Raw genomic sequence first — 115,343 nt, forward strand, 5'->3', positions numbered from 1 at the left:
GTGGAGGTATGGTCTGTCCTAATACAATCACTAAGTCAACTTCGGGCGGGTGCCGCCGAGGTGTGGGAATTGCGAAGTCTATGGTTGTCCGGGATTACAGCGGTCCTGTCGACGAGATCCGACATCTATGTAATCGCGACACTGGTCGGTGTTGCTCAACTGGGTCAGTACACAACCGCCAGCCGCTTTGTCGAGGCAGCCTCTATCGTCGCCGTTGCGGTGACGACGGTTGTATTTAATGATCTGGCACGATCTGCGAACCTGGGGTCAAACTATGCCAAAACTAGCAGGTCAGCGGCTAGGCAGGTTCTGGGTCTCTCCACCTCGCTGACTGTACTGCTAGCGATTGCTGGCCCATTTTTGATTGAACTCTTATACGGTGATGCCTTCAAAGAAGCTGCGCAATTGGTGCCGCTATACGCCATAACGTTGATTCCTTTGTTCCAGCGTCAGCTCATCAGCAAGATTCTCGTTGTAGAGAAGCGCTACACGCTAAGTCTCTTCAGTAACGTCGTAGGGCTCGGCTTGAATGTCGCCCTCAACTTAATACTGGTACCCCACCTCGAGCTATGGGGAGCAGTTTTGGCCGCGATTTTAAGTTATACGCTCACGATTCTCGTGGTCTTTCTGCCGACCGAACAAGGCCGCCGCATCTTGGCGATCTCAGTCTGGTCGATTGCGATGAGCGATGAACGGCTCACAAATATTTGCAACAAGGCCATCAAGGCAAGGAGGGAAAATGATGACGAAAGCGAAGTTGACGCGCCAAAAGCTGGGCGTGTGGAAGCGGGAAAACATCGCCGCGGCGTCTAGCTTCCTCCGGCGATGTATAGGCGCACGCGGATACTACCTCTTTTCGGGCGCTTTCAGCGACGAGCAGCGAGCAGTGTCGGCCGGGACTCGTATGCACTATGTCGGCGAGCGATCGAATACGCATCAGATGTTTTTGCGACGGTCGATACATAGGATCGAAAAGGGACTGTCGTCGTCGCCGATGCGCGAGACGTTCGCCGGTGACTACATCGTACGTACGGTCGGCACTTACTTCTCTTTGAGTCAACCTACTGGTGCTCTAAAATCGGAAGTTGACGAAGGCGAAATACGTTGGGCCGGAGACGTGCTCGATCAGTTCTTCTCCGCAACAGCGTCTTCGAATCACCCCGAAATCCTCAAGGCCCGGGCGATCTGGTCAAGGAGTGAAGTTTGCGACGAGAGGCTCGTACCATTCGCCCATTCGCGGCTTTCCGGCAGCGCTGAAAGCTTCGAAGGTCTCGCCCGACTTAGCAGCCATAGACGGTCTGTACGGCTGTTCGACCAGCGCCCTGTACCGAGACCTACCGTGGAGCAGGCGGTGACAGTCGGACTACAAGCACCGAGCGCATGCAATCGGCAGAGCCTTCGGGTGGTACTCGTTGACGATCCTGAATTGCGCGAGAAGGTTGCTAGTGTTCCCATGGGCACTGCGGGATTCGCATCGCAGATACCCTTGATTGCGGTAGTTATCGGCCAGCACCGCGGATATGAGCACGAACGTGATCGTCATGCGGTCTATGTAGATGGTGGGCTGTTCTCTATGGGTTTTGTGCTTGCCCTTGAAGGTCTTGGTCTCAATAGTTGCTGTATCAACTGGCCAGACCTCCGCGAGAAGCACCGGCAAATGGAAACTTTGGTCAGTCTTGCCGAAGACGAACGAGTGGTTATGCTAATCGCGATTGGATACGGGAAACAGAGTCAGTTGGTCCCTCGGAGCAAAAAGCGCGACGTAAAGGCGGTCGCTCAATGGCTATAGCAGGAAACGTCTTGATAACCGGTGCAGAAGTTGGACGAGTCGATCGCGGGAATCGCGGTGCTGAACAGCTATTGGCAACTGCGGCGACTCGGGCCCAGGGAGCTGGCTTTCGACCAACTGTTGCGTTCGGCAAGGTCGACGGCGCACTTCGGTCATCGCTGAACTTAAAAAGCTACGTCGGAAATCCCCGAGCCCAGATTCTCGACAGAATCACGCCGAGCCTTGACGTGCTCGGGTATACGTCGATAAAGGCGCTGGATGGCGTCCTCGACGCGTCGGGGTACGCCCTGGGAGACCCCTGGGGCGCACATACCGCCACTTGGATCGCAAAAAAGTATGATCAGTGGAGCCGGGTCGGGGTCCCGATCGTCGCTTTACCTCAAGCGTACGGACCTTTCGAGAATCGCGCGGTTGCCGAAGCGTCGCGAAATGCACTGGAGAGATGCAGTCTGGTTTTCGCGCGCGAGAAGACGTCATACGAGCATCTGCTGGCCCTTGGAATCCATCCAAGCATGTGTCGTATCGCGCCCGACATCACGTTAGGCGAGCATCGCAAGTCCACGTCCGGCAGAAGCAATCGGTTGGTGATCGTTCCGAACTGGAACCTTAGGGAGCGAGTTGGCGGCGACGGCTACGTCTCATCGTTGCGGGATATCGCGGAGTGGGCCCAGGGTTCAGGCATGGAAGTCGCCGGCCTACTCCACGAAGGGCCTAAGGACCTTGCCATCCTTGAGGAGCTATCCGACCTGCTTGACGGAGGTATCTACTCCGAGCTTACCGGCTGGAGCGTGAAAGACTTCCTTGCGAGTTCCACCGTTGTGGTCTCTGGCCGCTACCACGCTGTTGCTGCCTGTTTAACCTCGCGGACTCCGGTAGTTGTTCACTCTTGGTCGCACAAGTACAAAGAGCTACTGGCGCTGTACGACCTGGTCGGCTGTATGGCTGACCCAACTGATAGCTCCAACACGATCTCGAAGATAGAGTCGGCGACGTCTACCCATCATGGAGACAGCAGAGTTTCGTCGCAACAGGAACATATCGATCGCAGTGTCGAGGCGATGTGGCACAACGTGTTCTCCATTTTAGACCAAAAAAGGTCTAATCCGCGGGTGACCAATTGGAAGTTGAGTTCGTCATGATTAAAGTGTCGGTGGTCATGGCAACCTTCAACGATGAGTCAACAATCCGTGAATCCATCGAGTCAGTTCTTCGACAAACATTCGAACACTGGGAACTACTAGTCGTGGACGACGGTTCGTCGGATACGACCGCCTCGATAGTTGAGCGTATTGCAGCTAAGGACGCGCGGGTGCGCCTCATCCAAATGTCGCGCAATGGGGGTTCCGGAGCGGCGCGAAATGAAGGAATAAGAGTCGCTTCGGGAACCTACATCGCAGTTCTCGACGCCGACGATCTTGCGCTCGAGGATCGTTTAAGCGTCCAAGTCGACGTAATGGAAAGCAACCCCGACCTCGTAGCGGTAGCTTCGCAAATTGCGGAGTTTGGCCCCTGGGGCGGCCCGGTAGTGTCTGCGTGGTCAACAGAAGATAGCGCAGTCCAGCGCCGCCAGTTCGAATACAAGATGCCCATTCCGCATCCGTCCACCATGTTCCGTGCTGAGACGATTAAATCGGTCGGCGGCTACGACGAAAACTGCCGCCGTGCCCAAGATTTCGCACTCTTCCTCAAGTTGCGCGATCTGCGGGTTCGTTGTCTTCCAGAGGTGTTGGTTCATTACCGGACTGATCGACCCGTCTCGTTCAAGTATGTGCGCCGGAACCAGCAGTATGCCGACCTGGCCATGACACGGCATCGACTAAGCCTCATGGGGCACGATGAAGCGGACATACCCACAGAGCCAAGATGGAGCGCCGCGACTGAAATCCGTGCTCTCAAAAGCTGGCTGGTGCGGTCTACTCGAGAAAGGTTGTCGCACCGATGATAGAAAATGACACCGAGCGCTGGCCCTCCCTTGCGAATCTTCGAACGTACTTGACCGCGGACATGCGTGCGAACCCCCGGGACCCCAAAGCTCAGATCGTGCTAATTGGATTACGATTTTGCCAGGTTGCGATGGGTAAACCGACCCGCATCCGACCAATCTCTTATCCACTTGTTTTCGCATATCGCGTTCTTACAGAATTCTTTCTGGGCATTGAACTGCGTCCGAAAACCCGGATTGGTCCGGGTCTGTCCATATATCACGGCTATGGTCTCGTTGTTAACGATCACTGCGTACTCGGTAAGAACGTTGTCCTGAGAAACGGAGTCACAATTGGCCACCGTATCGCTGGAGGCGGAGTTCCAACCATCGGTGACTCGGTCGAGGTAGGCGCGGGTGCCATTGTGTTAGGCGAAATTAGTATAGGTGATGGAGCTCGTATAGGTGCTGGGTCCGTTGTTCTGGCCTCAGTCAATGCGAATTGCGCAGTGGCGGGAAACCCGGCGCGGGCTATCAATACGATGAAAGCAGATACACACGCTGTGGCGTCCTCCGTGACAAACAAGAATGATGTGGGAGGAAGTCATACGCCGTTGGCAGACGCTAGGTCAGTGCAGAGGGTTGACGATACTCATGAGTGAGAAGCGTCCAAGGAACTCCAACAGTGTTCGTGTCGGCACAGTTCCCTTCGAGATCACCTCCATGTCAAGCGCAGTGAGTACAGTACTTGACGCCGGAGCGCGCGGGGAATCGATTCCGGTTAGATTATCCAACGCGTATTGCGTTGCACTTGCGTCCGCGGACCAAGATTATCGGGCACTACTAAACGCCGGAGGGATAAACTTCCCCGATGGCACCCCGGTTGTATGGGTTATGCGAGCAAAGCTACGCAAGGGATATGGTGCTCTTCGAGCGGGGCGAGTTCGCGGCCCAACGTTCTTCACGGAGGTTCTGCGCGCTACCCCTGCGGCCGGACTTTCTAACTATTTCTTGGGAACAACATCCACGACGCTAGAAAAGTTGGAACGGGCGTTGACCGTAAAGATTCCTGAGTTGCGGATCGCGGGAAAGCACGCGCCTGCGTTCGGTCCACTAAACGAAGATTTCTATGATCGGGCATGTGAAGAAATACTGCAGTCTGGGGCGGATCTGGTCTGGGTAGCATTGGGAACCCCAAAACAGGACTTTGTGGCGACAGAATTGGCGAGGCGTACAGGGGTGCCCTGTATCGGCGTGGGCGCGGCCTTCGACTTCGTTGCTGGCACTGTTCGGGAGGCCCCTGTTTGGGTGCAGTCAACCGGTTTGGAGTGGCTCTATCGTCTGTGCAGCGAACCCCGCAGGTTGTGGCGTCGCTACCTATTCGGGAACTTCCGGTTTCTGTATTCCGTCCTTGCAGAATCGAGGAATTAGATGCGAATTGCGGTAGTGCACAGTTTCTATTCCGAAGCCTCTCCTAGCGGCGAGAACGTTACCGTGCGCATCCAGGTGGATGCACTATCCCGCGCTGGGCACGACGTTGTTCTGATCTCTCGATCAACGGACGCGCTCAGTGCGAGTAAGACCTACTCGGTCAGAGCGGCGACCACGGCCGCGGGGATTGGTGGGGATTCCCCCGAGAGTGACCTAGAAAGATTCCGACCAGATGTTATCCACGTTCACAACCTCTTCCCTAACTGGGGCGCCAAATGGATGGCCGCGCGGTCGGATCGTATAGTGGCGACGATGCACAACTATCGTCCGGTGTGCGCGAAAGCAGTAATGTGGCGTGACGGTTCAGACTGCTCGGATTGCTTGAAATCTGGTTCAGTCAACGCGCTCAAACATCGTTGCTACCGCGGATCTGTGGCAGCGACGCTGCCGCTCGCATGGAGTACGCGGGGCGCGGGGCGGCATTCGCCCGTTCTGCGAAACTCCAAGCTGTTGGTGACATTGAACGACAGAGCTAAGGAAGTGTACGAATCGATTGTTCCGGACAAAGACATTCGGACGATACCCAATTTCGCAAACGAGGGCGTGGGTTGTGATGTTTCTCCAGGTGAATCCTTCACCTATGTGGGCCGGCTCACCGAGGAAAAGGGATTTGCATGGTTGGCTGAGCATTGGCCGCGGTCGAAGCAACTGAGGATCGTCGGTGATGGACCTCTTCGCGACCGCGCCTTGCGGTTGGCCTCTGATCGGCCGGATACGTTCACTTATGTCGGTCGAGTCGATCCAGAGGAAGCCCGTAGCGAATTAGCCAGTGCCAAAGCCTTGATTCTCCCGAGCATGTGGTCAGAAGGTATACCGACGGTCGCGCTCGAAGCGCTCCAAGCAGGCACGCCGATCTTAGTTTCGGATCGGTGTGCCTCTGCCGTGTCTCTGACCCATAGGGGTGCTGGTGTCATTTTCGATGTCGGAAACGGGGCTAGTTCACTAGAGGCTGCGATTCGGGCTATCGAATCTGACTCCGGGATAAGGAGCGCAGCGCGAGCATTATATGTCAGTAGTTTCTCTGAGAAGTCTTGGCTTTCGGACATTGAGGAGGCGTACTCGGATGTCATCGCTTGTGTACCGATGCCCTGAAAAGATAGTTCGTTTGTTGTCGCGGAACTTATGTGGCCGCTGTTGTGCACGTTTCGACAAATCAACCGATTGGAGAGTGCAATGACGAAGTCCGGATATGGACGCTTGCAGTCGGTGGAGGGCGGCCTTCGCGATACTTCTAAACCTCGTCTCCAGGACTCGGTGTCCGGCCGGCACTCGGCTAGGGTTCCGGTGTTAGACCGGGCGCCCAGGATGCCACTCGTCGTGTCGATAGCCGTTTTGTGGGCGCTCTCCGTCGACACCTTGACAATGGTCGATCTCGGCCCGCTCAGTCTGTCTGGTTTGGCAACTCTGGGAGTCTCTGTCGCGCTGCTGGTGGTGAGCATCGGTGTGTATCTTGTACGCGACGATATCCCGCCGATCGGTTTCTCTTACCGATTCGAACCGTATCTAGCTGACAGGTATCACGGCTCAAAACTGCCCTGGCCGTTTGTTGTATTCCTAACTGTGACGGCGTGTGGTCTTGTACTGGCACCATCGCCTGATGGATTGCAAAACCTCGCGGTCTACGCAATGTTCGGACTTGCTATCCCCGTCGCAGCGGCGTACTGCTCGGCAGGAAGCGCCGACCGCACTTTGTTGTGGCTCCGAAACGCTGGACTGGTTGTCGGCGGGGTGACAGCAGCGCAGTCAATAACGGGTGTTGACGTGTACGGCCCCAGATCGGCGGCGCTAGTCTTGGTTGTTTGTATTGCCGTGACTCTGGCCAGGCCAAAAGTTTCTCTATTCGATTGGGTTCTCCCTCTGTTGCTGTTCGTATCCTGCGCTCTGACTTTGTCTCGTACTGCGCTTTTTGTGGCCGCGATTCTTTTCCCCATTTCTTTGTTGTTCACCGCGGGCAGGAACGGGCTTGTCAAGCTTGTTGCCGTAGCAGTTCCGGTTTACACTATTATGTATTTTCTTGTGACAAACTGGGCGCCTCTGCGAAATCGATTCACAGAAGGCGACTCGGCTTATGCGGTTGGAGGTATTGATTTAAATACTTCCGGTCGCGCAGTCCTGTGGCGGATGACGATCGACTCGTGGCGAGAGTCCCCGCTATTCGGCCAAGGTGCGGGTTCGGCGTCGGCCATGATATCTAGTAGATTTTCGAATAAGATTAGCCACCCACATAATGACTATCTACGCATTCTGCACGACTTTGGCATAGTGGGTTTCATTCCTTTTGTCATAGCCCTTGTATGGCTAGTTGCCCTGGTGACAAAGAGGGCGCGAACGCTCCGTCATCCGATACACCGTGGAGCCGCTCTCGCTATCATCGCCGTGGTGATTATCGCTTTAACCGATAATGTTTTCGTCTATCCCTTCGTGATGCTCCCGGTTGGTGTACTTGTTGGCTTGTCGCTCGCGTACACGCTCCGAGGCTCCGTTGGCCGGCAGCGTGCAGTTGCTGTCGCTGAGACCGGCAAGTGGGGCAGCGGGTAGTAGAAGCGATGAACATTTCCCGCTCGTCGAATTTTCAAGGTAGGTGAGCCGGGCAATTAAGAGTTACAGTTTGGTAGATCGTTTTTCCTGGATTACTCGAGACAGATCTCAACATTTTTCCGAGCATTCGTCACTCGCGTTAGGGTTCCACATGAAAAAGGCTTTGATTACCGGAATAACAGGACAGGATGGCTCTTACTTGGCCGAACTCCTCCTACAGAAGGGATATGAAGTCCACGGCGTGATACGGCGCTCCTCGAGCTTCAATACGTCGAGGATTGACCATCTTTACGTTGATCCGCATGAACCTGATGCGAAGCTGTTCTTGCACTATGGCGACTTGAGTGATGGGGCTCGGCTGGTGACCTTGGTTTCTTCGATTCGTCCTGATGAGATCTACAACCTTGCCGCCCAGTCACACGTCAGGGTGAGTTTCGACGAACCTGAGCACACCGGTGATACGACCGGGGTCGGTTCGATTAGGCTTCTAGAGGCGGTTAGGCAGGCGGGCGTTGATTGCCGCTTTTATCAAGCGTCTAGCTCGGAGATGTTCGGAGCATCGCCTCCTCCACAGGACGAGGACACGCTATTTTATCCGAGGTCGCCATACGGTGCCGCTAAGGTCTACTCCTACTGGGTCACGCGAAATTATCGTGAGGCCTACGGGTTGTTTACGGTGAACGGAATTCTATTCAATCATGAGTCTCCTCGCCGAGGCGAAACCTTTGTTACACGGAAGATTACTCGTGCGGTGGCACGAATAAAGGCCGGAGCTCAATCGCACTTGTACATGGGAAACCTGGATGCTGTACGGGATTGGGGCTACGCGCCTGAATACGTCGAGGGGATGTGGCGAATGTTGCAGGCGGATTCGCCGGACGACTATGTGCTAGCGACTGGCGGGAGCTACAGTGTTCGGGACTTTCTTCAGACTGCCTTCGAACACGTTGATTTGGACTGGCAGGAATTCGTGAAGTTCGATGATCGTTACCTGCGTCCGACGGAAGTTGATTCATTGATTGGTGACGCAAGTAAGGCTGAGAGACTCCTCGGCTGGAAGCCTGCGGTGCACGCGCCTGAACTGGCGCGGATTATGGTTGACGCAGACATCAAGGCATTCGATTGTGAAGGATCCTCTTGGATCGACAGTCCTGCCGTGGCGTCCTGGAGATGAGTGAAGAATGAGTGATTCTTACTTACCGAAACCTCTCGATCGATCCGAAATTGTCTACATCGCGGGACATCGCGGGCTTGTGGGTTCGGCGCTTTGGAGGCACTTCGAGTCTCAGGGTTTTTCGAATCTAGTTGGCAGATCTCGTTCTGAGCTGGATCTGTTGGATAGACCGGCGGTTTTTGGCTTCCTTGAGCATACTAAACCGGGAGTTGTGGTTGTTGCTGCAGCAAAAGTAGGCGGGATACTTGCAAACTCGACATATCCGGCTGACTTCTTGTCAGAGAACTTGCAAATACAGGTCAACCTCCTCGATGCCGCACTCGCGGCCAGGGTCCCACGCCTCCTGTTTCTAGGGTCTTCCTGTATTTACCCGAAGTTTGCGGCGCAGCCCATTTCGGAGAGCGCGTTGCTTACCGGTCGGCTAGAGCCGACAAACGATGCGTATGCGATTGCAAAGATTGCTGGGATACTGCAAGTGCAGTCAGTTCGTCGTCAGCACAATCTTCCCTGGATCTCGGCAATGCCCACCAATCTGTACGGGCCTGGCGACAACTTCTCGCCCACTGGGTCACACGTGCTACCCGCACTGATGATGCGTTATAGCGACGCTGTTCGAACTGGTAGCACAAACGTCACCAACTGGGGGAGTGGGTCGCCCCGTCGCGAGTTCCTCCATGTCGACGATATGGCGTCCGCTTGCCTCCACCTGTTGGAAAAGTTCGACGGTCCAACGCAAGTTAATGTGGGTACAGGCGAAGACCAGACTATTGCGGAAATAGCAAACGTGGTTGCTGATGCGGTCGGCTACAGTGGCGGAACAACTTGGGATTCATCAAAGCCGGACGGTACGCCGCAGAAGTTGCTAGACGTTTCGACATTGCGTTCGTCTGGGTGGTCACCTTCAATCTCGTTGGCAGATGGAATTGCTTCAACGGTTGCGTGGTATCAGGCGAATTCGGATAGCGTCAGGGCTTAGGCGTAAATTCTCACAGCGGTGTTGGTCGGAAGAGGGCGACAAGCATGGGTGGCGTTCCGCTGTGGGTTTTGAGAATGTGAATGTTTGTTTGTCCAGCCGAGGGCAAAATCAACCCTCCGGAGTGCGAGTCTAGCCGGCGGGCGATAGTATTCGACGAGAGAGATTGCTGAGGCCAAGCGGCGTGTCGCGGCATGACCCTATGCGCTCAGTGTTCATGTTTCGGACGCTTGAAATGACATCCTTTAATTGGGCCGGGGACTATGGAGACGAGATTGATGACGCAACGTCAGCAAAAGATTGAGGAAGTAGGCCGCGACTCGCTTCGCAAGGTACTGGATGTCGTGAAGTCGGGCTGGTTGGTGATCGTGCTCGCAGCTCTCGCGTGTGGAGCGATCGGGTTTCTTTATAGTGCTCTCCAGTCGCCCACATACAGATCAACCGCGACTCTGTACGTAACCTCGGGGACGGATGACAATGTCCAATCCGCATACCAAGGTTCGCTTGCATCTCAACAGAGGGTGAGTTCGTACACGTGGCTGGTCAACTCTGACGCGGTTCTGATCGATGCGTTGGAAGCGTCTGGATTGGACATCACCTTGTCCAGCGCTAAAGCGGCGGTTAGTGCTTCGACCACGCCAGAGACTGTGCTGTTGAACATTTCAGCTGAGGGCACTGACAGGGATCAGACCGCAGCACTGGTGAATAGTGTGTCCGCGTCGATGGCCGACTATGTAACTGGGCTCGAGACTCCGACGGGAGGCGGAGCACCACTGGCGAAGCTGACGATCGTGACTCCGGCGAACGCGGATGCAGGTCCGGTGGCGCCGTCAACCACGCGAAATACTGCGCTGGCGCTTCTCGCGGGTCTACTGATTGGGTTGGCTGTCGTGTTCGTGCGCGACCGATTGAACAACAAGGTTCGGGGCGAGCAAGACCTCGCCATCTTGGCGGACGCGCCTGTGCTTGCTGCAGTGCCCTCCGACGACCTCTTGAAGAAGCAGGGGCTCATCGACTTCAGTACCGGTGCCACCCTGGCTGCGGAGGCATACCGGAAACTCCGCACCAACCTGTCTTTCACTAGTGTCGACAAGCCGTCCCGCCGAATCATCGTCACCAGCGCGTTGGCCGCTGAAGGCAAGACCACAACAGCGATGAACCTGGCTGCGGCGCTGGCTGAAACCGGCAAACGCGTGGTGTTGGTCGATGCAGATCTTCGGCGACCACAGGTCTACCACCGCACGGGAGGCATGGGTGACGTCGGTTTCACCAACTACTTGAAGGGTGACGGATCTATGGCGGATCTGTTGCAACCAAGTGAGGTGAAGGGCCTCCAGATCCTTGCGAGTGGCCCGCAGCCGCCGAATCCGGCCGAATTGCTTGGATCTAAGAAGGCTGGTCAAGGTATCGACAACCTCTCAGCGATGTTCGACTACGTCATTATCGATTCTCCGCCCCTACTGCCTGTAACCGATGCAGCGGTGTTGGCGCAGTGGGCTGACGGTGTCTTGCTTGTCGCCAGAGCGAATCAAACTCGTCTGCCTGATGTCGCCGCGGCAGTGGAACAGCTGAGAGCTGTGCAAGCAGATCTTGTGGGCGTCGTCCTAACCGACGTACCGACCCGCGGCGGGGCCTACAAGTACGGGTACTACTACACGTCATCGGACGTCATGAAGAAGCCGGGATTCTTCAGCCGGTTCGGTAAGAAGAAGATTCACCAGCATCAGAACATCGAGTCAGCTCTCGAGCCGGCATCCACCATTGAAGTTAGGTGATATTGCGCCTCGACCCAAGTGAGGAGGGGCCCCCGTGGGCATGGTGCTCCGCCAGCAGCTGACTCGCGCGCAGCGAGCGCTCTGGTCGGCCCAGCAAGCGATGCCACTGTGCCCCATTAATATTGCCGAGTACGTCGAACTGACCGGCCATATTGATGCGGAGCTCCTCCGTACGGTGACCCAAGAAGTCGGCCGTCGAACCGGGATTGCGTTCACCCGGTTCGAACAAAGTTCGAGTGGCATCGAGCAGGTGATCGACCATGATCTGAGTGCAGACATCACTGTCTCGGATCTTCGTGGCGAGGCCGATCCGATGGCGTCTGCACATGAGTGGATGCGCGCGGACTACACGAGGCCCGTCGACTTGTTCACCGACCGTCTGATGGCGTCCGCGATCCTTCGCGTCGCTGACGACAAGTGGCTGTACTACCAACGTGGACACCACCTCACCTTCGACGGCACCGGCGCATTCCGAACCCTCAAACTGGTGGCGTCCGCCTATGACCAGCGCTACTCGGGTCGCGTCGTCGACGACGTGCCGGGGGCGGACCTTGCAGGTCTGGCGCAGGCCGATGTCGGCTACCGCGAGTCGGTGCGATTCGGCAAGGACCGCGAGTACTGGCGGGAGCAAGTCGCCGAGCTTGCTCCGCCGGCGTCGCTAAGCCATCGAGTCGGACCGGTGTCGCCCGATCCGCGGCGTGTGTCCTGCGTGATCTCCACAGATCTGGTCGACTTGCTACAGCGCGCCGAGGTGGAGCTCAAGACATCCCTTCCGGTCTTGGTTGCCGCGGCTGTGTCCGGATACCTGGCTCGGATGACCTCACGCGACGACCTCGCGCTGAGCCTGCCGGTCGCCGCCCGAACCACGGCGACCCTCCGGCACACGTACAGCACCGTCTCAAACGTGGTGCCCCTGAGGACCGGAATCGGTTCCAGTACTTCGGTTGCCTCGGCGGTCGCATCGACCCAGGGCGCGATGATGGGAGCCCTCCGTCACCAGCGTTTCCGGTTCGAAGACATGCGCGATTTCATATCGGGCACCACCTCGCCATTGGGATCCCGGGAATTCGCCGGCCCGCTCCTGAACCTCATGCTGGCAGTCGACGCCCTGCAATTCGGCGACGCCACAGGCTCCCTTAACATCCTGACCACGAGTGCGGTCGACGACCTGGCGTTCAACCTGTACCGCACCGGAAACCCGCACCGCCCCGGTGAGTTCCGGTTCGACCTCGAAGCGAACCCCGCTCGATACAGTCACGACGAGTTACGAGGTCATCACAAGCGTCTGCTGCAGTTCATCAACACGTTCGCAGCCGCGGCGTTGGGGTCGCCGGATGTCACGGTCGACGACCTGCCGCTGATGACCCGGACCGACTGCGTGGCCCTGCCTGCAGCCGAGACCCCAGCACCACGTCCGATGACGTTGCCCGAACTGTTGGTTGACGCCGCAACCCGTCACCCCGACCGGATCGCGTTGCGCGCAGGATGGGCGCAGTGGACGTACGACACCTTGTCAATCAAGGCCCGGCAGCTCGCCCACCTGCTGCACGCCCGCGGAGCGGCACCGGGCACTACCGTGGCCATCGGTACCGGCCGCGGCCTCGATCAGGTGCTGTCGTTCTGGGCGGTAGCTCACTCCGGCGCCACCATCATGCAACTCGACCCCGCGCACCCGGCGGATCGGATCAAGGGTCAGCTTGCACAAGCTGACCCTGTAGTGGTGCTCACGGCGGCGGGCGGCATCGAGATCGCCGCTGACGATCGCTGGTTCGATCTGACGAGCGTCGACCTCGCCGGTATCCCGGACTGCCCACTCGAGCTCAATCGCCCACTTCATCTCGACGATGTGGCGTATCTCGTCTACACCTCCGGATCGACGGGTACACCCAAGGGTGTCCAGGTCACGCACCAAGGCCTCTCGGCCTTGCTGGAACAGCAACGCGAGCTGGGCGTTTCCACAGAGTCGGTCGTTTCGGGTCTCGCGTCCCCGGCGTTCGATGCCTCAATCTTCGAGATACTGCTCGCCGCCGCAGGTGGTGCCGCGCTCTGCTTGGCGCCGGCAGGAGTGGTGAGCGGCGATGAGCTGGCGGACTTCCTCGCTGCGAAGGCCGTGACACACACGGTGATCACCCCCAGCGTCTTGAACTCGATGGAACCGGCATCGCTGCCTGAGGATGCCTGCACCACTCTGATGCTCGCCGGTGAAGCGTGTCCTCCAGATACGCTGCGCCGCTGGGGGAGTGGGCGTCGAGTATCGAACCTGTACGGTCCGGCCGAGGCGACTGTCATGGCGACCGGCACAGGACCGCTGACGGGTGGGGGTGACGAGCGACCTCCGATCGGTGCCCCGATCACCGGAATGACCTGCTACGTACTCGATCACCGCCTGCGTGTGGTGCCGCCGGGTGTTGTGGGTGACCTCTACCTCGCCGGACCGGCACTGGCTCGCGGATACGCGGACGAAACCGGTCTGACCGCAACAGCATTTGTCGCCAACCCACGCGGCGAACCGGGCGCCCGGATGTACCGAACAGGCGACCGCGCGCGGTGGGACGAGGCATATACGGCGCTGCACTACGTCGGCCGCAGCGACGACCAGGTTCAAATACGCGGGGTCCGTGTCGAACCGGGCGAAGTCGCGATGGCGGCCATGACCCATCCCGATGTCCAGCAGGCGGTCGCGGTGGTGATCGGCGACGAACGCGATGCCCGACTGGCCCTCTACGTCACATCCGCCGGAGACGATCGGCGACTGATCAAACGGGTTCGTAACCACATCAGCACCCGACTGCCGACGCCGATGTGGCCTGCCCACATCGTGCTGCTGGACACCTTGCCGGTCACGACCACAGGAAAAGTGGACCGGGATGCCTTGCCGCACCCGAGCGCCGTGGAAACCAGGACGCATCGCGCGCCCCGATCAGCCTCGGAACAGCTTCTTGCCGAGGCAGTGACCGACGTCCTGAACGTACCGGGACCATCGATGGACGACGATGTCTTGGCTCTCGGTGGCTCGTCCCTCGACGCCACCCGCATCGCCGCCCGGATCAAGGCCCTGACCGGAACCACCCTGGGCGTCCGCGAAGTGCTCGCCGCTGCCGATCTCGCGGAACTGGCAGAGCTCATCAGCGACGCCACGACGTCGGTCTCGCATCGTGACGCCGGCACCGAGACGCGGCCGGCGCACCCCGATGCCTCATCAGGTCAAATCGCACTGATCCTGGCGGACCGGCTTCAGCCGGGCTCGACGGCAAACCACCTCGCCGCCACCATCGAACTGCGCGGCCCGCTGCACAGCGATGCCCTCGGGGCCGCGGTGGCCGACGTGGTGGACCGTCACGAGGCCCTACGCACTGTCATCCGTATGGAAACCGACGGATCAGCCTGGCAAGAGGTCGTGAGCGTGTCCGACGCCCTGGCCGCCGCCGACCTCGAATCCGACGGTGCTCCAGCCGACTCCGACCAAGTCGGCGCCGACGTGATCGACGCCACCGTCCGGCCACCCCTGGTGATGCAGCTGCGGCGCATCGGCGCCGACGTCCACCGCCTGTCGGTACGCACCCACCATGCAGCAGTGGATGGTTGGTCTCTCGGCGTCCTCGTCGCTGACCTCGCAGCGGCGTATCAAGCCCGTCTCACCGGTGCCGAGCCCACATGGGCACCGACGACGCAATACATCGATGCCGCCGTGGATGCACGGGTGGACCCTGGCGTGTCCGCCGTGCAACTCGAACGCTGGCAGCGCAGGCTAGAGAACTTGCCGCCGCGTCCCGATCTGCCGACGGATCTCGCTGGCACCCAGATCCGGACCGGACCTGCGCCGGCCGCGGTGGTGCGCCGAACCCTCGGTGCAGAGGTGTCCCTGGCCCTGAGTCAAGCTGCAGCGCAGCAGGGAGCAAGCACCTTCGCCTGGCTACACGCGTGCCTGGCGGTGACCTTGTCCCGCTACACCGGAGCCGACGACTTCGTGATCGTCGTTCCGCAGGCGGGGCGGTCAGGAACCGACCTCGACAACGCAGTCGGGATGTACGTGAACCCGGTGGCAACCAGGCTTCGGATCGAAGCGACCGATACGTTCGGTGACGTTCTCGCACACTCCACTGAGGCAATCGACTTCGCGCTCGACAATGCGGATGTGCCGTTCTCGACGGTGGTCTCCGCAGTCGAACACCGCCGCGACATCACCGTGTCGCCACTCGCAGACGTTCTGCTGACGTATCAGAATCAGCCGCTCGGGCAGTGGGACTTCGACGATCTCCAGATCGAGGTGCGCCCGGCCGATGCCCGTCACGCGCGGGCCGCACTGCAGTGGAGTGTCGACGACACCGCCGACGGACTGCGTGTTGAGCTGACCTACCGCAGTGATCTGTTCAGTCAGTCGATGGCTGCGGCACTGTGCCACGCATACGTGACGGCGGTGGCGCAGTCTGTTGCAGCTCCTGATTCATCGCCTGCTCAACTTGTTCCAGGACAGCACACGTCCGTGCGCAACGTGGTGCGCCAGCCCACAGTCACACTGGTGGACCGAATCCGCGCCGTCGCTCAACAGACACCCAGCGCACCCGCGTTGACGTTCGGCGGCGAGAGTCGTGACTACGGCAGACTCGTCGCAGACGCCGAGGTACTGGCGGCAGAGCTCGAGGGCGTCGGTGTCGTACGCGGCGATCTCGTGGCTGTCGCCTTGCCGCGCAGCGCCGAAGCGCTGACGGCGCAACTTGCGGTGATGTGGGCCGGCGCAGCTTACGTCCCCATCGACCCGGACTACCCACAGCACAGAATCGCGGCGATTCTCGAGGACGCGAGCCCGCGCGCGGCGATCGTCGATTCGACAACCGGGCACCATTTTCCGGCTGCGATGCCGAAGATCGATCTGGATGGCCCGCGGCTACCTGCTCAGACCGGCACCCGTTTCATGCCCGTCGACATCACCGGTTCCGACGGGGCATACGTGATCTTCACGTCGGGGTCTACGGGCAGGCCCAAAGGTGTAGCAGTCACGCACGGTAACGCGATCGCGCTACTCGATGCCTGCCGGCAGAGTTACTCCTTCACCCCAAACGATGTGTTCAGCTGCACTCACTCCACAGCGTTCGACGTCTCGGTCTTCGAGATCTTCGCGGCGTGGACCTCGGGCGCTAGCGTGGTCCTGATCGACAGGCCAACGGTTCTCGACCCCCAGCTGCTCTGGCCTCTGTTGCGGCGGAGCGGGGTGACGATCTTGTCGCAGACGCCATCGGCGTTCTATCCGCTTGCCGCTGTCGCGACCCGCGACGGTGATCCCGGGCAACTCCGGGCGGTGGTGTTCGCGGGTGAGGCGCTACGACCGGCCCGGCTGCTCGACTGGCGTGCAACCTTCGGTGAGCGGGTCCTGTTGTCCAACATGTACGGGATCACCGAGACAACCGTGCATCTCACGCAAGGCTCGGTGACTCCGTCGGACTCGCGGTCGCTGATCGGTGAGCCACTCGCCGGAACCACTCTCATGATCCTCGACCGGCATCTGCATCCCGTACCGGCGGGAGTGTGGGGTGAGCTGTACGCAGGCGGCCCACAGGTGACCCGCGGCTACGTCGGCAGGCCCGGCCTGACCGCCGAGAGGTTCGTGGCATGCCCTGAGAATCTCGGCGGCGGCCGAATGTACCGCAGCGGCGACATCGTCCGGATGACGATCGACGGCGATCTCGAATATCGGGGTCGATCCGACCGTCAGGTTCAGGTCCGCGGGCACCGCGTCGAACCCGGCGACATCGCTGCAGCACTGACGACTCTTCGCGGTGTGGCTGAGGCAGAAGTGCTGATCCGCAACACCGAATCCGCCGGTGGCGGCGACATCACCGGTTACGTTCGGCTGCGCACCGATCATCCGACCGACGAGGTGACCGACGAAGACGGGTTGCGGGTTGCCGCGGGGCAGGTCCTGCCTGGGTACCTCGTTCCCGCGCGAATCGTCGTGGTGGAGCGTTGGCCTCTGAACGCATCGGGCAAACGCGACCTGGCGGCGTTGCCCGCCCCGGCCGTGCACGCGGAACCGGTACACGACGGGGCCATCTCGCCGGTACGAGCGGTTGTCGCGGAGGTGCTCAGAATCGACCCGGACACCATCGGCCCAAACGTCGGCCTGTTCGATCTGGGTGCGAACTCGTTGTCGGCCATGCACATTGCACTACTGCTGTCAGAGCGCACCGGTCGCGACGTCGGTGTTCGGATGGTGGCCGACGCGATGTCCATCACCGGCCTCGAGACAGCAGTCGCCGCAGCGCCACGACATACCAACGCCGGTCTGAAAACAGGCCAGACGTCACCGCCGCCGCCGACGCCACAGCAACGAGCCCTCTGGGTCCTGAGCCGTATCGATGCCGGTAGCGCCGTTTACCATCTCCCGGCGGTCCTCGACCTTCCCGGAGCCGCGACCCCGCGGACGGTCGTCGACGCCTTGACCGATGTCGTTGCGCGGCACGAGGTACTCCGCACCGTCTTGGCCGACAACGCCGGACTGCCCCAACCGCAGCTTCTTCCGATCGATCGGGTCCGCAATGAGCTGTCCGGGTTGCTGTTTCCCCGTCCGCTTCCTGCCGCACACGCAGCCGCCAACCTGCAGGCGGAGGCTCTACGGCCGTTCGATCTCGCCACCGACCTGCCGTGGCGTGCCGATCTGTTCAGCGCGGAACCGGGCGCCGGACAGAACGAGGCACAGGGTGCGGCACCCACGTTGCGGTTGCTGCTCGTCGCCCATCACGTCGCCGTGGACGGTTGGTCGATGACGGTGCTGGCCGAAGACTTCGGTCGAGCACTGCGCGCCCGGATGGCGGATACCGCACCCACCTGGCCGGCGCCCGCGGCTCAGTACCGCGACCACGCCTGGGCAGCGACCAAGGCACTGGGCACTCCCGGCAATTCGAGTGCGTATCGGGACCTGTTGCTCGACCACTGGTCACGGGTACTCGATGGCGCGCCGATTCATCTGCAATTGCCGTTCCAATCGAACCCGGCTCAGATGCCGTCGGGTCCCGAGCCGGCGCAGTACCTGGACGTCGCAGTCTCCGAACGCACCCGCGCCGCCCTGCAGCAGTTGGCAGTCGGCGAGAGTGCCAGCGTGTTCCACGTACTGCACGCGGCGCTCGCGGCCACGCTCGGACAGTTCACCGGAACCGACGACATCGTCATCGGTACGCCTACCGCGGGCCGGACGACAGACATGATGTCGGCGGTGGGGATGTTCGTCCAGACGGTGGTGCTGCGGAGTGGCACCGCACCCGCATCGTCCCTGCGGACCGCAATCCGCCTGAGCCACAATGTCGTGACCGATGCGATCGCCCATGCAGAAGTCTCTTTCGAGGAGGTGAAGGAGCAGCTCGCGCCGCCGCGAACCCTTGACTCTGATGCCTACCTCGACGTCATGATCGCCTACCAGCTCGCCCCCAGCAGCCCTGCAGAGCGTGACGTCACGCTGACGCCTCTCCGGGTAGGGCAGGCGCGCGTACCCCTCGAGTTCACGATCACCGACAACGGTGAAGGTGCGCCTCTGCAGATCACCCTCACCTACGGTCTGTGGCACGTCCGCCCGGCGATGGCGCAACGATTGATCGGTGCACTGATCCGGACCATCGAGGCGATGGCCGCCGCCGTGAATCCGGCAACGGTGACAATGCACGAGCTGACGGCCCCCGACGCCGAACACCTCGCCGACGCCCAGACGCCGCCAGTGCTCGCGCCACGAGACGACTTCGTCGACGTCACCGAAGCCATCGTGCTGCGCTCCCATACGCATCCCGACGCGGTCGCCGTGATCGACGGCGACGGCGCCGTCACCTACTCCGAACTCGTCAGCCGGGCGATCGATGTCGCAGGAGTCCTGCGCGACCGGGGCGTGGGCCGGGGCGACTTCGTCGCGGTGCTGGCAGATCGCAGGACCGACACCATCGTCGCGATGGTAGGCGTGTTGCTCGTCGGCGCCGGCTACGTGCCCATCGAGCCTACCTATCCGGCCGAGCGGATCGCGGGGATCCTGCGCGACGCACGTCCGGCAGCGGTCCTGGGCGCCCCCCGGTACGCAACGGCAGCAACCGGTCTCGCGAACATCATCGACATCGGGTCCACCGCCCCCTCGCCGGCGGCTCTGGACGACCTACGTGAGAGCGCTACCTCACCGCGCCCGGACGATCCCGCGTATGTCATCTACACCTCGGGTTCCACCGGAACCCCCAAGGGCGTGGTGATCACCCGAGCCAACATGACGTCGCTGCTGCAGTCCGCGCTGTCGACGATCGATGCGCGTCCCGACGATGTGTGGACCTGGTTCCACTCGGCGGCATTCGATTTCTCCGTCTGGGAGATCTTCGGGCCGTTGACGTCCGGCGGCAGGGTGGTGGTCGTCGACCACGACACGGCACGCGAGCCGGCCGCACTGGTCGACCTGCTGAACCGCCACGCCGTCACGGTCCTGAACCAGACCCCGACCGCCTTCTCGCGGTTGTTGCAGCTACCCACGGTGACGACAGGCAATGGCCGGGCCCTGCCCGAGTCGCTGCGTGTGGTGCTTTTCGGCGGCGAAGCCCTGGATCCGAAATCGTTGGCGTCCTTGCACACCCGTCGTCCCGAGGTGCGACTGGTCAACATGTACGGCATCACCGAGACGACTGTGCACGCGTCGGTCACCGACGTCGACGTCAGCGACTCACGAAGTCTGATCGGATCGGCGTTGCCGGGCGTGGGACTGGTCGTACTCGACCGGTACCTGCGACCACAGCCAGTCGGCGCCACCGGCGAGCTGTATGTCACCGGTCCACAGGTCGCCGCGGGCTACACGAAGATGCCGGGGCTGAGCGCCACCCGATTCGTCGCATCTCCGTGGGGAGCTGCCGGATCCCGGATGTACCGCACCGGCGACCTCGCCCGCTGGGTCGATGACAGCAGGCTGGAGTACCTGGGACGCGGCGATCAACAGCTCAAGATCCGGGGGCACCGGATCGAACCGGGCGAGATCACCGCAGTCCTGCGAGCGCAGTCCGGCGTGACGGATGCAAAGGTGTTGTCGAGCAACCGCGGACGAGTCGGCGAAGAAGTGCTGGTTGCCTATGTCGTCGTCGACGAGGCCGGTGTGTCGCCCACTCAACTGCGGACCGCGTGTGCGGCGGTCCTGCCCGCGCATCTGGTGCCGGCCCAGGTCCAGATCCTCGACGACTGGCCATTGACCTCCACCGGAAAACTCGACGTCGGCCGACTACCCGATCTGACCGCGCCGGAGGTCACCCGGCCGCTGCGCGGCACCGAGGTCGCGGTGGCGGCCGCGGTCGCGCAGGTTCTCGAGCTCCCGGCGGATGCCATCGGTCCCGACACCAACTTCTTCGAACTCGGCGGCAACTCGCTTTCTGCTGCACGCCTGTCTGCGGCGATCAGCGCGGTGACCGGTGCAGATCTCCCGGTCCGGGCGATCTTCGAGCAGCCGACGATCGCGTTGCTCGCCGCGGACATCGACAATGCATCGGGTCGGCCGCAGGCGCTGCCGGTCGCGGCCGCCGTGCATCAAGAACGCCCGAGCCGATTGCCGTTGACGGCTCAGCAGCAGGCACTCTGGCTGAACTGGCAGCTCGATCCGGCCCGCACCGATTACAACCTCAGCGGTCTGATCCCGATGGGCGGCATGCCGCGCGATCACATCGACGCCCTGGTGCGCACGTTGGTGGCACGGCATGACAGTTTGCGCACCCGGTTCCCCGCGGACGCAGAAGGTCCGTGGCAGGAGTTGGTCGAGACCATCGAAGTCGATACCTCCCCGCAGGTGGTGGCTGATCCCGTGGCGGCACTGGCAGAACTGGATCGCCCATTTGATCTCGCGGGTGAAGTGCCATGGCGGATAGCTGTGTTCGAATCCCCGATGAGTGGCGTCGAACTGGCCGTCGTCGTGCACCACATCGTCATCGATGGTGAATCCGTTCGGGTGCTGCATGCGGAGGCCGCCGCCCTCGCCGCGGGAATCGAGCTGCCGCCGGCGTCCCTCGACTACAGCGACTACACCGCGTGGTCGAGCCAGACGCTGGCACACAACGGTCAGGTCTTGCGTCAGTACTGGGAAGGTGTGTTCGCCGAGCCGGTCTCACGACCACAGTTGCCCGGGTTGCGACCACCGGTGACAGCACCCGGGCCTGCGTCCATCGCCGAGGTGGTCATCGAACCCGCGCGCATGCGGCAACTGCGCGAGCAGGCCCAGGCCCATCACAGTTCACCGTTCATGGTGGTGCACGCCGCGCTGGCCGTTCTCATCGCCCGGCTCGGAGATCAACCGGACGTCGTCATCGGGACGGTGGCGGCCGGGCGGGACACCCCAGAGTTCGCAAGGACCGTGGGCATGCTTGCCCGAACTGTGCTGCTACGTACGGTGATCGACATCGAGCGACCCTTCTCCGCAATCGTCCGTCAGGTCACCCGGACCGATCTCGACAGCCTCGCGCATGGCGCGTATCCGACCGAGGCGGTAGCCGACCTGGCCGATCCTGAGCATCGCCGTGGTGTTCGGCCAGTTGTCGACGTCTTCCTTGCCGACTTGGGCAATCAGGAGGGCGGCAACCACACGAATGCCGAACGTCCTCACGCTCGTTTCGGACTCGACCTGACGGTCGCCGAGGTCGAGGACTCCCTGCAGATCAGATTGGCGTACGCGCAGGCCCGGATCGACACCGCTGACGCTGAACTGTTCGTCACGCGACTGGCGAACCTGCTCTTCGCGGTCCTGGACGACCCGGCAGCCGCGCCGGCGCGCCACCTCGTGGGGTCCGACGCCGACATCGACCCGATGCCGTCCGAGACGCACGTCGAGCCATTGCCGGATCTCCTGCGGCGCAGCGTGACGACGCAGCCGATGGCCATCGCAGTGCAGGACGACGCTTGGCTCTTGAACTACCGCGACCTGGACCGGATCAGCACCGTCATTGCCCGTGTCCTCATCGCCCGCGGTGTCGGTACCGGCGACGTCGTCGCGATCTGCGTGCAGCGGTCGGCGTGGTCGATCCTCGCCACCTGGGCCATCGCCAAGACCGGCGCTGCCTTTGTCACCCTCGGCGTGAACGATCCGCAGGAACGCCAGCGGACCATGGCACGTGCGGCCGGGGCGACGATCGGCCTGCACGGTCCGGGCCGGCGGCCAGAGCTGGCGACAGTGGACTGGCTCGACCTCGCAGACGCCGGCAGGGACGATGCCTACACCGGGGACGCACGTGATTTCCGGAACGATGAACGCCGGTCGCCGGTCCGGCCGGATGACGTCGCCTACATCATCTTCACCTCTGGGTCGACCGGAGAACCCAAGGGCGTCAGCGTGACCCACGCCGGGCTGGCGGCGCTGGTCGACGCGGTCATCGCGTACACCGAACTCACCCCGGACAGCCGGGTACTTCACAACTACGCCACGAGCTTCGACGCGCACCTCATCGAACTGATTCCCGCATTCGCTGCGGGAGCCACCGTCGTCGTCTGCCCACCGGACGTGATCGGAGGCAACGAGCTGGGTGAGCTGCTGACACGGAGTGCGATCACCACATTCTTCTCGACGCCCGCGGTGCTGGCGACGATCGATCCGGAAACGCTCACCTCGGTGCGGATCGTCGCCACCGGTGGCGAATCGCTGCAGGAAGCGGTCGCCGCGCGCTGGGCACCCGGGCGCCGCATCGTGAACTTCTACGGCCCCACCGAGGCGACCATCGCGGCGACGGTCAATCCCGCGGTCGTGCCGGCCCCGATCATCCCGATCGGGCAATCGATGGCGACCGTCGCGGCGTACGTCCTCGACCATCGGCTCCGGCCCGTGCCGCATGGGATCGTCGGCGAGCTGTATCTGGCGGGTGCTGCAGTGGCCCGTGGGTACACCGGCGCGACCGCAGCGACCGCGCTGAACTTCGTCGCGAACCCGTTCGAGGGCAACGGCTCCCGCATGTACCGGACCGGTGATCTGGTGCATCGCAACGCCGTCGGTGACATCGTGGTGCACGGTCGCAGCGACGAACAGATCAAGGTCCGCGGTGTTCGCCTCGAACCGGCCGAGATCGACGCGGCCCTGATGTCACTCCCGGGTGTCGAACGGGCGACCACGGCGATCTCGAACGGTGGCGCCGAAGCGGTTCTCGCATCGTGGCTCATCCCGGACCCCGACCATCCCTTCGACGCCGGATCGATCCGGGCCCAGTTGCGCGCAATCCTGCCCAGCACGCACATACCGACGCACATCACCGTGGTGGACCACTTCCCGATGACGCCGAGCGGCAAGCTCGACCGCAGAGCGCTGCCCACGCCGTCGCCGGTGAACGGTGATCTGGTGCCGGTGCAGACGCCCACCGAGATCGCCCTCGCGGAGATCTGGGCCGACGTCCTCGACGTGTCCATCGGATCGCTCGGTCGTCAGAGTGAGTTCTTCGCCACCGGCGGAACATCGTTGTCGGCCAGCCGAGTTGCAGGTCGACTACGTCAACAGACACTCCGCGACGTGACAGTGCGCCACGTGCTGGACGCGCGTAGTCTCGCCGATCTGGCGGCAGCCGTCGACCTGCTCGCGCCGTCGCTGCCCGGACGCGTTGCTCCCCGCCATCAGCCCGTTGCCGCCGATCTCGGGCTGGCCTACCCGCAGCAACGGCTGTGGGTCTTGAACCGCATCGACCAGAACTCGACGGCCTATGTGATCCCGATGGTCCTGCGCCTCACCGGTGCCCTCGACACCGATCGGCTCGCCCATGCGGTGGCCCGACTGCAGCACAGGCACGCGACCCTACGGACGACCTACCCCCAGACCGCCTCAGGACCGAGGCAAGTTGTCGCCGACCCCACCGAGGTCCGACCTACGCCGGTGATCGAGGTCCCCGGCGATGACGTCGCACCGCGGATCGCCGCACTGATCTCCAGCCCGTTCGACCTCACGGCAGAACCGGGGTTCCGCGCCGAGGTGCTGGTCGCCGGGGAAGGGCAGGTCTGGCTGGTGATCGCGTTGCACCACGTGGCCGCCGACGGCTGGTCGATGCCGATCTTGCTGAATGATCTGGTCGGTTCCTACTCCGGAGACCTCTCGCCCGAGCCGGAAGTGACCTACGCCGACTTCACGCAATGGCAGGCCGATCGACTCGGCGACCCGTCCGATCCCGCGAGCCGGTACGCCGCGCAGATCGCATTCTGGCGTCGGGAGATGGCCGATGTGCCCGGGCCCGTGCGACTTCCGGGGCGAGCAAATGATTTCGCCGACATGGGCGACGGGGGAGCGGTGCACGCGGCCGTCGATGCCCAGACGCTGGCAGCGCTCAGTGCGGTCGGACAAGCCGAATCGTCTACCCTCTTCCACGTTGCCCACACGGCCCTGGCCGCGCTGCTGGCGCAGCGGACCGGAACGCCGGATCTCGTGGTCGGTGCGCCGGTGCTCGGGCGGGACGACCCCGGGTGGGAACCGGTCGTGGGAATGTTCGTCAACACCCTTGCGTTGCGCACCATCGTCGATCCCGACTCGACCGTCCGGGCGGCCCTGCGCCGCACCCGTGACACCGACCTCACCGCGCACGCACACGCGGAGGTGCCCTACGACGCGGTGGCACGTGCGGTCAGTCCTGCGGTGCGGGACGGGGCTGCGGCAGGCGCTGATCCGTTGATCTCGGTGCTCCTGGTCCATCAGGAAGCGCTCGGCGCGACGGCGTCTGACCATCTGGCTCTCCCGGGACTCGAGGTCGAGATCCTCACCGACACCGCGAAATTCGTGGCGCCGAAGTACGACCTGGAGTTCGTGTTGTCGGCCGGTGTGGATGGCGCTCTCGACGTCACCGTGGTGCACGGCCCGGCCATTCCTGCTGTGTTGGCGGGTGAGCTGCTCGCCGAGTTCACGCGTCTGCTGACCGCGGTCGCCACCGAACCGGATCAGCCTTTCCCCGTGGTGCACACCCTGGAGACGGGGAAACTAGTTGAGCCGGCCGAGATGGTGGTCGCCGAACAGCCGGGTGGGACGCCGGCGGTAGAGGATGCCGAACTCGAACGTATTGTCACCGCAGCCATGGCCACCGTGCTGGGTATACCTGCTCTCGAGATCGACCGACAGGCAAGCTTTTTCGACATCGGCGGTACCTCCTTGTCGGCCACCCAGGTGGCGGCGATCATCGGAGAGGCCACGGCCACGGCGATTCCGGTGCGGCAGGTGTTCGCCGCATCGTCGCCGGCTGCGCTGACCTCGCTGCTGCTGCATTCGGACGCCTCGAACGTCGAGTCGCTTCCCCCACTGACCGGTGTCGGTGCACCGCCCGACCTCGGCCCGGTCCCACTGTCGCCGGCGCAGCAACGCTTGTGGCTCGTCCAACAGATGTTGCCCGAGCGTCCGCTGTACGCGGTGCCGGTGGTGGTCGGAGTCCCCGCGGGCGCGGATCCGATCGCAGCGTGGCGTGCGGTCGCCACCCGGCATGCCCCTCTGCGCACCATCTACCCGGAGCGGGGCGGGGCACCCGTGCAGGAACTGCTCGACGACATCCCACCGATCGTCGATCTCGGCGATCACGAGCTGACCGACGTCGTGGCAACACTGTTGGCAACGCCTTTCGAGCTGACGGCGTCGATACCGGTCCGTCCTGCCTTGGTCGATCAGTCCGGGCACCGGTTCCTGGTGATCGTGGCCCATCACATCGCGATGGACGGCGAATCGGTCGCGGTGCTCCGCCGCGACCTCGATGCCGCGATGGCAGGCCGCCCACTGCAACCGTTGCCCGTCGACTACGGGCAGGTCTCACGGTGGCAGAACGTCGTCAATGCGCGAACGCGCGGCGAGATGCTGAGCTACTGGCAGCAGTCGCTGGCCGGATACCCGGGAGTGCTCGAACTGCCTGATTGCGCACCCAGGGACCCGCAGCGGTCACTGCGTACGGCCACCGTGGCGGTGCCGGCCGATGACGCGACCACCGCAGCTGTCGCACTCACCGCCCGGCGCCGCGGCATCAGCGAATTCCACATCTACCATGCGGCGTTGGCTCTCACGCTGTCCATCGCCTGCGGTACAGACGATGTCGCGGTCGGCACGCCGGTATCGCTGCGACGACATCCCGAGACTGCCGACATGGTCGGCATGTTCGTCTCGACGGTGGCACTGCGGACCACGCTGCGCACCGGCATGACAACCGTCGACCTTCTCGAACTGGTCCGGGACACGGACCTGGCGGCGCTCGATCACGCGCTGCTGCCGTTCGACGAGGTGGTCGCACAGCAAGATCCGATCCGGGAACTCGGCAGACATCCGGTTGTGCAGGTGACATTGTCGGTCATCGACGAACCCGGCGGCCACGTAGCCGACGAACTGAGCCCGAACTCGGAATTCGACCTGCAGGTGACCGTCGGCCGCGACTCCGCGATGTTCACCCACGCGACGGCGCTCTATGACAAGCGCGCCATCGAGACCCTCGCGCTGCGCTGGAAAGTGGCGCTGCGGTTGCTCGTCGCCGACGAGATCACCTCGCTCGAGGCGGCCGATCTGCGCACCGAAGAGGAGCGGGCCGACCGCTTGCACCGCTTCCCCAGTCGACCCGAGACCACGCTGGGCGAGATGCTCGAGGAGTCGGTGCGCAGGCGCCCCGGCGCCGTGGCGGTCGATGACGGCGCGAGTACGACGACCTATGCCGAACTCGATCGCTGGTCGGCCGCACTTGCCGCCGACCTGCAGGCAGCGGGCGTGGGGCGGGGTGATCCGGTCGCGATGATGTTGCCGCGCAGCGTCGAATCGGTGGTGGCGTTCTGGGCCATCGCACGACTCGGTGCTGTGTATGTCCCAGTCGACCCGAGATACCCCACACAACGCGTCGAACGGATGATCGCCGTCAGCGGCGCCGAGGTCGCGGTCGCGGCCCCGGGCGCGCCGCAACACTGCCGCGTGCAGATCCCTGTGCCCCCCGCCCGGACGCAGGTCGCCGGCACCGAGTGGACGCCGATGAGGACCGACGACGCCGCGTACCTGCTGTTCACCTCCGGGACCACGGGAACCCCGAACGGGGTCGTGGTCTCGCACCGTGGACTGCGCAACCTGGTGGAGCCGGCGGTCTTCTCGGCCACCGCTGATGACCGCGTCGCTCACCTCGCCAGCCCCAGCTTCGACGCATCGATCCTGGAGATGGTGTGGGCGTTCGCATCCGGGGTGACCCTCGCCGTCGTCCCCGCCGACGACACCAGCGGCCGGACCCTCACCGAGCAGTTGGGACTACTGGGTGTCACCCAGGCCTTCGCGACGCCGTCGGTGCTCGCCACGCTCGACGAGGCAGCACTGCCCGGACTCCGTGGCCTCTTCGTCGGTGGCGAAGCGTGCCCGCCCGAGCTCGTTCGACGCTGGAGTCACGGCCGCAGTCTGACGAATCTGTACGGCCCGACCGAGACAACCGTTCTCGGAACCGCGCGCGGTTCGATGCAACCGGAGAGCGCTGCCGTGATCGGCCGCGGTGTGCCAGGGATACGCACCCATGTACTCGACTCGCACCTGCGTCCGACGCCGGACGGTGCCGTCGGTGAGCTGTACTTCACCGGCCCGGCATTGGCGCTCGGCTACCGCCACGACTCCGCACTCACCGCAGCCCGCTTCGTGGCTGCGCCCGGGGGTGAGCGGATGTACCGCACCGGAGATCTGGTGCGGCGGTTGGAAAGCGGTGATCTCGAGTATCTTGGCCGGGCCGACCGTCAGGTCAAGATCCGTGGCCAGCGGATCGAGCCGGGCGAAGTCGATGCCGCGCTGGTCGACGCTGGTGCACGTACCGCGGCGACCGTGTTGCGTACCGGACCCACCGGGCCCGTACTGGTGTCGTACGTGATTGCCGCCGATCCCACCGATCTCACGGTCTCCGAGCGCTTCATGGACGCCCTGGTTGCGCGGCTGCCTCATCACCTCGTCCCGGCCGCCATCGTCAGTGTTCCCGAACTCCCGCGGACACCGGTGGGCAAGCTCGACACCGCGGCTCTCCCCGAACCGGTGTGGACCATCGCCGGCGGCGAACCCCGTACGGCCACCGAAACCGCAGTGGTGCAGGTCTTCCGCGACGTCGTCGGCAATCAAGAACTCGGCATCTACGACGACTTCTTCGCTGTCGGGGGCAATTCACTGCTACTGGCCTCCGCTGCCGCGGCACTGTCCACCAGCCTCGGCCGGCCGGTACCCGCAGCGGTCCTGTTCGCTCAGACGACCCCGGTGGCGCTGGCGGCTGTGCTTGATCAATACGCGGATCTGACAGCCGGATCCGGTGCGATCGTCGAACTGTCCACCGGCGGGACAGGAACCCCGCTGTGGTGCATCCACCCGGTCAGTGGCCTGGTGAACGATTACCGTCCGCTCGGGCAGATGCTGCCCATTCCTGTGCTGGGCGTGCAGATGCCCGGCCTGGATGACCCGACCGCGCCGCATCTGCTCACGATCGAGGAGATGGCCGTCCATCACGTGGCCACCATCAGGGCTGCCCAGCCGTCCGGTCCCTACCGCCTGCTCGGCTGGTCGCTCGGGGCGACGCTCGCACATGAGATCACCCGACAGTTGACGTCGGCAGGGGAGCGGGTCGCAGCGCTGGTCCTGCTCGATCCCCGGCTCGATCCCGACACCCAAGGCGCTGCCGCCATCGACGACTCGCTGGAACGCGCGCTACGGGCCATCGACCCCGCGAGGTTCGAGCAGTACCGGATACGCTGCCAGGAAGCGGTCGCGGCGGCGATTGCCTACCAGCCAGGGCCGGCAACGGCCGACACAACAGTATTCGTTGCAGCACAGGACAACCCGAACCCCGAACAATGGCAGCCCATGGTGACCGGTCCGATGACGATCGAGCGGGTCCCGATCGCACACCACGCGATGGGCACGCCCGACGCCATGGCCGTGATCGCCGGACTCGTGGGCACCCACATCTGTACACCCGCCGACAACACCGGCCTCGATTCCGCACACAACGAAGGCACCAGGAGAGAGAATTGACCAGCGCTGCAACGCCTGAACCCGCCCCGAGACGAAAGTCGCGGCTGCGATGGTGGCTGCTCGGGGCCCTGGTGGTGCTGGTACTGCTCGTCGTCGCAGCCCTGTACCTGGGCTACCTCGGACTGAAGGCCAAGGATTCCCTGGACTCGGCTCGCGGACATGCCTCGTCGGCGCAACGTGCTTTCCTCGCCGGTGACACCGACAAAGCGGTCGATGAGGCAAATGCCGCAGTCACCGACGCCGCATCGGCGAAAGACGATGCCCACAACCCGGTCTGGTCGGCAGCTGCCGCGATCCCGTGGCTGGGCGATCCGCTGCAGTCCGTACAAGAGATGACCGACTCGGTGGACGCGTTGGCGTCAGACGTACTGGCGCCGACCGCGGAACTGGCCGGCGTCATCAACCCGGACAACCTGCGCGCCGAGGACAACACGATCAACACGACCGCACTCTCGGAGGCACAACCGCAGCTGGCCGTCATCGCCGACCGCGCCGAAGAGATCCAGGCCGACGTGACGTCCACGGATGGCAGTTGGTTCGGGACGGTGTCGGACGCGCGAACGCAACTGCTGGACCAGCTCACCGAATCGGCGCGCTTCATCCGGGGCACCGACACCGCAGCGCAACTGCTGCCACCGATGCTCGGGGCAGGCGGTGAACGCAACTACTTCTTCGGATTCCAGACACCCGCCGAATCCCGCCCGACCGGAGGCCTTCTCGGTGCCTACGGAGTGGTGAGCGCGGAGAACGGACGCGTCGACGTCGACGATCTGGGCACGAATGCCGAGATAGATGCGCCCCCCAACCCGGTCGACCTCGGGGAAGAATACGACTACAACTACAAGTACAGCAGGCCGTATACCGACATCCGCAACAGCAACATCAGCGCGCATTTCCCCTACGCGGCGCAGATCTGGATGTCGATGTGGGAGCAGCAATCCGGGACGAAACTGGACGGGGCCGTCGCCCTCGACCCCATCGCATTGAGCTACCTCCTCGATGCCACCGGGCCCGTGACACTCGCGAACGGCCAGAAGGTGAGCGGTGACGACGTCACCGAACTGACCCTGTCGACCTCGTACCAGCAGTTCGCGAACAACAACACCGCCCGCAAGGCATACCTCCAGGAGATCGCCCAGAAATCGGTGTCGGCACTGACGTCGATGCGCGGTAACACCTCGAAAGTTCTCGAGGCGTTGGGACGTTCGGTGCACGAACAGCGGTTGATGGTCTACAGCGCCGACGAGCGGGAACAGCAACTGCTCGCCGACGCCGGGCTCGCGCACGATGTCGCCGAAACCGCAGCACCGTACGCAAACGTCGTGGTGGGCAACCTCGCAGGAAACAAGATCGACTACTACCTCGAACGTGCGATCACCTACAGCGCAGGGAGCTGTGACTCCGATACCCGGACGTCGACCGTCGAGGTGAAGTTCACCAACACCCTGACCGACCTGAATCTGCCGCCCTACGTCATCGGCAGCCTGGGTAATCCACAACTGCAGCTGCCGAACGGCACGAACTTCTCCGCCGTGACCCTGTACGGAACCCAAGGCGCCACCATCGATTCGGCGACCATCGACGGCGAATCCATGCTGATCGCCGTCGGCACCGAACGCGGACATCCCTTCGCCACCGGACAGATCCAGATCCCGCCCGGCGAGACGGTGACGGTGACCTATCAACTCACGGAACCGACCTCTCCCGGCGAGCCCGTCGTCCCGGTGCAGCCGCTGGTCGACGATCCGGAAGTGAAGGTCGATGTCCCTGTCTGTGGCTGAGACCAACGCAATCGAGGTCGCCGACCTCCGGATGAGCTACCGCGGAGTGGACGCCCTCAAGGGGATCGATCTGGTGGTGCCCGCCGGCACGGTGATGGGACTGCTCGGGCCCAACGGCGCCGGCAAGACGACCACCGTCAAGATCATCGCCACCCTGCTGTCCCCGACCTCGGGTTCGGTGCACATCAACGGGATCGACGCACGGACCCACGCGCACCAGGTGCGCAGTCTCATCGGATTGTCCGGACAGCATGCCGTCGTCGACGACAACCTGACCGGTCACGAGAACCTGGTGATGATCGCGAGACTGTCCGGTCTCGGCCGCACACAGGCCACCCGCCGATCGCGAGAACTGTTGGAGCAGTTCAACCTCGCGACCGCGGGTAAGCGCCGGGTTGCCACCTATTCGGGCGGGATGCGACGCAGGATCGACCTGGCAGGCGCGATCATCATCCGGCCACCGGTGCTGCTGCTCGACGAGCCGACTGCGAGTCTCGACCCCATCAGCAGGACCGAACTCTGGTCGGAGATCAAGGCTTTGGTGCACGACGGGACAAGCGTGCTGCTCACCACCCAATATCTCGAAGAAGCTGATCAACTCGCCCACGCGGTCACCGTGATCGTCGGTGGTGAAGTGGTCGCGCGCGGCACGCCCGCCGACCTGAAGTCGACACTGCGCACAGCGCAGGTGCGCTTGCTGCTGACCCGCGCGGATGACGCGCAGTCGGCCTCCGAGGTGATCACCCGGATGGACGGCGTGCAGTCCGTCGACGTCGACGACTTGGTGATCACCTACTCGACCAATGACGCCGGCCGCAGTCTGACCCGCGCCATCGGCGCACTCGCCAGAGCAGGCATCGACGTCGCCGACTCGAGCGCCTCCGAACCGACCCTCGACGACGTCTTCGTGTCACTGGCCGGCAGCGCACCCCGTGGCTGACGTCGTGTCGGTGGCCGAACCGATCGTGGGGCCGCGACCACGGAACGCGAGCACGTTCCTCGTGGACTGCGAGGTGGTGGCGCTCAGGAACATTCGGACGATCCTTCGGAACTGGCAGATGATCCTCGGAGTCGTGCTGCAGCCCCTGATGTTCGTGCTGCTGTTCTCCTACGTGTTCGGTGAGGCCCTCGGGGGTGATCGCTATCGGGAATTCCTCATCGGCGGCATCATGACGCAGACCGTCGCATTCAACGCGGGTTTCACAGCTCTGGGTCTGGCCACCGACATCAAGAGCGGCATGGTCGACCGGTTCCGTGCGCTGCCCATGTCCCGGCTGGCCTTTGTGGTCGGCCGGTCGGTCTCGGACATCACGGTCAACGTCGTCGGTTTGATCGTGATGTCTCTCGCCGGACTCGCGATCGGGTGGCGCATCGACACCAGCTTCGGGGAGGCCCTTACCGGATACGCGATCGCGCTTCTGTTCGGCTTCGCACTCTCCTGGGTGGGTGCGGTGGTCGGGCTCGTCGCCGGATCGGCGGAAGCGGCCCAGAGCCTGCTGTTGACCGTCCTGTTCCCGCTGACCTTCATCTCATCGGCATTCATCCCTGCCGCGACGCTCCCGGGTCCGCTCCGGGCCGTCGCGAACTGGAACCCGGTGACCGCGGTCGCGCAAAGTCTTCGCGAATGCTTCGGGAACCCGGTGACGGTGAATCCGCTGCTCCCGAACTCGGTGACCTGGGCGTCGGAGAATCCACAGCTCTATTCGCTGGTGAGCATCTGTGTGCTATTGGTGGTGACCGTCCCGCTGGCGTCGTGGGCCCTGCGCCGCGTGTGACCACCACATTCAGCCCCGTGTGCCCTGGTTGAGGGCACATAGCCCTCGGCGAGCTCAGGTGGGACCGAATGTGGTGAGCATTGGGCCATGACCGCCCCCGCTGCGTCAGATGTCCATGGACGTCGGGGTGTACAGCCGGGCCGAACTGCGAAAGCGAGGCCTCGATGGCTGGATTCTGCGCAAAGAGCTTGCAGGCGGCTCGCTGTTCAGCGTCCGTAACGGGTGGTACGCGGTCCCGAGCGCAGACACCGTTGTGGTGGAGGCGGTTCGTCTCGGGGGAGCGCTCAGCTGCGTGTCTGCCTTGCGTAAGCACGGGCTCTGGGTCCCGTCCGGCTACAGCGGAGTACACGTGCGGGCGTCCAGGCATGGCAAGCAACAGCTGGCTCGGTCATGCCAGGGTCCGGGCCGCCCGGTTCCGGTGAGCACCGCCCTCGACCCCATCCCGATCGCACTCGGTTGCGCCTTTCGGTGCATGTCCGACGAGGACTGGATCGCGGGCTGCGATTCGGTCCTGAACACCCTGAGACTGTCGGTTCCGGCGCTGCAGGCCGAGATGGGCAGGATTCCGCAGAAAATGTACGATCTGATGAGCAAATGCGACCCGAACTCACAGTCGGGTACCGAGTCGCTGGCGCGGGTCAGATTGCGGGCGGCAGGTTTTTCCGTGCACGTCCAGCCGGATATCGCGGGGGTCGGCCGCGTGGACCTTCGAATCGGCCGCCTCTTGATCGAATGCGACAGCGTCACCCATCACACGAGTCTGGAGAACTACCGCAACGATCGCCGCAGGGACAGGACCGCCTTGGTGAACAAGTGGATGACCATGCGGCTCACCTACGACGACGTCTTGTACGGCTGGGATGAGGTGATGGCAGACATCCGAGCCATCACCGACTCCGATCGTCACCGAATTCGGTCCGCGTAGGGGTGACCGAGGGAACATAGCCCTTGGTGGCCGCGTACGGGACTGAATGTGGTGGGTTACCTGGGCACTACCTCGGATGGGGTGGTGGGTGAGGTCGTGGACGCTGACGGCGTACTCGAGGTAGACCGCGACGGCGGTGTGTAATCCGGCAGGTTCGGAGCCGGCGGACGGTCGGAGTTGCCGGTCGGTATCCGCGGGTTGGGGACGGGTCGACGGGTGGTGGTGGTCTCCACGACCACGGTCTCCACAGTGACCTCGGCGACCTCGGCGACCTCGGCGACCTCGGTGGTTGTCGGGGTGACAGCGGTGGTCGACGACGGCGCCCGGCTCGGCGAGGTGGATTTCGGCACCGAGCTGGGTGTCTGTGTCTTGGTCGGCGACGACACACTCGTCGAGAACGGTGCGACGACATCGGCGTTCCTGGGGCTCTCTGACCCGCCGTTCTTGATCAGGTACGCCGATCCGCCGATGAGTGCCGCGGAGACGGCCAGACCCGCTGCGCCGGCGAGAAGCATCGTGCGCTTCTTGCCCGCGCCTCCCGCAGCAGCGACGGGCGGTGCGACCTTGTTCGACTTCGTGAGGGCCGCAGCGCCGTGGGCGACGGCGAACTCACCGTGCTCGATGGGCTGGACGGCCAGGCCGGTGGCCGCACCCAGCGTGCTCGCCAGGTGTGGGATTTCGGACCCGGCGCCTGCCGAGGCGATCATCTCCACGTCTCGGCCGCGACCGGGCAGTTTGTTCATCGAGTTGGCGACGGCGGTGGAACCCGCCATCTCCTGCACGGGTGGGGTCCCGAACGGCAGGGTGGCGGTGTCGACGACCGACTCCGTCAGTGGATCGACGAGCACCATCGGCTGCACCGCTGCGGTGTGGCCTGCGCTGTCGACGTTGACCACCAGGACCTTGCTCATCCCGGCGAACTGGCGGGCGGCGATCACGGCCACAGCGGTGGCGACCGAGGTGATGCTGGCGGCCAGCAGCCAGCCCGGCACCGCGTCCTCATCGTCGTCATCGGTCTGCGACGAAGTGCGCCGGCGTGCCTGGTCGAGCGCGATTCGGATGGCCGGGTCGGCGCATGCGATGCCGACCGAGTCGATGGTCTCCGGGGCTGAACGGATGAGTCGGTCGATGGTGCCGACGAGGTCGGTGTCCTGGGTGAACGGGATGCGGTTCTGCGCCAGCAACTCGCCGCTGTTGCCGTCGATGATCACCGACAGGATCTCACCTGCATCGATGGAGATCCCCAGGACGACATCGTTGCGCATTGACTTCCTTCTTTCCCAGGTACTGATCGTGCATGTTAGCGCTCGGCAGAAGCGAAAATCGACGTCGCCCGACGAACGATCGACATCGCGGGAAGATAAAAGCTCCCTGTGAATCTTGGTCAGGGGTGTCCAAGTCGTCCGTGTGTTGGCACTATGGACTGGTGATTGCGCTTGTGATAACCGTCGCAGTGGTGGTGTGGATTGCCATCTCTGTGGTTGTCGCGGTGCTGGTGGGTCGCGCGATACGACTGCGCGACGCCAGAGACTCCCGGGCCGGGTCTCCTGATGGTGGCGACGTGAGATCCAAAGCCTCCTGATCGGCGAAAGTCCAGGTTGACCCTGCTCTTTTGCTGCAAAATGCTGCATACTGTCCGAAAGGTGATCTTGAAACTCACTTTCGATGGTCTAGGGATACCAGGGGTCGGGAATGCTGTCTGAATCCGAGATCAACGCCAGGCAAAGGCGATTGGTCCACCATGCGTCCGAGCGGTCGGAGCTCGCCGCGCTGGTGGACTCTCTGTCGCCGGGCGTGCTGATCTTGTCGCCACAAGGTGACGTCGAAATCGCGAACGACACGGCGCGCGAGCTGCTGGCGATCCTCGAGGGCCGCGGTGGCGCCCGTGTGGACATCGCCCGGCCCCAGACGATGTCGTTGGCAGATGGCCGAGAAATTTCGTTCGATGACCTGCCCCACAACACCATCGTCAGGGACCGGCGAAGCGTCAGGGATATGGAAATCCAGGTCGACCGTCCGGACGGTACGCGGATGTGGTTGTGTTGCAGCGTCTCTCTGCTGGACGAGGCCGATCCGGAGTCGTCGGTGGTGGTCACCCTCGCCGACACCACCGAACTGCACAGCCTGCGCGAACGCGTGCACAAGAGCGACAATTACGACGCGGTCACCGGTCTTCCGAACCTGCCGTTCGTCCTCGGGCAGATCAGCGATCTGCTCGACGACACCCACGCCGATGATGCAGACGTATCGACCGTGGTGATGGTCATCAACTTCGACAAGCTCAAGGAGCTGAACGTCTCCCTCGGACACCTGCGCGGTGACCGAGCGTTGGCGATGACCGCCGAGCGACTGCGGTCGGCACTGCCCGCGCGGCATCTGGTGGGTCGCGTGGTGGGAGCGGAGTTCGTTGCCGTCCTGACCGGACTCGACGAGGACGGGATCGAGGACATCTCCGATCTCGTGCACCTGCTGCTCACCGATCCCACCGATATCGATGGCAACGATCTGCGGATGCGGGCCAGTGTGGGACTCGTCCGGCTGCGGCCCAATGACACCCGCAGTGCCGAAGACATCATCAGCGATGCCGACACCGCGATGTACCACGCAAAGATGAAGGGTGGCGGGCACACCGTCGACTTCGATCGGCTGCGCCTCACCGGCGTCTGAACCATCTGCCGGGAGCCTGTTAGCCACGCGCCGCCTGTGGTTTGACATACTTAATTTGCACAAACGTCCAGCCAGTGAAATGCGTCATAGCAGTGTTTGTCCTACGCATCTTCGTGGCGTCATGTGCCACCACTGTTGGGGTCCCGAGGCGGGTCCAGTTCGGGCAGCGCGTCTACTGACACTCGCAAATGATCGTTGCGATCATGATGTCGCATTTAACGGTAGTTAGTGCTCAAAAAGTCGCTGTTGCGGGCGGTTGAGCAGCCGTACAGGATCGGTGATGAGACAGTACACACGCAGTAGGCATTGACTACCAAAGGGACTCGCAAGAGATGAAAACTTTTGCGCGACAGAAACGTAAAGCCACACCAACCCGGCCCGGCGGACAAGAGGCCGGATTCGATCACGCATCCGTCATCAGCTCGCTGCTCGAGGCGGTCGTTGTGGTCTCGCCTCGCCGGGGCATTCGAGTCGCCAATCCGGCCGCGCTCGAACTCCTCGAGTTGGACGCGCGCCACCTCGACCTCGGCGGCGGGTTGGCCGGCGTTCTGAGCCTGACCGACGCCGAGGGGTCACCGCTCGCCCCGGGCTCCTATCCCGATCGCATGGTTACTCGAACCGGTAGGTCGGTCAGCGGGATGGTCGTCGGCTACCTTCTGCCCAACGGCCGACGGCTTCATCTCAAATGCAACGCAGTACTCGTCAACGGCAGCGATGACGACGATCCGACCATCGCCGTGTCGATCAGGGACATCACCGAAAAACACGCATCCTGGCGCCGGTTGGCGTACGCCGCCCATCACGACCTGATGACCGGACTGCTGAATCGAACTGCCGCACTCACGCGCCTGCAGACGGCTCTGGCCGATCGGCAGGAAGTCGACGGAACACCGCGGTCTCTCGCGATCATGTTCATCGATCTCGACCACATGAAGCGTGTCAACGACACGTTGGGCCATGCCGACGGAGATCGAGCGCTGATCGCGGTGGCTCGGCGCCTGCACTCGCTGATCGCGCCACCGGGTTTTGTCGGTCGACTCGGGGGCGACGAGTTCGTCGCGGTCGTGGACACCGATGACCCCGACGAGGTGGAGTGGATTTCGCGCGCGATTCATGAGCGCCTCGCCGAACCTGTGGACGTTCGGGGGCAGGGTTTCGTGATCAGCGCGAGCGTTGGGTTGGTGCGGATGCCCGCAGACGATGACCGACCCGCTGCCCAGATCATCCGTGACGCCGACGAAGCGATGTACGCGGCGAAGGCGTCGGGAGGTGGCCGCACGGTTGACTTCGACGATCTGGGCCGAGGAGAGATCAGGTCGATCGGGGCCTGAGCGGCGCGTGTTGGCCTGCGCCGGGGTCCTACGAGCCGGTGCCGCGGATGACGGCCCGGATGGTCAGGATGATGATCTTGATGTCGAGCCACACCGACCAGTTCTCGATGTAGAAGTTGTCGTACAGGGCGCGGTCGTCGATGCTGGTATCGCCACGAAGTCCGTGAATCGCTGCCCAGCCGGTCAAACCGACGTTGACGCGGTGGCGATCGCGGTACGACGGAACCGAGTCCTTGAACTGGTTCACGAAATGGGGACGCTCGGGACGCGGACCCACCAACGACATGTCGCCCTTCACAACATTCCATAGCTGCGGCAACTCGTCGATCGAGGTCTTGCGGATCAACTTGCCGACGAAGTTGACTCGATTGTCCTTATCGGGTCTCCAGTCCTGGTCTGACGTCGTCGGAGCCACCGGCCGCATCGAGCGGAACTTGAAAAGGGTGAACTCGTCTCCGTTCCGCCCGACTCGAACCTGGCTGAAGATTATTGGCGCGGTCCGATCTGACAGGTACACAGCCAGGGCCGTGACGCCAAGAATGGGAGACAGAGCTACCAGGGCAAGTCCGGACAGGGTGAAGTCGAAGAGCCGCTTGAAGTTCCAGAACCAGGTTCTATAGATGTGCCGACGAACTCGGATCAGCGGAACCGTATGAATCCGATCCATGTCCGAGGTGAGATGGACAAACTCGAAAAGCCTTGGAACGAGGAAAATCTCACAGTCAAGTTTGTCGCATTCGCGCAAGGCGGACACGAGAGTCGAGTCAGGGGCGTTCCGGAAGGCGACTATCACGGTGTGGATGTCTTCTGATTCGACGATCTCGCGTAACGGCCGCCCAGAAAAAACCGGGACCCGCAGGTGATCGGCGTCGTACATTGGGTCGCCGTCGACAACGGCCACCGGTTCCATGCCCAGCTCGGGGTACTCTGCGATGCTCTCGAGCAGTTCCGCGGCTACCACTCCACCGCCGACCACCACAGTCCGGCTTCGAGCCTTCAAGGATTTGCGGCGGCGACGTCGTCGGAGAGAGTAATATGCCAGTCTGACCACGAAGAGAATGACCGTCACGTACATCGACAACAACAGCACTCGCTGTACATTGGCATCGATCTCGAAAAGTGCTGTGATGGTGAACGTGGCAGCGAAACAAGCTGCTGCTAGGCGCGGTAGATCGTTGAGTGCTGACAGCGTTATCTTGGCTCGATAGTTACCGGACAGCTCGACTAATGCCACCACAATCAACGGTCCAAGAAGGATCACGATCATTGTCTCGGAAATGACGAGCAAACCGACGATGACGATCACGAAGTCGAGGATCGGCAGACCGACATCGGTGCGGCGGCGGGTCAGAAAGTACTTACGGTCGGAGACCTGGCTTTTGAAGCGGCGATTCACCGGAGCGTCGAGGCGCGAGGATGTCGAGGGCGGCATGTCTGCATTCTTTGTAGTCGCAAAGATATCGGATCTAAGACCAGCGACAGCCGGACATAGATGTTGCGGAGTCAGCGTATCGGCAAACCCCGAACGCCGCCGACTTCTGCGCCGAAACTAGGCAGATCGAAGAAGGGCACACCTCACCTGTTGGCTGTTCTCTGCTCGACCTGCTCGGCTCATGTCGTTAGATCGGAGAAACTGGTTTCGCCGTTACAACGTCGTCGCCGCGTGGCTGGAGAGGTACTCAGAGAGCAGATTTCTGATCAGGCGCGGCTGACCGGCCGGTCAACACCGCTTTCGACTGCGACAGGATGCGCCAGAACAGCCGCACGGGGCGCGGTAGCGGCGACCGCAGAATGGCGTGCTTGCGAACGTATTCGGGAACGTGCCAGGTGGTCCATTCCCCTGCCGGGAACAGTGCTGAATCATTCGGTCCGAGGGTCACCTGCTCGCCGCTCGGCATCGTCACCTGGACGGAGCCCTCAATGATATGAACCAATTCGTCGCATGTGAACTGCCAGCGAAAGGTGCCGGCGGTGCAACTCCAGACGGCCATCGTCACGGTGCCGTCAGACGATGTTGCCCAATTGCCTGAAAGCGCCTGCGGCGATCCCGCGATGATCCAATCCGGGTTGATCGGTGAACTTGACAATTCTACCGAGTCGAGGACCACGCTTCGAACAGGCTGCACGAGTATCTCCAGGTTGGTTAGCCTCGTCTACAAGGCCTTTACTGTTGCCGGAGGTGAGGGTAGCACCGCCTCGCCGAGATCGTGGAGCGGAGTGATTCGTGGTCGGAACCGGGACAGCAATATGACCTGATTGATTCGGTGAATTGATCGACGAGGTGCGGCCGTTCGGGACGTGGCCCGACCAGAGACCTTGCTCGGCGGAACACATTCCACAATCGCGGCAGTCCGTCGATGGACGTGCGTCGGGATGAAGTTCTGACTCTGTTCAACCGCACAGCGCGATCGGGATTCCCGGAGGTGTCGGATTCGTCCTCTGTCACCGGCCGAATCGAGCGGAACCTAAAAAAGGTGAACTCGGTGCCGCTTCTGTTCACCCGAATCTGGCGGAAGGTGATCGGCGCGTCACGGTCGGTCTGTGAGAGCGCTGTGGTGACAAAATCGGGATCAACAGAGCCAGGGCTCCCAGGGCACAAGAAGATCGAAGAGTCGCTTGCTATGCCAGTACCCCGTGCGATAGATGTCGCGCCGAACACGCAACAGTGGAATTGTGTGAATCCTGTCCATGTCGGCGCTCATGTGCAGCATGAACTCACGGGGATCCTCCGGCGCCTTTTGGCGAAGTAGTAGAGGGCGCGGAGAGTGAAGAAAATCGGGAGCACCTCCAAGGGAACGGCCTGCACTCGGCTGAGCCGCGGAAGAGCGTTCAGCGCTGCGAAAGTGACCTGGGCGCGATAACCACCGGAGAACTCCACAAGCAGGACGACGGCCAATGCAATTAGGAGAGCCCGTCCAAGGGGTCGAAGAAAGTGAGCGCGACGGTCAGTGTGACCAGGTCAATCGAGAGAAGCGTGGTGTCGACCCTGCGCCGCTGTCTCAGGTTGTATTTCGCGGTGACACGGCCGACAAAACCCGGCTTTCTCACGGCCGAGCGGGAACGTTCAGGGCGGTTCAGCGTTCTCGGCTCACTGGAGGGTTTCGGTGCGGCAGGTGACTGATCGGACTGTGTGTTCGGAGCGCTGCGGATGGACTGTCGCCGCGCAACTTTCTCATCCGGGGATCAAGGCAATGCGAATGCCTTGTCGTACAGCGCAAAGACCGCCTCGCGAGAATACTTCGCATCGAAGTGGTTTCGCGCGGCATCGGATATGGCGGCGTTGTGAGCAGGCGACGTGAGGTCGAGCAGATGCGTCATGAACTCGCTCGCCGAGTCGGCGACCAGAACACCGTGCTGCGGGCCGGAGGAGATACCGTCGGCACCGATGGCCGTCGATACCACCGGGATTCCACGACCGAGCGCCTCGATCACCTTGAGTTTGATTCCAGATCCGAATCGCAACGGATTGATCATCGCTGCGGCGCGGGTCAGAACTGCGGACAGATCCGGGGCGAATCCCTCTAGTAATACGGTGCCGGGGTGCTGCTGGACCGCCGCGATCAAGCCGGGCAGCGGGTCGCGTCCGAATATTCTGAGTTTGGCGTCGGGGCGCTCGGCGAGCAGTTTCGGCCAGGTCAGGTTGATGAAGGTGCGCAGACCGTCATCGTTGTGCGGCAATGAGAGAAGACCGAGGAACACGAACTCGGGTGCACCCTGGTAGTCCCGGTTCGTTCGGATCGGGGTGCTGATCAGCGGCGGGATCGACTGCGTCTGATTCTTGCCGACACCGGCTCGTCGACGCAGCAGGTCCGCCTCGTGCGAGTTGACGAGCAGACTTCTGCGAAAGCGACGGGCAACCCGGTCTTCGCTGCGCTCGACGAGGCGGCGTTCGGCGCGAAGCAGGGCACGCTGACCTATCTTGCTCTCCGCAATGGGCCGCAGGGCTCGCGGTACGTGCTCAGCGAAGTTGCCCAGGGGTTGTATATCTACGTCGGAATACTTGTCGGCTGCCCGCAGCATCGCCAGGTACCGTTCAGAGAAGAGGTCGTCGAGGTAGCAGATCTGCTTGTGGACACCGGCGTCCGAGGCGTATTGCGCGGTGCGGACGGTGTCGAAGATCTCGAGGTCCGGTTCTAGGTGCGCAAGGACGCGGGTGATTTCTTCGCCGGTCTGTTTCGATCGCAACAGCGACTCCTGCAGGCTTGCGCGCCCAGATCCTGCGCCACGCATCACATTCCCCAGGGCCGCGCGGGCACGTGGTTTCGGAATCGCGTGGAGCGGGACCGGGAAGTCGGTAGCAGCGTCGCCACCGATGAGGAGGTAGTGCACGTTTTCCGTGCCGAGTCGTTCGCTGAAGTAGTCGATCAGGCCCGAGAGTACAACTTTCTTGCCCGCATCGATCGGATACGGACGTACAGCACTGATCAGCCCGACTGTTTCCGCCAATTCACCCTCCATTGTCGCAGCGCTGACGCGGTCGTACTGTATCGCGAACTCAACAGGTAAAGCAGGAGTCGTTGAATCCGTCACTATTCCTGGTTCGGCGAGATGCAACGACTACAGTTGCAGTGTTCTGTCTTCGGGGGATGGGACGTAATGTCCAGAATGCGCATTCGGCGTCGGGAATGAAGAAAGTGAAGCTTCACATGCACGCCCTTCGTCGCAGGCCCGTCGTCGAGCCGATCTGGCCGGATTCCGATCCCGTCACGATTCCTGAATCCCCAGCCTATTCAGGGTCATTGTGGGCGGCGCAGACCGACGTTCTGGAGCGGATCGACATCACATCGTCTCGGTGGGATTTACCCACCGATGTTTTTGATCGTGTCGAGGAATCCACGCCGGCCACGGGAAAACAAGTGGCCTGGAATTACCTGGTTTTCGCGCTCAGTAAGAGCTCCACCCTGATCATGACGATCATTTTGGCACGTCTGTTGGACCCGGTGGAGTTCGGCTTATTCGCTTTCGCGCTGCTCGTAGTCAATTTCTTCGATTTTGTCAAAGATCTCGGCGTGGGTGCCTCGCTCGTCCAGAGTCGGCGAAGTTGGGCCCGTATCGCGCCGACCGGGTTGACGCTGTCGGTCGTGTTCGGTGTCTTGATCGGTGGTGCGCTGGCGGCGTCCGCGGGGCTGACCTCGCGTCTCGTCGGGCATCCAGATCTGGAACCATTGATCCAGGTGCTTGCCATCGGCCTGACCATTTCGGCTCTCAGTGTGGTGCCGATGGCGTCGCTGCGGCGGAAGATCGATTTCAAGGGCCGGATATTTCCCGAGTTCGTCGGCGCACTCTTGAAGACCGTCCTCACCGTCGGGCTGGCGGTGGGCGGGCTGGGGGTGTGGAGCCTGATCTGGGGACAGCTCCTCGGCGTGACAGTGACCATGTTGCTCTACTGGAGGGTCGCCGGGGCATCGCTCCAATTCGGTTACGACGGCGAGACGGCACGTGCTCTGCTGAAGTTCGGCCTACCGGTCACCGCCGTGACACTGCTGGCATTCGGGATCTACAATATTGACTACCTCGCCGTCGGAACGCGGCTCGGTGACGCCGAGCTGGGTCTGTACACACTCGCTTACCGGGTGCCGGAACTGCTTGTCCTGAGTCTCTGCGGGGTCATCAGCGAGGTCCTGTTCAGCTCACTCTCCCGTCTGCAACACGATCTGCCCTCCCTCGGCAAGCACTACTTGCAGACGCTCGGTGTGGTGGTCGCGCTGACCGCACCGATCGGCATCGGACTCGCAGTCGGGGCCGATGCCCTGATCGCGACGATGTACGGCCCCAATTACGCGGCCGCGGGACCCATGCTCGCGGTGCTCGCCCTGTACGCAGTGATTTACTCCGCCTCGTTTCATTCTGGCGATGTCTACAAAGCCATCGGCAGACCCAGCGTCTTGACGGCGATCAATGCCGGCAAGTTCGCGGCACTCATCGTCCCGATCTGGTGGGCCGCAGGCCACAGCGCAGTCATGGTGGCGGTGGTGTTGCTCGGTGTCGAGCTCGTGCATTTCGCGGTGCGAATGCGGGTCGTCCACCGCGTGCTGACGTTGTCCTGGTCGGAGCTGCTGGTCACCATCGCCCGACCGCTCTCGGCCGCTGTGGTGATGGGTGTCGTGCTACTGGGTGTGAACCACCTCTGCCGAAACTTGCCAGCCCCTGTGCTTCTCGTCGTGCTGGCGCTGCTCGGGCTTGTCGTCTACATCGTCGTGGTCCGGTTCACCGCCCCGGAGATGTTTGCGATGGTGTCGGGGCCAGTTCTTCGTAAGCTCGGCCGGGGACCCGCAGACCTGAAGCCCGCAGACCTGAAGCCCGCAGACCCTGACCCGGCCCTGGTGCCTGCGTCCTCGGCCGCAGCCACCGTCGGTGGCTCTGGTGGTCGGCACCGCGACGGACCCGGTCACCGCCCCGTGGTCCCGGCGGGCGCGACCGGTGGCGGCGGCCGGCATCGGGCCGCGCCCGTTTCGCAGCCGCAACCATCTTTGATGTCTAATTCACGAGAACTGCGGCCATCGGCCGTGTCGGATTCTCGAGGTCGGCACCGCCACGTGTCGCAAACCGGAGGAAATAAATGATGAAAACCCTGCGCGGCTCTGCCCGAAAGGTCGCGGCGCTCGGCGCTCTTGTCGGCCTGCTCCTCGGGATCATTGCCGCCCTAGTTTTCTCGGCCGTGCAGTCGCCGAGCTACGAGGCGAAAGCTGTCGTGGTGATGATGCCGGCACCGGGTGTCCCGGTGGCGGAGACGTCCTACTATTGGGAAATCCTGAGCCGCGGGCAGGTTACACGCACGGCCGCCATAGTGCTGGCCGACCACAACTGGCTTGACGATGCGGCGCAGGCAGCCGGGGTTCCCGAGAGTGATCTCACCCTGACCGCCGGTGCCGTCGCCGACACCACGCTGATCGAACTGACGATGAGCGCTGGTTCGGCCGATGCAGCGGAGAAGTCGCTGGCGAAACTGATCGAGGTCGCTTCGCCCGACGCCGCGAAGATCTCCGGGCCGTTTGTGCTCAAGGTGATCTCAGCTCCCGAGGGTAGCGCCGAGGAATCGGGGATCTCGGGTTCTCAACTGGTTCCCGTGGCGGCGATCGCCGGACTGGTTCTGGGGGCGGGCATCGCGCTGCTCGTCACCCGCATCGGCGGCGCTGGGACGGCAGCGCCACAGCCACCCGCCGAGCCTGTGATGGAGCCGGTGCTGGACGGTCGGGATGACGTGTCGCAGAAATCGTCCGAGTAGAAATCCGCGATGACAACGAAGATCAGAACGGCCGAGGAGCGCAGCGCCAGAGCCGGGCCGGCTCTCACGGCCAACGACCTTGCCTTGTTCCTGGTCGGAACCGGGCTGGCGCTGATCGCTGCGATCACACAACTCGGGCCCCGGATTTTGCTGCTGCTGATCGTGCCCGTGGGTGTGGCGCTCGGTGTGTACGCGATGCGCCGTCCACTGGTCACACTTCTGCTGCTCGTCGTCGCGGAGGCCTTGAACCTGGCAGGTGTTGTCGCCCTACATGTCTCGTTGCCGGTGTTTCCGGCGTCGCTGGCGCTCGGGCTGTTGACGATCGCCCTTGCCCTGCGGGATCCCGGTATGCGGGCACGACTGAATCGCTGGACGGTCGTCTTCGCCGGCCTGGTTTGCGTGTACCTGGCGACGCAGGCCGTTGCGATCATGGGCAGCGTGGAACTGCAGGAGTCCATCTGGACGATCAGGCGGATACTGCTCGACTGCGTGTTCTTGATGATCGTCTTCGTGCTGGCTCAGTTCACTGCGCGGCCGTGGACGGTTGCCGTCGCCATCGTCGTTCCCCTGGCGGTGTTGTCACTGCTTGCTCTGGTGAACGAGCTCGTCTTCGCCGGCGGTTCATCTTTCTTCGGCTTCTCGACGGTCACGGAAGCCTCGGGCGAACTGACCACCACTCTCCGATACGGTGGCCCACTTCCTGATTCGAACTTCTGGGGCCGGAATCTGGTCATGGGGCTGCCCCTGGCGTGTGCTCTGATCCACCGGTCCGTCCGCTCGAGAGACATCCGTGCTGTCACGCTGTGGGGCGCGTCTGTGCTTGCGCTCCTCGCCGGCATCTATCTCACCCAGTCCCGGGGCACCTTCGTCGCGGCAGCGGCGGGGCTCGTCGTCTGGATCGTGTTGAGCGGCCCAGCAGTCCGGAAGTGGAGTTTGCTCGCGTTTCCGCTGGTGGGGGTGATGTTTGTCGTCCCTGGCATCGGCAACCGACTCACCGCGCTCTACGACGACGTCTTCGGGGAGAACGTTGACTACGGAATCGATCCTTCGATCCTCGGCCGCAAAGCAGCCCAACAGATCGCATGGGCGATGTTTGACGATCGGCCGATCTACGGCTTCGGGCCAGGCACTTACTACACACAGGTTCCGGAATACGCGGGGACCGTTCAGACCGCGGTGGTTCACCCCACCGACGCCCCCCACAATCTCTATGCCCAGCTCGCGGCGGAATCGGGCATCGTCGGGCTGACCGGATGGCTGGTGATGGTCGTCGGGATCGTCGGTCTGCTCGCCCTGCGGCTGTATTCGAATCCGTCGGTGCGCGACCGTGTTCTGATGGCTGCTGCAGTGGCGGCCGTTGCCGCATGGTCGGTGGCGAGCATCTTCCTGCACCTCGCCTATTTCCGGTCGTTCGCGCTGGTCCTCGCGCTTGCCGGCGCGATGGGCGCGACCGGGGGACCGTTCGCGGCCGAGGCCACGCGAGGATTCGCTCGTGGCGTCGCCGTGACGATCACCGCGGCGGTCGCCGGTGTGCTGGCCGCGGGAGCCGTACTGTGGTCCACGACAACCACCGAGACCACGGCGACCCAGGAGCTCATGTTGCTTCCGCCGGGAACTTCAACGGACGACGGGTATGGCTATGCGCTCGACATCCGTTCGCGCTCACCTGTGCTGCCGACCTATGCGGCGATCATGAGATCGGCCGAGCACTCGGCGACGGTCACTGCCGACCCTGTTCGCGGGGTGGTGACAATCAGTCGTACGGACCCGGACGCCGCCACCGCGCGCGAGGAACTGCGAGCCGATGTAGACCTCGCGCTCGAACGGATCCGAGAGGTCGGCGCGGACAGCGACTACTCGATCGTCGACGTCGGTCAGCGGATGACCAGCGAACCAACCCATTCCGGGGCGGCCACATCAGTCGCGGTGCTGATCGGTGCGGCGGTTGCAGTCGGCGTCGGGTTGACGATTCGCAGATTAGCGGGCGAGTCTGCTGGCGTCCGCCGGCGCGCCAGGGCGGGGACTGCACCATGACCCGACCCATCGTCCTGGTCGAGTTCTCACCGTCAGGCGGTCTCTTTCAGTTCGCCGTGCAGCTGGGCCAGGCTCTCGCCCGCCGGGGTGAGCGCGTCATCCTTCTCACTGGTCCGAACCCCGAGTTCACCTCGAGCCAGCCCGGCTTCACCATCAAGTCGTCGCTGCCGACGTGGCATCCCGCCGACACCGAGGTGCTATCGAAGCCGCTGCGACTTGCAAGGCGCGGCCTACGGGCCGGGCAGCTGATGGTGGCCTGGCTCGTCCTCGCAGCGGTGTTGCTACGCATCCGCCCCCGCGCGGTGCTCTGGTCGCATTGGCGATTCACCTTTGAACCCATGTTCGTGGTGCTCATCACCCACCTGGTCCGTAAGTCGACTTTTGGAATCGTTGCGCACGAACCACTTCCGCGATCAGACGCCCGCGACACGAGCACACCCAAGTCGGGCCGGCTGGTGGACGCGGCCTTCGCTGCGGCCTGGCGGCGCATGGACGTGGCATTCGTGCTCGGGCCTCGTACCCGGGAAGTGGTGCTCGAGCACTTCGAACCCGGCGGCGAGGTGGTCGTCATCCCGCACGGAGACGAAGGTCTACTGGTGACCAACGATGACGCTGTGGCCGTGTCCGACACGGGTCCGGTGGCGCTCTTCTTCGGAACGTGGACGACGTACAAGGGCATCGACGTCCTGCTCGACGCGTTCGCTCTGGTGCGCAGGCAATTGCCCGCCGCCGAACTCGTACTCGCCGGGGCGGTCGGTGCCGATGTCGATCATGCGAGTCTGTTGCGCCGGGCCGCGGAGATCGGGAATGTCGACGCCAGAGCAGGTTACGTCGCACATACCGATGTCGCGGGCATCGTGCAGTCGGCGCGGGTGGTGGTGACGCCGTACGTCCGGGCGAGTCAGAGCGGAGTCGCCCACCTCGCGTTCACTTTCGGTAGGCCGGTCATCGCATCTGCGGTGGGGGACCTGCCGGACGTCGTCCGAGATGGGGAAACAGGCCTGTTGGTGCCTGCGGGCGATGCAGCCGCACTCGCCGCGGCGATGGTCACGCTGCTCACGGATCCAGACCTCGCGGAGCGTCTGGGTTGCACCGGACGATCATTTTTGACCGAATCGTGGTCTGTGGCGGCCGACCGGATCGTATTGTCACTGGAGGGGGCGTCATGACCAACCCGGAGGCAGACATGGGCAAACACGCAGTGCAGAAGACCTGGTGGTTCGGGCTCCATCCCAAATGGCACGTCGCGCTGATAATGACGGTGGTCGCGGCAGTGGCCATCGCAACAGGAGCCTTCATCTTCCGAAGTCAAACCACCTCTGCCGGAGCAACGCTCGCCAATCCCTTTGCGACCAACAGTCCGTTCAACACAACCATTGCCGGCAACGCCCAGATCGATCCGGTGAGCCAAGCAATGATTGCGCGTGCCACGAGGGACGGCCAGGTGTATGCGTCGACCGTCGAGTTCGGTATCCCGATATACGGTGCAGACCGACGCACACCGCGCTATACGGTGAACTGCACGATCACCTACTGGGGTCCATGTCCTTTCGCGGGCAAGCAGGTTCCCATCCCGAACGGAGCCAGACCCCACAGCGGCAGCGATGGCGCGATGGTCGTCGTCGATCAGGGCGCCAACAGGATCTACGAGTTCTGGCAGGCCCGCAACTCCGGCGGAAAGTGGACGGCATCCTTCGGGGCCGTCAATCCGCTGGACGGATCGGGCTGGGGTGGCGCGAGCACCGGTTCGGGCGCGTCGCGGCTCGGCGGTGTCGTCCGGATCGCAGAGATCGAACGAGGATCGATCCAGCACGCGCTTGTCGTGCAGAGCGACAACATCTGTGCTGGAATCTTCCGCAGTCCGGCGATCAAGACGGACGGGAATTCTACGCGTTCTGACTGCCTGCCAGAAGGTGCGCGCCTCCGCCTGGATCCGACACTTGATCTCAGCACTCTCCAACTGACTTCCGGCGAACGAACAGTCGCCAGAGCGTTGCAACAATACGGCGCCTTTGTCATCGACATAGGTGGATCGCCACTCAGTATGAGTTTCGAACTCGACACCCGGGCCCCGGCAGGATCGATCGGCCAGGTTTACGAAAGGGCAGGATTCAGGTGGGACTACGACGGAATGTCGGCGATTCCGTGGAAACGGTTACAAGTCATCAGATGACACGACCGCTCCGGGTACTGTTGCTGATCGATGCCTTTCGGATGGGCGGCGCCGAGACATTACTGGCGCCGCTCGCCGTGGCGTTCCGGGACAGCAATGTCGAGATGGAGTTCGTCAGCGTGCTCGACGCCTCGGCGGACGCTGTGAAGACGAACGAGATCTTGACCGAGGCCGGAGTGGCCACCCGGGCGCTCGGCATCAAACGGTTGCTCGACCCCACCGCAATTCCCAAGGTGGTGCGGGAGATCCGCCGCGCGGACTTCGATGTCGTGCACGCACACCTGGAGATGGCGACGACGCTCGCCGTTCCCGCTGCCGCCATCGCCGGCCGTTCCGCGGTCTGCACTTTCCATCACGTCGCTCGTCCGCTGACCGGTCGCGAGGGCGCGCGTGAGCGTCTCGCCGTGGCCGCTGCCGGCCACGCCTACCGGGCGCTGTTCGTCTCGCAGGCTTCTCGCGACTCGTTTCAGGAGATCTACCGTCCGAAAGGCCTGCCGGGCAATTGGGGCGTGATGCACAACGGGATCGACATCGGGAACTTTGTACCCGGGCCGGTAGATGCGGAGGTCCGCACGGAACTGGGCGGTACCGGGGGGCCACTGGTCGTTCTGCCCGCGGCATTCCGGGATTTCAAGGGTATTCCCAACGCGATCCGCGCTTGGCCACTCGTCCTCGAGCGCTTCCCGGACGCTGTTCTCTCGCTCGTGGGTGGTGGATCCGCCGAAGCAGAATTGCGGGCAGAGGTTTCCGCCGCCGGGGTCGGGCGGAACGTGGTGTTCGCCGGGATCCGGTCGGACATGCCGAAGGTCTACCGCGCGGCCGACATCGTGCTGCTGCCGTCGATACACGGCGAGAACCTGCCGACCGTGCTGATCGAGGCCGCCGCGTCGGGCCGGGTCGTGGCGGCGTCTCGCACCGGGGGCATCTCCGACATTGTCGTACACGGTGAGACCGGGATGCTGTTCGAACCGAACAATCCACGGGCTCTGGCCGATACGGTCATCGGGTTGCTCGCCGACCCAGGGCGTTGCCGAACGCTCGGAGAGGCGGCGGTCATCCGGGCGCGCTCCGAGTTCTCGGCGTCGTCCTGGGCGGAGCGGTTGTACGCCCTGTACGCCGAGGCCGCAGGCAAGAAGCGGTGAGCGCGGCCCCGGTACAGATCGTGTACCTGGTGTCGCGATTTCCTCGTACCTCAGAGACTTTCATCGTTCGTGAGGTGGATGGGCTGTCGCGCCTGGGTCGCTTCGACATTTCCCTGCGGTCGCTTTTTCCCTCTCCGGATACCGCCGTGCACGAGGTGTCCCGGCGGTGGACAGACCGGGTCCGGCGCCCCTCAGGGGGCGATGCCCTGTTCGCGTTCGGTTGGGCGCTCGGCCGCCATCCGCTGGCGCTGATGACGGTCCTGGCACTGGTCGTCGCCGGTCACCGCCGATCTCCGCGGCTGCTTCCGCGAGCCCTGGTGACGGTCGTCCTCGCCTGCGCGCATGCGAGAGATATCGGGCGAACGACTCCGAACGCTCATATCCACGCGCACTACGCCACCTATCCGGCTCTGGCAGCCTGGGTCTGTCACCGACTGATCGGCGTCACCTATAGCTTCACCGCTCATGCGCATGACCTGTATGTCGATCAGTCCATGCTTTCTCGCAAGATGGCCGAGGCGACGTTCGTGGTGACCATCTCGGAGTACAACCGGCGATTGCTGAATCGGCGAACCGACGCAGAAACCGCTGTGCACGTGGTGCATTGCGGAATCGAGACCTCCAATTACCCGTTCCGTCCCCGAGAGCCGGCCGCGGCGGGGCCCGTGAGAGTTCTCTGCGTGGCATCTCTGCAGGAATACAAGGGGCACGAGATTCTGCTGCGGGCGCTGGCAGCCGGTGGAACGGGTGTCGATCGCATCGAACTCGACCTGATCGGCGACGGGCCGCTCCGTGAGCCCCTCACCGAACTCGCCCGCGAACTCGGTCTCGGGGAACGGATTCAATTCCTCGGTGCTCGCACCGAGGTCTTTGTCGCGGAGAAGCTCGCGTCCACCGATGTGTTCGTGCTGCCGAGCGTCGTGGCCGCGGACGGCCAGATGGAGGGGCTCCCGGTCGCGCTGATGGAGGCGTTGGCATCAGGAGTGCCCACGGTGTCGACGTCGCTGTCCGGCATCCCGGAGATCATCGTGGACGAGGTGACCGGGGCGCTTGCCCGGCCCGGCGATGTCGACGATCTGCGGCGGGCGCTCGAAGTCACCATCGCCAGGGGTGGCGAGGTGACCCAATTGGCGGATGCAGGCAGAGAATTGGTTCAGCGTGAGTTCGAGTTGGCGGTCACCCTGGGTGAGCTGGCGGCGCTGTTCGACCACTACCTCGGGGCCGATCAGGCTCGTCGACCGAAACGATGATCACCGCCATCGCGTGACAAGCGGTGTGTGACAACGACAATTGCCCGAACTGCCAGCCCAACGCCCGGGCTCGCGCCGCGACAGAACCTGCCAAATTCACGAACGGCACACCACGGCGCAAGACCACCTCGATCTCGCGCGGGGGTGTTGCCATCTCGGGGTCGGCGAATGTCTTGACAACCGCTTCCATCGCCGCGAACCGTGCAGCCATGCGTTCGATACTGCCGGCGCAGTCCTGGAGTTCGTTCTCGGTGAAGACACGGTGCAGAAAGCGTGAACCGAACGCCGTTACGGAGTCACGGATGTCGGAAATGGCCACCACATCGCAACCGATGCGGGTGCCGGGCGGCGGTGCGAGCGACAGGTGCGCGTCGGCGGGGATCATCACGACTCACGTTCTTGATCGTCCACCACAACGCGGATGGGCAGGTGATGGTCGATTGAAGTCACTGTGCCCGAGGGCTGTTCGCGGGCACCATCGTGTGGAACCAGCCGGACCACGTACGCCGACCCTCCGGCAAGATGGAAGAAGTTGTCGGATGGCCGCCAGCCCGCCAGGGCGATCTGCACATAGCGCAGGCACACCGATGTCTGTAGCGTCAGATACCAGTCTCCCGCGACCTGATTCGCGGTGGCGGTGAGGTCGCTACGGGCCTGCTCCGGCCTCGGCGTCACGATCAAGACGTCGCGCGCCACGACGGCGCCATCCATGCGGAGGGAGACCTCGACGGCATCGGCGACCGCCGCCCCGAAGCCGTAGGCGTGGGCCAGATCGGTGAATCGACCTGTCAGATCAGCGTCGTGGAACGTGACCGACGAGTGCGGCTCGACGACCACGGCAGTGTCGGCGTCGGCGACGCGGTGTCCCGATGAGTTGGTCGCGATCAACGCGAGCGTGCCCGCCAATGGAGTCGGGCCGTCGTTGTAGACGTCGATGCGTACACCCGACAGGCCCTCGGATGTCGCGGTCACAGCGATGGGGGCCCACACCCTGGACAGTGCATCGAGTGGGGCCTTCGGATCGCCGTCCACGTCGAGTAGACCCCACCCGGGTCCCGGGCGTAGATCCCGGGCCGAGAGCACCAACGCCCCGTCGCAGCGTGAGTCCTCCCTCCGCCAACAGGAATAGCAAGCGACCATTGCCTCGGCGATGGCCGCGCGACCGAGCTGCAGATAGCGGTCGGGGGCGAGCCTGCGAACCAGAAAAGGATTGACCGCGAAGACTTCAGACACGTAATGGTCGCGAACGTCCTCGAAATCCCAGGAGGATCCGCGGTCTCTGGGGACCCCGGTCTTCCAGTCGGGCGCATGCCCGGCCACCCGCGCGCCGGAGAAATGGCGGTCGACGGCAGCCGGCGATGGCGGAATCGCAAACGCCAGGCACTCCGCAGCGAACCGGACGCCCGCACGTTGCACGTCGGGTAACGGACGAAGGTATCCGCCGACCCCGAACCAGTGACTAACACCGGAATCCGGCCTGATCGCCAGGTCATCGGATCCGACGGGAGCCGAGGGGCTGGCAGGAACGTAGGGTACGTCTGCCTCGACGGCCACCACCGTCGGCAAGATGGTGTGCAACAGTTCGATCCGCCGTTGCGCAGGGTCAAGACCGAGCATCTCGGGTTGTTGGATCGTCTCGTTTCCGCCGCTGACCACTGCGAGTGCAGGGTTTCCCGACACCGTTCGCAGTACGTCCTGTAGTTCTTTGACGAGGAGGTCGCAGACCTCCTCCGGGGGATCGAACGTCGCTTGCATCACGTCCTGCCACACCAGGATTCCGTGTTCGGCGCACAGCGCCCACAGCTCGGGACCGGCGTACGTGGTGCCCCCGGGAATACGAATCATGTTCGCGCCCGCGTCAGCGAGGTGTCCCAGTTGCCTGCGCAGAGAATCGGTCGCCTGGGAGTCTGCGTCCTGAACCGGGTCCATCCAGACAGCGCCGCGGGCGAAGATCGCCACGTCGTTGACACGGATGCCGAAGCCGCCGTCGGAGGTGGTGGCCGTGACGGTGCGAAAGCCGAAGATGCGCTGATCAATTGCTGTCTCGTCCACCAGGGTGGTCACCGTGTACAGCGATTGATCGCCGTAGCCGCGTGGCCACCACAGGTGTGGGTCGGGCACCGTCGCAGCGACGCGGTAGCGCCCGGTCGCATCGGTGTGAACCGACGCCCGGGCGACCTCACGAGCTCGGTACGAGATGGCCACTGTCACCGGAGTGTCGGGGGATACCACGCCGGCGATGTCGACCCGCCCGCTCGCTGCCACGGGGCGTACGACGATTTCCCGGGGCGCTGACTCGGGTACGAAACGCACTGGGCGCCAGAACCCGACCGGAGCTGGTGGTCCCTGGTAGATGGGTGCCCGCCCGATCAGGGAGGTGCGCACCCACCGCATGCCCTGCGCCGCAATGAGCGATGAGCGCCAGCGGCCGCGGGGTCGACGTTTCGCGAGAGCCCGGTCGAGCGAAGGGAGGTGGACCGACAGCTGATGCCGACCGGCGGGAACGTGGACCAACACTGGCAGGAACATCGACTCCACCGCGGCGACGGGTTGACCGTCGATGAACACCGTGGCGGGCGCGGTCACGCCCTCGAACGCGATGGTCCGGGGGGCCGACGACGAAAGAGAGGTCTGAAACCACCAGTCCAGCGCGTCGATTGCCTCCGCAGAGTCCCGTATCGCCCCAACGGTGGTGGCCTCGCCGATCTGTACCGCGTCGTCCCACCGTGCGCCGAGTTCGCCGGGCGTCGCCGCGGCACCGGGCTCGGTGCCGACGAGCCGCCAACCGGAGACGCTCGTCATACCGCCACGGACTCGGCCACGATGTCGACACCACGCGTCCAGGCCCGGCCCATCGCCGTGAGCAGGTCGTCGACCTCGACAGTCCGGCCGCGGGCGGCTCGAGCCATCTTGAATTGAACGGCTTTCGCTCCTCGGGCGACGTCGAGGAAACACGGTGCTGCCTCCGCCGCCCCCGGTGCCAGATCGGCGCCAAGATGGGAACTGAGGTCGGCGGCTAGCTCGGCGGTCGCGCCGCATTGTCGAAGCGTCGCAAATGCCCACAGGTGGAAGGTCTCCATCCCGGCGTCCGGCAGCCAGCCGACCGCGGAGCGGACGTCGCCCGCAAGCCGATCGATCGGATTACCCGGAGCGCGCCGGGAGAGGTGTTCTCGGACAATTGGCAACAACACATCGGGCTCCTGCCGATCGGGAAACCAGCGGATCTGCTCGACGTAGGGCAACAGCCCGGACCGCGGACTGTCGCCCAGGCCGAAGATGCCCGCGAAGTCGTCACCGGCAAGAGAGTGGGTCCCGGAGTTGTGGATATAGGTCAGCTGTCGCTGCTCTCGGTCGAACCGCACCGGCACGATGGTCGTTTTGACGTGGTTGTGGTGATAATCGGTGCCCGCGGTGTCCGGGAGCCACCAGCTGTCGACCTCGACGGTGTGCAGCAACTGCCGTGCCGGACCGCTTTCCACTGTGTCCACCAACGGCATCCAGACGTTCTCCTCGGTGACCTCCAGGCCGTACAAACGGCGGAGATCCTCCTGGGTCACCTTCAGAAAGGTCCACTGGCCGCCGTCGTGGTCGGCGGAGAGGGCGCAGGCGAACGCAGGAACCGGGTCACGGCCGAGGGCGTGGAGCAGCTCGACCCAGAGATCGATGTAGCAGTTGGTCTCCGGCCAGATGCGGTCTCCGTCATGGACCGGATGCGGGCGGGGGCCGTCGGCCGAGATGACCAGAGGCGCGGCGCCGGTGTTCACGCAACACCGTCCAGGAGTTTGTTCACCACCGTTGCAAGACTCTGGACGGAGGAAAAGGTGGCCTTTTTGAGGTCCTCGTCGGGAAACTCGACATCGAACTCGTCTTCGAGAGCAAGCATCACATTGACGCTGGCGTGCGATGTCAATCCCAATTCGTACAAATCGGCCTCGGAGGTGACCGATTGTGGGTCGACCGACAACCGGCCATGGTTCGCAAGAACTTCGCGAATACGCTCTTCCACTGCAGTCCCTCTCGTGAATCGTCCACGAGAGACAGGACCTGCACCCCGCAAAACGATTGAGTCGACGATGTTGATCGTGCTTCTTACCCCCGAGTCTCGTAGATTACAGTATCTCCGGGGGGCTTTGACCTGCCGCAGTTCTGGCGGGTACCAAGGCGATTACGTGCGCCGACAATGGGATAGGACCACATCGTGACCGAATCCAGTCTTGCCGGTTCGACCGGTGCCGAGCTCGACTACGAGAAAGTCGTCATCGTTGCGGCCGCAGCCGCGCACGAAGTTGATCGTGACGCTCGTTTTCCGCATGAAGCCGTTGCGGCCATGCGCGACAACGGCCTTCTCTCCTGTTCCCTGCCGACCGCACTAGGCGGACGATCGACGAGTATTTCCGACCTGGCGACCATGGCCCGCGCTCTCGGCGCCGGCTGTAGTTCGGCGGCAATGGTATTTGCCATGCACCACACGCAAGCGCTGTCGTTGCGATGGCACGGAGCGCAGGGCGACATCGCCGAACTGACCCGGACGATCGCCGCCGAGGGGGCGTTGCTGGCGTCTGCGACCACAGAGATCTCCACCGGCGGGGATGTCCGGTCATCCGGGTGTGCCGTGATATCGGACGGGGCCGAGGTGGTGCTCGAGAAGAACGCACCGGTCATCTCCTACGGCGAGTACGCGGACTACATCTGTGCCACCGCGCGGCGCGGTCCGGACAGCCCTCCCAGTGACCAGGTGCTCATCGTCTGTCCGCGGTCTGACATCGAGCTCGAGAAGACCGGCACCTGGGATGTGCTCGGTTTCCGCGGCACGTGTAGCCCCGGTTTCATCTTGAGGGCCAGGACGGTGCCGTCGAACGTGCTGCCTGTCGATTACGGGACCATCTCGTCGCACACCATGCTCCCGTCCTCGCATACCCTCTGGGCATCTGTCTGGCTCGGGATCGCGGATGCGGCGGTCTCTAAGGCCAGGGTTCAGGTACGCGCTGCGGCAAGGCGTAACGGCGGGGGAGCCACGGACCGTACCGCCGCGTTCGCGGACCTGCTCGTCATCCATCAACGCTTCGAGGCGTCCGTTGCCCAAGAGATTCGCCGCTACGAAGACTTCCTCGCGTCCGGCGAGCTGGAGACCACCGTCGGATTCGCCATCGCGTTGAACAACCTGAAACTCGCTGCCTCGCAGGCAGTCGTCGACGTCGTCTCCGCTGCGCTCGCCATGACTGGTATCAACGCGTACCGGGAGGATCATGTCGCGTCGATGGGACGACTGCTCCGCGACGCCTTTGGGCCGCAGCTCATGGTTTCGAACGAACGTATCCGCGCCAACAATGCTCAATTGGTACTTGCCTACAGGGGACGATGATGACAGCGATCGACCAATCCGAACATCACGCCGCGCTGGAGAACGCGCGTCGCGAGTTCCGTGACCAACTGATTGACGCGGATCTACTCGTCCCGTCGGGAATCGCGGGGCTGTACGGGCGCGGCGCGGTATTCGAGGACATCATCGACGGCATCGACCGGGTGGTGCAACGAGCGGGTTCAGCCGCACACGGCAGCGGCATTCGGCGGCTACGTTTTCCGCCGGTGTTCCCGCGGGATTCATTCGAGAAGACCGATTACATCGCGTCGTTCCCGAATCTGACCGGGGCCATCTCGACATTCGAAGGCGACAACAAGAAGCACCGTGCACTGCTCGGTGATCGCGACGCCGGTCTGGGCTGGGACCACCACCTCACCCCGGCAGGCACGATGCTCGTCTCGGCCGCGTGCCATCCTAGCTATTCCGGTCTGACGGGCACGTTGGCGCAGGACGGCACGACCATGGACATCTACGGATACTGTTTTCGGCACGAGCCGGCGATCGATCCGGCGCGGATGCAGGCCTTCCGCATGCATGAGTTCGTGCGAGTCGGGACACCCGAGCAGGCTCAGCAGCACAGGGATTCGTGGGTGCCGCGTGGTCTGCAAGTCCTCGAAGACCTGGGGCTCTCGGCCGCACCGGTCGCGGCGAATGATCCGTTCTTCGGTCGGGTCGGAAAAATGTTGGCCGCCAACCAACTCGAGGAGAGCCTCAAAACCGAACTCGTCGTCCGTTTATACGATGACCTCGACGAGGGGACCGCGGTGGTCTCGTGCAACTGCCATCGCGACCATTTCGGGGTCACTTTCGATATCAAGACCGAAGACGGCGAACCGGCACACAGTGCTTGTGTGGGTTTCGGAATGGAACGCATCGCGCTGGCCATGCTCCGTACACATGGTCTCGATGTGGCCCGATGGCCGGCGCGGGTCGTCGCAGTGCTCGAAGGATAAAGCGTGAGCGATCTGCCGGATACGACATCACTGCCAACCTATTTCGGTCCAGCGGCGGCCCCGTTGTTCGGGGTCGTGCACCTTCCCGTGAACTCACAGGTGCGTGGGGGTGTGGTGATGTGTGCACCGCTGGGCAAAGAGCAGGCCGACACCACCAGAGGCATGAAGTATCTCGGGGAAGTGCTGGCCCGCATGGGTTTCTTCGTTCTCCGTTTCGACTACGCATGCACCGGCGAGTCGTCCGGATCGCAAGAATCGCCGGAGGCTGCGGGGCGCTGGCTCGACAGCATCGACATTGCGGTGAGTTTCGTACGCGCGCACACTGAGAGCGTGTCGCTTGTCGGACTTCGAGCAGGGGCACTGCTCGGCGGCCAGAACGAGGACCTCCTGCAGACCCTCGACGCCCTGGTCCTGTGGGACCCTGTGGTCAAAGGGCGTCCCTACGTTCGCGGCCAGACGGCGTTGCACAACCTGTCGGTCGGGTCGGTCGATGCCGACGATCCTCGGGTGCATCTGGTGGGCACATCGCTGGCCCAGAGTGCAGCCGATGCGTTGGCTCGCATGCACTTGACCGCGCAGACCCTGGCCCGGGGACCCAAGGCGATGCTGTGCGGGATACGCGACACCGACGTGAACGGACGATTCGCGACCGAATTGGAAGCTGCGGGTGCCGAGGTGTTTCCCATCGGGGATCCGACACCTTTCGTGGCCTCTCACACCGTGTATTTCGAGTTCCCCGTCGCCGTGATCGAGCGAATCGCTCAGTGGTTCGACACCACAGTCGGAACCGAAACCCACAGTGCGGTCGTCACGTCGTGGAATGACGTCGTGCTCCCCGAAAGCCCGATGGGTCTCGCGATCAGAAAGAGCATTCACACCCTCGACGACGGAACGATCGTCTGGATCACCGAACCCGACAGCGAGCGGCCCTCGGATGCGCCGTTACTCGTGGCCCACTCCACCGCCAACGACATCCGCACCGGACCGGCGCGTTTGTGGGCTGAACTTGCGGAACTCGTCGCGCGCCGAGGTGGCCGAGCCGTTCGCTATGACCGCTACGGGGTCGGGGAGACGTCACCGGTCGATCCGATCGACGACTTCTCACCGTTGCACACAACCGAATCGGTGGGTCAGGCGCAAGCGGTCACCGAGTTCGCGACGGTGGGTGCGCCGTCACGCGTAGTCCACGCCGGTGTGTGCTCAGGCTCATGGCTCGCTGCGCACATCGGGAAGAGAGGACCGCAGTCCAGAGTCGTAATGGTCAATCCGTTGATGTGGCGATTGCGCGCAACAGCATTCGACACCACCAAGGCGTCTGCAATCGGTGCCGGCCCCTCGGTGTCCGAGGTGGTCGAGTCCACGGGGCCCGACAGCAGGCTGACAGCGCTGCAGATGAAGTTGCGTGAGAGGTTCGGACCCCTCCTGCGCGCCCACATGCCGTACGCGGTCGTGAACCTGTTGGGGGTCGTCGGCGTGGTACAGGCCCCAAAAATTCTGCTGTCTGCGCTGGCAAAGCGCGGGGTCACACCGGATCTGATCTTTTCGCCATGGGATTACGAGAGGTTCATTCTCAATCGTGGCCCTCGTGCACTGGAGACACTCGGCCGTCGTGGCCGACGGCCGAACGTCAGAGTGTGTGAGTCCGGGGACCATCCCGCCATGCACTGGCTCATCCGTGAGTCCGTAGTCGAGGTGTGCCTGGACGCGCTCGGTCTCGCACCGGACGGTCTGGGCACGCTGGGCGGGGCCGTAGACGTTGTCGGCGGCTAGGAGGCATCCAGCATGATCTCGTCCGCGGGCGCGGGTTTCCCGAACAGGTAGCCCTGCCCGTGCGTGAATCCGAGTTCGCGCAGGTGCTCGATCTGACCGGGGTCTTCGACTCCCTCGGCCACGGTCGCCATCCCGAGTGAGTTCGAGAGGGCGCACACCGCCTTGACGATGCTGCGCATGGTGTTGTCGTCGCTGCCCACCTTCGTGACCAGGGACCGATCGACCTTCACCACCTGCACGGGCTGCTCGACCATGTATCGCAGCGCGGCGAACCCGGTGCCGAGGTCGTCGACGCAGACGGTGCAACCGAGTGCATCGAGCTCGATGAGTGTGGCCGAGGCAAGGGATCCGACCTCTATCAGGTCACGTTCGGTGACCTCGACCCACAGTGCGTCGGCCGGGACTCCGGTGGTTTTCAGTGTCGCGGCGATCAGTTCGGGTAGCCCCCGGTCCTGCAACTGCCGTGCGGAGAAGTTGACCGAGACGAACAGGCCGGGCGTCCTGGAGGTGCGCCGCCAGATCGCCAGTTGTTCCAGTGCGGCCTGTACGCCCCAGCGGCCGATCGGGATGATGAGCGAGGTGGCCTCGGCGGCGTCGAGGAAGTCGTGGGGTTTGCGGACCTCATCGGCTACCCGCCAGCGCAGCAGCGACTCGTAACCGACGGTGTTCAGGGTGGTGATGTCGATGATCGGTTGGTAGTAGAGCGCGAAGTCGCTGCCGACTGCGTTCGACAACTCGGTAGTCCTCGACACCTCTTTCTGCAATCGGGCGATCGAGTCCGGGGTGGCGTGCGCGACGGTGTCGCCGTCGACGATCGCGTAGTGAATTGCGGAAATGGCTGCCTGGACGAGGTCGGACACGTCTTTGGCGGTGGTGACGACAGAAGAGATGGCCACGCCCTGGCAGGCCGGGACGAAGTAGCCGCCGCCATCGATGTCGAGCTGTCGCGTCAGGCACGCGGAGATCACGCGTTCCACCGTTCCCGGTGCGATGGCCCTGACATCGAAACCGATGGTCAGAAGATCGTTGTACGGCCCCAGCGACACCGAGCACTCGGGCCCGAGCATGTCGACCAGAGCAGCGTGGGCGGCGGGCCGCATCTTCTCGGCCGGGTCCCAGCCGACTGCGCCTGCGAGCAGGCCGGTCGGGTCCAGGCACACCACCGAGATGCCCAAGAAATCGAAGTCGAGGTGTGCTGTGGCGACGCGGATCTCCGCAATCCTGTCGCGGGCAGACCCGGACGTCGATGGGGGGAGCGGCATACCCAACCTTCCTGCCCATCTGCGGAGCCGACACCGGGTCGACCCCGGTAACACGATCTGGGTCCCTCTGAGAATACCCCCAACGAACGAATACGCTCTGGTGCCTGGTCGGGTTGTCGCCGACTGTCTACACTGCATTTTGGCGTGCACCCCGGGGCGGCGTGTAGGCGCCCGAGTTTCGTGAAGCCAACGCGGGATACGATCGTGGGACCCCCATTTCTCGGGATCGACGAATGTCGGGATTCGAGCTACATTTCCACAGGAATGGACAGGCTGCGACCGTGAGTTCAGGTTTCTTCGAACGCTTCGACGCGCGCTCGACGGCCGTTCTCTTGAGCACCTTCGGCGCAATCGGGTTGCCGATCTTCGCGTTGATCGCACCGTCTCTCATCTCTCCCGGTGGGATGAAATATCTCCTCGTGATCTGGCTGTTCTCGGCGATCACATTTGCGATCACGCTCTATGTAGGTCGTTTGACCGATAGACAATTCGCAATACTTGGATTCGGCGGAATGGTCGGAGTGGCCTGGGCCGCGTATCTCGTCACAGACCCCACCGTGGCGCGAGCGATTGTCGCACTGTTGGCGGCGATCCCCGCGATTGCAGCAATGGCCTCGTCGCTTCGGGTGACCATTTCTTTCGCATTGTTCGCCATGGCGCTCGCCGTGTACCTGTCGACTCTGAATGCGACGTCGTGGGTTGCCGTGATGGTTGCCGGTGGTGCGTCTGTGACCACGGTTCTGGTACCGGTCTTCATGGTTGTGGCGCTACGTCGATCGCTCGAGTTCGCGTTGTCGCGCGTGGCGAAACTGGGAGACACCGATCCGCTCACCGGAATTCTGAACCGGCGTGGATTTCTCAACAGCAGTAGCGGGGTGCTCGAACGGGTCGTCGCGAGTGGAAAATCCGTGGGCTTCATGATGATCGACATAGACGACTTCAAGAACGTCAATGATGCTCTTGGCCACGCGGCCGGCGACGCGGTGTTGGTCGATGCTGTCGCCGCGATCGAGAATGCGGCACCGCCGTTCGCTCTCCTGAGTCGCTTCGGCGGTGAGGAGTTTGTCGTCATGTACGTATCCGAAAGTCGAGACGACCTTTTCGGGGCCGCCGAGAACATTCGTCTGGCCGTCGCGGAACAATGTCCTGTCACCATCAGCGTCGGCGCTGTGCAGGGACCACTGAGCAAATCCGTCGGCGGGACTCCGAATATCGACAAGGTCATCGATACGTTCACCCGATTGGCCGACCAGAGCGTCTATTACGCCAAGAACGGCGGACGGAACAGGGTCGTGTCCATGGTGGCCCCGGCGATCGGTTGGACCCCGGGGCCACCATCTGAGCCGACCGTCAAGATCGTGGATACGACCCGCAACGTCGGCGTGTTGGAACTCGTGCGTCGTGTCAACGACAAAGATCAGGCAGCGCCCACGCGCGACGGCGAGAACGAACTCTGACGGTTGGTGGTCAGCGGCGCAGAGGTGGCCACCATCTGTGCGTAGACCGCCGGATCGGCGTCGACGGCCAAGGTCTCACGGTCCCACCACATCAGGCTGGTGCGGTAACGGCTGTCCGGGTACGGCGAGGCGGGGATGTGCTCGGCCACACGACCGCCGGACGATTCCCAGCGACGCAGAACGTGGTCGGCGGCCGTCGCCATGATGTAACGCGTGCCCATAAGCGTGAAGGTGGGGATTGCGAGGCGGGCGAGCATGCCGGCAACGGTGGGTGCGGTCGGGCCGTCAGCGGCCCAGGCGGTCTTCACCTCGACGATTCCCTCGTCCAGCCGTGACCGGATCGCATCGGTGACCAGTTGCAGACCGGGCTGCCCCGCCCATTCCAATAACGCGTGTGACTGATGCGGGTCGACGTAGGGTCCCTGCGCCCGAAGGCCTCCGATGACCGTGCCGTCTTCGTCGACCGCTGCGTAGAACAACGATGTGCAGTCGCCGCGCACGACGGTGTCGTACTCGAGAGCCATGGAGACGCCGTGTGAGGCATACGACTGGCGAGCGCCGTCCAGATAATCTAGCCACAGCTGCGGGGCGGACGACGGGGTCGCGACGATCAGTCTGGTCGCCCCCCTGGTGGTCAGCACCTGCGGCTCGAGATCGCGCACGGGGATGTCGGTGCGCGAAAAACGGTTGGCGTTCACATAGTCTGTAGTCACGGAAGACTCCTGTTTCTAGGGTTTTTGCTGGGATAAATCAACAATTCGTCAAAATGAATTGTTGATGGATGATGGCTCGCGGGTGCTAGTTAGTTCGGCGTAAGAAACGGGTTGACCGCCAGGATCATCTGGTCAATTGTGGACCGCGGAGCGGCGACCTGTCATCGCGGCAGTGGGCCGCGTCATACCCGGCCGGCCGATGAGGTATCGCTAAGGGCCGGTTGCCTTTTACTCGAATGCCCGTATTTGCCTGTGGTGAGCCTGGATTGGCTGGTTTGTTCGATTTCCGCACATCAGTTTCCCCCATTTCTGAAGAGATGACAGCTTCGGTATAACGTCTCATTACAGCTGGCCATTTGGTCAGTAAACGACGCAATAGACGCATGAGGAGGCGGTGCCGTGCCCGCGCCAGCGAAGGATCACACGCAGGCAGGTGAGGCGGCCGTCGAGATACTCGATCCGCGATCGGCGGACGACCAGCGCAAGCTTGATGCCCTCCGGGCCGACGGAGCGATCGACTTTCTCGATGTGGCCGCCGACCTGACCGAATCGCTGGGAAAGTTGCTCCCACCGCCCGATGATGAGGCGGATGCTGACGGAAGTCGATGGGTGCTCTACCCGTGGCGTCGCAGAGCGGTGCACCTGCTCGGTCCTACCGCGTTCCGGAGGCTGCGGCTCGACCGGAACCGAAACAAGCTGTCTGCGGCGGAACAGGACCATGCAGCCACCCTCCGGATCGGTGTCGTCGGTTTGAGTGTCGGTCACGCGGTCGCGCACACCCTCGCCCTCGAAGGCCTGTGCGGGCAACTGCGGCTGACCGATTTCGACGAGATCGAACTGACCAACCTCAACCGGGTGCCGGGTTCGGTCTTCGACATCGGGGTGAACAAAGCGGTCGTCGCGGCACGTCGGATCGCCGAACTCGACCCCTACCTCGATGTGCAGGTTCACCAGGGCGGCGCCGAGGCCGCGACGATCGACGCGTTCCTGGACGGACTCGACGTGGTGATCGAAGAGTGCGACTCCTTCGACGCGAAGGTGCTCGTGCGCGACCGGGCCAGGGCGCGGGGCATCCCGGTGATCATGGAGACCAGTGACGGCGGCGTACTCGATGTCGAGCGGTTCGACCTCGAGCCCGACCGGCCACTGTTCCACGGCTTACTCGGAGATTTCGACGTCAAGGCCCTGGCCGGGCTCACCGCGGAGCAGAAGGCACCGTTCGCATTGCGGATCCTCGACGGGGCGCGGCTGACCGCACGCATGGCGGCATCCGCGCTCGAGATGGGCCGCACGCTGTCTGCCTGGCCGCAGCTCGGCGGGGACGTGGCCCTCGGCGGCGCAACGGTCGCTGCGGCGGTGCGCCGGATCGTCCGAGGGGAAGAGCTGCCGTCCGGCCGGGTGCGTGTCGACCTCGATGCCGTTCTCGGCGGTCTGGAGTCACCTGTCATCGACGAGGTTGTGCCAGAACGTGTTCCGGCAGACGTGCACGCCATCGTCGAGGGGCTCGAGACGCGTGACGCGGTGCTGTTCGCAGGGTCGAGGGCACCATCGGCGGGCAACGCACAGCCATGGCGATTCTCGTCCGATGAGGGTGGCGTGACCGTACGCTTGGACGCGTCGCCGACCTCGAGCGCCGATGTCGGACGCCGGGCGTCGGCCGTGAGTCTCGGTGCGGTGCTGCACAATCTGACCGCCGCGGCCGCAGCTGCCGGGGTGTACGGCAAGGCGGGCATCGTCGGGGACGGCGACGACGTAGAGGTGCGGGTCGACTTCGGCGACATCGCCGAAACCGGCGCGAGCGTGCATCCGATCCTCGAGCGGCGCACAAACCGGGCATTCGGGGATGGCAGCGAACTCGATGCGGGCGTGGTCGCGGCGTTGTCGTCGGGCGGTTCGGTCGGCACCGGCGTTCGGCTGATCACCGAGCGCAGTGCCCTCGCCGGATTTGCGGCAGTCGCGGGAGCCACCGAGCGACTTCGGTACCTTACGCCGACGCTGCACGCCGAGATGATGGCCGAAATCGTCGACCCGTCAGATGTGCACTCCGACACGGGCATCGACGTCGATGACCTTGCGTTGTTGCCGCAACAGGCGCCCCTGATGGTGCTGCTCCGCAGGCGTGATGTGATGGCTCACCTGAACGCGTGGGGCGCAGGCTCGGTGCTGGGTGCCGACGCCCAGGGCCGCATCATGACGTCGTCGGCCCTGGCCGTGGTGACCCAGGAGGGGCGCGCCACGGCGGACTATGTACGCGGCGGCCAGACAATGCAGGAGCTGTGGATTCGCGCCGAGATGATGGGCCTCGCGGTGCATCCGATGAACCCGGTCTTCCTCTATGCCGACGGCCGGTCGGAGCTGGCGCAGATCGCGCCGGATCGGGTGGACGAGTTCGAGGCTTTGGCAGCTCAATTCGCGCAGGTGCTGGGACTGGCCGACGGCGAAGTGGTAACCACAGTTCTGCGGCTGTTTCGTACCGACGCGACACCCCCTGCGAGCAGGCGCAGGTCTCTGGCGAACCTCTTGGCCTGACGTCCCCGAATCTGCTCCACTTCTGGGAATGCGCTCCGCTTCCAGGGTTCTGGAAGTGGAGCATGTGTATGGAAGTGGAGCAGATCGGGCGGTCAGGGGGTGAGCACGCCAGTGTTGCCGAGTGCTTCGCGCAGGATGCTGCGGAGACGCTGGGGATGCATCAGGTCGTCCCAGCACCAGCGGATGACGACGACGCCGAGCCGTGCGAGTTTCTGCTCGCGCTTCGGTGGGTCTGGTAAATCTGCTCCACTTCTGGGAATGCGCTCCGCTTCCAGGGTTCTGGAAGTGGAGCATGTGTATGGAAGTGGAGCAGATCGCGCCGGATCGGGTGGACGAGTTCGAGGCTTTGGCAGCTCAATTGGCGCAGGTGCTGGGACTGGCCGACGGCGAAGTGGTCACCACAGTTCTGCGGCTGTTTCGTACCGACGCGACACCCCCTGCGAGCAGGCGCAGGTCTCTGGCGAACCTCTTGGCCTGACGTTCCCGAATCTGCTCCACTTTGGGGAATGCGCTCCACTTCCAGGGTTCTGGAAGTGGAGCATCTGTCTGGAAGTGGAGCAGATTGGGCGGTCAGGGAGTGAGCAGGCCAGTGTTGCCGAGTGCTTCGCGCAGGATGCTGCGGAGACGCTGGGGATGCACCAGGTCGTCCCAGCACCAGCGGATGACGACGACGCCGAGCCGTGCGAGTTTTTGCTCGCGCCTCTTCTCCCGTTCGTACGCGTCGGCGATGGTCTCGCCAGGTTTCAGGTAGCGGATGTACTTGGCGTAACCGTCGAACTCACCGACAATCACGCCATCCCACTCGAAGTCGGTTCGAGCGACGAAGTTGCCTCTGCCGTCGCGGAACTCGTGCTGTAGACGTGGTGTCGGGATATCGCCGAATGTGTGCATCAACGCACGCGACAAAGACTCACCGATGCTCTCCGCATCGCTGTCGGAGATCGCGAACGCGCGGATGGCATTGGCGACCCCCGCGCGGCCATGGCTGCGATCGAGGACCGACTCCACGTCACCTCGCGTCGCGCCCATTCGGAGCGCCCCGTCGAAGGCGCAGACCGCTTGCAAGAAGCTGCCCACCCGGGCCAGATCGACGGCTGTCCTGGCGAGCGAGGTGACGAGCAACCCCTCGAGCTCGACCACTTCGTCCGGCTGCCAGGGGGCTGCATGAAGGACGTTCGCCCGTCCCTTCTTTCGTCCACCTGTCTTCCGATTCGCGGTGAAGTGGACTCGTGTCGTCCGGCCGGCCAGCAGCGGCAGACCGTGCAGGACAGCGGCTGAATGATGACTGACGGCTTTCGACCCGTCGCCCGCTTGCGCGGCGCCGAGTACGGTGCGTCGATACTGCAGCTGTTCGCGCTCGTGTTCGGCCAATTCGCTGAGGTCACAGCTGAACGTGTAGAAGCCACGATAGAGCCGGGTCAGCTGTCCGGATTTGACCCGGACCCGAAGTGTGTCGTCACCGAGGCCGACCAGCGCGGCATCGCGCCGGCGAATGAGCCGCTCGTTGTCAGAAGTGTTGTCCCCCATGCCTCGATCATGAAGGGTCGAGGTGGTCAGCTTCGTGACCAATCGTCGGTAAGCGCCCATCTGGGGATGCCTGGCGCGACTGTGGATAGGTATGTCTCGCGGGTTCGATTGCCGGCTCTCACCGTCAGACTGAGCGTTTACGGTGGTGACGGGGCAGGGTGTTGCCGCTACTGACGATCTCGTCGGCGAGCCGTCGCACGACGTCTCGAGCCGCATCGATTTCGCGCGGGCAGCAAGTAATTCAGGTGAAATATTGACACCCGAATGAAAGTCCGTAGCGGTCGGACAGCAGTAACATAGCGCGGTTGGCGGAACTGTGGACAACTCAATCTGCTCCGGTTACAGAAGAATGCTCCACTTCCAGAGCGCTGGAAGTGGAGCATTTTCCCGGAAGTGGAGCAGATTCAGCTGAGGCGTTCGGTCTCCAACCGGAAGCCTGCGCCGCGGAGGCGTTCGATGAGGACGTCACCGATGGCGGCTGCGGTGGTGAGGACTCCGGTGCGTGGCGGGAGTTCGTCGCGATGCAGGGCCAGCGACAAAGCGCTCTCGGCGAGCATCACCGCGGTGGCCTTGTACCCGGGGTCGCCTTTTGCGACCATCCGCGAGCGGTAGCGCTTGCCGGTGGTGGTGGTGGTGTAGGTCTCGGTGGTGAAGTGTCCGGTCTCCCTGACCTTCTCGGTCGGGCCCTCGCCGGGCTTGGGGAGCAGCCGATCGAGGACGCTGCGGACGGGGCCGATCGACATCGCGCCGAGGAAAGCAGTGGTACCCGCGGCGACGGCTGCCGCAATGGCCGTGGAGACCAAGGGGATACCGCCGACGTACATGGCCTCGCCGTAGTGGAAATCCTTGCCGTATGCGCCATCGAGAATGGCGTTGCTGCGGCGGACGATGCGGGTGTTGTAGCTCGCCATGAAGAACGGGGCGAGGGTGCCCTTCAGGCTCGGATCGACCTTGGAACCGCTGACGATGGCCATGTCGCTGGGCTCGGCGCTCCGCTTGATGCCGGCATAACCGCCCGGCTCGGTGGACAGGGCGTGGGGGTCCAGAAGCGTGCGGCGGGTGTTCGCATCGCCTGCCTCCTTGGCGATGACCCGCATCGAGTCGATGGTGCCGCCACTGATGCCGCCACGGAAACTACGCACGACCATGGTGGTGTCGCCAAGGGTGCCCTCGCCGTCCTCGGTGACCTTCTTGTGCAACAGGTAGGCACCGATATCGGAAGGGACCGAATCGAACCCGCAGGAGTGGACGATGCGGGCGCCGTTGGAGGCGGCCTGATCGTGGAACTTGTCGATGGACAGTCGCACGAAGGGGACCTCGCCGGTGAGGTCGACGTAGTCGGTCCCGGCGTTGACCGTCGCGGCGAGGACGTTCTCGCCGTACTTCAGGTACGGCCCGACCGTCGTGCAGACGACGCGGGTGCGCGCGGCCATCGCATCGAGGGAGGCCGGTGAATTGCTGTCCGCGATCACCAGCGGCCACTCGTTCGCCGGCGCGGGAAGGTTGAAGCGGACTTGGGCAAGTTTGTGCTCGCTGCGGCCTGCCAGGGCGACCCTGGTACCGGTCGGCGCGTGTTTGGCCAGGTATTCGGCGGTCAGTTTGCCGACAAAACCAGTGGCCCCGTAAACGATGACGTCGAACTCGCGATCACTCATGCCCACGACCTTACTGAAACCTGGGCGACGGGTGACCCCGGTCGCCGATCCGCAGATGACTGTGGCGCGGTACCACGGGAAGTCCCGTCATACCGCGCCACCTGAGTTCGTCAGCGACGATGCGGGCCCCTACGGGCAGCTGTCACTCGCTCACAACGGGTCTCACCCGTCGATACGTCTCTAGTAGTAATGCGCGCGCCCGCCGACCTTACGGCCGGTTGCGCCGAGGATCCACAGGACCGCGCCGATGACGATCAGCACGATGCCGATGGTCCACAGAATTGAGATCCCGAAAACAAATCCGAGAATGAGAAGAAGTAAACCGAGAAGAATCATCGTTGATCTCCATACACCCCGAGTTGGAAGCGATCACGGACATGGTCCGCTCACACCTACGTGCCCCCATTGTCTTTGCACGGCTGCTGTGCCGGGGGTCACGCAGAGACTGAATACCCAGACGTCCGAACCATAAACATACTTTTGGAAAGAAAGTTTCGGACGACGACGCTGCAGGGCTACGCGGCTACCAGTTCGTCGCGCGCCGCTGCTCGCCGTCGCCGCAACCACCAGTGGTAGCCACGGGCGGCGAAAGGCGCGATGAACAGCATGATGAGTACCCGGATCATCTGGGCCGCCACGATGAAGGCGATGTTGCCCCCGGTCGCGGACGCCGTCGCCAATACCGCGTAGATCCCACCCGGGGTGGTCGCCAGATAGCAGTCGAACATCGACTCGCCGGTCCACAGACTCAGCAGCGCACCCAAACCGGCGCACGCCGCGGCGATGACGACGATGAGCAGGGTTGCCAGCGGCAAGATCTTGCCGATGGCAACCAGCGATGCCCTCGTGAAACCGACACCCGCCTGCCACCCGATCGCCGCGTAGGCCAATTGCACCAAGATGATCGGGACCGCGGCCGTCGACGTGATGCCGAGAAGCTGGCCGGCCACGGACAGGAGAAGCGGCCCGAGCAGTCCTGCTGCGGGAAGGCGGATCAGCTTGCCTGCGAAGTAACCGACGACCATACAAACCGCGAGCATGAGCAGGCCCCACCATTGGCTGCCGGTGTTCGAGGAGAACTCGCTGCCACCGGAGATGGACTCGTGGAACACGAAGATCGCGACCAGGGGCATCGACATGGTGATGATCGCCACCCGCAGGTATTGGATCACCGCGACGACCCGTTCGTCACCGCCGAGTTCACGAGCAAGCGCGACCAATCCGGAGGCGCCGCCGGCAACCAGGGCCAATGATCCTGTCAGCGGGTCGACGCGGCGATGAAGGCCGAGCAGCGCGCCGCCGATCACGGACAGCGCAAGAGTGACCAGGGACATCGTCAAGACGGCGGGCCAATGCGATCCGAGGCCTGCAAGCGTGTCGGGGGAGATGAGGGTCCCGATGTAGACACCGAGCACCCCCTGCGCGGCCAGCCCGATCGAACGCGGCATCGGTGGTTTGTCGCCGCGTGGGCGGGGTCCCCAGCCGACGATGGCCAGCGCGGCAGCGACCACGAGTCCGGCGAAGAGCGCAGCTGACGGCACACCGACGGCGGACAGTCCCAGGGACGCCCCGCCGGTGAGCACAATCAGTCCGATCCACCGCAGCATTGTCAAAAGTCTACGCTTGCCAATTGGTGACCGCGAACTGGACAAACCTCGCTTAATAGCAAGTATTGTCTTGGTATGTCTGAACCCGTGGCTCACCAGCAGCTTGTCGGCACCGACCAGGCCACCTCGCTGCGCGAAGCAATGATGGCCGTGACCCGCCAGGCCAGGCGGCACCGGCCGGCACACGGGATGACCATGACGCAGGTCGGAATCCTCGGGGATCTGGATCGCCACGGCGTCAGCACCGTGGCCGAACTCGCCGAACGCGCGCAGGTGAAGGTGCAGTCGCTGACACTGAGCATGAACAGACTCGAAGAACTCGGCCTCATCACCCGCCGCGCCGACCCGGAGGACCGGCGTCGTCAACTCGTGGAACTGACCGAGGCCGCCCACCCGTTGCTGGCCTCGGACCGTCGACAACGCGACGAGTGGCTGGCCAAGGCGATCAATACCCTTCCCGACACCGAACGTGGGCTACTGATGCTCTGCATCCCGGTGTTGCGGCGGCTCGCGGAGCAAGACCCCGACTAGAGGCGTGCTTCCCGCTGATATGGCTCGCAGTGACGCGGTTGCGTCGGGGGCTCGCGGTGGTGCAGCGCCGGAATCTCGAGCACTGTCTCACCGGAATGGACCGTGAAGGTCTGGCCGTGGTGCTGCGCCTCCATCGGTTCGCCGTAGACGAGTTGATAGGTTGCTTCCCCGGGCCGCACCCGCACCGCGATACAGCGGTCGCGCACGGACAGTCGAAACGTCAAGCCGTGCAACCGCGCCGGCAACCGTGGCGCGAAGGTGATCGACCCGTTGTGATCGCGCATTCCACCGAAGCCGGCAACACAGCAGAGCCACGTCCCGGCGAGGGAGGCGATGTGTAGACCACTCGATGCGTTGTGATGCAGGTCGTGCAGGTCGGTCAGGGCAGCTTCGGCGAAGTAGTCGTACGCGAGGTCGAGATAGCCGACCTCCGCAGCGACGATCGATTGCGCACACGCCGACAACGAGGAGTCCCGCACCGTGATCGGGTCGTAGTAGTCGAAGTTCTTGAGCTTCTGTTCCGGAGTGAAGGCATCGCCACGGAGATACATCGCGAGCACCAGATCAGCCTGTTTCACGACCTGTTTGCGATAGAGATCCTGGTACGGATAGTGCAGCAGGAGTGGGTAGTTCTCCTTCGGGGTGCTGTCGAAGTCCCACAACGCCTGCCGGGTGAACGATTCCGACTGCTGATGTACGCCCAGGGCCGGATCGAACACCACCAGCATCCGGTCGGCGCAATCGCGCCAGTACGCCATCTCCTCGTCGTCGACCCCGTGGTGGCGGGCGATGGTCGGATGCCGCTTGCAGGCATCCGCCGCGTCGCGAAAGTTCTTCTGCGCCATCAAGTTGGTGAAAACGTTGTTATTGGCGACGGCCGAGTACTCATCGGGTCCGGTGACGCCGTCGATGCGGAAGTCGCCGCGCAGGTCGTGATGGCCGAGCGAGGCCCATGACCGCGCTGTCTCGACCAGCAGCTCCACACCCTGAGTGACCTCGAACTGTTCGTCGCCGGTGGCGGCTATGTACTGCGACACCGCGTACGCGATGTCGGCGTTGACGTGCACGGCCGCGCTGCCGGCAGGCCAATAGCTCGAACACTCCTCGCCGTTGATGGAGCGCCACGGGAACATCGCGCCGACCTGACCCAACTCGACAGCCCTGGCTTTTGCCTTGTCGAGCGTCGAATGCCGCCACCGCAGTGCATCGGCGGCTGCTGCGGGAACGGTGTAGGTGAGGACAGGCAGGACATAGGTCTCGGTGTCCCAGAAGGCATGTCCGTCGTAGCCGGGCCCGGTGAGCCCTTTGCCCGGGATCGCGCGGGTCTCGCCGCGGGCACCGGCCTGCAGGACGTGGAACAGCGCGAACCGTACCGCCTGCTGCAGTTCGGCGTCGCCGTCGAGGGTGACATCGGCCGAGCGCCAGAAGTCGTCGAGATACTTGCGCTGGCGCGAGAGGAGTTCGTCCCAGCCGTTGTCCAGTGCGGTGGCGAGTGCGGCGTCGACCTGAGCGCGCAGCGCCGACGGTGACCGCTGGCTCGACCAGCCGTACGAGAGATACTTGATGACGGTGAACTTCTGCCCTGCTTGGACTTTGGCAGTCACAGTGAGTCTGGCGAGGTCGTCACTGAGGATCTCGCAGTTCACCGAATTGGTGCCGAGCAGCTCGTGATCCATGCCCGCTGCCATGCGCAGGCCGGACTCTTTGGTGTGGTGCCCTAGGACGCCGCGGTGTCCTTTGGCTTCGGCGAAATCGCCGACCAGCGGCCGATCGAGCGCGGCTGCCAGCCGGGGATCGTTGCCCGGCCGTGGAACATCCTCATTCGCTAGGAGGTCGGACTGCACCACGATCTCCATCTCGAGGTCGAGGGGTTCGACCTCGTATCGGATGGCGGCGATGGCGCGTTCGGTGAACGAGACGAGCCGCGTCGAGCGCACCCGGACCTTTCGGCCGGTAGGTGAGGTCCAGTCGGTGACCCGCTCGAGAGTGCCTGCCCGGAAATCGAGCTTCCACTCGTGTTCGTCGGCGTTCCCATACCGCATGTCCATCGGCTCGTCCTCGACGAGCAGCCGGATGATCTTGCCGTTGGTCACGTTGACAACCGTCTGGCCGTCCTCGGGATAACCGTATCCACCTTCGGCGTAGGGCAGTTCGCGCTGTTCGTAGAAGCCGTTCAAGTAGGTGCCCGGGTTGAAGACCGGCTCGCCCTCCTCGAGGTTCGCGCGCATGCCGATGTGCCCGTTCGACAGGGCGAAGATCGACTCGATGGCGGCCATCGCGTCGGGGTCTGTACCCCGCCAGGACAGGTGCCAGGGCGCGACCTCGAATCCCGCGGGCCTCATGCGGGTTTCAACAGGTCAGTGAGCGCGGTGACGACAACGTCTGCCCCGTTGTCGCGGAGGTTGCCGCCATGGGTGTCGCCTCCTGTCCGGTCGACCCCGACCACGTAGCCGAAACCGCCTGAGTGCCCGGCCTGCACCCCCGACACCGCGTCTTCGAACACCACAGCCCTCTCGGGTGGCACCCCCAGCGCATCGGCCCCGGCCAGGAACGAATCAGGCGCCGGCTTCCCGGCGAGCCCGCGTTCGGTGATCACCTTCCCGTCGATGCGGGCGACGACGAAAGGACTCAATCCGGTTGCCTCCAAGATCTGCTCACCGTTCTTCGACGACGTAACCACAGCGATCTGCAACGGAACCTGCTGAGCTGCTTTCAAATACGTCACCGCATCGGTGTAGGCCTCGGCGCCGTCCTTGTTCAGGAGTTCGAGGAACAGCTTGTTCTTCGTGTCGCCGATCGAGGCGATCGAAGGCCCTTGCTCGCCGCCGCGACCACTGGGCACGGTGATGCCCCGCGACTGCAGGAAGTTGACGATGCCGTCTTCCCGGGGCCGTCCGTCCACGTAGGTGAGGTAGTCGTCCTGGCTGAAGGGCCGCCGCTGCTCATCGGTCACCCCGGGGTATCCGGCCAGGAACGAGTCGAAGGCCTGTTTCCAGGCCTGGCTGTGCACGACTGCGGTACTGGTGAGGACACCGTCGAGATCGAAGAGGAGTGCGGTGACGGAATCGGGTAGGCCAATCACGAGATCGACGGTACCCGCGACGCGCCCGGGGTGTCGGCGGCGCGCTCGGAGCGATGAGTTTCGCCTGCACATATGGTCGAACTCTTCGACAACAGCCTGGGCTGCAGGCTGGGAACAAGGAGACACCCTCATGGCGAAGTTGCGCGTGCACAACATCACGATGTCGCTGGACGGCTACATGGCCGGCCCGGATCAGACTGAAGACGCGCCGATGGGCGTCGGCACAGAACACTTGCACTCCTGGGTGTTCGATACCGCTTTCGGCCACAAGATGATGGGCAAGGAAGGCGGGTCGCAAGGCCTGGACAACGACTATCTCGTACGCGGTGACGACGGAATCGGCGCAACAATCATGGGCCGCAACATGTTCGGGCCGATTCGCGACGACTGGGACGACAGTGGCTGGCAGGGCTGGTGGGGCGACACCCCGCCTTACGGTCATCCCGTCTTCGTGCTGACGCACTATCCGCGAGACCCACTGCCCATGAAGGGCGGGACCGTCTTCAACTTCGTAGACGATGGGATCCACAGCGCCCTGGAGCAGGCGTTCGATGCGGCAGGCGGCGCCGACGTGCGGCTCGGCGGGGGCGCGTCCGCGATACGGCAATACCTGGACGCAGGACTGGTCGACGAACTGCATCTCGCCATCTCACCCGTGCTGATCGGCGGCGGCGAGCGCTTCTTCGACGGATTGGACTCCGGGTGGCCGCGGGGGTTCGAGGTCTCCGAGTTCGTGCCGTCCGAGACAGTGACCCACGCGGTGCTGCGAAAGATCTGACGCGGTGACCTGCGGGTCATGTGACCGCGACCACGCCAGGCGCGAGGCTAGCCTGGTCTGATGAACCCTTCGACCCTGCAGGCCCGAGTGATCGTCGACGAGATGATCCGCGGTGGCGTCCGGGACGCTGTACTCTGCCCGGGGTCGCGGAACGCGCCGTTCGCATTTGCCCTGCACGCCGCCGATGCCGCCGGTCAGCTGCGGTTGCACGTCCGAGTCGACGAACGGACGGCCGGCTACCTCGCGCTGGGTCTGGCGATCGCGTCCGGGCAGCCCGTCCCCATCGTGATGACCAGCGGCACGGCCGTGGCGAACATGAGCCCGGCCGTGTTCGAGGCCAATTACGCACGTCAACCGCTCATCGTCGTCAGCGCCAATAGGCCCTATGAGTTGCTGGGCTCGGGCGCGAACCAGACCATCGAGCAGTTCGGGATCTTCGGAACCCAGGTGCGCGCAGCGATCAGTCTGGGTCTGGCCGAGCAGAATCTCGACACCAACAGCCAGTGGCGCTCGGGCGTGGGACGTGTCCTGGCCGCGGCGCGCGGCGCCCGGACCGGCAATGCCGGACCCGTCCAGTTCGACATCCCGCTGCGCGAACCGCTGGTGCCCGACGCCGGCATCGCGCCGACCGACGACCTCGGTGAGTACTCAGGGCGGCCCGGGGGAGCGCCCTGGACCGTGACCGCCGTCGGCAAACTCGACGTGCCCGTCGAGATCGACATCACCGAACCGACCGTCGTCGTGTCGGGTCACGGAGCCGGCCATCGGCCTGAGCTCGCCGCGCTGCCGACCGTCGCCGAACCCACCGCCCCGGCGCCGCAGAATCCATTGCACCCCTTGGCATTATCGGCACTTCGGCCGACCCAGGCCATCATCTGCGGTCGCCCGACGCTGCATCGTCAGGTCTCGACGCTGCTCGCCGACCCCGAGGTGAAGGTGTACGCCCTGACGACCGGCCCACGCTGGCCGGACGTCTCGGGCAACGTCCTGGCCACCGGGTCCCGGGCCATCACCAGCGGCGAACCCGACGAGGAGTGGATCAAGAGCTGCGCCGAGGCCCACCAACGCGCGGTGAGTGCCGTGGATGTGGAGCTCGAGCAGTCCGAGCATGTCACCGGACTGCACGTGGCAAAGGTGGTCAGCGCCGCCATGGCGCCCGGCGAGCAGCTCGTGGTCGGGGCGTCCAACCCCATCCGCGACGTCGCGCTCGCCGGTCACGTCGGCGCCGACGTGCGGGTGCTGTCGAACCGCGGGGTCGCGGGGATCGACGGCAACGTCTCCACCGCCATCGGTGCCGCGCTCGCCGCAGGCGTGCGGACCGTCGCACTGATGGGCGACCTCACCTTTGTGCACGACGCGACCGGCCTGTTGATCGGCCCCGCCGAACCGCGCCCACGTCGCCTCACGATCGTCGTCGCGAACGACGATGGCGGCGGCATCTTCGGGTTGCTCGAACAGGGTGATCCGAGATTCGAGGGCAAGGACTACCTCGGCGCCTACGAACGCGTCTTCGGCACGCCGCATCACACCGACCTCGCGGCGGTCTGCGCCGGCTTCGGCACCCCGTATCGGCTGGTCACGCTGGCGGAACTGCCCGCGGTGCTCAACGCCCCGAGTGAGGGGATCGAAGTGATCGAAGTCCGCACCGACCGTTCCCGGCTGCGAGCGTTGCACGCCGCGATCCGCGCCAGGTTGTAGCCGCCCGCCGACCGTGCCGATACCGCTGCCGACTGTGCCGCCACCGCCGCGGACTGGGCCGATATCGTGGCCGACCGTGCCCTTGTGGGCTGTCGCGGGGTCCCGTGCGTCGAGCAGTTGGGGCGGCGATGACCGGTTGACTAAGGTGGCGTCATGTCTCCCACCGTGCTGCGCCGAGTTCAACTCGGCCTGATCTCGCTGGGAGTGGTCATCACCATCATGATGGCGATCATGGTGGCCGGGACCTACCGCAACGACACCCTCATCAACTCGGACGAGGCGACCGCGGTCGCCGAGGTGGTCAGTGCGACCCCGACGAAGGCCACCGTCAGCTTCTCCACCCCGGATGGGATGTTCCACAGCCCCCGCCTGGGCGTGTTCTACCCCGGCAGGCTCGCGGAGGGCCAACGGATCAGCATCGAGTACTCGCGGGCGAATCCCGAACTGGTCCGCGTTGCGGGCCGCAACGCGAGCTTGGCGATCGTGCCTGCGTTGTCGGTCTTGGTGTATTCGTATCTCGTCATCGGCGCACTCATGGTGCTGTTCGCCGAGACGAGCAGGCGACGTTCATCTTCGGTTTCACCAGAGGTCACGGCGACGAAGACCTCCTGACAACTCCACTGCCCACACTGGGCAGCGTGCGAGTGGCAATTGTGTCCGAGAGCTTTCTCCCGAACGTCAATGGCGTCGTCAACTCCGTCCTGCGGGTGGCCGAGCATTTCGACCGAACAGGGCACGAGGCGATCATCGTCGCGCCCGATACGCCGTGGTCGATGCGAAGAACCGGTCGCGAACCGCAAGGCCCGAGTCATGTGACCGGGGCCGACGTGCACTACATCCCGTCGGTGATGGTTCCGAAGGTCAGTTCGTTGCCGGTCGGGGTACCGGCGCCGTCGATGTTCCGTGTGCTCGCCGACTTCCAGCCCGACATCGTCCATCTCGCGTCGCCGTTCGTGGTCGGTGCTGCCGGAGCTGCTGCGGCGCGGAGACTGGACGTTCCTGCGGTCGGGGTGTTCCAGACCGACGTCGCCGGATTCGCCGCCAGCTACGGTATGAAACTCGGCACCCGGGCGGCCTGGGCGTGGACCCGCAAGCTGCACGGTGCGTGCGATCGCACCCTGGCCCCTTCGACGGTTTCCGTCAAAGCGCTTCGCGACCAGGGGATCCCGCGAGTGTTCCAGTGGGGTCGGGGAGTCGATGCCGAACGTTTCCACCCCAGTCGTCGTGACGACGCCCTACGCGGCCGGTGGAGCCCGGACGGCAAGTTGCTCGTCGGCTTCGTGGGTAGGCTCGCGCCGGAGAAACATGTGGAGCGGCTCGCGATCCTGTCGGGGCGCTGTGATGTGCAACTCGTCATCGTCGGTGGCGGGCCCGAGCGCGGACGGCTGGAGCAGTTGATGCCCGACGCCGTCTTCACCGGGGAACTGCGTGGTGTCGACCTCGCTCGTGCCTACGCGAGTCTGGACGTGTTCGTACATGCGGGCGAACACGAGACGTTCTGTCAGGCCGTACAAGAAGCGATGGCCAGCGGGATTCCGGCCATCGGACCCGACGCCGGTGGACCACGGGACCTGATCGGCCACTTCCGGACCGGCTATCTTCTTCCGGTAGAGGACTTTTCAGCGCGTCTGGTCGATGCTGTCGGAACCTTGCAGGACGCCGGGGTCCGCGCTGACTTCGGCTCGGCAGCGCGCCGCTGGGTGCAGGGTCGTACCTGGTCGGCGATCACCGATCAGCTGATCGGGCACTACGACGCGGTACTCGGTCGGGACCTGGTCGCGCGCCGGTCGGCGTAGATAGTTCGCATCGATGCCTGCGACAAACCCACCCCTTCTGGTCAGAACCACGGGGCACAGACCCCTGGGTTTGACTGGAACGGGTGGGTTTGTGGCGACGCGGTAGCGTGGCTCCTATGTCACGTGCATCGCTGGCCAAAGAGCCCGCCGACGTCGCCGCCATGTTCGACGGAGTCGCCGGGCGGTACGACCTGACCAACACGGTGCTCTCTTTCGGCCAGGACCGCGGCTGGCGCACTGCCACCCGCAAAGCGCTGGCGCTGGGCCCCGGAGACGTGGTGCTCGACCTCGCGGCCGGCACCGCAGTCTCCACCGTCGAGTTGGCCCGCTCGGGCGCCGCCTGTGTCGCCGCCGATTTTTCACTGGGGATGCTCAAGGCGGGGTCGAAGCGGCCGGTCCCGAAGGTCGCCGCGGACGCCCTGCATCTTCCGTTCGGCGACGAGACCTTCGACGCCGCCACGATCTCGTTCGGACTGCGCAACGTGGCGGACGTCGACGTCGCGTTTGCTGAGCTGTTCCGGGTACTCAAACCGGGTGGACGAGTGGTGATCTGCGAGTTCTCGACCCCGGTGTTCGAACCGATGCGCGTCGTCTACATGGAGTATCTGATGAAGGCGCTGCCCGCGGTCGCGACGAAGGTGTCGAGCAATCCGGAGGCGTATGTCTACCTTGCCGAGTCGATCCGGGAATGGCCCGATCAGCCCGCACTGGCCCAGCGGATGCGCGATGCCGGTTTCAACGAGGTGCGCTGGCGCAATCTCACCTTCGGCATCACCGCGCTGCACCGAGGTCTCAAGCCCCGGTAGCCCGGAATTGGTGGGTTCTGGCGAACCCCACCTGGGGAAATGCTCGCCAGAACCCACCAAGATCGGGGTCAGGAAAAGGGTGGACGGCTGTCGATTCTCGAGCTGACGATGCCGGCGGTGCGCCAGGCGCGAGCGATCAGATCGGTGTCGTCTTCGGTGATCAGGTTGCCCATCACGCGCACGACCATCGACATCAGGGCGGACGAGCGGATGCCCGGACGGCCGAGCACCGGCACCACCTTCGGGACGGTCAGGACGGCCGCCAGACGTCGCGCCGCAGAGAACGCCAGGGCGTACCGCGCGCGGAGCAGATCCGGCCACAGTGCTGAAAGATCTTTTTCGCCAAGGACTTCCACTGCGAAACGCGCTGTTTCGAGCGCGTAGTCGATGCCCTCGCCGTTGAGGGGGTTGACGCACGCGGCGGCGTCACCGATCAGTACCCAGTTGGCGCCGGCGACGTTGCTGACGGCGCCACCCATCGGCAGGAGCGCGGACGCGATCCGCACCGGCGGACCGCTGAGTTGCCAGCTATCTCGCTGAGAGTTAGTGTAGTGCTCGATGATCGGGCGCAGCGCCATGTGGGCGGGCCGCTTCTCGGTCGCGAGCGCACCGACGCCGATGTTCACCAGTCCCGATTCGGCTCCCAGCGGAAACACCCAGCCGTATCCCGGCAGCAGCGCCCCGGCGCCGTCGCGAAGCTCGAGGTGCGAACCCATCCAGCGGTCATCGCAGCGCCCGGACTCGACGTATGCCCGTGCCGCGACGCCGTATGCGGTGCCCCGATGCCAGGCTCGGCCGAGGGAAGTGCCCAAAGCGGACTTGACCCCGTCCGCGACGATGAGTTTGTCGACCTCGATCTCAGCTGGGCCGCCGGCCGTATTCACCTGCACGGCAGTGACTCTGCCGCCGATGATGGTGGCTCCCACGGCCTTGACGCCCGACACCATCGCAGCGCCGGCGTCGAGAGCGTGGCGTCGGATACGGTCGTCGAGTTCGGTCCGTGCGACCGCGCTGCCGTAGTCGGGGAAGTGGTCGGAGGCCTGCGGCCACCGCACCTGTTGCCTGCGACCCCAGCCCTGCAGGTCAAGCCCCTCGATCCGTGGACCGTTGAAGGCATCACCGAGCCCGAGCGCGTCGAGTTCGGCGATGGCCCGCGGGGTCAGTCCATCGCCGCAGGTCTTGTCGCGAGGAAACACCGCGGCGTCGAGCAGCGTCACCTCGTGACCGGCCTTGGCTGCCGCAGCTGCGGCGGCCGAACCGCCGGGACCTGCACCGACGACCAAGACCTCGGTCCGCGTCGGTAACGGGGTGGGTGCACTCACCCAGTCAGTATCCCGCACCATTAGGCTCGTCCTATGACGGGAGCAGGTCAGGCGTGAAGACGACGTTCGCAGGTCTTGAATTGGAGCCGGAGGCCTTTGCCGCCGATGTGGGTGCGTCGCTCGAGCGTGTCGAGACGTTGCTGCTGGGGGAGCTGTCCTCCGGCGAGGACTTTCTCACCGAAGCGGCCACGCATCTCGCGAAAGCCGGCGGTAAGCGGTTCCGGCCCATCTTCTCCATCCTCTCGGCCCACTTCGGGCCGAATCCCCACGCAGAGGATGTGATCATCTCGGCGACCGTGGTCGAGATGATCCACCTGGCCACGCTCTATCACGACGACGTGATGGACGAGGCCGAACTCCGGCGCGGTGCGGTGAGCGCCAACAGCCGGTGGGGCAACAGCGTGGCGATCCTGTCCGGCGACTTCCTGTTCGCCAGGGCGTCGCGCCTCGTCTCGACCCTCGGGCCGCATGCGGTCCGGATCATCGCCGACACGTTCGCCGAGCTGGTGACCGGCCAGATGCGTGAAACCGTCGGCGCCCAGGGCAAGGCCGATCCCGTCGAGCACTACCTGCGGGTGGTGTGGGAGAAGACCGGATCGCTGATCGCGGCCAGCGGCCGATTCGGGGCGATGTCGTCCGGTGCGGACGCCGAGCAGATCGAACGGCTCTCGCGCCTCGGAGACAACATCGGGACCGCCTTCCAGGTCTCGGACGACCTCATCGACATCACGTCGGTTGCCGGGGATTCCGGCAAGAATCCGGGCACCGATCTACGTGAGGGTGTTCACACCCTCCCAGTGCTCTACGCGCTGGCCGACCCGACCGAGACACGAATCCGCGAATTGGTCCTCAATGCGGATGGCACCAACCGCCCGATCACCGACGACGCCGAGGTCGCCGAGGCTCTGGTGTTGCTGAACGCCTCGGACGGCCTGGTCAGGGCCCGCGCCACCCTGCAGCGCTACGCCGATGCCGCCGACGAGGAACTGGCTCAGCTGCCTGCAGGTCCGGCTCACGATGCGATGACCTCGCTGGTCCGCTACACGATCGACAGGGTCGGCTGAGTCCACCCGCTGCCCGAAGATGTGCTGTTGTGGCGGTGCTCACCTGGGCTTTTGGTCGCCAAAAGGCCCCATGATCGGCAGGCCGGGGAACCCTGGTGAGGCATTCGTTCGTTGCGGCTCCAGTGCAACAGGACAGGAGTGAGACAAATGGGCGGCCATGCCAACGGACTGAAGACAGTTCTTCTACTGGGCTTCATGTCGGCGATCATCGTGGGAATCGGTGCGGCCTTCAGAAGTCCGGCGATTCTGCTGCTCGCCATCGTGCTCGCCGTCGGGTTCAACGCCTACATCTACTTCAACAGCGCCAAGATGGCGCTCAAGGCGATGCACGCGCAACCGGTGACCGAAGTGCAGGCGCCGGCGCTGTACCGCATCGTCCGTGAACTGGCGACGGTAGCCCGCCAGCCCATGCCCGCCCTGTACGTCAGTCCCACCGAGGCACCCAACGCTTTTGCGACCGGTCGCAATCCGAAGAATGCCGCAGTGTGCTGCACTGCGGGCATCTTGCAGATTCTCGACGAACGTGAGTTGAGAGCTGTTCTCGGGCATGAGCTCTCGCACGTCTACAACCGCGACATCCTCATCTCTTCCATTGCAGGTGCGATGGCTGCGGTGATCAGCGGTATCGCCAACTTCGCGTTCTTCTTCGGCGGTAACCGCAACGGTGGTGCCAATCCTGTTGTGTTGCTGCTCATCACCTTCCTCGGGCCGATTGCGGCAACTGTCATCAAGCTCGCGGTGTCGCGGTCACGTGAATATCAGGCAGACGCATCCGGCGCTGAGCTGACCGGTGATCCACTGGCCCTTGCCTCGGCGTTGCGCAAGATCTCCGGTGGCGTACAGGTCGCCCCACTGCCGCCCAACCCCGACCTCGCGGCGCAGTCACATCTGATGATCGCGAACCCATTTCGTGCCGGTGAACGGATGAGCAAGGTCTTCGCCACCCACCCGCCGATGGAAGATCGGATCCGCAGGCTCGAAGAAATGGCGCGCGGCGGGCGGTAAGGCCCACACGGTGCGAGTTTCGGCCCACTCGCCGCGAGTTTCGGCCCACTCGGTGCGGGTTTCGGCACGGTCGGCGGTCGCGGTGGGGATCAGCTGAGGTCGCGGACCACCTCGGCGACCTTCTCGAGCTGGCTGATATCAGAGCTCGTCGGGATCAGGTGGACCTCGTCGGTCCCTATGGCAGCGAATGCCGACAAGGTTTCGGCGAGCTCAGATTTCGAACCCGACCACCCGGTTGTCGGCGCGATCGCGTCGACGAACTCGGACGGTATCCAATTCATGTAACGACGCAGATGGTGATGGATCTGCGCCCTCGCGGGTCCGGCGTCGCCGATCGCGAACCAGAACGACGTCGCCAGATGCGGCGGCTTCTTCCCGGCCTCGGCCCAGGCCGTCGTCGCGACATCGAAGAGTTCACGTTGCTTGGTGGCGTCGAGGTCGAGGGTGGTACCCGCGAGACCCTCGGCCCATGCGGCCGCGCTGCGCAGAGTCTTGGGCCCGATCGTCCCGACGAGTAGCGGCGGTCCGCCCTCCTGAACCGGTGTCGGCCCGACCGGGAGCACAGAATCGGTCTGCCGCTCGCCCGCCCAGACCTGTTTCATCACCGCGACGCGGTCGGCCATCTGCTTCATGGTCTGCGTCTTGGGGTCGGCGCCCACGGACTTATAATCCTCATGTCGGCCGCCGACGCCGATCCCGACCGTGAGCCTGCCCCCGCTGAGCACATCGCCCGTGGCCAGCGCCTTCGCCAGCATCACCGGGTCGTGCAGTTGCGGCACGATCACGGTGGTGACCAGACGCACCCGTTCGGTCCATGCCGCGACCGCGCCGAGCAGCGTCAGGCTGTCGGGGTTGTCGAACGCTATCCGCTCACCCCAGCACAGCGACGAAAACGGTCCGTCGTCGATCACCCTGGCCCAGTCCCTGAGCACGGCGCGGTCGAGGTCCGGTTCCATCACCGGCAACGTCATTCCGATCTGCACGGTGAGTCATTCTGCGTCATCAGCAGGCAGTTGCATCGGGGAATGAGGAAGTCCGAGTAGAGCGGAGGCGCAGATGAAAGAACCTTCATCTCGGCCTCATGGGCGCATCACACCCGGCCGCGAAGGTCTTCCTATGCGAACTTCCGATTCATCGGTCGCGACAGTGTCCCGTCCGCCGTCCGCGTGGGCGACCGACCGGTTTCCCGCGCCGGACCCTTGCCGTGAATCCAGGCCATCCACGCGCCGGCGGATCGCGGCGTGGACGCTGCTCGGCACTTTCGTGGTACTGGCCATCGCCACCGGTACTGCGCGCACAGTGATGCTCCGGGCAGTCGATGACAGGGCGAACAACGTTGTGGCGCAGCAGACAGATCAGTTCCAGGCGTTTGCCACCACCGGCGTCGATCCGTTCACGACACGTCCCTTCGATTCGGTGGAGCGCACGATCGAGGTATATCTCCTCAACCACCCGCCGGGGCCGAATCAGGTGATGTTCGGCGTCGTCGGCGATCGCACGGTCGGGATGGCTCGTGATGGCGCAGCACCGGTCGTGGCCTCCGAGCTACTTCTGCCGATTGTCACCGCCGCCGAAGCCGCCGGCGTCACGCACACGCCGGCAGGCGAGATGCGTTGGACTCGAGTCGGTATCGATGATGTCGCCGGAGGCACCGGCCTGTTCGTGTTCGGTGTGGTCACCGGACCGGAGCGCGACCTGGTCGAGAAGAGGATGTGGGCCTTTGCTGCCGCCGGTATGGGCGGACTCGTGCTGACAACGTCGATCGTCTACCTGGTTTCCGGGCGGTCACGATTACCGGTCACCCACCGGCCCGTCCTGCCGAAAGCACCGCCGCGCATACTCATCAGCGCGATCGTCGCACTCGCCGCATGCATCTACGTGGCCACTGCCGGCCTGTGGGGCGATCTGTCGGTCGACGGCGCACTCACCCTCGTCGTCTTCCTGGTGGCCGTGTGGTTGTGGATCTTCGCCCCGGTCGAGGACACCTACGTCGCGCTCGGCGCCGCGCTCGCCCTGGTGATGCTGGGACCGATCGAGTCCGAGCAGTTCACCCGCACGCTCGGCGACCACGTCATCTGGCTGCTGGTGGGCTCTTTCGTGGTCGCGGCGGCGGTCACGGCGAGCGGACTGTCGGCCAGGGTCGCGGCGCGTGTGCTCTCCGTCGCCCGCACCCCACGGCAATTGGTGCACCTGGTCACGCTCGTGCTGTTGCTCACCACCTTTGCGATACCGGCCACATCCGGCCGCGCGGCGCTGGCGCTCCCGGTGTTCCTCGCCCTGGCGACGGTGCTGCGCCACCGGCCCCAGCTGGTGCTGTGCCTGGCGCTGGTGTTCCCATCGGTGATCCTGTTCTCGGCCATCGGATCGCTGCTCGGGGCGGGTGCACACCTGGTCACCAGCGAGATCGTGCGTAGCGCCACCGGTTCGGGCATCGGCTTCCTGACGTGGATGCTGCTCGGTCTGCCCCTGGCGGTGCTGTGGTCGCACCTGTGCGCCGAGATAGCGCTGCTGCTCTTCACCGACCACACCGAACGCCGTAGTCCGTTGGTCGTGCGGCGCTCCGATCTGCTCGCCGCCGGTGACTGCGGAGCCGGGAAGGAGACGGGCCCGAGGGCGGAGCTCGACCATGACGGGCTGTCACCAGCGCAACGCCGCATGGCCGGCCTGCTCGGTGCCGTCGTGCTGCTGTGGTGCTCCGAACCGCTGCACGGTATCGACCCTGCGATCGTGGCGATGCTCGGCGCGATGGTGGCCGTCGCCCCCGGGGTCGGCGCCACCACCCTCGGTGCCGCGGTGAAGACGATCCCGTGGAACCTGCTGCTGTTCATGGCCGCAACACTGTGCCTCGGTGTCGCGCTGTCGACCAGCGGTGCCGCGCAGTGGGTTGCCGATCAGTTCTTCACACCGATGCAGAGCCTCGCCGGCTCGGCCGGGTGGGTCTTCGTGGTGGCCGTGGTGATCATTTCACTGGCCGCACACCTCTTCGTCCAGTCCCGGTCGGCCCGTTCCGCCGTCCTGATCCCGGTCATCGTCGCCACTGCACCTGCGGTCGGGATCGATCCCACCGCAGCAGCTTTCATCTCCACCGCCGCTGCCGGGTTCTGCATCACCCTGACGAGCTCGGCGAAACCCGTCGCGATGTTCGCGGCGACCGACCAGGTACCCGGCTACGACAGCCGACACCTGCTGCGGCTCTCGGCGGTGCTCGCGCCCGTATCGACAGGACTCCTGCTCGTGTTCGCCCTGTGGATCTGGCCGGCCCTCGGCCTCACACTCCACGCAGCTTGATTCATCCACCCACCACTCCTGGAGGAACCATGTCAGTCCGCATTCCACAACGAATCCTGGTTGCACCCAGCGGCTTCAAAGAAAGCCTGTGCGCGGAGTCGGTCGCGACCGCGATCGCCGCCGGGGTCCGCCGGGCCCTGCCCGGTGTCCGGGTCGACATCGCGCCGATCGCCGACGGCGGTGAGGGCACAGCACGCACCCTGGCCGTTGCCACCCGCGGCGCACTGCGGGAGATGGCGGTCACGGGCCCGACCGGGTCGCCGGTGGAGTCACACTGGGTCCGACTCGGAGGTGCTAGCCGATCGGTGGCTGTCGTCGAGATGGCTGCAGCGGCGGGGTTGTCACTGGTACCCGCCGACCTCCGAGATCCCGGGGCGACCACGACCTACGGAGTCGGGCAGCTCATCGCAGCCGCACTGGACGAGGGCGCGGAGACGATCCTGGTGGGCTGCGGCGACTCGGGCACCTGCGACGGGGGAGCGGGTGCACTGCAGGCGCTGGGAGCGCGGATCCTGGACGTTGACGGAGTCGAGATAGGTCTCGGTGGAAAGGAATTGGCGCGTGCCGCGCGCCTCGACCTGACTGGACTGCATCCCCGCGTCGCCAACACCGAGATCGTCCTCGCCTGCAACCCCCACAACGTGCTGACCGGCCCGCAGGGTGTGGCGCGGGTGTTCGGGCCCCAGAAGGGGGCATCTGTAGACCAGGTCGAAGAACTCGCTGCGGCGCTGGACAATTGGGTGACGATACTCGAGCGCGACGGCGTCGGGAAAGGTGATCTGCGCAGAGGGCCGGGCAGCGGCGCCTCCGGGGGACTCGGCGCCGGGCTCGCAGGCGGGCTCGGCGCGGTCCTGCGATCGCGCTTCGAGGCGCTGCTCGACTCCGGGCTCTCGGGCATCGACCTCGACCGCCGCATCCGTAAGGCCGACCTCGTGATCACCGCCGAGGGTTCGATCGACTTCCAGACCCCGCACGGCAAGGTGCCCGCCGAGGTCGCCCGCCGGGCCACTCGGTACGGCGTCCCCGTCGTCGCGTTGGCCGGGTCACTCGGACGGGGGGCGCCCGCCGTCCACGACGTGGGCATCGCCGCGATCGCGTCCATCCTGACCGTCCCGATGCCGCTGTCCGAAGCGGTGGCGAACGGGGAGGAACTGCTCGTGGCGGCCGCCGAACGCATGATGCGGATGATCCTGCTCGGCGGCACCATCGCGGCGCGGACCGGCAGCAAGAAGCGGAACAAGGCGTCGTGAACCCGCCGAATTCCGCCCCCTGCCGGGCGTCCGGGGGCAACGCGCCCTCGGTGGTTGGCGTAGGGGCCGAATCTGGTGTGGAAATCTACTGCTAGCGGTAGTTGACGAACTGCAAGGCGATCTCGAAGTCCTTGTTCTTGAGCAAGGCGATCACTTCTTGCAGGTCGTCACGCTTCTTGCTCGACACCCGGAGCTCCTCGCCCTGGATCTGCGCTTTGACACCCTTGGGGCCCTCGTCGCGGATGGCCTTGGTGATCTTCTTCGCCTTCTCGGAATCGATGCCCTGCACCAGGGTGCCGGTCACCTTGTAGGTCTTCCCGGACCCGATGACCTCGCCGGCGTCGAACGCCTTCAGGGAGATGTCGCGGCGGATGAGCTTTTCCTTGAACACCTCGAGTCCGGCCTGAGCGCGTTCCTCGGCGTCCGAGGTGATCACGATGTTCTCTTCACCGGACCATTCGATCTTGGTGTTGGTGCCACGGAAGTCGTAGCGCTGCGACAGCTCTTTGGCCGCCTGATTGAGAGCGTTGTCGACCTCTTGCCGATCGAGCTTGCTGACCACGTCGAACGATGAATCTGCCATAACGGTCAAGCGTAGCCGCGCCTGTGCTCCCGCTCGCGCAGCATGGGGCCAAAACGTCAAAAGAGGGCCCGCTGTACTGGGCATTTGTGTTCTTGGGCCCTGCCCGATGTAATGTTTCCCGCGTTGCTTTCCGCCGGTCCAAAAGACTGCGGGAGGCAGCTTGCCAGGTTGCCCGAGCGGCCAAAGGGAGCGGACTGTAAATCCGCCGCGCAAGCTACATAGGTTCGAATCCTATACCTGGCACAGCACCAAAGACTCAGGCCTCGAGCTGGCGCAACCAGCCCGGGGTCGTTTGGTGCGAGGAGGATGAGAGAGCACACGATTTGGCACGCGCCAGCGCCGCTGTGTAATCTCGTTAAGGCCCTTCGCGAGGGCGCCGGAGACGGTGCCGACGTGAGAGGCGAACGCCCCCTTAGCTCAGTCGGTAGAGCGTTTCCATGGTAAGGAAAAGGTCGACGGTTCGATTCCGTCAGGGGGCTCGCTGGACTCAGATCTCGACCAATGCGCTGCCGGCAACGGCGCGCAGCGATCGAGGTCCGGGCCATGGCGGTGTAGCTCAGTTGGTTAGAGCGAACGACTCATAATCGTTAGGTCGCCGGTTCGAGTCCGGCCATCGCTACGATGCACACGACGTGCCGCTAACGGCGACACACCAGACGTGACGTCCCTCGGGGGCCGTCGCACCACACGATCCACCTGAAAGGCATTCCCGTGGCCTCCTCAACAGACGTGCGCCCCAAGGTCACCTTGGCCTGCGAGGTTTGCAAACACCGCAACTACATCACCAAGAAGAACCGTCGCAACGATCCCGATCGCCTCGAGATCAAGAAGTTCTGCCCGAACTGCGGCAAGCACCAGAACCACAAGGAATCGCGCTAGACCGCTACAGGCGGTCAGCTGACTGCCTGACATGACCGGGGACGCGTAAGTGTGCCCGGTCTTTGGTCTTTTCTGCGCACCCGGCAATGCCCAGCCGGTGAGGCGATAGTCGAAAGATGAGGGGTCGGCGAATGACGAATGCGAGCGAGAGCAAAGTGGCCGAGCCAGTCGAGGCCCCGCAGGAGGGCCCGAAGCTGACTCCCGAAGAGATCGCGGCCCACACCCAGAAAATGGTGGGCTTCAAGTACACCGTCGACGACTACTACGAGGTCGCCCGCGAGAAGGTGCGCGAGCACGCCCGAGCAGTCCAGGACACCAACCCGGTGCACTGGAACGAAGCCAAGGCGCGCGAGATGGGTCACGACACCCTCGTCGCAGCACCGACCTTTGTCTCCGTTCTCGGCATCATCGCCCAGCGGCGTCTGTTCGAAGACGTGCTCACCGGCTACGACCTCTGGCAGATCATGCAGAGCGATCAGCGGCTCGTCTTCCATCAGCCGATCAAGGTCGGCGACCAACTGATCTGCGACGTCTCGCTCGATTCGTTCCGGCAGATGTCCGGCACCGACCTGATGGTCACCAAGAACGTCATCTGGAACCAGCGCAACGAGCCGGTGATGACCACCTGGACATCTCTCGCGGCGCGGGCTGCGATCGAGGTCGATCCCGAACTGGTCGACAAAATCGAACACGTGATGATGCAGGAGCCGGGCGGCATCGACCCCGGCAAGACCGTCACCGGGCCCTTCGCGCGTTACGACGACCCCGACCCCGAGGTCGCCCCGCTACCGTACGGTGCGATCAATTTCGACGAGCTCACCGTCGGCCAGGAGATCCCGGCTCGCACGTTCAAGCTCACCCGCGGCAACCTCATCAATTACGCCGGCGTGGCGGGCGACCCCAACCCCATCCACTACAGCGACGAGGTCGCCAAGGTGGCCGGGTTGCAGGACGTCGTCGCGCACGGCATGCAGACGATGGGCCTCGGCGCCAGCTTCATCGGCGAGTTCATCGGTGACCCCGCTGCGATTCACGAGTACAACGTGCGGTTCACCAGTCCCGTGTACGTGCCGGCCGGTGATTCCGCGGCCGTGGACTTCACGGGCAAGGTCAAGTCGCTCGACCCGCAGACCCGGCGTGGCCAGCTGTCGATCGTGGCCAAACAGGGTGATCGCAAAATCTTCGGGCGAGCACTCGCCGGCGTGCAGTTCAACTGATCATGTGCGTCTTCGGAGCTGGTTGGAGTTCCACCCCTCCGGTGACGTACACTCGAATAGTCGTCAGCTCTATTTCAACTTGCGCGCTGCCCTAAGGGTGGCGCGTTGGTTTTGTGTAGTGCAGACGCCGGGTCGACGGAGCCCCGGTGACCACCTCGGTGGTCGTCGGCGAAGTCGGCCCAAAGGGGCGTAGCTCAACTGGCAGAGCAGCGGTCTCCAAAACCGCAGGTTGCAGGTTCAAGTCCTGTCGCCCCTGCCCTTGATCGTGTGAAAGCACCTCAGGGCACCCGATGTCAGCTGCCGGGCAGAAGGACCAGCTGGTCCACTGCAGGCATCCGACTTCAGCCACGAGAGGAACAAGTTGAGCAAGCGCGACCGTGCCGAACGCGCCAAGAACGCGGCTGAGTCGACCGACGAGGTCGAGCTCGACAGCTCTGTGGACTCCGAAGCGGACTCGGCGGACGAGACCGGCAGCGGCGACACCGCCACCGTGGCCCGTCCGAGCGGCAAGCGCTCGCCCCGTGGCAAGCGTCCGAATCTCGCCAAAGGCGACGACGGCGACGACGACGCGGGGTCGACAGTTGCCACCAAAGAAAAAGCCAAAGACAAGAAAACCGACGGTAAGCGCAAGCGCGTCAAGCCTGAGGACAGCCGCAACCCGTTCATCAAGTTGTGGGTGTTCCTCACGCAGGTTGTCAGCGAGCTCAAGAAGGTCATCTGGCCGACTCGCAAGCAACTGATCCAGTACACGATCATCGTGCTGATCTTCGTGATCGTCATGGTCGCGTTCATCTCCGCACTGGATCTGGCGTTCGCAAAGGCCGTTTTGTGGCTGTTCGGGTGACCAACCCGTTCGGCTGCTTCGAGGAAAGGGAGCGTGGGCTGCAGTGAGCACCCCCGAGAACGACGCTGTAAACAGCGAGACAGAGACCGACGTCATCGACGAGACAGTCGGTGATTCGGAGGCTGTCGACAGTGCCGTCTCCGATTCCGAAGACTCCGATGTGGATGTGACCGGCGAAGCCGAAATCGCCGCGCAAGCCACCGAGGACGCCTCCGACGAGGACACCTCTGGCGAGGACCCCTCCGACGAGAACGCAGTGGATGCGGTCGTCGAGCCCGAGGAAGAAGAAGATCCGGTCGAGGCGCTGCGCAAGTCTCTCAAGAAGGCTGCCGGCGACTGGTACGTGATCCACTCCTACGCCGGGTACGAGAACAAGGTGAAGGCCAACCTCGAGACCCGCGTGCAGAACCTCGATGTCGGTGACTACATCTTCCAGGTCGAGGTTCCGATCGAAGAGGTCACCGAGATCAAGAACGGGCAGCAGAAGAAGGTCAACCGCAAGGTCCTTCCCGGCTACATCCTCGTTCGCATGGAGCTCAACGACGAGTCGTGGGGCGCGGTGCGCAACACCCCCGGCGTCACCGGTTTCGTGGGACTGACCTCGCGTCCGTCGCCGTTGTCCATGGATGACGTCCTCAAGTTCCTCCTGCCGCGCGTCGAGCCGAAGAAGGCCCCGGGCAAGTCCGGTTCCGATGGAGGCGCCGATCTGGCCGCCGCAACGGCACCGACCATCGAGGTCGACTTCTCGGTCGGCGAATCGGTCACCGTCATGGACGGCCCGTTCGCGACGTTGCCCGCCTCGATCAGCGAGGTCAACGCCGAGCAGCGCAAGGTGAAGGTGCTCGTCTCGATCTTCGGTCGTGAGACCCCGGTCGAGCTCGCCTTCAACCAGGTCGAAAAGATCTAGTCGAGAAGATCTAACAGATTTTCGCGTCTCCAGCGGGCGCGAAACCGGGCTGAGTCGAGATTTTCAGCCCAAACGCAATCAATCAGAAACAGGGAAAAGGATGCCCCCCAAGAAGAAGAAGAAGATCTCCGGGATCATCAAGCTCCAGATCCAGGCAGGCGCCGCGAACCCGGCACCGCCCGTGGGTCCGGCACTTGGTCAGCACGGCGTGAACATCATGGAGTTCTGCAAGGCGTACAACGCTGCGACAGAAAGCCAGCGCGGCAATGTCGTGCCGGTCGAGATCTTCGTCTACGAAGATCGCTCCTTCGATTTCAAGCTGAAGACCCCGCCTGCGGCAAAGCTGCTGCTCAAGGCTGCTGGTCTGCAGAAGGGTTCGGGAGAGCCGCACAAGACCAAGGTCGGCAAGGTCACCATGGATCAGGTCCGTGAGATCGCCAAGACCAAGCAGGAAGACCTCAACGCCAACGACGTTGACCAGGCCGCCAAGATCATCGCCGGAACTGCCCGCTCCATGGGCATCACGGTCGAGGCTTGAGCCACTTCCTCACCGAAATAGTGGGAGGGCCGGCTCGGTCCGCACCACCAACCCGTACGAGCTGCGGAGAAAGAAAGAGCCAACATGAGCAAAACCAGTAAGGCATACAAGGCCGCTGCTGAGAAGGTCGACAAGTCGAAGCTTTACAGCCCGCTGGAGGCTGTGAACCTTGCCAAGGAGACCTCGTCCACGAAGACCGACGCGACCGTCGAGGTCGCTGTCCGTCTCGGCGTCGATCCCCGTAAGGCCGACCAGATGGTGCGCGGCACCGTCAACCTGCCCCACGGCACCGGTAAGACCGCCCGCGTCATCGTGTTCGCGGCCGGCGACAAGGCCAACGAGGCCGTCGCAGCCGGAGCCGACGAAGTGGGCGCCGAAGATCTGATCGAGCGGATCCAGGGCGGGTGGCTCGACTTCGACGCCGCCATCGCCACCCCCGATCAGATGGCCAAGGTCGGCCGCATCGCCCGCGTCCTCGGACCGCGTGGCCTGATGCCGAACCCGAAGACGGGCACCGTCACCACCGACGTGACCAAGGCCGTCAACGAGATCAAGGGCGGAAAGATCAACTTCCGCGTCGACAAGGCAGCGAACCTGCACTTCGTCATCGGCAAGGCGTCGTTCGACCAGAAGCAGCTCGTCGAGAACTACGGCGCAGCCGTGGACGAGATCCTGCGTGCGAAGCCGTCGGCGGCCAAGGGTCGGTACCTCAAGAAGGTCACCGTCTCCACCACCACCGGACCGGGCATCCCGGTGGACCCGGCGATCAACCGCAATTACCTCGAAGAGGACTGATCTTCCTCTGCTAGACCCACAAAGCCGGGACTCCCTGATGGGGGTCCCGGCTTTTGTGTGTTGGGCCGTTCTCAGTGAGATAGTTCGATGCCTACCTCGTAGCGCGGCCCACGCACATGTCTTGGCTCGCCGGCACTTGGCTCATCCTCGTCTGAACAACGTGAGGCTCATGCCGGGCCTCATCCAAACTTGTCCCGGCGGCATCGCACCCCTGAAAACCGGCAAATACAAAGGGTCCGAGGGAGATACTCCCTCGGACCCTAGCTATTTCCCGGTTTTCAGGGCGAAAGTCAGACCTTCGCGGTCTTCATCGCTTCTGCGGTGAGTTCGAGGGACCTGAGCCGGCCCTCGGCGGTCACCGACTGATGAGCGACGATGACCTCATCGGCCTGGGCCAGCTCGGCGAAGTCGTCGAGGAACTCACGCACATCAGCGCCGGTACCGACGCCGGTGTACTTCATCATGTTGGCGATGCCCCGGCCCTCGCGGGTGGTGAGGAATGCGTCGATCTCCTCGTCGCTGTAGTGCGGGCTCGACGGTCCCCGGGAGATCAGCATGCGCACGCGAATACGGCGCAAGGCCTCGAAGTCGCGGGCAGCAGCGTCTGGGTCGTCGGCAGCGACCGCATTCGCACCGGCGATCACGTAGGGCTCGGACAGCTGACGAGATGGCTTGAAGTCTCGGCGATACAGTGTGACCGCTTGCTGCAGAGCGTCAGGGGAGAAGTGCGACGCGAACGCGTAGGGCAGGCCCAGAGCAGCAGCGAGCTGCGCACCGAAAAGTGACGATCCGAGAATGTAGAGCGGGACATCGGTGCCGGCACCTGGGATGGCCTTGATACCGGGGATCCGGGACTCGTCGCGCAGGTACCCCTGCAGTTCGAGGACGTCTTGGGGAAAGCTGTCGGCCGAGCTGTGGTCACGGCGCAGCGCGCGCATCGTTGCCTGATCGCTGCCCGGCGCGCGCCCGAGTCCGAGGTCGATGCGACCCGGATGCAGGGTTTCCAGCGTGCCGAACTGCTCGGCGATGGTCAGCGGCGCGTGGTTCGGGAGCATGATTCCGCCGGCGCCGAGCCGAATGGTCTCGGTGTGAGCAGCGATGTGCGCGATGAGCACACTCGTCGCCGACGAGGCGATGGACTCCATGTTGTGGTGCTCGGCGTACCAGACGCGCTTGTAGCCGTGCCGTTCCGCCGCGCGCGCCAGTTCCACGCTTGCAGCGAAGCTCTCCCGGGCGTCGTGTCCGGGAGATATGGGGGCTAGGTCGAGAATGGACAGGGTAGGTGACATACCTGGGGCCTTCTTAATCCGCGAATACGTTGAACAAGATGTACCCCTGTAGCAACGTCGCGGCGGCCGAGTACCTTCCCGGCCGACGGGTCAGGGCCGTGCGATCTCGATGACCTTGCCCGGCAGACCCCATTCCGTGCGACCGAGACGGGCCATCGGCGCGAGCTTGGTGAAGTCCGGGTGGCCGTCGGACGCCGCCACCGCGGGGTCGACGGTGATCGCCACGACCTTGCCCATCACGACCTGTGAGTTGCCGACCGGGATGATCTGGAACAGCTCGCACTCGATGGCCACCGGGCTGTCGCGGACCCGCAGGCAGTCGACGACCGTCGCAGGCTCCGACGCGACACCGACGGCCTCGAACTCGTTGACGTCCTCGTCGAATCCGGCGGAGGTCGCGTTGACCTGCGCCGTCATCGGTTCGGTGGCCACATTGATGACGAACTGTTTCGTGGCCGCGGCGTTGTCTGCGCTGTGCTTACCGCCGACCGCTGTGAATTGCACGATCACCGGATCCGTGGAGCTCACCGAGAAGAAACTGAAGGGCGCGAGATTGTCCACGCCGTCGGCGCTGCGCGAAGACACCCAGGCGATGGGCCGCGGCACGACGGACGCGGTGATCAGCTTGTAGAAATCCCGTGTCGACGTGTTGCTGCTGTCGAACAGGATGCGCTCGGCCGCGGCCGAATTCTTGTCTGAGGTCACCGAACCAGCATGGCATGCGCTCGACGCTCAGTCGGTGACTCGGTAGACGGTCTGGACGATGCCCTGTCCCAGGGTCGTCGACCGCTGCAGTTCGAGCGACACGTCGTGGTCGATCGATCCGAACAGTGGCAGACCCGAGCCGAGGATGACCGGGATGGTGGTGATGGTGAGCTCGGTGATGAGCCCGCGCTGCAGAAAGCTCGTGATCAAGCGGCCACCGTCGGCGTACAAGCGATGAATGTTCTCGGCCGCCGCGGCGTCGAGCAGTTCGTCGATCGAGCGGTGGACGGTGACGCGATCGTCGACGTCGGGATCGAGCTGGGTACTCAGCACCATCACGCGTTGGCCGGTGTAGGGCCAGTCGTCGAATGTGGTCCCGATCTCGTAGGTGTTGCGTCCCATGGCGATCGCACCGGTGGTCGCTATGAAGTCGTCGTATCCGGTCTCACCGATGTCCTCGCTGCGGCTCAGCAGCCATTCGATGTCGCCGTCGGTGCGAGCGATGTAGCCGTCGAGGCTGGTGGCGATGAAGACGGCGCCGGTGACGGTGGGCACAGGGGTGGCAGTCATGGAGTTCCTCGTTTCCAGGTGGTGGTGAGTCGGTCGAATTCGTCGTCGAGAATCTTGGTGAGTGAGCCGTCCGGCGCCACGGTCCACGCCAGGAATGTGCCCTCCAGCAGGGCGAACAGGGTGCGGGCGGCCGCCGTCGCCTCGAGCGTCCGGGGAAGTTCACCCGCGTCGATCACGCGGCTGATCGCGCCCGCCAGTTGCTGCCGTTTGCGCTCCCAGCCCAGTGCCAACAGTCGGGTGAGTTCGGGGTCGCCGAGGTCCATCGCGAGCGAGGACACATGGCCCGCGGCATGCTCGATCTGATCGCTGTCGGCGTAGGAACCCACCGACAGCCGTCGAAGTGCGTCGAGCGCACTTTCGCGGGCGTCCACAGGTGGGTCGACCTCGATGGAGTCGACCCAGCGCTGCGACGACGCGATGAGCACAGCCCGCTTCGAGCCGAACCGCTTCACCAGGGTCGGCGCGGACACTCCGGCCTCCTGAGCTGCGAGTTCGAGGGTGAACCGCGCGGAACCGACCCGTGCCAGTACGGCGTCGGCGGCGTCGAGCAGCTGCTCGTCGGTGTGAAGTCGGGGGCGAACCATGTAGTTAGTAAACCAGAATTGCCTAACTCCGCCAAGACGGAGTTCGTCCACAGATCGGGTGCTGTCCACAGGCAAGGCCGGTCGTGCAATGGCGACGTCGGTCCGGGCGCCTAGGGTTGAGCTCGTGCGAGACGACAAACTCCTGACCCGTATCTCCGGGTTGTTGCGGCAGGCCGAAGGCACCGACAACGAACACGAGGCCCAGGCATTCATGCAGGCGGCGCAGCGGCTTGCCACCGCGGCGTCGATCGACCTGGCTGTGGCCCGGTCCCACGCCGGCGGCAACCGGCGGGTGACGCCCGAGCAGCGCAACATCGCGATCGGTACCGCAGGCAAACGTGGGCTGCGCACCTATGTCCAGCTGTTCGTCGCGATCGCCCGCGCCAACGACATCACTTGCGACGTCGCCAGCAACTCGACCTTCGTCTACGCCTACGGATTTCCCGGCGACATCGACACCTGCGAGGCGCTCTACGGATCGCTGGTCGTGCAGATGGTCGCCGCCAGCGACGCATACCTGAAGTCGGGTGCGTACAAGAGCGAGACGTCTGCGCGGGTGGTCACCGAGCGGCGGGGCTGGGTGTCGCGGCGGGTCGTGGAAGAGAAGCAGCTCTCGCCGATCACCGCCCGGCTCAACTTCCAGTCGGCGTTCGCCGAGCGCATCGGCAAGCGGCTCGTGCAGGCGCGTGACGAAGCGCGGGCGCAGGCCGTCGCGAACGACGGCGGACAGTCCGACTCGGGCACCGCACTCGTGCTGCGCAACAAAGAGATCGAGGTCCGGGATTTCCACCAGGAGACCTCGACGGCCCGTGGTACCTGGCAGTCGCAGAGCGCGTCGGCGGGTTACTCGGAGGGCGCTCGCCGTGCGGGGGACAGGGCGGGTCGTCGAGCGCGTCTGGGCGATGACGTGCAGCTCGACGGAACCCGCGGGGCACTGGAGGCGTGATCGGGCGCCGATGACGGAACGCGACAGCCAGCGGTCGGCGCTCTACGCGGCGGAACGGCTGGTGCACAACGTATTCGAACGGGCAAGTGCGGGCTCGGGTGCGCTGACCATTGCCGGTACGTCGATGACCCTGCCGCCGGAGGCGAGGTTCGGATCGGTGGATTCGGTGCGTACGTACGTCGATCGCGTGCTGGCGATGACAACGGTCGCGGCACAGTTCCCGCGGGCGCAGGTGCCGGTCACCGTCCGAACCCGGCGCGGGCAACGCCAGGCCCATTACGAATACAACCCTGCCGGTGGTGCCGGCGTGATCGCGGTCCCCGTCGCCGACGACCGCTGGGCCATGCGTGAGCTGGTCGTCCTGCACGAGTTGGCCCATCACCTGAGCCCGGGTTCGGCAACAGACAAACACGGTCCGCTGTTCGCGGGCACGCTCATCGACCTCGTCGGGCTGGTACTGGGCCCCGAAGCCGCCCTGGTCTACCGGATCACGTTCGGCGACAGCGGCATAGGAGTGGCATGACGGCGGGCACAAATGCACACTGTTCAGTCATTTGCACACGTTCAAACGTGTGCAATTGGTTGAAGCGTGTGCATTTGCGCGCTACATCCCCTGGAAGGTCAAGTAGCTCTGGTGGTAGGGGTCGAGGACGAGTTTCTGGGACCGCCAGCCCGACTTGATCAGGTCAGGGACCACGGCGAGGAAGCGTGGCATGCTCGCGGCGTAGATGTTGATGCGAAGTCGATGTCCCTCTTCGATGATCGCGTCGGTGGGGACCAGGTCGATGTCGAGATCGACGGGGGAGTGGGGCGTCACCTTCAGCTTGCGCTTCTTGCTCAGCGGATGGTGAGCCACCAGCAGTGAACCGTCTTCGGCGTACTCGCAGAGTTCAGGATCCAGGGATCTGTTCGAGGCCGTCAGCGACCCGTTGGTCAGGACGGTCGACGTTCCGTCGGGTGCGACATCGTTGAGCGTGACGGCCCACAGTGCTTCATGACCCCCGCACATGGTGCGCAGATGCAGATTCATCGAGCCCGAGACCTGCATCGGCTCGGACATCGGTGCGGACGTGAAGGTCAGTGCGCCCACCTCTTGGAACTTCGCCTTGGTGGTGAACGAGCCGCCCAAGAACATGGTCGCGCCAGCGGTCACCTGCGTCATGTCGCGGGACAGGAATCCACGGGCATCGGCGCGCAGTTTGAGTTCGCTCGCCGTGGAGTTGACGCTCGCACTCAGGCTGCCGTCGTGCTTGCTGTGCTTGGCGGTGTCCGATGACGCCGCCGACAGATAGAGCCGCTGTACGCGGGAGTTCTTGCGAGGGAACGACTCTCCCGACGTCCAAGAGCCGCCCTGCTGCTGCAGGGTCACCGGGCCGTACTCGTCGACGCCGTTGTCGAGGCCCTTGAGCCACTTGTCGAACCAGGCGCGCTCGAGCACATCCACGCGCGGCGGGGCGATCCGCTTGCCGAATCCACGGCCGGCATCGAGGTGGTAGCCGTCGGCCATGACGAGCTGTTTCTGTCCCGGCTGCAGATTCAGTTGGTTGTAGATGCGAGTGGCGCTGCGGCCGAACAGGTCATGCCAGCCGCCGAACACGAACGTGGGCGCGGTGATCATGTCGATCTTCGGGTCACGCTCGTCGAAGTAGGGGTCGTCGTAGATACGGGGATCGCGGCCGGTGAGGAAACCCCAGGCGAGCGAACCGATTTCGGTGGCCGGCGACGCGACCCGATCCTTCAGCCACCGGACGCCGTTGGTACTGAGGGCGTCGCCGATGGCGGCAGACGGATTGGGCAGCCATTTGAGCAGATTCACCCCGGCCAGCCAGATCGGGATGAAGGCAGAGGGGGCGCCGCCGGTGATGTAGATGTCGCGGACGATGTCTTCGCATCCCTCGACCGCGAATACGGCCTTGAGGTGCGGCGAACCGTTGCCTGCGGCCTGCAGGGAGTTGATCGCCGAGTACGACCACCCGGCCATGCCGATGTTGCCGTTGCACCAGGTCTGGTCTGCTGCCCAGTCGATGACCTCGATCGAATCGCGCTGTTCGCGCTCACCGAGGATCTGCCATCGACCGTGCGAGGCGCCGGTTCCGCGAACGTCGACGACCAACTGGACGTATCCGCTCTGGACGAGCTTGCGGTTGATGCCGAAGACATCGAGTGTGCCGCCCGATATCGGGGGTAACGGGAGGTGGTGGGTGGTCTGGTCGATGAGGTCGAGGACGGCACGGTTGTAGGGATTGATCGTCACCACCGCCGGCATCGGCGACTGGACGATCTGCCCCGAGGCATCGACGGGCCGGACCAGTGTTGCGCGCAGCCGTACCCCGTCGCTCATCGTCAGATGCAGAGAACGATCGATCGAGACCTTGGGGAACTCGGGGCGGCCGTCCACCTGTTCGCGCCACCACAAGGCGTTCGCGCCGCCGGTGGGATCTCCGAGGGGAAGTGTCGGGGTGCTCCGCACCGCGGGAGCTGTGCTGGTGCCCTCATAAGGGTTGAGCTGGTAGACCATGGCACTACCTCTCCGCTGGAGGAATGGGCCACGCCAAGGGCTGACCACCCGGGTGATCCGAGTAGTCGCAGGTCGCGGCAACACTCCGTCGTGTTGCTGCCAGTGCTGTTGGTGCTACTAGTGGTTCGTGACCGACCTCACACTGGACTGGTTCAGTTCAACGTACCCGAGCGGGTGCTCGGTCGCGAGCTTCCCCGGCGTTCCGCCGTCGCACCTTGATGAGGACGTGGCTGATTTGTAACCCGAGGGCCCCTGCCGGTACTGTTGGTGCTTGGTGTTCGCAGGTCATGTGCCCGCGGATGTCAGTTCAACCAGAGACCGTTGGTCACCGGGGCGCGATTATCGCGAGCCGGCCGAAGGCCCGACATTTTTCGTCGGCGACCCACGCAGGGAGAACGAGGAATCACCGCCTCAGTGCATTTGTCATTGAAGCTCGTGTGCGCCCCGTGCCCTGTGCCGGGGCGTTTGTCGTTGGTGGGGGTCAGCGGCCGTTCACGAGACTCGCGCTCCTACGTGCCAACCGACACGTCATGAGAGGAGGCGAAGTATGGCAAATAGTGAAAAGGTCACCGCGGTTGCGGAGATCACCGAGCAGTTCAAGGGAGCCACTGCAGCAGTCGTCACGGAATACCGTGGTCTGACCGTCAAGCAGATCTCGGATCTGCGTCGCTCACTGGGCGAAGGTGCTGTTTACTCCGTCGCCAAGAACACCCTGGTCAAGCGCGCTGCTGCTGATGCGGGCGTGGCCGGTCTGGACGAGCTGTTCACTGGTCCCACCGCAATTGCCTTCATCGAAGGTGAACCCGTTGTGGCGGCCAAGGCGATCAAGAACTTCGCCAAGGACAACAAGGCACTCATCATCAAGGGTGGATTCATGGACGGCCGCGCGCTGTCTGTGGAAGAGGTCAATCAGATCGCCGACCTCGAAACCCGTGAGGTGCTCCTTGCAAAGCTCGCCGGTGCCATGAAGGGCAACTTGGCAAAGGCTGCGGGACTGTTCAACCAGCCCGCTTCCCAGGTCGCACGTCTTGCGGCCGCGTTGCAAGAGAAGAAAGCTGCCACCGGCGGCGAAGAAGCCGCGGTCGCACCCGCAGAAGCGGCCGAATAAAACCCCAACACCTCCATGGCCCGCTCTCCTTGCGGCCGAGGAAAGAACGAAAGGATTGCCCACATGGCAAAGCTCTCCGCTGACGAGCTCATCGATCAGTTCAAGGAATTGACCCTGCTGGAACTCAGCGACTTCGTGAAGAAGTTCGAAGATGTCTTCGAGGTCACCGCTGCTGCTCCCGTCGCTGTCGCCGCTGCCGGTGCACCGGCCGCTGCTGAAGCCGCTGTTGAGCAGGACGAGTTCGACGTCGTGCTCGAGTCGGCCGGCGACAAGAAGATCCAGGTCATCAAGGTCGTCCGCGAGGTCGTCTCCGGACTGGGTCTGAAGGAAGCCAAGGATCTCGTCGAGTCCGCTCCCAAGGCGATCCTCGAGAAGATCGACAAGGATGCCGCCGAGGCAGCCAAGACCAAGCTCGAAGAGGCCGGCGCCAAGGTTTCGGTCAAGTAGCTTGCGGATTGCCTTTGTGGCGGTCAAGTAGCCGATTTCTTCGCTTCACCTCACGATGGCCCGCAGCGTTTGCTGCGGGCCATCGTGCTGTCCGGGGGCTCTATATATAGGCGCACTGGACGCCACTGTCATGGGCTCGCTCGGCGGCTCAGTTGCACCAGAGGTTACCGGCTAGTAGGTTTCTGTACCGATCGAGATCAGGACGCGAAAAAAACTTTTGGGCATAACGTAAGTTACTCCCGAGTAACCGCGCATCTGGGTCTACCAGCAACAACCCGTACGGCTCGCCCGACACAGTGCGACCTCGGGAGACGCGGGAACCTGAGAAACAATGACGGGACGTATATTCGTCACGTCAAGTGGGTTAGAGTGAGCCGAACCACAGGCTCCGCACGGGGGCGGACTTCGTTTTGGAGGGACATTTCAGTGGGTGTTGAGGTCAGTGTTGAGGGGCTTACGAAGTCGTTCGGTTCGCAGAACATCTGGCGGGATGTCTCGCTGACGCTGCCGATGGGTGAGGTGAGTGTGTTGCTGGGCCCGTCGGGTACGGGTAAGTCGGTGTTCCTCAAGTCGTTGATCGGTCTGCTGCATCCGGAGCAGGGGTCGGTGATCGTCGACGGCACCGACATCACGAAGTGTTCGTCGCGTGAGCTGTATGAGATCCGCAAGCTGTTCGGTGTGCTGTTCCAGGACGGTGCGTTGTTCGGGTCGATGAGTTTGTTCGACAACATCGCTTTCCCGCTTCGTGAGCACACGAAGAAGAAGGAAGACGAGATCCGTCAGAACGTGATGGACAAGATCGAGTTGGTGGGTTTGACCGGTGCGGAGAACAAGCTCCCCGGTGAGATCTCCGGTGGTATGCGCAAGCGCGCCGGACTGGCCCGCGCCCTGGTGTTGGATCCGCAGATCATTCTGTGCGACGAGCCGGACTCCGGTCTGGACCCGGTCCGTACCGCCTATCTGTCGCAGCTGTTGATCGACATCAACGCCCAGATCGATGCCACGATCCTGATCGTGACCCACAACATCCAGGTCGCTCGTACGGTCCCGGACAACATCGGGATGCTCTTCCGTAAGGAACTGGTGATGTTCGGCCCGCGTGAGGTGTTGTTGACCTCCGATGAGCCGGTGGTGGAGCAGTTCTTGAATGGTCGTCGTATCGGTCCGATCGGTATGTCGGAGGAGAAGGACGACGCGCAGCAGAAGCGTGAGCAGGAGATGGTCGATGCCGGGCACTCCGATGGTGGTACCGCTGAGGATGTCCGCGGTATTGTGCCGCAGTTGCAGGCGACGCCGGGTCTGCCCGAGCGTAAGGCTGTCGGTCGTCGTCAGGCGCGTGTGCGGGAGATCCTGCACACTCTGCCCGAGCCCGCGCAGCGTGCGATCGAGGAGAGCTTCGAGGTCGAGGACGCCGCGCAGGAGAACCAGCGCGAGGCCTACCGCAAAACCCAACAGCAACCGGTAGGGGTCGGTTCCGGCTCCAACTCCGGCTACGACGAGACTCAGCAGCAGTCTTCCTATCAGGGCTCCGATGCCCAGACCGAACAGTTCCCCGCATATCGCGCCGGTGACAAGGCCCTCTAAATGACAAGTGCCACCACACGTGGCGTCGACAAGGTTTCGAAAGCAGGCTCTGGGGCGTTGTCCCAGACGGGCAACATTGTCCAGCTGTTCGTCGATGTCGCGCGCCAGACCTTCGTGCGTCCGTTTCAATGGCGCGAGTTCATCCAGCAGGCCTGGTTCATCGCCAGTGTGACGATTCTGCCGACCGCGTTGGTCGCGATCCCGTTCGGCGCGATCGTGTCCTTGCAGACCGGTTCGCTGATCCGTCAGCTCGGCGCTGAATCATTCACGGGCGCAGCGAGCGTCCTGGTGGTGATCCAGCAGGGCGCGCCCTTGGTGACGTCACTGCTCGTGGCCGGCGCAGCCGGCTCCGCGGTGACGGCCGACCTCGGGTCCCGGACCATTCGTGAAGAGATCGACGCCATGCAAGTCCTCGGCATCAATCCCGTTCAGCGACTGGTGGTCCCGCGCGTCCTGGCCATGATCTTGGTGGCCGTCCTTCTCTGTGGCCTGGTCTCCGTGGTCGGCATCGGCGGTGGCTACTTCTTCAATGTCATTGTCCAAGGCGGCACCCCGGGTGCCTATCTGGCTTCGTTCAGTGCGCTGGCGCAGTTGCCGGACCTCTACGTGGCCTTGCTCAAAGCTGCTGTCTTCGGTGTGATCGCCGGAGTCGTGGCTGCTTACAAGGGACTTCACCCCGGTGGTGGACCCAAGGGTGTCGGTGACGCGGTCAACCAGGGCGTCGTCATCACCTTCTTGTTGTTGTTCTTTGCGAACTTGATCATCACTGCGGTCTACTTGCAGATCGTTCCGGCCAAGGGTTCATAGGAGAACAAGGGTGACGATCGCCAAAGGCCGAGGGGACATCGGTTATCGCGCAGGCAAGATCGCGCGTGTCCCGCTGCGCGTTCTGGACGGCGCGGGCGACCAGATGTCGTTCTACGGACGCGCCATCGGATGGTCTCCGCGCACCATCCGCCGCTATCCCAAGGAGCTGCTCCGGCTGCTCGCCGAGGTCGCCTTCGGGTCCGGTGGCCTCGCGGTCATCGGCGGCACCATCGGCGTCATGATCCTGATGTCCGGATTCACCGGCGTGGTGGTCGGCCTCCAGGGTGCCAACGCACTCGACCAGCTGGGGTCGCAGGCCCTCACAGGATTCCTTGCTGCCTACGCCAACACCCGTGAGGTCGCGCCGCTCGTCGCCGGCCTCGCGTTGTCGGCGACAGTCGGATGTGGTTTCACGGCCCAGCTCGGCGCCATGCGTATCTCGGAAGAGATCGACGCGCTCGAGACGATGGCCGTGCCGTCGATCCCGTTCTTGGTGACCACCCGCGTGCTCGCCGGTTTCATCGCGGTCATCCCGCTGTACGTGCTCGGCTTGTTGTCGGCCTATTTCGCGTCCCGCCTGATAGCCACGCAATTTACCGGCCAATCCGCCGGTTCGTACGATCACTACTTCAACCTCTTCTTGCCACCGGCAGACGTCTTGTGGTCTTTCGGCAAGGTCATGATCTTCGCGTTCGTGATCATCCTGGTGCACTGCTACTACGGCTACTACGCCACCGGCGGTCCCGCCGGCGTCGGCGTGGCCGTCGGGCACGCTGTTCGCGCTGCCCTGGTGATCATCGCGGTCCTCGACTTCTTCCTCGGTCTGGCCATCTGGGGCACCACGACGTCCGTCAGAGTGGGGGGCTGATCCATGCAGGCACTCAAACGCAGAGCGCTTGGTCTGGTGTTCTTCCTGGTCGTCGCGCTGTTCCTGACGCTGACGATCATGCAGTACAACAAATCGTTCACGAAGTTCGTCGACGTCAAGCTCAACACCACGTCGGCAGGCAACGCGCTACCCAACAACGCCGATGTGAAGGCTCGCGGACTCATCGTCGGGGAGGTGCGCAGCGTCGAGCCGAACCTGGAAGACGGCTCGGTGGTTGTCACCCTGGGCTTGCAGCCCGACAAGGTGGACCTGCTGCCGACCGATACGACGGCCCGGATCCTGCCGAAGACCTTGTTCGGAGAGCGGTACGTGGCGTTGCAGATCCCGGACGGCCAAGAAGGCAGCGAGGGTGACCACCTGAGCAACGGCTCGTCGATCGACGAGGACAAGTCCGGTAACGCGGTTGAACTCCAAGAACTGTTCGACCAGTTGCTGCCCGTGTTGGACGCCATCCCGCCGGCCGAGCTGAACGTGACCCTGTCCGCCCTGTCCAAAGCCCTCGCGGGCAACGGCGAGCGTCTCGGCACCTCGTTCGAGCAGCTCAACACCGTCTTCAAGGGGATCAACGAGAACATGCCCGAACTCCAGGGCACCCTCCGCGGTCTGGCCAGCTTCTCGCAGACGTACTCCGAAGCGCTGCCCGACCTCATCGACTCGCTCGACACCTTGCGCACCACGACCAACACCCTCGTCGAGCGCCAGGGCGACCTGCGCACGGTGATCGCGGCGGTCACCCAGGTGGCGATCGATGGAACCGGTTTCCTCGAGACCAACCGTCGGGACCTCGTCGACCTGGCCATCCAGTCGGAGCCGTTGCTGACGGCACTGGCCCGGCAGTCGCCGGCGTTCGGGTGCACGTTCAAGAACTTCGCGGGTCTGGTTCCCGAGGCCAACGTGATCACGGGCGCGGGCACCGAGAACCCGGGTGTCCGGGTGAACCTGCAGTTCGTCAACCCCCGTGGCCGGTACCTGCCGAATCAGGACGAGCCGCGATTGTTCGATGAGCGTGGACCCATCTGCTACGACCAGCCCACCAACGGCAGGCCGTTCCCGCAGTACCCCGCAGGCTCGGTCAACGACGGCTCGTACCAGCCGCCGTCGCGCAACGCCGGCCCTCGGAACGTCCCCACACTGCCCGAACCGCAGTACTCCGCGATGCCCGATGGCACCGCGACACCGGCACAAGAGCCCGCCACCAACTACAGCGATCCGAGGAACAAGCTGCAGATACAGGCAATCGTCGCCGCAGCGGCAGGTAAGGAGCCGTCAGAGGTGCCCAGCTGGATCGGTTTGATCGCAGCCCCCACAGTGCAGGGACAGCAGGTGAGCATCCGATGAAGAGTTTGGTCGGACCACTCATCAAGCTGATCATCTTCGCCGTGGTCACCGTGTTCGCCACCGCTGTACTCGGGTTCGCCGTCGCCAACGGCGGTGCCGGTGGCGGTACGGACTTCAAAGCGGTGTTCACCGATGCCACGCAGGTGGCCCCGGGTGACGACGTCAGGATCGCCGGCGTGCGTGTCGGTCAGGTCAGCGGTGTCGAGATCGTCGACCGCGACAAGGCCGAAGTTGCCTTCTCGGTGGACCGTGGCGAACTCCCGGCCGGCGTCCGGGTTGCCATCAAACTCCGGAACCTGACCGGTCAGCGTTACCTCGCGCTCGAGAAGGGGCCGGGCGACACGGCGGACACCATCGGCGGCGGGACGACCATCGGGCTGTCCCAGACCACTGAGGCGATCAACCTGACCGAATTGTTCAACGGCTTCCGCCCGCTGTTCCAGCAGCTGACCGCAGACGACGTGAACAAACTGTCGGCCGAGATCATCAAGGTGTTCCAAGGTGAGAGCGGAACGATCTCCGAACTGGTCCGCGACACCGCGAGCCTGACGAACACGATCGCAGACCGCGATCAGGTGATCGGGCAGCTGATCGACAACCTGAACGTGGTGCTGAAGAACCTCAACGAGCACGACGACCAGTTCACCCAGCTGTTGACGAACACAGAGAAGTTCGTCACCGGTCTGGCGAACCAGAAGGAGTCGGTCGGCTCGGCGATCACGTCACTGTCCAACCTGACGGCCGTGACCGCTTCGATCCTGCAACCGACCCGCCCTGCCATCCAGGGATCGATCGCAGCACTCAACGATCTGGGACAGACAGTCGTCGAGCGGCAGGACGAGATCAAGCAGACGTTGACCACCCTGCCGATCAAGCTCCAGAAGATCGGCCGCGCAGCGACCTTCGGTTCGTGGTTCCAGTTCTATCTCTGTGGCTTGGACGTCACGGCGGGGAACGGTCAGAGCAACCTGCTCACGCAACCGCTGATCCCGCTGCCCGACATCAACCACGTCCTGTACACGAGCGCAGCGACACGCTGCTGGGCGAACGAGGATCCACCGTGACCAACACGACGACCAGGGGGGTGACCGCATGACCGATCGACGAACCATCAAACGCAGTCCTGTCACCATCGGATTCATCGGCATCTTGATCCTGCTGATGTTGTCGACGTCGGCGTTCTTTCTGCAGTCCCTGCCGTTGATCGGCGCGGGCATCACCTACAAGGCAGATTTCTCCGAAGCTGCCGGCCTGCAATCGGGCGCCGAGGTACGAGTCGCAGGCGTCAAGGTCGGCAACGTTCGTAAAGTCGAGCTCAAGGGTGACCGCGTCCGGGTGGACATGCAGGTCGACCAGGCCTGGATCGGTAACCAGACATCGGCCTCGATCCAGATCAAGACCGTGCTGGGCCAGAAGTACATCGCTCTCGATCCGGCAGGCAACGAACTGGCGGACCCGAAGCAGGTCATCCCGCTGGAACGGACGACGTCGCCCTATGACGTCATCGAGGCGTTCTCCGATGCCGCCGAGCAGGTCGAGGAACTCGACACCAACCAGCTGGCGACCAGCATGCGGACGCTGTCGGATGCGTTCTCCGGGACACCTGCGGATCTGCGGTCGTCACTCGACGGCCTCACCCGCCTGTCGGAGACCATCGCGAGTCGTGATCAGAAGGTGCAAGAGCTGCTCGCGGCCACCGCGGACACCTCCAAGCTGCTCGCCGACCGCAACCAGGAGTTCGAACGACTGATCTCGGGTGCCGGCGAACTGCTCGGGGAATTGAACAATCGCCAGCAGGCCATCTCGGTGCTGCTCTCGAGCACCATCACGCTGTCGGACACGCTGACGGGCATCGTCAAGGACAACCAGGAGCAGATCGGTCCCACGCTGGAAACCCTGCGTCAGGTGATCGAGATCCTCAACGACCAGAACGAAAACCTGCGGCAGTCTCTGACGTACATGGCGCCTTTCTACCGCCTCTACGCCAACGTGCTGGGTAGCGGTCGCTGGTTCGACTCCGTCGTGACGAACCTGCTCCCGCCGGCACTGCCGCAGCAGAACACGACTCGATTCCCTGTTCAGCAGGAGCAACTGCCGAACGGTGGCGGAACGGTGGCCGGACAATGATGACGTCGGCAAGCAACATGCAGGACACCCGCGGACCGGGACGGTGGTTCACGCCACGGCACATCGTGTTCCTGGTGATCGGGCTGATCCTCGCCCTGCTGGTCGCCGGATCGCTGTGGTGGGTGTTCCAACGGGTCACCGCCACAAAGATCACGGCCTACTTCCAGAGCAGCGTCGGCATCTACGACGGCAGCGACGTGCGGGTGCTCGGCGTCCCCGTCGGAACGGTCGGCAAGGTGACCCCCGAAGGCGACCGGGTGAAGGTCGAGATGACCGTCCAAGGCGACGTCTCGCTGCCCAAGGACGTGGGGGCCGTGCAGGTCACCCCGTCAGTGGTCGCCGACCGATACGTTCAGCTGACGCCGGTGTATGTCGAAGGACCCAAGGCGCCGCAGGACTTCACGTTGCAGCTCGACAAGACAATGGTTCCTGTCGAGGTCGACGAACTGTACTCATCCGTGCAGAAGCTGTCGGATTCGCTGGGACCGGAGGGCGCCAACAAGGACGGCGCGGTCTCCGAATTGGTGGCCACCGGTGCGGAGAACCTGGCCGGTAACGGCGAGGCACTCAACGAGACGATCAGTGGCCTGTCCAAGGCCGCGAACACCTTGAACGAGTCGCGAGGCAACATCGTCGACACCGTCAAGAACCTCGACAGTTTCGTCGGCATGCTCGCCCGCAACGACGCCCAGGTGCGTCAGTTCAACACCCAGATGGCTGATTTCACGACATTCCTCGCCGGTGAACGCGATCAACTCGGGACCGCCCTGGACAAGTTGTCCATCGCACTCGGTGACGTCGCCGGATTCGTCGAGGACAACCGGGAATCCTTGGGCGCGCGGGTCAACGAGCTGATCCCGACCACCCAGATGCTGGTGGACACGAAGGAATACCAGAAAGAGATCCTGACGTCGCTGCCGCTGGCGCTGTCGAATCTGGTGAACGCGTACAACGCAGAATCGGGAACCCTCGACCTGCACCTGACGCTGCCAGAACTGCAGGACCTGCTGGGAGCGCAGTGTGGGCTCCTCGATCTCGGCCAGCTCAAGCCCGGCGACCCCGCGTTCGTCGAGTTCAGCAAGACGCTGCGACCGCTCATCGACCAGTGCACCAACGTCGCCGACCAGATCCAGGACGGCATCAAGACACCGACCCTGAACCTGCCGTTCGGCATCTTCAGCACCGAGAACCAGCAGCGCAGTGGCCCGGTTCCGGGAACGGTGCCAGGCACTCCCGATCCAGGACTGGAGGGTGAGAACTGATGAGATCACCCAGACGCGCGACGGCTCGCAAAGCCGGTGCCGCCGCCATGATCGGTGCCGCGGTCATCGCGATCGCCGGTTGCGGAACACAAGGTCTGCAGTCGGTCCCGCTGCCCGGTGGGGTCTCGCTCGGCGACAACCCGCGGACCTACAAGCTGCAGTTCACCGACGTGCTGGACCTCGTCCCGCAGGCGACCGTGAAGTTCAACGGCATCCAGGTCGGACGGGTGACCGAGATCAAGGTCGCCCCGGACCAGTGGACGGCCGAGGTCGCCATCGAGGTGCAGAACAGCGTCGACCTGTCCGACAAGGCCATGGCCGAGGTCCAGCAGACCAACCTGCTGGGGGAGAAGTACGTCGCGCTGGAGGACCCTGAAGAGAACTCCGACCTGCCGCGTCAGAACTCCGCTCAGGTCATCGGCTGCCCCGAAGTGGGGGCGCCGGATTGCCGTACCCGGACCGCGACCGACGTCGAACAGGTGCTCGGTGCGTTGTCACTGCTCCTCAACGGTGGCGGCATCAATCAGCTCAAGCCGATCGTGGACGAGCTGAACAACGCCCTGGAAGGCCGCGAGAGCGAGGTCAAGGGCCTGCTCAACGAGACCGCTCGACTGATCAGCGGTCTCGACGAGCAAAAAGAGAACATCGTCTCCGCGCTCGACGGTCTCGACAAGCTGTCGAACCGTGCGCGCAGTCAGACCGATCAGATCAACCGTGTTCTCGACGAGTTGCCACGGGGCATCGCCGTTCTCGAGGAGCAGCGGCCGCAGTTCGTGACCATGCTGCAGCAGCTCGACCGTCTCGGCGAGGTCGGCGTGCAGGTGCTCGGAACCGCTCGCGAGGAGATCATCACCGATCTCAAAGCATTGCGGCCGACCCTGCAGGCACTTGCCGGTGCCGCTCCGGACCTGATCACCGCGTCGCCGCTGCTGTTCACCTACCCCTTCCCGGATGCTTTGCTGCCGGGCGTGAAGGGTGACTCGACCAACCTGTTCGCGAATCTCGATCTCAGGTTGCTCAACCAGCTCGAGGCGCTCGGTGTCGGTCAGGGTGAACCGGTGTACAGCCCACCCAAGACGGGCCCGTTGCCGATCATCGACCCGAAGAATCCGTACTACAACGGCAACGGACCGCGGCTCGGGTGGCCGACGATCACCCTCCTGCCGTTGCCCAACGCGAGGCCGGGGCCCAACACCCCGCCGTCGGGTGGGCAGTACGCGCTGATGCCCGAGGACCGGGCCGAGCACAACTTCCTGCAAGCTCCACTCGCGCTGCTCTCCGGAGCAGTCGGGCAGACCGCGGGGACCCAAACCACGACTACCCAGCCTGGAGGTGCCCCGTGATCTCGAAACTGGTCAAGTGGCAGCTCGTGATCTTCGTGATCGTCGGTGTGGTCGCCATCGTCTATGTCGGTTCCACTTACGCCAAGCTCGATCGGCTCGTGGGCATCGGGTCGTACACGGTGAAGGCTCAGTTCTCCGATTCGGGCGGAATCTTCACCAACGGTGAGGTGACCTACCAGGGTGTGCCGGTCGGCCGCGTCGGCGCGCTGACGCTGCTGCCGGACGGTGTCGAGGTCGCTTTGGTGCTCGACTCGGACGGGCCGAAGATTCCCGATTCTGCGATGGCTGTCGTCGCGAACCGGTCGGCGATCGGCGAGCAGTATGTCGATCTGCGACCGACGAACAACGACGGTCCGTATCTGAAGAACAACTCCGTCATCACCAACACCGACACCCCGCCCGCACTCGACGGGGTCCTCAAGTCAGCGGTCGACTTCACCGAATCGATCCCGGTGGAAGACCTGACCACGGTGGTGACCGAGTTGGGCAACGCGTTCAACGGGAACGCCGACAACCTGCGGTCGCTGATCGACTCGCTGACCAACCTGTCGCAGGCCGGCGTCGACAACCTGCCCGAGACCATCTCGCTGATCCAGAACAGTGATGTGGTGCTCGGAACGCAGGCCGAACAGGCCGATGAGATCCTGGCGTGGTCGAGCAACCTGAAGTTGATCACCCAGACCCTGCAGGCGTCCGATCCCGCGATCCGGAGGCTGCTGACGACCGGCACGACCAGCGCTACGCAGATCTCCCGTCTGCTCCAGGACAGCGGCGGCGACATCACCACCGTCGTCCGCAACCTCGCCGAGGATGTCCGGACGATCTCGCCCACCTTCTTTGCGGTGAGTCCTTCCTTGGCGTTGTTGTCTGCGCTCTCGAGCGGTAGCTACAGCCCCGCGCCGGGCGACGGCACGATCCACTTCGGCATCGTGCTCGAGGTGAACAATCCCCCCGCGTGCACGCTCGGCTACGAGGGCACCGAGGAGATCATCGCCGAAGAGAAGCGGAAGAATCCCGACTTCGACATCAACTACGACGATTTCCCGTTCAATACTGACGCGAAATGTACTGTCGCGCAGGGAAATCCGACCGATGTTCGCGGCGCGGCACGCTCCGTCTACTCGAACCCGAACATCCCGCAACCGTGGGACGACAACCCGAAGAAGATGCCGGACACCCTCAACCTCAACCCCATTGCGGAACAGATCGCGTTCCTTCTGGGCGTGCGCGACAAGTGATCCGGGCGGCGGCAAAGGCGGCGGGGTCTGACCTCTCAGCCGGCGTGTGTACCTTGGGCGGGCGATGACTGACAAACCCAAGCCCGGCCGACAGCGACGTCTCGGTTCGCAACGGCTGTGGCTGCGGATCTCGGCTGCCCTCGCGGTGGTCGGACTCGTGGCCGCAGTGGTGTGCACCGGCGTCTTCGGATACCAGTGGTACGACGCCAAGTTCAATGTCCAGGCCACACAGCAGGCCCGCGACGACGCCCAAGACGGTGCCGAGCAGGTGATGCTCAACGTCACCAACATCGATCCCGCGAACATGACCGCGTACCGGGAACAGCTCAACTCGTCGCTGGTCGACGAGGCGGCCAATCAGGTGACCCCGGAGACATTCCAGCAGCTGGTCACCGAAGGTGAGGCGAACGGCGGTGCGTCGGCGAAGCTGACGTCGTCGATCGTGCGCAGCGGCGTCGTCGAGTTCAACAAAGAAGACGAGACGGCGAAGGTGATCGTCTACGTCGAGTCGGTGCGCTCGGTGGCGAATCAGGAGCCGGTGACCCTGCAGTCGGGGTTCTCGGTGGGGGTTCGCAAGGTGGACGGTACGTGGAAGGCCTCGGACATCCAGCCGCTCGATGCCTTCGCTCTGCAGGACCCGGCCGCCGGTGCGCCCGCGCCCGCCGACCCCTCTGCCGTACCCGCGCCCGCCACCACTGCGCCGGGAGGAAATTGATGACCAACCAGCCACCCCGCAGGCCCGGCCGACCGGCCGGACCGCGCGGCAAGATCCGTATCGCAGGCAGCGGCCCGGCCAAGGGCAAGCTGACGGGCCCGGAGGACGAGTCTCCAGAGGCCGCAGGAGCCCAGACCCCGGACGCCCAGACCCCGGACGCCCAGACCCCGGCAGCTGATGTCGAAGCACCGGAGTCGTCACGGTCAGGCGCAGAGGCGACCGACGACGCAACAGCGGCGGTCGCGGATCCGGCGTCGACTGATGCCGATGACACCGTGTCCCTCGACAAGGCAGACCGCAGAACCCGGCCGGTGGCCAAGAGTGCGTCGCTGAAGAAGCCCGCCCGGGCCGATGGCGGCGTCGACGGCTCGGCCAAGCGTCCGACAGCGCAGGGCGCCACTGCCGCGCCGGCCCGCAGTGGATTCCTGACCTGGCGCAAGGTCGCGGCGGTGGCAAGCGTGGCAGTGTTGTTCGCGGTCCTGGCCATCGTGCTGGCCTTCAAGCCGGGTGCGAAGACCGAATCGAACGACGCGTTCCTCGACGCCGCTGCCACCAGTGAGCTCAAGGCGCAGGCAGGCGATCGGATGTGCACCGTCCTGGGTGTCGACCCGGTCAATTTCGACGACTGGGCGGCGCGGGCGAAGGCAGCGCTGACCGGCGAGTACATCAACGAGTTCAACGAATACCTGCAGGCCAACAGGGACCTCGCCACGCAGACCGGCCAGGGCGCCGAGTGCAAGGTCGACCTCATCGGGATCAGCAACATGGACGACACGCGCGCCAATGTGATCGGAACCTTCGTGCTGAGCAACACCCAGCAGGGTGTCGCGGTCCTGGGCACTCCCAATCTCGCACGCGTGGACGTCGGCCTGGAAAAAGTCGACGGCCAGTGGCTCATCAGCCGCATCTCTGATTTCTGAGTTCGGCTTCAAAGATTTTTTAACGACGGAATCCGCGCGTTCCTCTTGACGCCGGGCCGCCCAGGTTGCAGTCTGTTCGCAGTAACCAAAAGGGGTTGTTCACGTGCGCCCTTTTTCTGGTACAGTTGGACGTTGCGCTGGCTGCCTCCTGTCCACCTCACGATTTCACCTTCCGACCACACAACCGTGGTGCCTCGGGTGATCGCCGTTGACCAGGTCGTACAGCAGCGAAACACCACCTAGGCACTACGAGTAATTCGTGTTGGAAGGACATATCTTGGCAGTCTCCCGCCAGTCCACCTCAACCATTCCAGGTGCGCCTCGGCGCGCCTCGTTCGCAAAGCTCAGCGAGCCCCTTGAAGTACCCGGACTGCTTGATGTGCAGCTCGAGTCCTTCGAATGGCTGGTCGGGTCCGCGGAATGGCGTGAGCGCGCTGCATCTCGCGGCGATGCAAACCCTACCGGCGGTCTGGAGGACATCCTCACCGAACTGTCTCCGATCGAAGACTTCTCCGGGTCCATGTCGCTCTCCTTCTCCGACCCTCGGTTCGACGAGGTCAAGGCCTCCGTCGAAGAGTGCAAAGACAAGGACATGACGTACGCGGCTCCGCTGTTCGTCACCGCGGAGTTCATCAACAACAACACCGGCGAGATCAAGTCGCAGACCGTCTTCATGGGCGACTTCCCGATCATGACCGACAAGGGCAGCTTCGTCATCAACGGCACCGAGCGTGTCGTGGTGAGCCAGCTGGTGCGTAGCCCCGGTGTGTACTTCGACGCCAACATCGACAAGACGACCGAGAAGACGCTGCACAGCGTCAAGGTCATCCCGGGCCGTGGCGCCTGGCTCGAGTTCGACGTCGACAAGCGCGACACCGTCGGTGTGCGCATCGACCGCAAGCGTCGGCAGTCGGTGACCGTGCTCCTCAAGGCCCTCGGCTGGACCAAGGAGCAGATCGAAGAGCGCTTCGGCTTCTCCGAGATCATGATGTCGACCCTGGAGAAGGACAACACCGCAGGCACCGATGAGGCGCTGCTCGAGGTCTACCGCAAGCTGCGTCCGGGCGAGCCCCCCACGAAGGAGTCCGCGCAGACCCTGCTGGAGAACCTGTTCTTCAAGGAGAAGCGGTACGACCTGGCCAAGGTCGGTCGCTACAAGGTCAACAAGAAGCTCGGCCTGGTCGAGAACCCGATGGCCGGCGCACCCGTGCTGACCGAAGAGGACATCGTCGCGACGGTCGAGTACCTGGTGCGTCTGCACGAGGCCGATCCCAACGTCACCAGCATGATGACCGTTCCCGGTGGTGTTCCGGTGCCGGTCGAGGTCGACGACATCGATCACTTCGGCAACCGTCGCCTGCGTACCGTCGGCGAGCTCATCCAGAATCAGATCCGCGTGGGCCTGTCCCGCATGGAGCGTGTCGTTCGCGAACGTATGACGACCCAGGACGTCGAGGCCATCACGCCGCAGACCCTGATCAACATCCGTCCCGTGGTCGCCGCGATCAAGGAGTTCTTCGGAACCTCGCAGCTGTCGCAGTTCATGGACCAGAACAACCCGCTGTCGGGTCTGACCCACAAGCGCCGCCTGTCGGCGCTGGGCCCCGGTGGTCTGTCCCGTGAGCGTGCCGGCCTCGAAGTCCGTGACGTCCACCCGTCGCACTACGGCCGCATGTGCCCGATCGAGACCCCGGAAGGCCCGAACATCGGCCTGATCGGATCGCTGTCGGTCTACGCGCGGGTCAACCCGTTCGGCTTCATCGAGACCCCGTACCGCAAGGTCGTCGACGGAACCGTCACCGACGAGGTCAACTACCTGACCGCCGACGAGGAAGA

General features: G+C 63.9%; 89 protein-coding genes and 4 tRNA genes (2 of these 93 running past the window's edge). 68 read left to right on the top strand and 25 right to left on the bottom strand.

All coding sequences use genetic code 11. The features are described 5' to 3' along the window. The 16 genes from DFR67_RS04385 to DFR67_RS04460 all read left to right on the top strand — a co-directional run. Positions 1-813 carry the 3' portion of a lipopolysaccharide biosynthesis protein gene (locus DFR67_RS04385; RefSeq protein ID WP_110468187.1) on the top strand. The gene continues 510 nt to the left of window position 1, outside the view, so only the last 813 of its 1,323 coding nucleotides appear in the window; its start codon lies beyond the left edge, outside the window; the stop codon is at positions 811-813. Then, complete coding sequence (locus DFR67_RS04390; RefSeq protein WP_158539891.1) at positions 743-1,789, top strand: nitroreductase family protein; 1,047 nt, start codon at positions 743-745, stop codon at positions 1,787-1,789. The genes DFR67_RS04385 and DFR67_RS04390 overlap by 71 nt, the downstream gene beginning before the upstream one ends. After that, positions 1,780-2,928, top strand: coding sequence for a polysaccharide pyruvyl transferase family protein (locus tag DFR67_RS04395; protein WP_110468189.1), 1,149 nt, complete (start codon positions 1,780-1,782; stop codon positions 2,926-2,928). The genes DFR67_RS04390 and DFR67_RS04395 overlap by 10 nt, the downstream gene beginning before the upstream one ends. Continuing rightward, on the top strand, positions 2,907-3,731 hold the full coding sequence (locus tag DFR67_RS04400) for a glycosyltransferase family 2 protein (protein ID WP_146240364.1): 825 nt from the start codon (positions 2,907-2,909) through the stop codon (positions 3,729-3,731). The genes DFR67_RS04395 and DFR67_RS04400 overlap by 22 nt, the downstream gene beginning before the upstream one ends. Positions 3,732-3,862: 131 nt before the next feature. Then, positions 3,863-4,372, top strand: a complete 510-nt coding sequence (locus DFR67_RS31540) for a serine O-acetyltransferase (protein ID WP_158539892.1) — start codon at positions 3,863-3,865, stop codon at positions 4,370-4,372. 61 nt (positions 4,373-4,433) lie between these two features. Further along, a complete protein-coding gene (locus DFR67_RS04410; protein WP_281268309.1) occupies positions 4,434-5,141 on the top strand; it encodes a WecB/TagA/CpsF family glycosyltransferase in 708 nt (235 codons plus the stop codon). Further along, on the top strand, positions 5,142-6,293 hold the full coding sequence (locus tag DFR67_RS04415; RefSeq protein WP_110468193.1) for a glycosyltransferase family 4 protein: 1,152 nt from the start codon (positions 5,142-5,144) through the stop codon (positions 6,291-6,293). A 225-nt stretch (positions 6,294-6,518) separates the two neighbouring features. Next, positions 6,519-7,739: an O-antigen ligase family protein gene (locus tag DFR67_RS04420; protein WP_158539893.1), complete on the top strand. Its 1,221-nt coding sequence runs from the start codon at positions 6,519-6,521 to the stop codon at positions 7,737-7,739. A gap of 151 nt (positions 7,740-7,890) precedes the next feature. Beyond that, positions 7,891-8,913: a GDP-mannose 4,6-dehydratase gene (gmd, locus tag DFR67_RS04425; RefSeq protein ID WP_110468195.1), complete on the top strand. Its 1,023-nt coding sequence runs from the start codon at positions 7,891-7,893 to the stop codon at positions 8,911-8,913. A gap of 7 nt (positions 8,914-8,920) precedes the next feature. Next, positions 8,921-9,889, top strand: coding sequence for a GDP-L-fucose synthase family protein (locus tag DFR67_RS04430; RefSeq protein WP_110468196.1), 969 nt, complete (start codon positions 8,921-8,923; stop codon positions 9,887-9,889). A gap of 275 nt (positions 9,890-10,164) precedes the next feature. Then, positions 10,165-11,661, top strand: a complete 1,497-nt coding sequence (locus DFR67_RS04435) for a tyrosine-protein kinase domain-containing protein (protein WP_158539894.1) — start codon at positions 10,165-10,167, stop codon at positions 11,659-11,661. A 40-nt stretch (positions 11,662-11,701) separates the two neighbouring features. Then, the gene (locus DFR67_RS04440; protein WP_110468198.1) at positions 11,702-29,596 is read left to right on the top strand and encodes a non-ribosomal peptide synthetase; all 17,895 of its coding nucleotides are present in this window, start codon (positions 11,702-11,704) and stop codon (positions 29,594-29,596) included. After that, positions 29,593-31,377: a DUF4012 domain-containing protein gene (locus DFR67_RS04445; protein ID WP_170135189.1), complete on the top strand. Its 1,785-nt coding sequence runs from the start codon at positions 29,593-29,595 to the stop codon at positions 31,375-31,377. The genes DFR67_RS04440 and DFR67_RS04445 overlap by 4 nt, the downstream gene beginning before the upstream one ends. Further along, positions 31,370-32,317, top strand: coding sequence for an ATP-binding cassette domain-containing protein (locus DFR67_RS04450; protein WP_245937718.1), 948 nt, complete (start codon positions 31,370-31,372; stop codon positions 32,315-32,317). Before DFR67_RS04445 ends, DFR67_RS04450 begins: the two co-directional genes overlap by 8 nt. After that, positions 32,310-33,152 carry an ABC transporter permease gene (locus DFR67_RS04455; protein ID WP_110468200.1) on the top strand — a complete coding sequence of 281 codons (843 nt, stop codon included), beginning with the start codon at positions 32,310-32,312 and terminating at the stop codon, positions 33,150-33,152. The genes DFR67_RS04450 and DFR67_RS04455 overlap by 8 nt, the downstream gene beginning before the upstream one ends. Before the next feature lie 109 nt (positions 33,153-33,261). Beyond that, the gene (locus DFR67_RS04460; protein WP_110468201.1) at positions 33,262-34,077 is read left to right on the top strand and encodes a hypothetical protein; all 816 of its coding nucleotides are present in this window, start codon (positions 33,262-33,264) and stop codon (positions 34,075-34,077) included. A gap of 56 nt (positions 34,078-34,133) precedes the next feature. On the opposite strand, the gene DFR67_RS04465 is transcribed toward DFR67_RS04460, so the two are convergent. Continuing rightward, positions 34,134-35,342: a hypothetical protein gene (locus DFR67_RS04465; RefSeq protein ID WP_110468202.1), complete on the bottom strand. Its 1,209-nt coding sequence runs from the start codon at positions 35,340-35,342 to the stop codon at positions 34,134-34,136. A gap of 427 nt (positions 35,343-35,769) precedes the next feature. On the opposite strand from DFR67_RS04465, the gene DFR67_RS04470 reads away from it, so the two are divergent. Together DFR67_RS04470 and DFR67_RS04475 are read left to right on the top strand one after the other, a co-directional pair. Beyond that, complete coding sequence (locus DFR67_RS04470; RefSeq protein WP_110468203.1) at positions 35,770-36,744, top strand: diguanylate cyclase domain-containing protein; 975 nt, start codon at positions 35,770-35,772, stop codon at positions 36,742-36,744. 332 nt (positions 36,745-37,076) lie between these two features. Then, entirely contained in the window at positions 37,077-38,075 is a 999-nt protein-coding gene (locus DFR67_RS04475; RefSeq protein WP_110468204.1) for a GGDEF domain-containing protein, read from the top strand. 28 nt (positions 38,076-38,103) lie between these two features. On the opposite strand, the gene DFR67_RS04480 is transcribed toward DFR67_RS04475, so the two are convergent. The 4 genes from DFR67_RS04480 to DFR67_RS04500 form a co-directional block, all read right to left on the bottom strand. Next, positions 38,104-39,507 (bottom strand): sugar transferase, encoded by a 1,404-nt coding sequence (locus tag DFR67_RS04480; RefSeq protein WP_110468205.1) that lies wholly within the window; start codon positions 39,505-39,507, stop codon positions 38,104-38,106. A 247-nt stretch (positions 39,508-39,754) separates the two neighbouring features. Further along, positions 39,755-40,201: a cupin domain-containing protein gene (locus DFR67_RS04485; RefSeq protein WP_146240366.1), complete on the bottom strand. Its 447-nt coding sequence runs from the start codon at positions 40,199-40,201 to the stop codon at positions 39,755-39,757. Between the two features lie 38 nt (positions 40,202-40,239). After that, positions 40,240-40,734, bottom strand: coding sequence for a sugar transferase (locus DFR67_RS31545; RefSeq protein ID WP_110468207.1), 495 nt, complete (start codon positions 40,732-40,734; stop codon positions 40,240-40,242). A 524-nt stretch (positions 40,735-41,258) separates the two neighbouring features. After that, positions 41,259-42,521, bottom strand: a complete 1,263-nt coding sequence (locus DFR67_RS04500) for a glycosyltransferase (RefSeq protein WP_245937719.1) — start codon at positions 42,519-42,521, stop codon at positions 41,259-41,261. A gap of 179 nt (positions 42,522-42,700) precedes the next feature. Here DFR67_RS04500 and DFR67_RS04505 point away from each other — a divergent pair, with 179 nt between their 5' ends. Genes DFR67_RS04505 through DFR67_RS04535 form a run of 7 tightly spaced genes read left to right on the top strand, consistent with a single transcriptional unit; the run spans position 42,701 to position 51,899 of the window. Then, on the top strand, positions 42,701-44,638 hold the full coding sequence (locus DFR67_RS04505) for a lipopolysaccharide biosynthesis protein (protein WP_245937720.1): 1,938 nt from the start codon (positions 42,701-42,703) through the stop codon (positions 44,636-44,638). Further along, positions 44,638-45,300: a YveK family protein gene (locus DFR67_RS04510; protein ID WP_146240367.1), complete on the top strand. Its 663-nt coding sequence runs from the start codon at positions 44,638-44,640 to the stop codon at positions 45,298-45,300. The genes DFR67_RS04505 and DFR67_RS04510 overlap by 1 nt, the downstream gene beginning before the upstream one ends. A 9-nt stretch (positions 45,301-45,309) precedes the next feature. Continuing rightward, positions 45,310-47,334, top strand: a complete 2,025-nt coding sequence (locus DFR67_RS04515; protein WP_110468211.1) for an O-antigen ligase family protein — start codon at positions 45,310-45,312, stop codon at positions 47,332-47,334. After that, positions 47,331-48,503 carry a glycosyltransferase family 4 protein gene (locus tag DFR67_RS04520; RefSeq protein ID WP_110468212.1) on the top strand — a complete coding sequence of 391 codons (1,173 nt, stop codon included), beginning with the start codon at positions 47,331-47,333 and terminating at the stop codon, positions 48,501-48,503. The genes DFR67_RS04515 and DFR67_RS04520 overlap by 4 nt, the downstream gene beginning before the upstream one ends. Continuing rightward, a complete protein-coding gene (locus DFR67_RS04525; RefSeq protein WP_245937721.1) occupies positions 48,500-49,507 on the top strand; it encodes a hypothetical protein in 1,008 nt (335 codons plus the stop codon). Before DFR67_RS04520 ends, DFR67_RS04525 begins: the two co-directional genes overlap by 4 nt. Next, entirely contained in the window at positions 49,504-50,649 is a 1,146-nt protein-coding gene (locus DFR67_RS04530; RefSeq protein WP_110468213.1) for a glycosyltransferase family 4 protein, read from the top strand. The genes DFR67_RS04525 and DFR67_RS04530 overlap by 4 nt, the downstream gene beginning before the upstream one ends. Further along, complete coding sequence (locus DFR67_RS04535; protein ID WP_110468214.1) at positions 50,646-51,899, top strand: glycosyltransferase; 1,254 nt, start codon at positions 50,646-50,648, stop codon at positions 51,897-51,899. Before DFR67_RS04530 ends, DFR67_RS04535 begins: the two co-directional genes overlap by 4 nt. Here the strand turns inward: DFR67_RS04535 and DFR67_RS04540 are convergent. From DFR67_RS04540 to DFR67_RS04555, 4 genes are read right to left on the bottom strand one after another with little or no spacing between them, the layout of a single operon-like run. Beyond that, positions 51,826-52,284, bottom strand: a complete 459-nt coding sequence (locus DFR67_RS04540; protein ID WP_110468215.1) for a holo-ACP synthase — start codon at positions 52,282-52,284, stop codon at positions 51,826-51,828. The two genes, DFR67_RS04535 and DFR67_RS04540, sit on opposite strands and share 74 nt — an antisense overlap. Further along, on the bottom strand, positions 52,284-54,701 hold the full coding sequence (locus tag DFR67_RS04545; protein WP_110468216.1) for a glycoside hydrolase family 2 protein: 2,418 nt from the start codon (positions 54,699-54,701) through the stop codon (positions 52,284-52,286). The genes DFR67_RS04540 and DFR67_RS04545 overlap by 1 nt, the downstream gene beginning before the upstream one ends. Next, on the bottom strand, positions 54,698-55,663 hold the full coding sequence (locus tag DFR67_RS04550) for a DUF1839 family protein (protein WP_110468217.1): 966 nt from the start codon (positions 55,661-55,663) through the stop codon (positions 54,698-54,700). Before DFR67_RS04550 ends, DFR67_RS04545 begins: the two co-directional genes overlap by 4 nt. Further along, on the bottom strand, positions 55,660-55,905 hold the full coding sequence (locus tag DFR67_RS04555) for an acyl carrier protein (protein WP_084890899.1): 246 nt from the start codon (positions 55,903-55,905) through the stop codon (positions 55,660-55,662). The genes DFR67_RS04550 and DFR67_RS04555 overlap by 4 nt, the downstream gene beginning before the upstream one ends. A gap of 192 nt (positions 55,906-56,097) precedes the next feature. Between DFR67_RS04555 and DFR67_RS04560 the strand changes: the two genes are divergently transcribed. Genes DFR67_RS04560 through DFR67_RS04570 form a run of 3 tightly spaced genes read left to right on the top strand, consistent with a single transcriptional unit; the run spans position 56,098 to position 59,984 of the window. Further along, positions 56,098-57,261, top strand: coding sequence for an acyl-CoA dehydrogenase family protein (locus DFR67_RS04560; RefSeq protein WP_110468218.1), 1,164 nt, complete (start codon positions 56,098-56,100; stop codon positions 57,259-57,261). Then, entirely contained in the window at positions 57,261-58,214 is a 954-nt protein-coding gene (locus tag DFR67_RS04565; RefSeq protein ID WP_425451242.1) for an amino acid--[acyl-carrier-protein] ligase, read from the top strand. Before DFR67_RS04560 ends, DFR67_RS04565 begins: the two co-directional genes overlap by 1 nt. A 3-nt stretch (positions 58,215-58,217) precedes the next feature. Continuing rightward, a complete protein-coding gene (locus DFR67_RS04570) occupies positions 58,218-59,984 on the top strand; it encodes an alpha/beta hydrolase family protein (RefSeq protein ID WP_110468220.1) in 1,767 nt (588 codons plus the stop codon). Here DFR67_RS04570 and DFR67_RS04575 read toward each other — a convergent pair. Continuing rightward, the gene (locus DFR67_RS04575) at positions 59,981-61,246 is read right to left on the bottom strand and encodes an EAL domain-containing protein (RefSeq protein ID WP_158539896.1); all 1,266 of its coding nucleotides are present in this window, start codon (positions 61,244-61,246) and stop codon (positions 59,981-59,983) included. The genes DFR67_RS04570 and DFR67_RS04575 overlap by 4 nt on opposite strands. 281 nt (positions 61,247-61,527) lie before the next feature. On the opposite strand from DFR67_RS04575, the gene DFR67_RS04580 reads away from it, so the two are divergent. Next, entirely contained in the window at positions 61,528-62,703 is a 1,176-nt protein-coding gene (locus tag DFR67_RS04580; RefSeq protein ID WP_110468336.1) for a GGDEF domain-containing protein, read from the top strand. On the opposite strand, the gene DFR67_RS04585 is transcribed toward DFR67_RS04580, so the two are convergent. Further along, a complete protein-coding gene (locus DFR67_RS04585; RefSeq protein ID WP_211324938.1) occupies positions 62,664-63,416 on the bottom strand; it encodes a hypothetical protein in 753 nt (250 codons plus the stop codon). The genes DFR67_RS04580 and DFR67_RS04585 overlap by 40 nt on opposite strands. 399 nt (positions 63,417-63,815) lie before the next feature. Between DFR67_RS04585 and DFR67_RS04590 the strand changes: the two genes are divergently transcribed. From DFR67_RS04590 to DFR67_RS04595, 3 genes are all read left to right on the top strand, one after another. Continuing rightward, positions 63,816-65,945 (top strand): Rv1355c family protein, encoded by a 2,130-nt coding sequence (locus tag DFR67_RS04590; RefSeq protein ID WP_110468222.1) that lies wholly within the window; start codon positions 63,816-63,818, stop codon positions 65,943-65,945. A 68-nt stretch (positions 65,946-66,013) separates the two neighbouring features. Further along, entirely contained in the window at positions 66,014-66,184 is a 171-nt protein-coding gene (locus tag DFR67_RS30400) for a hypothetical protein (RefSeq protein WP_158539897.1), read from the top strand. Positions 66,185-66,243: 59 nt separating this feature from the next. Beyond that, entirely contained in the window at positions 66,244-66,423 is a 180-nt protein-coding gene (locus DFR67_RS04595) for a hypothetical protein (RefSeq protein WP_110468223.1), read from the top strand. 92 nt (positions 66,424-66,515) lie between these two features. Here DFR67_RS04595 and DFR67_RS04600 read toward each other — a convergent pair whose 3' ends face one another. From DFR67_RS04600 to DFR67_RS04610, 4 genes are all read right to left on the bottom strand, one after another. After that, positions 66,516-67,472: a type IV toxin-antitoxin system AbiEi family antitoxin domain-containing protein gene (locus DFR67_RS04600; RefSeq protein WP_146240369.1), complete on the bottom strand. Its 957-nt coding sequence runs from the start codon at positions 67,470-67,472 to the stop codon at positions 66,516-66,518. Positions 67,473-67,876: 404 nt separating this feature from the next. Beyond that, a complete protein-coding gene (locus DFR67_RS04605; RefSeq protein ID WP_110468225.1) occupies positions 67,877-69,127 on the bottom strand; it encodes a saccharopine dehydrogenase family protein in 1,251 nt (416 codons plus the stop codon). A 180-nt stretch (positions 69,128-69,307) separates the two neighbouring features. Then, complete coding sequence (locus DFR67_RS30745) at positions 69,308-69,463, bottom strand: DUF6131 family protein (RefSeq protein ID WP_094647162.1); 156 nt, start codon at positions 69,461-69,463, stop codon at positions 69,308-69,310. Between the two features lie 179 nt (positions 69,464-69,642). After that, a complete protein-coding gene (locus DFR67_RS04610; protein WP_110468226.1) occupies positions 69,643-70,734 on the bottom strand; it encodes an AbrB family transcriptional regulator in 1,092 nt (363 codons plus the stop codon). 75 nt (positions 70,735-70,809) lie between these two features. Here DFR67_RS04610 and DFR67_RS04615 point away from each other — a divergent pair, with 75 nt between their 5' ends. Further along, the gene (locus DFR67_RS04615; RefSeq protein ID WP_110468227.1) at positions 70,810-71,265 is read left to right on the top strand and encodes a MarR family winged helix-turn-helix transcriptional regulator; all 456 of its coding nucleotides are present in this window, start codon (positions 70,810-70,812) and stop codon (positions 71,263-71,265) included. Here the strand turns inward: DFR67_RS04615 and DFR67_RS04620 are convergent. Both DFR67_RS04620 and DFR67_RS04625 read right to left on the bottom strand, forming a co-directional pair. Further along, entirely contained in the window at positions 71,262-73,607 is a 2,346-nt protein-coding gene (locus DFR67_RS04620; protein ID WP_110468228.1) for a glycoside hydrolase family 65 protein, read from the bottom strand. The two genes, DFR67_RS04615 and DFR67_RS04620, sit on opposite strands and share 4 nt — an antisense overlap. Further along, entirely contained in the window at positions 73,604-74,347 is a 744-nt protein-coding gene (locus DFR67_RS04625; protein WP_110468229.1) for an HAD family hydrolase, read from the bottom strand. The genes DFR67_RS04620 and DFR67_RS04625 overlap by 4 nt, the downstream gene beginning before the upstream one ends. A 130-nt stretch (positions 74,348-74,477) precedes the next feature. Here DFR67_RS04625 and DFR67_RS04630 point away from each other — a divergent pair, with 130 nt between their 5' ends. The 5 genes from DFR67_RS04630 to DFR67_RS04650 all read left to right on the top strand — a co-directional run bounded on the left by DFR67_RS04630 (position 74,478) and on the right by DFR67_RS04650 (position 79,425). Then, the gene (locus DFR67_RS04630) at positions 74,478-75,125 is read left to right on the top strand and encodes a dihydrofolate reductase family protein (RefSeq protein WP_110468230.1); all 648 of its coding nucleotides are present in this window, start codon (positions 74,478-74,480) and stop codon (positions 75,123-75,125) included. Between the two features lie 60 nt (positions 75,126-75,185). Further along, the gene (gene menD / locus DFR67_RS04635; RefSeq protein ID WP_110468231.1) at positions 75,186-76,823 is read left to right on the top strand and encodes a 2-succinyl-5-enolpyruvyl-6-hydroxy-3-cyclohexene-1-carboxylic-acid synthase; all 1,638 of its coding nucleotides are present in this window, start codon (positions 75,186-75,188) and stop codon (positions 76,821-76,823) included. Positions 76,824-76,976: 153 nt separating this feature from the next. After that, positions 76,977-77,435: a DUF3592 domain-containing protein gene (locus tag DFR67_RS04640; protein WP_110468232.1), complete on the top strand. Its 459-nt coding sequence runs from the start codon at positions 76,977-76,979 to the stop codon at positions 77,433-77,435. Positions 77,436-77,461: 26 nt separating this feature from the next. Next, on the top strand, positions 77,462-78,619 hold the full coding sequence (locus DFR67_RS04645) for a glycosyltransferase family 4 protein (protein ID WP_110468233.1): 1,158 nt from the start codon (positions 77,462-77,464) through the stop codon (positions 78,617-78,619). Between the two features lie 116 nt (positions 78,620-78,735). Continuing rightward, entirely contained in the window at positions 78,736-79,425 is a 690-nt protein-coding gene (locus DFR67_RS04650) for a demethylmenaquinone methyltransferase (RefSeq protein WP_110468234.1), read from the top strand. Between the two features lie 68 nt (positions 79,426-79,493). Here DFR67_RS04650 and DFR67_RS04655 read toward each other — a convergent pair whose 3' ends face one another. Then, positions 79,494-80,768 carry a geranylgeranyl reductase family protein gene (locus tag DFR67_RS04655; RefSeq protein ID WP_110468235.1) on the bottom strand — a complete coding sequence of 425 codons (1,275 nt, stop codon included), beginning with the start codon at positions 80,766-80,768 and terminating at the stop codon, positions 79,494-79,496. Positions 80,769-80,800: 32 nt separating this feature from the next. Here DFR67_RS04655 and DFR67_RS04660 point away from each other — a divergent pair, with 32 nt between their 5' ends. Both DFR67_RS04660 and htpX read left to right on the top strand, forming a co-directional pair. Next, positions 80,801-81,811, top strand: a complete 1,011-nt coding sequence (locus DFR67_RS04660) for a polyprenyl synthetase family protein (protein ID WP_110468236.1) — start codon at positions 80,801-80,803, stop codon at positions 81,809-81,811. 147 nt (positions 81,812-81,958) lie between these two features. Then, entirely contained in the window at positions 81,959-82,816 is an 858-nt protein-coding gene (gene htpX / locus DFR67_RS04665; RefSeq protein WP_110468237.1) for a zinc metalloprotease HtpX, read from the top strand. 89 nt (positions 82,817-82,905) lie between these two features. Here the strand turns inward: htpX and DFR67_RS04670 are convergent, their stop codons facing one another. Next, positions 82,906-83,787 (bottom strand): LLM class flavin-dependent oxidoreductase, encoded by an 882-nt coding sequence (locus DFR67_RS04670; protein ID WP_110468238.1) that lies wholly within the window; start codon positions 83,785-83,787, stop codon positions 82,906-82,908. Between the two features lie 145 nt (positions 83,788-83,932). Here DFR67_RS04670 and DFR67_RS04675 point away from each other — a divergent pair, with 145 nt between their 5' ends. Both DFR67_RS04675 and DFR67_RS04680 read left to right on the top strand, forming a co-directional pair. Continuing rightward, positions 83,933-86,104 (top strand): SLC13 family permease, encoded by a 2,172-nt coding sequence (locus tag DFR67_RS04675; protein WP_245937723.1) that lies wholly within the window; start codon positions 83,933-83,935, stop codon positions 86,102-86,104. 29 nt (positions 86,105-86,133) lie between these two features. Further along, entirely contained in the window at positions 86,134-87,354 is a 1,221-nt protein-coding gene (locus DFR67_RS04680; RefSeq protein ID WP_110468239.1) for a glycerate kinase family protein, read from the top strand. 91 nt (positions 87,355-87,445) lie between these two features. Here DFR67_RS04680 and DFR67_RS04685 read toward each other — a convergent pair whose 3' ends face one another. Continuing rightward, positions 87,446-87,937, bottom strand: coding sequence for a YajQ family cyclic di-GMP-binding protein (locus DFR67_RS04685; protein WP_110468240.1), 492 nt, complete (start codon positions 87,935-87,937; stop codon positions 87,446-87,448). A 162-nt stretch (positions 87,938-88,099) separates the two neighbouring features. Between DFR67_RS04685 and DFR67_RS04690 the strand changes: the two genes are divergently transcribed. The 10 genes from DFR67_RS04690 (at position 88,100) to rplA (ending at position 93,117) form a co-directional block, all read left to right on the top strand. After that, a tRNA-Tyr gene (locus tag DFR67_RS04690) sits at positions 88,100-88,180 on the top strand. A 163-nt stretch (positions 88,181-88,343) separates the two neighbouring features. Beyond that, positions 88,344-88,416: transfer RNA gene (locus DFR67_RS04695), tRNA-Thr, on the top strand. 66 nt (positions 88,417-88,482) lie between these two features. Next, positions 88,483-88,556: transfer RNA gene (locus tag DFR67_RS04700), tRNA-Met, on the top strand. 92 nt (positions 88,557-88,648) lie between these two features. Further along, positions 88,649-88,816, top strand: a complete 168-nt coding sequence (gene rpmG / locus DFR67_RS04705; protein WP_084834304.1) for a 50S ribosomal protein L33 — start codon at positions 88,649-88,651, stop codon at positions 88,814-88,816. A gap of 131 nt (positions 88,817-88,947) precedes the next feature. Further along, complete coding sequence (locus DFR67_RS04710; protein ID WP_110468241.1) at positions 88,948-90,033, top strand: fused (3R)-hydroxyacyl-ACP dehydratase subunits HadA/HadB; 1,086 nt, start codon at positions 88,948-88,950, stop codon at positions 90,031-90,033. Between the two features lie 183 nt (positions 90,034-90,216). After that, a tRNA-Trp gene (locus tag DFR67_RS04715) sits at positions 90,217-90,289 on the top strand. Between the two features lie 105 nt (positions 90,290-90,394). Further along, a complete protein-coding gene (gene secE / locus DFR67_RS04720; protein ID WP_110468242.1) occupies positions 90,395-90,877 on the top strand; it encodes a preprotein translocase subunit SecE in 483 nt (160 codons plus the stop codon). A gap of 43 nt (positions 90,878-90,920) precedes the next feature. Continuing rightward, entirely contained in the window at positions 90,921-91,784 is an 864-nt protein-coding gene (nusG, locus tag DFR67_RS04725; protein ID WP_110468243.1) for a transcription termination/antitermination protein NusG, read from the top strand. Positions 91,785-91,884: 100 nt separating this feature from the next. Beyond that, positions 91,885-92,322 (top strand): 50S ribosomal protein L11, encoded by a 438-nt coding sequence (rplK, locus tag DFR67_RS04730; protein ID WP_084834297.1) that lies wholly within the window; start codon positions 91,885-91,887, stop codon positions 92,320-92,322. Between the two features lie 84 nt (positions 92,323-92,406). Beyond that, a complete protein-coding gene (gene rplA, locus DFR67_RS04735) occupies positions 92,407-93,117 on the top strand; it encodes a 50S ribosomal protein L1 (RefSeq protein ID WP_110468244.1) in 711 nt (236 codons plus the stop codon). Between the two features lie 290 nt (positions 93,118-93,407). Here rplA and DFR67_RS04740 read toward each other — a convergent pair whose 3' ends face one another. The 4 genes from DFR67_RS04740 to DFR67_RS30160 all read right to left on the bottom strand — a co-directional run bounded on the left by DFR67_RS04740 (position 93,408) and on the right by DFR67_RS30160 (position 96,265). Then, the gene (locus tag DFR67_RS04740) at positions 93,408-94,406 is read right to left on the bottom strand and encodes an LLM class flavin-dependent oxidoreductase (RefSeq protein WP_110468245.1); all 999 of its coding nucleotides are present in this window, start codon (positions 94,404-94,406) and stop codon (positions 93,408-93,410) included. Between the two features lie 90 nt (positions 94,407-94,496). After that, entirely contained in the window at positions 94,497-95,111 is a 615-nt protein-coding gene (locus tag DFR67_RS04745) for a flavin reductase family protein (protein WP_425451243.1), read from the bottom strand. Positions 95,112-95,138: 27 nt separating this feature from the next. Next, positions 95,139-95,681, bottom strand: a complete 543-nt coding sequence (locus DFR67_RS04750; protein ID WP_110468246.1) for a dihydrofolate reductase family protein — start codon at positions 95,679-95,681, stop codon at positions 95,139-95,141. After that, on the bottom strand, positions 95,678-96,265 hold the full coding sequence (locus tag DFR67_RS30160) for a TetR/AcrR family transcriptional regulator (protein WP_158539898.1): 588 nt from the start codon (positions 96,263-96,265) through the stop codon (positions 95,678-95,680). Before DFR67_RS30160 ends, DFR67_RS04750 begins: the two co-directional genes overlap by 4 nt. A gap of 124 nt (positions 96,266-96,389) precedes the next feature. Between DFR67_RS30160 and DFR67_RS04765 the strand changes: the two genes are divergently transcribed. Further along, positions 96,390-97,211, top strand: a complete 822-nt coding sequence (locus DFR67_RS04765; RefSeq protein ID WP_110468247.1) for a DUF2786 domain-containing protein — start codon at positions 96,390-96,392, stop codon at positions 97,209-97,211. 10 nt (positions 97,212-97,221) lie between these two features. Further along, positions 97,222-97,734, top strand: a complete 513-nt coding sequence (locus tag DFR67_RS04770; protein WP_110468248.1) for a TIGR04338 family metallohydrolase — start codon at positions 97,222-97,224, stop codon at positions 97,732-97,734. Positions 97,735-97,815: 81 nt separating this feature from the next. On the opposite strand, the gene DFR67_RS04775 is transcribed toward DFR67_RS04770, so the two are convergent. After that, the gene (locus tag DFR67_RS04775; protein WP_110468249.1) at positions 97,816-99,729 is read right to left on the bottom strand and encodes a CocE/NonD family hydrolase; all 1,914 of its coding nucleotides are present in this window, start codon (positions 99,727-99,729) and stop codon (positions 97,816-97,818) included. A gap of 547 nt (positions 99,730-100,276) precedes the next feature. On the opposite strand from DFR67_RS04775, the gene rplJ reads away from it, so the two are divergent. The 14 genes from rplJ to rpoB all read left to right on the top strand — a co-directional run. Next, positions 100,277-100,837 (top strand): 50S ribosomal protein L10, encoded by a 561-nt coding sequence (gene rplJ / locus DFR67_RS04780; protein ID WP_110468250.1) that lies wholly within the window; start codon positions 100,277-100,279, stop codon positions 100,835-100,837. 63 nt (positions 100,838-100,900) lie between these two features. After that, positions 100,901-101,284 (top strand): 50S ribosomal protein L7/L12, encoded by a 384-nt coding sequence (gene rplL / locus DFR67_RS04785; RefSeq protein WP_084893655.1) that lies wholly within the window; start codon positions 100,901-100,903, stop codon positions 101,282-101,284. A gap of 426 nt (positions 101,285-101,710) precedes the next feature. Beyond that, complete coding sequence (locus DFR67_RS04790; RefSeq protein ID WP_110468251.1) at positions 101,711-102,868, top strand: ABC transporter ATP-binding protein; 1,158 nt, start codon at positions 101,711-101,713, stop codon at positions 102,866-102,868. Next, entirely contained in the window at positions 102,869-103,675 is an 807-nt protein-coding gene (locus tag DFR67_RS04795; RefSeq protein ID WP_110468252.1) for an MlaE family ABC transporter permease, read from the top strand. It begins immediately after the preceding gene. A 10-nt stretch (positions 103,676-103,685) separates the two neighbouring features. Next, positions 103,686-104,543, top strand: coding sequence for an MlaE family ABC transporter permease (locus DFR67_RS04800; RefSeq protein ID WP_084893652.1), 858 nt, complete (start codon positions 103,686-103,688; stop codon positions 104,541-104,543). Between the two features lie 3 nt (positions 104,544-104,546). Next, on the top strand, positions 104,547-105,902 hold the full coding sequence (locus tag DFR67_RS04805) for an MCE family protein (RefSeq protein WP_110468253.1): 1,356 nt from the start codon (positions 104,547-104,549) through the stop codon (positions 105,900-105,902). Then, positions 105,899-106,966, top strand: coding sequence for an MCE family protein (locus tag DFR67_RS04810; RefSeq protein WP_110468254.1), 1,068 nt, complete (start codon positions 105,899-105,901; stop codon positions 106,964-106,966). The genes DFR67_RS04805 and DFR67_RS04810 overlap by 4 nt, the downstream gene beginning before the upstream one ends. A 28-nt stretch (positions 106,967-106,994) precedes the next feature. Beyond that, on the top strand, positions 106,995-108,029 hold the full coding sequence (locus tag DFR67_RS04815) for an MCE family protein (RefSeq protein WP_110468255.1): 1,035 nt from the start codon (positions 106,995-106,997) through the stop codon (positions 108,027-108,029). After that, positions 108,026-109,291 carry an MCE family protein gene (locus DFR67_RS04820; protein ID WP_425451244.1) on the top strand — a complete coding sequence of 422 codons (1,266 nt, stop codon included), beginning with the start codon at positions 108,026-108,028 and terminating at the stop codon, positions 109,289-109,291. The genes DFR67_RS04815 and DFR67_RS04820 overlap by 4 nt, the downstream gene beginning before the upstream one ends. Further along, the gene (locus DFR67_RS04825; RefSeq protein ID WP_110468256.1) at positions 109,291-110,634 is read left to right on the top strand and encodes an MCE family protein; all 1,344 of its coding nucleotides are present in this window, start codon (positions 109,291-109,293) and stop codon (positions 110,632-110,634) included. Before DFR67_RS04820 ends, DFR67_RS04825 begins: the two co-directional genes overlap by 1 nt. Further along, complete coding sequence (locus DFR67_RS04830; protein ID WP_110468257.1) at positions 110,631-111,872, top strand: MCE family protein; 1,242 nt, start codon at positions 110,631-110,633, stop codon at positions 111,870-111,872. Before DFR67_RS04825 ends, DFR67_RS04830 begins: the two co-directional genes overlap by 4 nt. A 64-nt stretch (positions 111,873-111,936) precedes the next feature. After that, the gene (locus tag DFR67_RS04835) at positions 111,937-112,587 is read left to right on the top strand and encodes a hypothetical protein (protein WP_110468258.1); all 651 of its coding nucleotides are present in this window, start codon (positions 111,937-111,939) and stop codon (positions 112,585-112,587) included. Next, the gene (locus DFR67_RS04840) at positions 112,587-113,507 is read left to right on the top strand and encodes a hypothetical protein (RefSeq protein ID WP_110468259.1); all 921 of its coding nucleotides are present in this window, start codon (positions 112,587-112,589) and stop codon (positions 113,505-113,507) included. Before DFR67_RS04835 ends, DFR67_RS04840 begins: the two co-directional genes overlap by 1 nt. A gap of 259 nt (positions 113,508-113,766) precedes the next feature. Then, a protein-coding gene (gene rpoB / locus DFR67_RS04845) for a DNA-directed RNA polymerase subunit beta (protein ID WP_211324940.1) crosses the window boundary here: on the top strand, positions 113,767-115,343 show its beginning. The gene runs 1,930 nt beyond the window's last position; only the first 1,577 of its 3,507 coding nucleotides appear in the window; its start codon is at positions 113,767-113,769; its stop codon lies beyond the right edge, outside the window.

Source organism: Williamsia limnetica (assembly GCF_003217475.1).
GTDB classification, from domain to species: domain Bacteria; phylum Actinomycetota; class Actinomycetes; order Mycobacteriales; family Mycobacteriaceae; genus Williamsia; species Williamsia limnetica.

Coding starts and splice junctions, on each gene's coding strand:
- DFR67_RS04390 (WP_158539891.1), top strand. CDS start 743: ATGACGAAAGCGAAGTTGACGCGCCAAAAGCTGGGCGTGTGGAAGCGG.
- DFR67_RS04395 (WP_110468189.1), top strand. CDS start 1,780: ATGGCTATAGCAGGAAACGTCTTGATAACCGGTGCAGAAGTTGGACGA.
- DFR67_RS31540 (WP_158539892.1), top strand. CDS start 3,863: ATGGGTAAACCGACCCGCATCCGACCAATCTCTTATCCACTTGTTTTC.
- DFR67_RS04410 (WP_281268309.1), top strand. CDS start 4,434: ATGTCAAGCGCAGTGAGTACAGTACTTGACGCCGGAGCGCGCGGGGAA.
- DFR67_RS04415 (WP_110468193.1), top strand. CDS start 5,142: ATGCGAATTGCGGTAGTGCACAGTTTCTATTCCGAAGCCTCTCCTAGC.
- gmd (WP_110468195.1), top strand. CDS start 7,891: ATGAAAAAGGCTTTGATTACCGGAATAACAGGACAGGATGGCTCTTAC.
- DFR67_RS04430 (WP_110468196.1), top strand. CDS start 8,921: ATGAGTGATTCTTACTTACCGAAACCTCTCGATCGATCCGAAATTGTC.
- DFR67_RS04435 (WP_158539894.1), top strand. CDS start 10,165: ATGACGCAACGTCAGCAAAAGATTGAGGAAGTAGGCCGCGACTCGCTT.
- DFR67_RS04440 (WP_110468198.1), top strand. CDS start 11,702: ATGGTGCTCCGCCAGCAGCTGACTCGCGCGCAGCGAGCGCTCTGGTCG.
- DFR67_RS04460 (WP_110468201.1), top strand. CDS start 33,262: ATGTCCATGGACGTCGGGGTGTACAGCCGGGCCGAACTGCGAAAGCGA.
- DFR67_RS04465 (WP_110468202.1), bottom strand. CDS start 35,342: ATGCGCAACGATGTCGTCCTGGGGATCTCCATCGATGCAGGTGAGATC.
- DFR67_RS04470 (WP_110468203.1), top strand. CDS start 35,770: ATGCTGTCTGAATCCGAGATCAACGCCAGGCAAAGGCGATTGGTCCAC.
- DFR67_RS04475 (WP_110468204.1), top strand. CDS start 37,077: ATGAAAACTTTTGCGCGACAGAAACGTAAAGCCACACCAACCCGGCCC.
- DFR67_RS04480 (WP_110468205.1), bottom strand. CDS start 39,507: ATGCCGCCCTCGACATCCTCGCGCCTCGACGCTCCGGTGAATCGCCGC.
- DFR67_RS04505 (WP_245937720.1), top strand. CDS start 42,701: ATGAAGAAAGTGAAGCTTCACATGCACGCCCTTCGTCGCAGGCCCGTC.
- DFR67_RS04510 (WP_146240367.1), top strand. CDS start 44,638: ATGAAAACCCTGCGCGGCTCTGCCCGAAAGGTCGCGGCGCTCGGCGCT.
- DFR67_RS04515 (WP_110468211.1), top strand. CDS start 45,310: ATGACAACGAAGATCAGAACGGCCGAGGAGCGCAGCGCCAGAGCCGGG.
- DFR67_RS04520 (WP_110468212.1), top strand. CDS start 47,331: ATGACCCGACCCATCGTCCTGGTCGAGTTCTCACCGTCAGGCGGTCTC.
- DFR67_RS04525 (WP_245937721.1), top strand. CDS start 48,500: ATGACCAACCCGGAGGCAGACATGGGCAAACACGCAGTGCAGAAGACC.
- DFR67_RS04530 (WP_110468213.1), top strand. CDS start 49,504: ATGACACGACCGCTCCGGGTACTGTTGCTGATCGATGCCTTTCGGATG.
- DFR67_RS04540 (WP_110468215.1), bottom strand. CDS start 52,284: ATGATCCCCGCCGACGCGCACCTGTCGCTCGCACCGCCGCCCGGCACC.
- DFR67_RS04545 (WP_110468216.1), bottom strand. CDS start 54,701: ATGACGAGCGTCTCCGGTTGGCGGCTCGTCGGCACCGAGCCCGGTGCC.
- DFR67_RS04565 (WP_425451242.1), top strand. CDS start 57,261: ATGACAGCGATCGACCAATCCGAACATCACGCCGCGCTGGAGAACGCG.
- DFR67_RS04575 (WP_158539896.1), bottom strand. CDS start 61,246: ATGCCGCTCCCCCCATCGACGTCCGGGTCTGCCCGCGACAGGATTGCG.
- DFR67_RS30400 (WP_158539897.1), top strand. CDS start 66,014: ATGGAAGTGGAGCAGATCGGGCGGTCAGGGGGTGAGCACGCCAGTGTT.
- DFR67_RS04595 (WP_110468223.1), top strand. CDS start 66,244: ATGGAAGTGGAGCAGATCGCGCCGGATCGGGTGGACGAGTTCGAGGCT.
- DFR67_RS04600 (WP_146240369.1), bottom strand. CDS start 67,472: ATGGGGGACAACACTTCTGACAACGAGCGGCTCATTCGCCGGCGCGAT.
- DFR67_RS04605 (WP_110468225.1), bottom strand. CDS start 69,127: ATGAGTGATCGCGAGTTCGACGTCATCGTTTACGGGGCCACTGGTTTT.
- DFR67_RS30745 (WP_094647162.1), bottom strand. CDS start 69,463: ATGATTCTTCTCGGTTTACTTCTTCTCATTCTCGGATTTGTTTTCGGG.
- DFR67_RS04610 (WP_110468226.1), bottom strand. CDS start 70,734: ATGCTGCGGTGGATCGGACTGATTGTGCTCACCGGCGGGGCGTCCCTG.
- DFR67_RS04615 (WP_110468227.1), top strand. CDS start 70,810: ATGTCTGAACCCGTGGCTCACCAGCAGCTTGTCGGCACCGACCAGGCC.
- DFR67_RS04620 (WP_110468228.1), bottom strand. CDS start 73,607: ATGAGGCCCGCGGGATTCGAGGTCGCGCCCTGGCACCTGTCCTGGCGG.
- DFR67_RS04630 (WP_110468230.1), top strand. CDS start 74,478: ATGGCGAAGTTGCGCGTGCACAACATCACGATGTCGCTGGACGGCTAC.
- menD (WP_110468231.1), top strand. CDS start 75,186: ATGAACCCTTCGACCCTGCAGGCCCGAGTGATCGTCGACGAGATGATC.
- DFR67_RS04640 (WP_110468232.1), top strand. CDS start 76,977: ATGTCTCCCACCGTGCTGCGCCGAGTTCAACTCGGCCTGATCTCGCTG.
- DFR67_RS04650 (WP_110468234.1), top strand. CDS start 78,736: ATGTCACGTGCATCGCTGGCCAAAGAGCCCGCCGACGTCGCCGCCATG.
- DFR67_RS04655 (WP_110468235.1), bottom strand. CDS start 80,768: ATGGTGCGGGATACTGACTGGGTGAGTGCACCCACCCCGTTACCGACG.
- htpX (WP_110468237.1), top strand. CDS start 81,959: ATGGGCGGCCATGCCAACGGACTGAAGACAGTTCTTCTACTGGGCTTC.
- DFR67_RS04670 (WP_110468238.1), bottom strand. CDS start 83,787: ATGACGTTGCCGGTGATGGAACCGGACCTCGACCGCGCCGTGCTCAGG.
- DFR67_RS04675 (WP_245937723.1), top strand. CDS start 83,933: ATGCGAACTTCCGATTCATCGGTCGCGACAGTGTCCCGTCCGCCGTCC.
- DFR67_RS04680 (WP_110468239.1), top strand. CDS start 86,134: ATGTCAGTCCGCATTCCACAACGAATCCTGGTTGCACCCAGCGGCTTC.
- DFR67_RS04685 (WP_110468240.1), bottom strand. CDS start 87,937: ATGGCAGATTCATCGTTCGACGTGGTCAGCAAGCTCGATCGGCAAGAG.
- DFR67_RS04710 (WP_110468241.1), top strand. CDS start 88,948: ATGACGAATGCGAGCGAGAGCAAAGTGGCCGAGCCAGTCGAGGCCCCG.
- rplK (WP_084834297.1), top strand. CDS start 91,885: ATGCCCCCCAAGAAGAAGAAGAAGATCTCCGGGATCATCAAGCTCCAG.
- rplA (WP_110468244.1), top strand. CDS start 92,407: ATGAGCAAAACCAGTAAGGCATACAAGGCCGCTGCTGAGAAGGTCGAC.
- DFR67_RS04740 (WP_110468245.1), bottom strand. CDS start 94,406: ATGTCACCTACCCTGTCCATTCTCGACCTAGCCCCCATATCTCCCGGA.
- DFR67_RS04750 (WP_110468246.1), bottom strand. CDS start 95,681: ATGACTGCCACCCCTGTGCCCACCGTCACCGGCGCCGTCTTCATCGCC.
- DFR67_RS30160 (WP_158539898.1), bottom strand. CDS start 96,265: ATGGTTCGCCCCCGACTTCACACCGACGAGCAGCTGCTCGACGCCGCC.
- DFR67_RS04770 (WP_110468248.1), top strand. CDS start 97,222: ATGACGGAACGCGACAGCCAGCGGTCGGCGCTCTACGCGGCGGAACGG.
- DFR67_RS04775 (WP_110468249.1), bottom strand. CDS start 99,729: ATGGTCTACCAGCTCAACCCTTATGAGGGCACCAGCACAGCTCCCGCG.
- rplJ (WP_110468250.1), top strand. CDS start 100,277: ATGGCAAATAGTGAAAAGGTCACCGCGGTTGCGGAGATCACCGAGCAG.
- rplL (WP_084893655.1), top strand. CDS start 100,901: ATGGCAAAGCTCTCCGCTGACGAGCTCATCGATCAGTTCAAGGAATTG.
- DFR67_RS04795 (WP_110468252.1), top strand. CDS start 102,869: ATGACAAGTGCCACCACACGTGGCGTCGACAAGGTTTCGAAAGCAGGC.
- DFR67_RS04805 (WP_110468253.1), top strand. CDS start 104,547: ATGCAGGCACTCAAACGCAGAGCGCTTGGTCTGGTGTTCTTCCTGGTC.
- DFR67_RS04810 (WP_110468254.1), top strand. CDS start 105,899: ATGAAGAGTTTGGTCGGACCACTCATCAAGCTGATCATCTTCGCCGTG.
- DFR67_RS04815 (WP_110468255.1), top strand. CDS start 106,995: ATGACCGATCGACGAACCATCAAACGCAGTCCTGTCACCATCGGATTC.
- DFR67_RS04820 (WP_425451244.1), top strand. CDS start 108,026: ATGATGACGTCGGCAAGCAACATGCAGGACACCCGCGGACCGGGACGG.
- DFR67_RS04825 (WP_110468256.1), top strand. CDS start 109,291: ATGAGATCACCCAGACGCGCGACGGCTCGCAAAGCCGGTGCCGCCGCC.
- DFR67_RS04835 (WP_110468258.1), top strand. CDS start 111,937: ATGACTGACAAACCCAAGCCCGGCCGACAGCGACGTCTCGGTTCGCAA.
- DFR67_RS04840 (WP_110468259.1), top strand. CDS start 112,587: ATGACCAACCAGCCACCCCGCAGGCCCGGCCGACCGGCCGGACCGCGC.